Origin of the sequence: Streptomyces sp. NPDC000345 (genome assembly GCF_042898825.1) — a bacterium.
GTDB lineage: Bacteria > Actinomycetota > Actinomycetes > Streptomycetales > Streptomycetaceae > Streptomyces.
Window position 1 is genome coordinate 1 of sequence record NZ_JBIAZE010000013.1, and the last position, 115,343, is coordinate 115,343.

General features: G+C 73.6%; 92 protein-coding genes and 3 pseudogenes (1 of these 95 running past the window's edge). 51 read left to right on the plus strand and 44 right to left on the minus strand.

Translation table 11 applies throughout. The features are described from left to right. The 4 genes from ACFY30_RS27975 to ACFY30_RS27990 form a co-directional block, all read left to right on the plus strand. Positions 1 to 585 (plus strand): MBL fold metallo-hydrolase (locus ACFY30_RS27975; RefSeq protein ID WP_390847914.1); only part of this gene is annotated, 585 nt, incomplete at its 5' end. A gap of 77 nt (positions 586 to 662) precedes the next feature. Continuing rightward, entirely contained in the window at positions 663 to 1,577 is a 915-nt protein-coding gene (locus ACFY30_RS27980; protein ID WP_390847915.1) for an SDR family oxidoreductase, read from the plus strand. Positions 1,578 to 1,692: 115 nt separating this feature from the next. Next, positions 1,693 to 2,388 (plus strand): L,D-transpeptidase family protein, encoded by a 696-nt coding sequence (locus ACFY30_RS27985; protein WP_390847916.1) that lies wholly within the window; start codon positions 1,693 to 1,695, stop codon positions 2,386 to 2,388. A gap of 114 nt (positions 2,389 to 2,502) precedes the next feature. Beyond that, on the plus strand, positions 2,503 to 2,688 hold the full coding sequence (locus ACFY30_RS27990; RefSeq protein ID WP_390656615.1) for a hypothetical protein: 186 nt from the start codon (positions 2,503 to 2,505) through the stop codon (positions 2,686 to 2,688). 99 nt (positions 2,689 to 2,787) lie between these two features. On the opposite strand, the gene ACFY30_RS27995 is transcribed toward ACFY30_RS27990, so the two are convergent. From ACFY30_RS27995 to ACFY30_RS28005, 3 genes are all read right to left on the minus strand, one after another. Further along, positions 2,788 to 4,185 carry a S1 family peptidase gene (locus ACFY30_RS27995; RefSeq protein WP_390847917.1) on the minus strand — a complete coding sequence of 466 codons (1,398 nt, stop codon included), beginning with the start codon at positions 4,183 to 4,185 and terminating at the stop codon, positions 2,788 to 2,790. Positions 4,186 to 4,323: 138 nt separating this feature from the next. Next, positions 4,324 to 5,124, minus strand: coding sequence for an SAM-dependent methyltransferase (locus tag ACFY30_RS28000; protein WP_390847918.1), 801 nt, complete (start codon positions 5,122 to 5,124; stop codon positions 4,324 to 4,326). A 44-nt stretch (positions 5,125 to 5,168) separates the two neighbouring features. Further along, complete coding sequence (locus ACFY30_RS28005) at positions 5,169 to 6,212, minus strand: hypothetical protein (RefSeq protein WP_390847919.1); 1,044 nt, start codon at positions 6,210 to 6,212, stop codon at positions 5,169 to 5,171. Here ACFY30_RS28005 and ACFY30_RS28010 point away from each other — a divergent pair. Both ACFY30_RS28010 and ACFY30_RS28015 read left to right on the plus strand, forming a co-directional pair. After that, positions 6,211 to 7,389: a MalY/PatB family protein gene (locus ACFY30_RS28010; protein WP_390847920.1), complete on the plus strand. Its 1,179-nt coding sequence runs from the start codon at positions 6,211 to 6,213 to the stop codon at positions 7,387 to 7,389. The genes ACFY30_RS28005 and ACFY30_RS28010 overlap by 2 nt on opposite strands. 61 nt (positions 7,390 to 7,450) lie before the next feature. Beyond that, a complete protein-coding gene (locus tag ACFY30_RS28015) occupies positions 7,451 to 7,831 on the plus strand; it encodes a PPOX class F420-dependent oxidoreductase (protein WP_390656620.1) in 381 nt (126 codons plus the stop codon). 56 nt (positions 7,832 to 7,887) lie between these two features. Here ACFY30_RS28015 and ACFY30_RS28020 read toward each other — a convergent pair whose 3' ends face one another. From ACFY30_RS28020 to ACFY30_RS28035, 4 genes are all read right to left on the minus strand, one after another. Then, complete coding sequence (locus ACFY30_RS28020) at positions 7,888 to 10,653, minus strand: alpha/beta hydrolase family protein (RefSeq protein ID WP_390847921.1); 2,766 nt, start codon at positions 10,651 to 10,653, stop codon at positions 7,888 to 7,890. Between the two features lie 394 nt (positions 10,654 to 11,047). Beyond that, positions 11,048 to 11,464, minus strand: a complete 417-nt coding sequence (locus tag ACFY30_RS28025; protein ID WP_390656622.1) for a Zn-ribbon domain-containing OB-fold protein — start codon at positions 11,462 to 11,464, stop codon at positions 11,048 to 11,050. 177 nt (positions 11,465 to 11,641) lie between these two features. Beyond that, positions 11,642 to 12,367, minus strand: coding sequence for a TetR family transcriptional regulator (locus tag ACFY30_RS28030; RefSeq protein WP_390847922.1), 726 nt, complete (start codon positions 12,365 to 12,367; stop codon positions 11,642 to 11,644). 92 nt (positions 12,368 to 12,459) lie between these two features. Next, a complete protein-coding gene (locus tag ACFY30_RS28035) occupies positions 12,460 to 13,308 on the minus strand; it encodes a bifunctional methylenetetrahydrofolate dehydrogenase/methenyltetrahydrofolate cyclohydrolase (RefSeq protein ID WP_390847923.1) in 849 nt (282 codons plus the stop codon). Between the two features lie 133 nt (positions 13,309 to 13,441). Between ACFY30_RS28035 and ACFY30_RS28040 the strand changes: the two genes are divergently transcribed. Both ACFY30_RS28040 and ACFY30_RS28045 read left to right on the plus strand, forming a co-directional pair. Further along, a complete protein-coding gene (locus tag ACFY30_RS28040) occupies positions 13,442 to 14,269 on the plus strand; it encodes a hypothetical protein (protein ID WP_390847924.1) in 828 nt (275 codons plus the stop codon). 60 nt (positions 14,270 to 14,329) lie between these two features. After that, positions 14,330 to 15,790, plus strand: a complete 1,461-nt coding sequence (locus ACFY30_RS28045; protein ID WP_390847925.1) for a peptidoglycan-binding protein — start codon at positions 14,330 to 14,332, stop codon at positions 15,788 to 15,790. Between the two features lie 113 nt (positions 15,791 to 15,903). Here the strand turns inward: ACFY30_RS28045 and ACFY30_RS28050 are convergent, their stop codons facing one another. The 6 genes from ACFY30_RS28050 to ACFY30_RS28075 all read right to left on the minus strand — a co-directional run bounded on the left by ACFY30_RS28050 (position 15,904) and on the right by ACFY30_RS28075 (position 24,872). Continuing rightward, positions 15,904 to 18,234 (minus strand): SpoIIE family protein phosphatase, encoded by a 2,331-nt coding sequence (locus tag ACFY30_RS28050; RefSeq protein ID WP_390848106.1) that lies wholly within the window; start codon positions 18,232 to 18,234, stop codon positions 15,904 to 15,906. Between the two features lie 136 nt (positions 18,235 to 18,370). Continuing rightward, entirely contained in the window at positions 18,371 to 18,754 is a 384-nt protein-coding gene (locus ACFY30_RS28055) for a hypothetical protein (RefSeq protein WP_390656627.1), read from the minus strand. Between the two features lie 320 nt (positions 18,755 to 19,074). Then, positions 19,075 to 19,995, minus strand: coding sequence for a MurR/RpiR family transcriptional regulator (locus ACFY30_RS28060; RefSeq protein WP_390847927.1), 921 nt, complete (start codon positions 19,993 to 19,995; stop codon positions 19,075 to 19,077). A gap of 98 nt (positions 19,996 to 20,093) precedes the next feature. Further along, the gene (locus ACFY30_RS28065; protein WP_390848107.1) at positions 20,094 to 21,764 is read right to left on the minus strand and encodes a phospholipid carrier-dependent glycosyltransferase; all 1,671 of its coding nucleotides are present in this window, start codon (positions 21,762 to 21,764) and stop codon (positions 20,094 to 20,096) included. Positions 21,765 to 21,854: 90 nt separating this feature from the next. After that, on the minus strand, positions 21,855 to 23,771 hold the full coding sequence (locus ACFY30_RS28070) for a phosphatase PAP2 family protein (RefSeq protein WP_390847928.1): 1,917 nt from the start codon (positions 23,769 to 23,771) through the stop codon (positions 21,855 to 21,857). Positions 23,772 to 23,963: 192 nt separating this feature from the next. Then, entirely contained in the window at positions 23,964 to 24,872 is a 909-nt protein-coding gene (locus ACFY30_RS28075; RefSeq protein WP_390847929.1) for an N-acetylglucosamine kinase, read from the minus strand. Between the two features lie 333 nt (positions 24,873 to 25,205). Between ACFY30_RS28075 and ACFY30_RS28080 the strand changes: the two genes are divergently transcribed. From ACFY30_RS28080 to ACFY30_RS28105, 6 genes are all read left to right on the plus strand, one after another. Next, positions 25,206 to 26,339 (plus strand): ROK family transcriptional regulator, encoded by a 1,134-nt coding sequence (locus tag ACFY30_RS28080; RefSeq protein ID WP_390847930.1) that lies wholly within the window; start codon positions 25,206 to 25,208, stop codon positions 26,337 to 26,339. Positions 26,340 to 26,614: 275 nt separating this feature from the next. Next, positions 26,615 to 27,937 carry an ABC transporter substrate-binding protein gene (locus tag ACFY30_RS28085; RefSeq protein ID WP_390847931.1) on the plus strand — a complete coding sequence of 441 codons (1,323 nt, stop codon included), beginning with the start codon at positions 26,615 to 26,617 and terminating at the stop codon, positions 27,935 to 27,937. A gap of 123 nt (positions 27,938 to 28,060) precedes the next feature. Next, entirely contained in the window at positions 28,061 to 28,981 is a 921-nt protein-coding gene (locus tag ACFY30_RS28090) for a carbohydrate ABC transporter permease (protein WP_390847932.1), read from the plus strand. Further along, complete coding sequence (locus tag ACFY30_RS28095) at positions 28,978 to 29,880, plus strand: carbohydrate ABC transporter permease (RefSeq protein ID WP_390847933.1); 903 nt, start codon at positions 28,978 to 28,980, stop codon at positions 29,878 to 29,880. The genes ACFY30_RS28090 and ACFY30_RS28095 overlap by 4 nt, the downstream gene beginning before the upstream one ends. A 2-nt stretch (positions 29,881 to 29,882) precedes the next feature. Beyond that, the gene (locus tag ACFY30_RS28100; RefSeq protein WP_390847934.1) at positions 29,883 to 31,601 is read left to right on the plus strand and encodes a hypothetical protein; all 1,719 of its coding nucleotides are present in this window, start codon (positions 29,883 to 29,885) and stop codon (positions 31,599 to 31,601) included. Positions 31,602 to 31,649: 48 nt separating this feature from the next. Further along, positions 31,650 to 33,482 carry a hypothetical protein gene (locus tag ACFY30_RS28105; RefSeq protein ID WP_390847935.1) on the plus strand — a complete coding sequence of 611 codons (1,833 nt, stop codon included), beginning with the start codon at positions 31,650 to 31,652 and terminating at the stop codon, positions 33,480 to 33,482. 9 nt (positions 33,483 to 33,491) lie between these two features. Here ACFY30_RS28105 and ACFY30_RS28110 read toward each other — a convergent pair whose 3' ends face one another. Next, the gene (locus ACFY30_RS28110) at positions 33,492 to 34,088 is read right to left on the minus strand and encodes a hypothetical protein (protein WP_390847936.1); all 597 of its coding nucleotides are present in this window, start codon (positions 34,086 to 34,088) and stop codon (positions 33,492 to 33,494) included. Between the two features lie 4 nt (positions 34,089 to 34,092). Beyond that, positions 34,093 to 34,725, minus strand: coding sequence for a nucleoside/nucleotide kinase family protein (locus ACFY30_RS28115; protein ID WP_390847937.1), 633 nt, complete (start codon positions 34,723 to 34,725; stop codon positions 34,093 to 34,095). A gap of 82 nt (positions 34,726 to 34,807) precedes the next feature. On the opposite strand from ACFY30_RS28115, the gene ACFY30_RS28120 reads away from it, so the two are divergent. From ACFY30_RS28120 to prcB, 4 genes are all read left to right on the plus strand, one after another. Then, positions 34,808 to 35,203 (plus strand): YybH family protein, encoded by a 396-nt coding sequence (locus ACFY30_RS28120; RefSeq protein ID WP_390847938.1) that lies wholly within the window; start codon positions 34,808 to 34,810, stop codon positions 35,201 to 35,203. Between the two features lie 93 nt (positions 35,204 to 35,296). After that, positions 35,297 to 36,040, plus strand: a complete 744-nt coding sequence (locus ACFY30_RS28125; RefSeq protein ID WP_390847939.1) for an HAD family hydrolase — start codon at positions 35,297 to 35,299, stop codon at positions 36,038 to 36,040. Then, complete coding sequence (locus ACFY30_RS28130; protein WP_390847940.1) at positions 36,037 to 38,379, plus strand: glycoside hydrolase family 65 protein; 2,343 nt, start codon at positions 36,037 to 36,039, stop codon at positions 38,377 to 38,379. Before ACFY30_RS28125 ends, ACFY30_RS28130 begins: the two co-directional genes overlap by 4 nt. A gap of 79 nt (positions 38,380 to 38,458) precedes the next feature. Next, on the plus strand, positions 38,459 to 39,316 hold the full coding sequence (prcB, locus tag ACFY30_RS28135) for a proteasome subunit beta (RefSeq protein WP_390847941.1): 858 nt from the start codon (positions 38,459 to 38,461) through the stop codon (positions 39,314 to 39,316). A 12-nt stretch (positions 39,317 to 39,328) separates the two neighbouring features. Here the strand turns inward: prcB and ACFY30_RS28140 are convergent, their stop codons facing one another. Next, entirely contained in the window at positions 39,329 to 40,288 is a 960-nt protein-coding gene (locus tag ACFY30_RS28140) for a hypothetical protein (RefSeq protein ID WP_390847942.1), read from the minus strand. A gap of 16 nt (positions 40,289 to 40,304) precedes the next feature. Beyond that, positions 40,305 to 41,780 carry an APC family permease gene (locus ACFY30_RS28145; protein ID WP_390847943.1) on the minus strand — a complete coding sequence of 492 codons (1,476 nt, stop codon included), beginning with the start codon at positions 41,778 to 41,780 and terminating at the stop codon, positions 40,305 to 40,307. 325 nt (positions 41,781 to 42,105) lie between these two features. Here ACFY30_RS28145 and ACFY30_RS28150 point away from each other — a divergent pair, with 325 nt between their 5' ends. Continuing rightward, entirely contained in the window at positions 42,106 to 42,567 is a 462-nt protein-coding gene (locus ACFY30_RS28150) for a DUF5709 domain-containing protein (RefSeq protein ID WP_390847944.1), read from the plus strand. A gap of 33 nt (positions 42,568 to 42,600) precedes the next feature. Here the strand turns inward: ACFY30_RS28150 and ACFY30_RS28155 are convergent, their stop codons facing one another. After that, on the minus strand, positions 42,601 to 42,807 hold the full coding sequence (locus tag ACFY30_RS28155) for a hypothetical protein (RefSeq protein ID WP_390656645.1): 207 nt from the start codon (positions 42,805 to 42,807) through the stop codon (positions 42,601 to 42,603). Positions 42,808 to 42,919: 112 nt separating this feature from the next. On the opposite strand from ACFY30_RS28155, the gene ACFY30_RS28160 reads away from it, so the two are divergent. Beyond that, positions 42,920 to 45,172: an MMPL family transporter gene (locus ACFY30_RS28160; RefSeq protein WP_390847945.1), complete on the plus strand. Its 2,253-nt coding sequence runs from the start codon at positions 42,920 to 42,922 to the stop codon at positions 45,170 to 45,172. On the opposite strand, the gene ACFY30_RS28165 is transcribed toward ACFY30_RS28160, so the two are convergent. Continuing rightward, positions 45,132 to 46,220 carry a PP2C family protein-serine/threonine phosphatase gene (locus ACFY30_RS28165; protein WP_390847946.1) on the minus strand — a complete coding sequence of 363 codons (1,089 nt, stop codon included), beginning with the start codon at positions 46,218 to 46,220 and terminating at the stop codon, positions 45,132 to 45,134. The two genes, ACFY30_RS28160 and ACFY30_RS28165, sit on opposite strands and share 41 nt — an antisense overlap. Positions 46,221 to 46,451: 231 nt before the next feature. On the opposite strand from ACFY30_RS28165, the gene ACFY30_RS28170 reads away from it, so the two are divergent. After that, on the plus strand, positions 46,452 to 47,339 hold the full coding sequence (locus ACFY30_RS28170; protein WP_390847947.1) for a GNAT family N-acetyltransferase: 888 nt from the start codon (positions 46,452 to 46,454) through the stop codon (positions 47,337 to 47,339). A 7-nt stretch (positions 47,340 to 47,346) separates the two neighbouring features. Here ACFY30_RS28170 and ACFY30_RS28175 read toward each other — a convergent pair whose 3' ends face one another. The 4 genes from ACFY30_RS28175 to ACFY30_RS28190 all read right to left on the minus strand — a co-directional run bounded on the left by ACFY30_RS28175 (position 47,347) and on the right by ACFY30_RS28190 (position 52,636). Then, the gene (locus ACFY30_RS28175; protein ID WP_390847948.1) at positions 47,347 to 48,246 is read right to left on the minus strand and encodes a Gfo/Idh/MocA family protein; all 900 of its coding nucleotides are present in this window, start codon (positions 48,244 to 48,246) and stop codon (positions 47,347 to 47,349) included. A gap of 977 nt (positions 48,247 to 49,223) precedes the next feature. Beyond that, positions 49,224 to 49,481: a hypothetical protein gene (locus ACFY30_RS28180; protein WP_390847949.1), complete on the minus strand. Its 258-nt coding sequence runs from the start codon at positions 49,479 to 49,481 to the stop codon at positions 49,224 to 49,226. Between the two features lie 71 nt (positions 49,482 to 49,552). Beyond that, positions 49,553 to 50,953 (minus strand): diaminopimelate decarboxylase, encoded by a 1,401-nt coding sequence (locus ACFY30_RS28185; protein WP_390847950.1) that lies wholly within the window; start codon positions 50,951 to 50,953, stop codon positions 49,553 to 49,555. Between the two features lie 48 nt (positions 50,954 to 51,001). Continuing rightward, positions 51,002 to 52,636: a PucR family transcriptional regulator gene (locus ACFY30_RS28190; RefSeq protein ID WP_390847951.1), complete on the minus strand. Its 1,635-nt coding sequence runs from the start codon at positions 52,634 to 52,636 to the stop codon at positions 51,002 to 51,004. 714 nt (positions 52,637 to 53,350) lie between these two features. Here ACFY30_RS28190 and ACFY30_RS28195 point away from each other — a divergent pair. The 4 genes from ACFY30_RS28195 to ACFY30_RS28210 all read left to right on the plus strand — a co-directional run bounded on the left by ACFY30_RS28195 (position 53,351) and on the right by ACFY30_RS28210 (position 60,409). Next, positions 53,351 to 54,256 (plus strand): alpha/beta hydrolase, encoded by a 906-nt coding sequence (locus ACFY30_RS28195; protein ID WP_390847952.1) that lies wholly within the window; start codon positions 53,351 to 53,353, stop codon positions 54,254 to 54,256. 177 nt (positions 54,257 to 54,433) lie between these two features. Next, positions 54,434 to 58,084, plus strand: a complete 3,651-nt coding sequence (locus tag ACFY30_RS28200) for a LuxR C-terminal-related transcriptional regulator (RefSeq protein WP_390847953.1) — start codon at positions 54,434 to 54,436, stop codon at positions 58,082 to 58,084. Between the two features lie 108 nt (positions 58,085 to 58,192). Beyond that, on the plus strand, positions 58,193 to 59,521 hold the full coding sequence (locus ACFY30_RS28205) for a PucR family transcriptional regulator (RefSeq protein WP_390847954.1): 1,329 nt from the start codon (positions 58,193 to 58,195) through the stop codon (positions 59,519 to 59,521). 654 nt (positions 59,522 to 60,175) lie between these two features. Beyond that, complete coding sequence (locus ACFY30_RS28210) at positions 60,176 to 60,409, plus strand: DUF5133 domain-containing protein (RefSeq protein WP_390847955.1); 234 nt, start codon at positions 60,176 to 60,178, stop codon at positions 60,407 to 60,409. A 53-nt stretch (positions 60,410 to 60,462) separates the two neighbouring features. Here ACFY30_RS28210 and tgmB read toward each other — a convergent pair whose 3' ends face one another. The 5 genes and pseudogenes from tgmB to ACFY30_RS28235 all read right to left on the minus strand — a co-directional run. Beyond that, complete coding sequence (gene tgmB / locus ACFY30_RS28215; protein ID WP_390847956.1) at positions 60,463 to 61,449, minus strand: ATP-grasp ribosomal peptide maturase; 987 nt, start codon at positions 61,447 to 61,449, stop codon at positions 60,463 to 60,465. Positions 61,450 to 61,465: 16 nt separating this feature from the next. Beyond that, positions 61,466 to 61,657: a putative ATP-grasp-modified RiPP gene (gene tgmA, locus ACFY30_RS28220; RefSeq protein WP_055632657.1), complete on the minus strand. Its 192-nt coding sequence runs from the start codon at positions 61,655 to 61,657 to the stop codon at positions 61,466 to 61,468. 202 nt (positions 61,658 to 61,859) lie between these two features. Beyond that, on the minus strand, positions 61,860 to 62,150 hold the full coding sequence (locus ACFY30_RS28225) for a DUF1232 domain-containing protein (protein WP_390656658.1): 291 nt from the start codon (positions 62,148 to 62,150) through the stop codon (positions 61,860 to 61,862). Positions 62,151 to 62,619: 469 nt separating this feature from the next. After that, positions 62,620 to 63,795 (minus strand): hypothetical protein, encoded by a 1,176-nt coding sequence (locus ACFY30_RS28230; RefSeq protein ID WP_390847957.1) that lies wholly within the window; start codon positions 63,793 to 63,795, stop codon positions 62,620 to 62,622. Between the two features lie 514 nt (positions 63,796 to 64,309). Beyond that, positions 64,310 to 64,981, minus strand: a pseudogene (locus tag ACFY30_RS28235) (DeoR/GlpR family DNA-binding transcription regulator); the annotation flags it as partial. Between the two features lie 2 nt (positions 64,982 to 64,983). Between ACFY30_RS28235 and ACFY30_RS28240 the strand changes: the two are divergent. After that, positions 64,984 to 65,607 (plus strand): annotated as a pseudogene (locus ACFY30_RS28240) (carbohydrate ABC transporter permease); the annotation flags it as partial. A gap of 16 nt (positions 65,608 to 65,623) precedes the next feature. Here ACFY30_RS28240 and ACFY30_RS28245 read toward each other — a convergent pair. From ACFY30_RS28245 to ACFY30_RS28255, 3 genes are all read right to left on the minus strand, one after another. Then, positions 65,624 to 66,853, minus strand: a complete 1,230-nt coding sequence (locus tag ACFY30_RS28245; protein WP_390848108.1) for a PP2C family protein-serine/threonine phosphatase — start codon at positions 66,851 to 66,853, stop codon at positions 65,624 to 65,626. Positions 66,854 to 67,008: 155 nt separating this feature from the next. Beyond that, the gene (gene glpK, locus ACFY30_RS28250) at positions 67,009 to 68,523 is read right to left on the minus strand and encodes a glycerol kinase GlpK (protein WP_390847958.1); all 1,515 of its coding nucleotides are present in this window, start codon (positions 68,521 to 68,523) and stop codon (positions 67,009 to 67,011) included. Between the two features lie 37 nt (positions 68,524 to 68,560). Further along, positions 68,561 to 69,328: an IclR family transcriptional regulator gene (locus ACFY30_RS28255; RefSeq protein ID WP_390847959.1), complete on the minus strand. Its 768-nt coding sequence runs from the start codon at positions 69,326 to 69,328 to the stop codon at positions 68,561 to 68,563. Between the two features lie 195 nt (positions 69,329 to 69,523). On the opposite strand from ACFY30_RS28255, the gene ACFY30_RS28260 reads away from it, so the two are divergent. Next, complete coding sequence (locus ACFY30_RS28260; protein ID WP_390847960.1) at positions 69,524 to 69,949, plus strand: ATP-binding protein; 426 nt, start codon at positions 69,524 to 69,526, stop codon at positions 69,947 to 69,949. A 7-nt stretch (positions 69,950 to 69,956) separates the two neighbouring features. Here the strand turns inward: ACFY30_RS28260 and ACFY30_RS28265 are convergent. After that, positions 69,957 to 70,816, minus strand: a pseudogene (locus ACFY30_RS28265) (DMT family transporter). A gap of 676 nt (positions 70,817 to 71,492) precedes the next feature. Here ACFY30_RS28265 and ACFY30_RS28270 point away from each other — a divergent pair. Further along, positions 71,493 to 72,185 (plus strand): response regulator, encoded by a 693-nt coding sequence (locus ACFY30_RS28270; RefSeq protein ID WP_390656664.1) that lies wholly within the window; start codon positions 71,493 to 71,495, stop codon positions 72,183 to 72,185. A gap of 58 nt (positions 72,186 to 72,243) precedes the next feature. On the opposite strand, the gene narI is transcribed toward ACFY30_RS28270, so the two are convergent. The 4 genes from narI to ACFY30_RS28290 are packed head-to-tail and all read right to left on the minus strand — an operon-like array spanning position 72,244 to position 79,085. Continuing rightward, a complete protein-coding gene (gene narI, locus ACFY30_RS28275) occupies positions 72,244 to 73,029 on the minus strand; it encodes a respiratory nitrate reductase subunit gamma (protein WP_390847961.1) in 786 nt (261 codons plus the stop codon). Next, positions 73,026 to 73,847 (minus strand): nitrate reductase molybdenum cofactor assembly chaperone, encoded by an 822-nt coding sequence (gene narJ, locus ACFY30_RS28280; RefSeq protein ID WP_390847962.1) that lies wholly within the window; start codon positions 73,845 to 73,847, stop codon positions 73,026 to 73,028. Before narJ ends, narI begins: the two co-directional genes overlap by 4 nt. Continuing rightward, complete coding sequence (gene narH / locus ACFY30_RS28285; RefSeq protein WP_390847964.1) at positions 73,844 to 75,367, minus strand: nitrate reductase subunit beta; 1,524 nt, start codon at positions 75,365 to 75,367, stop codon at positions 73,844 to 73,846. The genes narJ and narH overlap by 4 nt, the downstream gene beginning before the upstream one ends. A 1-nt stretch (position 75,368) precedes the next feature. After that, positions 75,369 to 79,085, minus strand: a complete 3,717-nt coding sequence (locus tag ACFY30_RS28290) for a nitrate reductase subunit alpha (RefSeq protein WP_390847965.1) — start codon at positions 79,083 to 79,085, stop codon at positions 75,369 to 75,371. A gap of 387 nt (positions 79,086 to 79,472) precedes the next feature. Here ACFY30_RS28290 and ACFY30_RS28295 point away from each other — a divergent pair, with 387 nt between their 5' ends. The 5 genes from ACFY30_RS28295 to ACFY30_RS28315 all read left to right on the plus strand — a co-directional run bounded on the left by ACFY30_RS28295 (position 79,473) and on the right by ACFY30_RS28315 (position 85,719). Continuing rightward, entirely contained in the window at positions 79,473 to 79,973 is a 501-nt protein-coding gene (locus ACFY30_RS28295) for a hypothetical protein (RefSeq protein ID WP_390847966.1), read from the plus strand. A 338-nt stretch (positions 79,974 to 80,311) separates the two neighbouring features. Then, positions 80,312 to 81,586, plus strand: coding sequence for a TIGR04053 family radical SAM/SPASM domain-containing protein (locus tag ACFY30_RS28300; protein WP_390847967.1), 1,275 nt, complete (start codon positions 80,312 to 80,314; stop codon positions 81,584 to 81,586). Then, on the plus strand, positions 81,567 to 84,224 hold the full coding sequence (locus ACFY30_RS28305; protein WP_390847969.1) for a multicopper oxidase domain-containing protein: 2,658 nt from the start codon (positions 81,567 to 81,569) through the stop codon (positions 84,222 to 84,224). The genes ACFY30_RS28300 and ACFY30_RS28305 overlap by 20 nt, the downstream gene beginning before the upstream one ends. After that, the gene (locus ACFY30_RS28310; RefSeq protein WP_390847970.1) at positions 84,224 to 84,670 is read left to right on the plus strand and encodes a hypothetical protein; all 447 of its coding nucleotides are present in this window, start codon (positions 84,224 to 84,226) and stop codon (positions 84,668 to 84,670) included. Before ACFY30_RS28305 ends, ACFY30_RS28310 begins: the two co-directional genes overlap by 1 nt. Before the next feature lie 29 nt (positions 84,671 to 84,699). Continuing rightward, positions 84,700 to 85,719: an Acg family FMN-binding oxidoreductase gene (locus ACFY30_RS28315; RefSeq protein ID WP_390847971.1), complete on the plus strand. Its 1,020-nt coding sequence runs from the start codon at positions 84,700 to 84,702 to the stop codon at positions 85,717 to 85,719. 184 nt (positions 85,720 to 85,903) lie between these two features. On the opposite strand, the gene ACFY30_RS28320 is transcribed toward ACFY30_RS28315, so the two are convergent. After that, on the minus strand, positions 85,904 to 86,356 hold the full coding sequence (locus ACFY30_RS28320; RefSeq protein ID WP_390847972.1) for a pyridoxamine 5'-phosphate oxidase family protein: 453 nt from the start codon (positions 86,354 to 86,356) through the stop codon (positions 85,904 to 85,906). 252 nt (positions 86,357 to 86,608) lie between these two features. Between ACFY30_RS28320 and ACFY30_RS28325 the strand changes: the two genes are divergently transcribed. After that, positions 86,609 to 87,895: an MFS transporter gene (locus tag ACFY30_RS28325; protein ID WP_390847973.1), complete on the plus strand. Its 1,287-nt coding sequence runs from the start codon at positions 86,609 to 86,611 to the stop codon at positions 87,893 to 87,895. A 185-nt stretch (positions 87,896 to 88,080) separates the two neighbouring features. Here ACFY30_RS28325 and ACFY30_RS28330 read toward each other — a convergent pair whose 3' ends face one another. After that, positions 88,081 to 89,349, minus strand: coding sequence for an ATP-binding protein (locus ACFY30_RS28330; RefSeq protein ID WP_390847974.1), 1,269 nt, complete (start codon positions 89,347 to 89,349; stop codon positions 88,081 to 88,083). 511 nt (positions 89,350 to 89,860) lie between these two features. Here ACFY30_RS28330 and ACFY30_RS28335 point away from each other — a divergent pair. Together ACFY30_RS28335 and ACFY30_RS28340 are read left to right on the plus strand one after the other, a co-directional pair. After that, positions 89,861 to 90,235, plus strand: a complete 375-nt coding sequence (locus tag ACFY30_RS28335; protein ID WP_390847975.1) for a hypothetical protein — start codon at positions 89,861 to 89,863, stop codon at positions 90,233 to 90,235. A gap of 59 nt (positions 90,236 to 90,294) precedes the next feature. Next, the gene (locus ACFY30_RS28340) at positions 90,295 to 91,509 is read left to right on the plus strand and encodes a globin domain-containing protein (protein WP_390848109.1); all 1,215 of its coding nucleotides are present in this window, start codon (positions 90,295 to 90,297) and stop codon (positions 91,507 to 91,509) included. A 55-nt stretch (positions 91,510 to 91,564) separates the two neighbouring features. On the opposite strand, the gene ACFY30_RS28345 is transcribed toward ACFY30_RS28340, so the two are convergent. The 4 genes from ACFY30_RS28345 to ACFY30_RS28360 all read right to left on the minus strand — a co-directional run bounded on the left by ACFY30_RS28345 (position 91,565) and on the right by ACFY30_RS28360 (position 94,738). After that, complete coding sequence (locus tag ACFY30_RS28345; protein ID WP_390847976.1) at positions 91,565 to 92,554, minus strand: Acg family FMN-binding oxidoreductase; 990 nt, start codon at positions 92,552 to 92,554, stop codon at positions 91,565 to 91,567. A gap of 131 nt (positions 92,555 to 92,685) precedes the next feature. Further along, positions 92,686 to 93,384 (minus strand): response regulator, encoded by a 699-nt coding sequence (locus ACFY30_RS28350; RefSeq protein WP_390847977.1) that lies wholly within the window; start codon positions 93,382 to 93,384, stop codon positions 92,686 to 92,688. A gap of 161 nt (positions 93,385 to 93,545) precedes the next feature. Beyond that, on the minus strand, positions 93,546 to 94,241 hold the full coding sequence (locus ACFY30_RS28355) for a CBS domain-containing protein (protein WP_390847978.1): 696 nt from the start codon (positions 94,239 to 94,241) through the stop codon (positions 93,546 to 93,548). Positions 94,242 to 94,273: 32 nt separating this feature from the next. Beyond that, positions 94,274 to 94,738, minus strand: coding sequence for a cyclic nucleotide-binding domain-containing protein (locus ACFY30_RS28360; protein ID WP_390847979.1), 465 nt, complete (start codon positions 94,736 to 94,738; stop codon positions 94,274 to 94,276). A gap of 271 nt (positions 94,739 to 95,009) precedes the next feature. Here ACFY30_RS28360 and ACFY30_RS28365 point away from each other — a divergent pair, with 271 nt between their 5' ends. The 10 genes from ACFY30_RS28365 (at position 95,010) to ACFY30_RS28410 (ending at position 106,628) form a co-directional block, all read left to right on the plus strand. Next, positions 95,010 to 96,500, plus strand: coding sequence for an APC family permease (locus ACFY30_RS28365; protein WP_390847980.1), 1,491 nt, complete (start codon positions 95,010 to 95,012; stop codon positions 96,498 to 96,500). Between the two features lie 33 nt (positions 96,501 to 96,533). After that, positions 96,534 to 97,751, plus strand: coding sequence for an arginine deiminase (locus ACFY30_RS28370; protein WP_390847981.1), 1,218 nt, complete (start codon positions 96,534 to 96,536; stop codon positions 97,749 to 97,751). A gap of 18 nt (positions 97,752 to 97,769) precedes the next feature. Next, positions 97,770 to 98,771, plus strand: coding sequence for an ornithine carbamoyltransferase (argF, locus tag ACFY30_RS28375; RefSeq protein WP_390847982.1), 1,002 nt, complete (start codon positions 97,770 to 97,772; stop codon positions 98,769 to 98,771). Between the two features lie 3 nt (positions 98,772 to 98,774). After that, on the plus strand, positions 98,775 to 99,698 hold the full coding sequence (locus ACFY30_RS28380; RefSeq protein WP_390847983.1) for a carbamate kinase: 924 nt from the start codon (positions 98,775 to 98,777) through the stop codon (positions 99,696 to 99,698). 145 nt (positions 99,699 to 99,843) lie between these two features. Further along, a complete protein-coding gene (gene pflB / locus ACFY30_RS28385; protein WP_390847984.1) occupies positions 99,844 to 102,102 on the plus strand; it encodes a formate C-acetyltransferase in 2,259 nt (752 codons plus the stop codon). A 5-nt stretch (positions 102,103 to 102,107) separates the two neighbouring features. Further along, complete coding sequence (gene pflA, locus ACFY30_RS28390) at positions 102,108 to 102,836, plus strand: pyruvate formate-lyase-activating protein (protein ID WP_390847985.1); 729 nt, start codon at positions 102,108 to 102,110, stop codon at positions 102,834 to 102,836. Between the two features lie 180 nt (positions 102,837 to 103,016). Continuing rightward, positions 103,017 to 103,646, plus strand: coding sequence for a hypothetical protein (locus ACFY30_RS28395; RefSeq protein WP_390847986.1), 630 nt, complete (start codon positions 103,017 to 103,019; stop codon positions 103,644 to 103,646). 151 nt (positions 103,647 to 103,797) lie between these two features. Further along, on the plus strand, positions 103,798 to 104,703 hold the full coding sequence (locus ACFY30_RS28400) for a universal stress protein (protein WP_390847987.1): 906 nt from the start codon (positions 103,798 to 103,800) through the stop codon (positions 104,701 to 104,703). A gap of 24 nt (positions 104,704 to 104,727) precedes the next feature. Continuing rightward, positions 104,728 to 105,747, plus strand: coding sequence for an alcohol dehydrogenase AdhP (gene adhP, locus ACFY30_RS28405; protein WP_390847988.1), 1,020 nt, complete (start codon positions 104,728 to 104,730; stop codon positions 105,745 to 105,747). Further along, the gene (locus ACFY30_RS28410; RefSeq protein ID WP_390847989.1) at positions 105,747 to 106,628 is read left to right on the plus strand and encodes a universal stress protein; all 882 of its coding nucleotides are present in this window, start codon (positions 105,747 to 105,749) and stop codon (positions 106,626 to 106,628) included. The genes adhP and ACFY30_RS28410 overlap by 1 nt, the downstream gene beginning before the upstream one ends. A 17-nt stretch (positions 106,629 to 106,645) precedes the next feature. Here ACFY30_RS28410 and ppk2 read toward each other — a convergent pair whose 3' ends face one another. Then, a complete protein-coding gene (gene ppk2, locus ACFY30_RS28415) occupies positions 106,646 to 107,449 on the minus strand; it encodes a polyphosphate kinase 2 (protein ID WP_390847990.1) in 804 nt (267 codons plus the stop codon). Positions 107,450 to 107,503: 54 nt separating this feature from the next. On the opposite strand from ppk2, the gene ACFY30_RS28420 reads away from it, so the two are divergent. The 5 genes from ACFY30_RS28420 to ACFY30_RS28440 all read left to right on the plus strand — a co-directional run bounded on the left by ACFY30_RS28420 (position 107,504) and on the right by ACFY30_RS28440 (position 115,057). Further along, positions 107,504 to 109,885, plus strand: a complete 2,382-nt coding sequence (locus tag ACFY30_RS28420) for a phosphoketolase (RefSeq protein WP_390847991.1) — start codon at positions 107,504 to 107,506, stop codon at positions 109,883 to 109,885. A 31-nt stretch (positions 109,886 to 109,916) separates the two neighbouring features. Then, positions 109,917 to 110,930 carry a type I glyceraldehyde-3-phosphate dehydrogenase gene (gene gap / locus ACFY30_RS28425; RefSeq protein WP_390847992.1) on the plus strand — a complete coding sequence of 338 codons (1,014 nt, stop codon included), beginning with the start codon at positions 109,917 to 109,919 and terminating at the stop codon, positions 110,928 to 110,930. 154 nt (positions 110,931 to 111,084) lie between these two features. After that, on the plus strand, positions 111,085 to 113,793 hold the full coding sequence (locus ACFY30_RS28430) for a GNAT family N-acetyltransferase (protein ID WP_390847993.1): 2,709 nt from the start codon (positions 111,085 to 111,087) through the stop codon (positions 113,791 to 113,793). A 12-nt stretch (positions 113,794 to 113,805) separates the two neighbouring features. Next, positions 113,806 to 114,543, plus strand: a complete 738-nt coding sequence (locus ACFY30_RS28435) for a CBS domain-containing protein (protein ID WP_390847994.1) — start codon at positions 113,806 to 113,808, stop codon at positions 114,541 to 114,543. Between the two features lie 16 nt (positions 114,544 to 114,559). Then, the gene (locus tag ACFY30_RS28440; RefSeq protein ID WP_390847995.1) at positions 114,560 to 115,057 is read left to right on the plus strand and encodes a flavodoxin domain-containing protein; all 498 of its coding nucleotides are present in this window, start codon (positions 114,560 to 114,562) and stop codon (positions 115,055 to 115,057) included. Positions 115,058 to 115,136: 79 nt separating this feature from the next. Here ACFY30_RS28440 and ACFY30_RS28445 read toward each other — a convergent pair whose 3' ends face one another. Next, positions 115,137 to 115,343, minus strand: the 3' portion of a protein-coding gene (locus ACFY30_RS28445) for a hypothetical protein (RefSeq protein ID WP_390847996.1). 375 nt of this gene lie beyond the right edge of the window; 207 of the gene's 582 nt are visible here — the last part of the coding sequence; its start codon lies beyond the right edge, outside the window; it ends in the stop codon at positions 115,137 to 115,139.

Sequence of the window (115,343 nt, forward strand, 5' to 3'; positions counted from 1 at the left end):
CTCGACGGCGGCACCTGGGACGTGGACAACAACGTGTGGCTCGTCGGTGACGACCACGAGGTCGTCGTCATCGACGCCGCCCACGACGCCACCGCCATCGCCGAGGCCGTCGGAGACCGGCGGCTGACCGCCATCGTGTGCACCCACGCCCACAACGACCACATCGACGCCGCGCCCGCCCTCGCGGACCTGACCGGCGCCACCATCTGGCTGCACCCCGACGACCTGCCGTTGTGGAAGCTCACCCACCCCGATCGCGAGCCCGACGCCCATCTGGCCGACGGCCAGGTCATCGAGGCCGCCGGCGCCGACCTGACGGTCCTGCACACCCCCGGGCACGCGCCCGGCGCGGTCTGTCTGTACGACCCCGGGCTCGGCGTGCTGTTCAGCGGCGACACGCTCTTCGCGGGTGGGCCGGGGGCCACCGGGCGGTCGTACAGCCACTTCCCGACGATCATCACGTCCCTTCGCGAGAAGCTGCTCGGCCTCCCGCCCGAGACGAAGGTGCTCACCGGGCACGGGGACGCCACGACCATCGGCGCCGAGGCCCCTCACCTGGACGAGTGGATCGCGCGGGGCCACTGACAAAAGGCGACAGGAGATGTCCGGCTTCCCCGGCACCCTCGAGGGGACACCACTCGCCAGGGAAAGGGAGGCCGGACATGCCGGGTCCGCTGCAGGGCAGGGTCGCGCTCGTCGCCGGAGCGACACGAGGTGCCGGGCGGGGGATCGCCGTCGAACTGGGCGCGGCCGGCGCCACCGTCTACGTGACGGGACGCACCACCCGGGCCCGCCGCTCCGAGTACGACCGCCCCGAGACGATCGAGGACACCGCCGACCTGGTCACCGAGGCCGGCGGCCGGGGCGTCGCCGTCCCCACCGACCATCTCGACCCCGGCCAGGTCCGCGCCCTCGTCGACCGTGTCGACGCCGAGCAGGGCCGGCTCGACGTCCTCGTCAACGACATCTGGGGCGGCGAGCACCTCTTCGAGTGGGACACCCCGGTCTGGGAGCACGACCTGGACAAGGGCCTCAGGCTCCTCCGGCTCGCCGTCGAGACGCACGCCGTCACCAGCCACCACGCCCTGCCGCTGCTGCTGCGCCACCCCGGCGGCCTGGTCGTCGAGATGACCGACGGCACCGCCGAGTACAACCGCGACACGTACCGGGTGAACTTCTTCTACGACCTCGCCAAGGCGTCCGTGCTGCGCATGGCCTTCGCCCTCGGCCACGAACTCGGCCCGCGCGGCGCCACCGCCGTCGCGCTCACCCCCGGCTGGCTGCGCTCGGAGATCATGCTCGACACCTTCGGAGTGACCGAGGACACCTGGCGCGACGCCCTCGACCGCGTCCCCCACTTCGCCATCTCCGAGACGCCCCGATACGTCGGCCGGGCCGTCGCCGCCCTCGCCGCCGACCCCGACGTGGCCCGCTTCAACGGCGGGTCGCTCTCCAGCGGCGGCCTCGCCCCGGTCTACGGCTTCACCGACCTCGACGGCAGCCGCCCGGACGCCTGGCGCTACCTGACGGAGGTCCAGGACGCGGGAAAACCGGCGGACGTGACGGGCTACCGCTGAGCGTCGTGAGACGAAGTTCACCGTTTCGTCACAGGTTGAGCAATACCACAACCATCGCCCCGGTGCACTGGTCTAGGTTGACGAGACCGCACACCGCGCCAGGAAGAGGGCACCCATGGGGGACATACGCAGACGAGGAGCCGTCGCGCTCGGGGTCACCGGACTGGTGGCCCCGCTGACGCTCGCGCTGGGCGCCGCACCCGCCCAGGCCGCGAGCTGCACCACACAGGCCGGGCCGTACCAGAAGCAGGTCGAGAAGTTCCTCGGCCGGCCCGTCGACGGCAGGCAGTCGACCGCCGACTGCAGGGCCATCCAGGCCTTCCAGAACAAGCACGGCATCACCCCGAACATCGGCTACGCGGGTCCCGTCACCTGGGGTGTGATGGACCTCATGAACAAGCAGAAGGCGGTGGGCAGCGACCCGAACAAGGCCGGCAAGTGCCCGACCGACAAGGGCCGGATCGCCTGCGTCAACCTCACTCTCCAGATCAGCTGGATCCAGGACGGCAGCAGGCTCGTCTACGGTCCGGTCCCGGTCCGCACCGGCCGCAACGGGTACGAGACCCGCACCGGTCTGAAGAAGATCTACTGGCGTGACATCGACCACGTCTCCACGATCTACAACGTGCCGATGCCCTACAGCCAGTTCTTCGACGGCGGCCAGGCCTTCCACTCGGTCAACCTCAGCATGTGGAACCCGCCGGGCTCCCACGGCTGCGTCAACATGACCACGACCACCGCCAAGAAGTACTGGTCGCTGCTGAAGAACGGCGACGACGTCTTCGTCTACGGCCGCAAGCCGGGAACCTGACGGCTCGGGGCCCGTCGGACCGCTGGGGGTTGACCGGGCGACGTGATCAGCAACACGGTACGGAATGCCCGAATTATCCGTACTTACTCACACGGCCTTCACGTCGGGAGCCGTATGCTTCACAGCATGTCCACCACTGTTGAAACCGTTTCCGATCGCTCGGCTGACGAGGTCAACGAGGAGATCAGGGCCCTGTGGCTGCGGTCGGGCGGGACACTGAGCGTCGAGCAGCGTGAGGAGTACCAGCGGCTCGTGCTGGAGTGGGCCGCCGCGGCCCCGCAGCCGGCGGACGCTGTCTGACGCTCCCCGAGGACCGCAGAGCCTCGAAGACCGAAGCGGGCACCCTGGCCGGGTGCCCTTTTCGTTTTCCTCGGGGGGATCCGCGGTGTCCGTCGGGGCTCAGCTCCAGGTCGCCGAGTAGTACTCCCGGTAGGCCTTGCGGTCCTGTTCGGCGCGGATGTAGCGGGTCGCGACCAGGGCGACCAGACTGCCGCCGATGACCAGCAGACCGGGACCGATGTTCCTCGGGTCGGTCAGCCGGGAGGCGAGGGTCGCCCCGTCACCGAGGCCACCCACCGGGGTGGTCGAGCCCGGCGAGGCCGAACCCGGCGCGATCGCCGCCTGGGTGGGCGAGCCGGACGGCTGGGGGGCATCGGACGGAGTGGCGGCGCCCTGCCCGGCGTTGTCCGAGGGCGCGGCCACGATGAGCGTCACGCCCAGCTGAGCCAGCGCCCGGGTCACCGGCTGGAAGAACGTCGTACCGCCCGTCGTGCAGTCACCGCTGCCGCCCGAGGTGATGCCGAGGGCGATACCCTCCGAGAACATCGGCCCGCCGCTGTCGCCGGGTTCGGCGCACACGTTCGTCTCGATCAGCCCGCTGACCGTGCCCTCCGGGTAGTTCACCGTCGCGTCGAGCCCGGTGACCTGACCGTCGCGCAGCCCGGTCGTGCTGCCGCTGCGGAACACCCGCTGGCCGACGGCCGCGTCGCCGGTGCCCGTGATGCGCACCCCGTTGCCGTCGCCGATCGCCACCACGTCGGCCCCGTCCCCGGCCTTGCCGCTCGCGTACTGCACCAGCGAGAAGTCGTTGACGGGGAAGCTCTGGTTGACCGTCTGCCCCACCTGCTGCTTGGCCGTGTTGTCGGCGAACCAGGTCGACCCGGTCGGCCCGCAGTGCCCGGCGGTGAGGATGAAGTCGTTCGTCCCGTTGGTCACGTTGAAGCCCGCCGAACAGCGCCCGCCGGTCGACAGGATCGGCTGGGCGCCGTTGAGGCGGGTGGTGAACGTGCCGGAGGTGCGCTCCATACGGACGTAACTGCCGATGTCCGCCGCTGTGTTCGTCAGCTCCGCCCAGTCGGAGGCCGACACGGTGCTGTCGGCCTGCACGACCACCTCGTTGGTCCGGTAGTCGGTCACCCACGCCGTACCGGGCACCTTGGGTGCCGAACGCAGGGTCGCCGTCGCCGACTTGAGCTCGTTCATGCTGTGGCTCACGAGCTTCGCCTCGGCGCCCGCCTTCCGGACCGCGGCGGCCGACTCCTCGTCGGTGACCGCGACGACCGGCTGCCCGTCCTCGTCGAGCCAGGTGCCCGCCGTACGCGCGGTGCCGAGCTTCTTGACCAGCGCCGCGCCCGGATTGGTGACGACGGTCTCCGGCGCGCTGCGGGGCGTCGCCGAGCCGGCGGGCGTCTCGGTCGCCATGGCCGCCTGGGTGACCATGGTGCCGCCCAGAAGGAGTCCGCCGACTGCCGCCAGCCGTGTCACTCGCCGGACGATCCGTCGTCGTACGTGCCTCATGCCTGGCTCCCGAAACCCCGAACGTGCGGCCTCAACACCGCGGGGCCCTCCGGTCGTTGAGTGCCCTCATCCCCATACGTGCGAAGCCCCGGCCGCGTTCAGCGCGGACGCGGTCACATCCCGGTGCCGGCGATCACCTCAGCGTTTTCGAGCCACCCCGCCGAACATCGCGACCTCCTCGGGCTCCACGCCGTCCGCCGACCGGGCCGAGGGGCGCCAGCGCGAGCACGACACCACGCCCGGTTCCAGCAGCTCCAGGCCGTCGAAGAAGCGGGCCACCTCGTCGGGGGTGCGCTGGGTCAGCTTCGGCGTGCCGTGCTCGTTCCAGAACTTCACGGCCTCGTCCACGTCCGGCATCGCCGGGCTGGTGATGGTGTGCGACAGCACCAGATGGCTCCCCGGCGCCAGCCGGTCGACCAGCCCGCGCACCAGCCCGTACGGGTCCTCCTCGTCGCCGATGAAGATGACCACGCCGAGCAGCATCAGCGCGACCGGCTGGTCGAAGTCCAGCGTCTTGGCCGCGTGGGCGAGGATCGCGTCGGCGTTGCGCAGGTCCTCGTCGAGGTAGTCGGTGCGGCCCTCGGGCGTGCTGGTGAGCAGAGCACGGGCGTGCGCCAGCACCAGCGGGTCGTTGTCGACGTAGACGACCCGCGCCTCCGGGGCGAGCTGCTGGGCCACCTCGTGCGTGTTGTCCGCGGTCGGCAGACCGGTGCCGATGTCGAGGAACTGGCGGATGCCGGCCTCGGTCACCAGGTGCTCCACGGCCCGCCCCAGGAAGAGCCGGTCGGCGCGGGCGTACGCGCCGATGTCCGGGTGTAACTCCCGGATCCGGTCGCCGGTCTCCCGGTCGACGTCGTAGTTGTCCTTGCCGCCCAGCCAGTAGTTCCAGATGCGGGCGGTGTGCGGCTGGGTGATGTCGATGCGGCTGTGCTCTGTCATGGACCGGCTCCGGCGAGAAGGGATGACGTGCGTCAACCAGCAATCTAGACAAGGGTGTTGACGTCGGTGGCAGGACCCCCGGATTCCTCCGGCGCCGGACCGAGCAGCGCCCAGCTGCGCGCGTCGCCCCACACGGCCGATCCGCCGGTGTAGGGGCGCAGCAGCGCGGTGAGCGCGGGGTCGCCGTGCCCGTTCAGCTCGTCGGAGGCGACCTTGCGGGCGATCCCGGCGAGGAAGTCGGCGAGCTGCACCCGCGCGTCGTCGCGCGCGACGACGAGCCGCAGCCCGGTGAGCCCGATGCCCTCCCGCTCCGCCGCGTCCTCGATCCAGGCGATCCGCTCCGGCGTGAGCATGTTCTGCCGGTCGTGGGCCAGCCGGACCGGACGCCCGCCGCGGCTCCAGTGCGCCGCCGTGCGCAGGACGGAGGGCAGCAGGGGATTGAGAAGCGGAATGAGAGGTGCCGGTCCGGCCCCGATCCCGTCGCGGTAGGCGACCGCACGGCACCGCTCGGCTGCCAGTCGCGCCAGAAGGTCCGCGGCCCGCGTCCCGGAATACGTCCGCCGCAGGGTGCCGACCGTGCGGAAGAAGGCGTCGACGGGGTCCTGAGGCCCCTCTCCGGGCCGCACCCGCAGCAGTCGGTTGGCCGCTCCCAGGAAATCCCGCCATTCCCCTTCCGTGAAAGTGCGCCGCCCCTCGCGGAAGAGCTCACCGGCCGCCTCCGGGGCGTCGAGCAGCAGACCCGCGGTCCGGTCGACGACGAAGAAGGCCTTCTCGACCAGGTGCACATGGGCGTGCCCGTACAGCGGGCCGGATTCCGACAGCAGCCATTCCAGGACCGCCCGGTGTTTCTCCCGCAGCAGATGGTTCGCCTTGTACTCCTCGGCGGGCGAACGGATTCGGCCGCGGATTTCCTGGACCTGCGCGGCCGCGCATTCCATCGGCAGCCGCACACTGGCGTGCGCGAACACGTCCGTGTTGCCGCCGGTGAGATTCTCGCCGTCCGAGCCGGACTCGTCGCACGCCACTTCCAGGGATGTCCCGTTCACCCGATCCCAGGTCACACCGCGGCCCCCTATCTTGTGCCCCATGACCAGGATCCCGCACGAAACCGCCGGTGGACCAAACCCTTTTCACGCCGTCACCCTCGAGCGTCTGCGATGTCGTACGAGCATGAAATGGCGCACTTATCCGGCCGACGTCCTTCCGCTGTGGGTCGCGGAGATGGACGTGCCGCTCGCCGCGCCCGTGGTCCGCGCGGTCACGGAGGCCATGGAGCTCGGCGACACCGGCTATCCGGCGGGCACCGGCTACGCGGAGGCGCTGGCCGGCTTCGCCGCCAAGCGGTGGGGGTGGCACGGGCTCGCCGTCGAGCGGACCTCGATCGTGCCGGACGTGATGCTGGGCGTCGTCGAGATGCTCAAGCTGGTGACCGGGCCCGGCGATCCGGTCGTCGTCAACCCGCCCGTGTATCCGCCGTTCTTCCCGTTCATCACCCATCTGGACCGCCGGATCGCCGAGGCGCCGCTCGGCACGGACGGCCGGCTCGACCTCGGCGTCCTGGAGGAGACCTACCGGCGGGCCGTCGCGGGCGGCGGGCGGCCCGCCCATCTGCTGTGCAGCCCGCACAACCCCACCGGCACCGTGCACAGCGCCGGGGAACTGGCCGCCGTCGCCGCCCTCGCCGAGCGGTACGGCGTCCGTGTCGTGGTCGACGAGATCCATGCCCCGGTCACCGCCGCCGGTGTCGATTTCGTGCCCTACCTCAGCGTGCCTGGCGCGGGCAACGGCCTGTCGCTGATGTCGGCGTCCAAGGCGTGGAACCTGGCCGGCCTCAAGGCGGCCCTGGCCGTGGCGGGCCCCGGGGCCGCCGCCGATCTGGCCCGGCTGCCCGAGGAGGTCCGGCACGGTGCCAGTCATGTGGGCGTCCTCGCCCACACCGCCGCCCTGAGCGACGGCACCGCCTGGCTGGACGCCCTGCTGACCGGCCTCGACGCCAACCGGCGCCTGCTCGCCGCCCTGCTGGCCGAGCACCTTCCCGGCGTCCGGTACCGGCCCGCGGAGGGCACCTACCTCGCCTGGCTGGACTGCCGGGCCCTGGACCTCGGGGACGACCCGGCCGGGGTGTTCCTCGAACGCGGACGGGTGGCGTTGAGCTCCGGATCCGAGTTCGGCACCGGTGGGGCCGGGCACGTACGGCTGAATCTGGCCACCTCGCCGGAGATCCTCACCGCGGGCGTGCGCCGGATGGCCGCCGCCCTGCGCTGATCCCGGCACGACCCGACGCCGCCGCGGGTGGTGGCACCGACCGCGGCCTAGACTGCCGGACATGGACGAGAAGGCGCTCGACCGGCTGGGTGAGGGTAAGTACCTGCTGATCACCAGCTACCGCAAGAACGGGACCGGGGTCGCGACCCCGGTCTGGGTGGTGCGGGACGGAGACGCGCTCGGCGCCTGGTCGGCCGCCGACGCCTGGAAGGTGAAGCGGATCCGGGCCCGCGGTGACGTCCTGGTCGGCCCCTGCGACGTGCGCGGCAACCCCACCGGCGAGCAGATCCCGGCCACCGCCGAGATCTGCGACCCGGAGACCACCGCCCGCTACCGCACCCTGATCGCCCGCAAGTACGGCCTCCTGGGGCGTATGACGCTCCTGGGCAGCCGGCTGCGGCGAGGGCTCGACGGGACGGTCGGGATCCGCGTGACCCTGTGAACGGGTGAGGGGGCACGGACCGGCCGGCCCGTGCCCCCCTTCTCCTACGGCGCGGCCTACGGCGCGTCCGTCACCGTCCCCGTCTGCGCGGGGTGGCCGGGCAGCGGCTCGGCGTTGTCGTCGGTCAGCGCCAGACGCACCGACTCGACCGGCTCGGCCAGCTGGTCCTTCACCGTCGGCACGATGAACCGGGCGGTGGTGGTCCCGGCCGGGATCTGCGTCCACACCCACAGGTTCGCCTGGGACAGCGGACGCTCCGGGTCGGGCGCCTCACCCGCGTAGTCCATCAGCCACTGCGGGTCCACGTCCTTGGTGGACAGTTCCGTGCCCTCCGTGACGGGCAGCACCCGGGCGGGCTGCCAGATGTCCACGTCGGCCGGCGCGGAGAGGGAGAGCCGCCAGGTCAGCGTCCCGCCCTCGGTGACCTTGTCCGTGACCGGGGTCAGGGTGACCTCGGGCGCGGGGTCGTCGTTCTCCGCGACGACCCCGCCGAGGTAGGAGCCGACGACCGCGCCCCGTACGGCCTTGGCGACGAGGTCGTGCTGCTGGTCGTAGCCGAAGCGCGTGTCGCCCTTCACCACCACGGGCACGTCGACGGGGGTGCTGCCGGGGCGTACCGTGACCAGCTTGTCCACGGCCCGGCCGGACTCCGGGTCCAGGACGGAGAAGCGGACCTTGCCGCTGCCGTGCCCGGAGACCTTGACCGGAATGTGGTACGTGCGGGTGCCGGAGTCGCCCTCCTTGACCCTGAGCCGGCCGATGTCGACGCGCGGCAGCGCCGCGGCACGCACGGCCGGGGTGCCGGGCGCCCAGCCCCAGGCGTCCATCAGCCAGGCCCGCCCCGACCGGGAACGCGGAGTCAGTTCGAGCGCCTTGACGTGCTTGAGATCGAACCCGCCGCGGGTGGCCGCGGTCAGCGGGACACGCACCTCGCGCGCCCAGTAGGAGGCGGTGCGCTCGGTGCCGGGCAGTCCGTCGACCTTGACCTGCCCGAGCCTGGCCCGGCGGCCGGCGGAGTCGGTGACCGACACGTCCAGCTTGGTGCCCGTGGTGTTCGGCGGCACGAAGACGCGCAGCGCCAGGTTCTTCGCGCCGGACAGGGAGAGCGGCTTCGTGGGGGTGACCCTCGCCGCCGTACCGGGCGCCGACCACTTCAGCGCGACCGCGCCGCGGCCGGCCTCCTTCGCCGTCACCCACCAGGCGAAGTGGGGTGAGGTCCCCCCGGCGTCCTCGCTCAGACAGGCCTTGGCCGGGTCCGGGTCGGTCGCCGCGCACAGCTTGGCGCCGGTCACCTTCACGCCGGCGTCGGGCAGGAACCCGCCGGTGCGGCGGGCGCCGACCGCGTGGGTCAGCACCCGCGCCGGGTCGGCCGAGGGAGCGCGCCGCCCGGTGCCGTCGAGCAGCGGGCGCACCCGGTCGTCGCCGCCGACGAACAGCCGGGCCGAGGCGGCGATGTAGGTGGCGCCGGCCTTGTGCTGCTGGTCGGCGGTCAGCCGGGTACGGGTCCCGGCGGAGCACACCGGGTCGCGCTCGCCCTCCGGGTCGTCCCAGAAGTCGTCGAAGGAGGGCGCCTGCGACTTGCCCGGCGTCCACTCGGTGTTGAAGAAGTTGTGGTTCGCGCCGACCACGTACACGGCGCTGTGCAGGGCGGCGCCCTTGCTGATGCCGCGCGTGCCGTCGGCGTACACCTCGCCCTGGAGGTCGGAGACGTCGCCGTCGCAGCCGGGCAGGATGGTCGTGGACGGGACGTCGGCGACCGGATTCTGGCCGAAGATCGTCGGTCCGATGAGCACCGTGCCGCGGATCTTCCAGCGGACCGGCCCGCGGTAGCCGTCCTGTGCGGCGGGTGCCGGGTAGAGGCTGTCCATCGCGGCGCGGTTGACGCCCTCGCCGCCGCGCGAGTGGCCGACGAGCAGGACGCGGGAGAGGTCGGCCTCGGGCGCGTCGCGCACCACCGCCGGGGCGTTGCCCTGACGGTCGGCCCAGCCGGCCCACCGGGCGAGGTGCTGCCGCACCAGCGAGGAGCGGGCCTGCGCGCCGCCGTCCTCGGCCGCCCAGTCCTGGCCGTTGATGCCGTTGGCGGAGATCGACACCGTCACATAGCCCTGCGAGGCCAGCAGCTTCTGGTCCTGCAGATAGCCCTTGTAGCTCGGGACGGACTTCAGGCCCGCCGGGCAGGGCCAGTCGCCGGTGGCGTCGTCGCCGCCGGGCTTGTAGCAGGTGCCGTGCCGGCCGTGCAGGAACAGCGCGAGCGGCCGCTTGCCGGTGGCGCCCTTCGGCGCGACGACCACGGCCTGCATCTCGACCGGCTGGGCGAAGCCGGGCAGCTTCACCGGGTCGAGGTCGTACTCACCGGTGACCGTGCGGTACGCGCCCGGCTTGCCGGGGTCGACGGGGTTCGCCGGGGGCGCGGCCGGGGGCCGCGCGGCGGCCAGGGAGTTTCGCGCGGCCGCGCCGGAGCCGTCGGCGGGCGCGTCCAGCCGGCGTCCGGCCGCCAGGACCCGCAGGTCCTTCAGCGGTGCGGCCCGGTCGAGGGTGAGCCGGAAGGTGCGGCCGTCCCCGGCCGCCTTCGGTACGCCGAGCAGCCGGCCGCCCGCGTGGAACTCCACCCGGGCGTCCCCCATGGGCACGGTCCGCTCCGACCGCCAGACCAGCTCACGCGTCGCGCCCTCGCCGCTGACGCGCCATCCCGGCGGCAGCTCGCTGTCGGACGCCGCCGACGTCGTGCCGGGCGGCTGCTGGGCCTGGGCCGGTCCCGGTGATCCCGCCAGTGCCGCGAGCACGGCCACGGCGGTGACACCTATGCGACGGGCATGGGTCAAGGGTCCCCTCCTCACACTTCGAGCGCGGGCGCCCCGTCTGTTCCGGGAGCGCCTCACGCCACGGAGGAAGGGATACGGGATCTGTGGGTTGCCTGTGACGACGGAATCCGTCCGTGGACGACAAGAATCCGGACACCTCATGAGCCGAACTCCCCACCCGGGCAAGGCAGTCGTCGGCACCGGTCACCGCGCCCGGACCTTCGGGGCGGCCGCCGGCGACCCCGTACTCGCCCAGGGAGGGCTGTCGGTTGATGGTCGACAGCAGCGCGGGCTGGAGGGGGAGGTGGAGGTCGAGGAGAGCCTCGGGCGGCCGGTGCGCGTGAGGGATGTCGTGCCCGGGGGCCGGCGGACGGGTCCGTACCCCGGGTTCAGCGCGTGGTGCGGCGGGCAGCCGTCAGTGGTGCCAGGCCCGGTAGGGCTCGTCGACCAGTTGGAACACGGGCTCGCCGCGCACCGGGTCCTTCACCGTGGACAGGCGCACGCGGTCGCCGCTGTGGATGCCGATGAGCGGGCCCATGACCCGGCCGCGCACCACGAACCCCTCCGCCATCTCCACCAGCGACACATTGCGCGCGGAGGGGGTGTTGCGGTGGACCACGGTGGAATGACGGACCGTCCCGGTGCCCTCGCTGCGTTCCGTACGCAGGTCGCTGCCCTGGCACACCGGACACAGCAGCCGGTGGTACATGGCGGTGCCGCACCAGGTGCAGCGCTGGAAGAGGATCGCCTCGCCGTCGCCCTTCGCGCGGTCGAGCAGGCCCGCCGAGGAGCCGGCTGCCTGCTGAACGGCGGTTCCTGAGTGGTGGTACACGCTGGTCAACTCCCTGCCCTGGGCCCGGAATCCATGTGCGCGGCTCACCCGTGCACGGACGTGCGCGGTTCACCGTGCCACCGTGCACGGGCTCAGAGTATGGCACTCAGTGCCAGGCGTAAAGGCACTGCGTACCCCCAATATCCGAGGAGTGCGCGCCCCGGATCCCGTCCCGGGCTACGTCCGGCCGAGCGTCGTCTCGATCTCCTGCACCACCCGCCACAGGGGCGCCCCGCGCCGGGACACGACGACGACGACGTCGTCGGGGTCCTCCGGCCGTACGTCAGCGCGAGGCGCGGGCGGGGGGTTCGGGCCCGCCCCGAACGCCGACTGCACATAGGCCAGTGCGTGGTCCACGGTCGCGGTCGCGTCGCCCTGGCCGTCGGAACGCAGCCAGGACCGCAGGGCGTTGTTGTGCGCGGCGACCACGGCGGAGGCGATCACGTCGGCCCGCAGACTGCCGTCGGACCGGCCGGCGAAGCGGCCCCGCAGATAGGCGGCGAGGGCGCGTTCGTAGCGCCACACCACGGACAGCTCGTACGCGCGCAGTCCCGGCACCTGCTTGGTGAGCCGGTAGCGCTGCACGGAGAAGGAGGGGTTCTCGGCGTACATCAGCAGCACGAGCCGGGCCGCGTCGCACACACGGCGCACCGGCTCCGCGTCCTCCTCGCTCGCGGCGAGGAAGGCGGTCATGTCGGCCAGGCACCGCTCGTGGTCGGGGAAGACCACGTCCTCCTTGGAGGGGAAGTAGCGGAAGAAGGACCGCCGCCCGACGCCCGCGAGGGCCACGATGTCGTCGACGGTGGTCTGCTCGTAGCCCCGCTCCAGGAACAGCCGGAAGGCCGCCGCGACCAGGGCGTCCCGCATGGGCGGCTTGGCCTCCGCCTTCTCAGTGGCGCTCATGGACGGGAACGTAACACCCGAGACCCCGCGATGGCACTCAGTTCCCTCTCGTCAGGGAACTGAGTGCCTGGCACGCGGTGCCGGGCAGGGTGTCAGAGCCGCTCGGCCGCCTCGACGACGTTCGTCAGCAGCATCGCGCGGGTCATCGGACCGACGCCGCCGATCGGCGGGGCGAAGGAGCCGGCGACGTCACCGACGTCCGGGTGGACGTCGCCGAGGACGCCCTCGACCGTGCGGGTCAGGCCCACCGACAGCACGGTGGCACCCGGCTTGATCCAGTCGGGCCGCACCAGATGGGCCACTCCGGCGGCGGCGACCACGACGTCCGCCTCCCGGGCGTGCGCGGCGACGTCCTGGGTGGCCTCGTGGCACAGGGTCACCGTGGCGTGCTCGGTGGCACGGGTCAGCATCAGGCCCAGCGGCCGGCCCACCGTCACACCGCAGCCGATGACGCAGAACTGCTGCCCGGTGATGGGCACATGGTTGCGGCGCAGCAGGTCGATGATGCCGCGCGGCGTGCAGGGCAGCGGCGCCGGGATGCCCAGCACCAGCCGGCCCAGATTGGTCGGGTGCAGGCCGTCGGCGTCCTTGACCGGGTCGATCAGCTCCAGCACGGCGTGCGTGTCGATGTGGGCGGGCAGCGGAAGCTGCACGATGAAGCCGGTGCACGACGGGTCGGCGTTCAGCCGCAGCACCGCGGCCTCGACGTCGGCCTGCGAGGCGTCGGCCGGGAGCTCCACCCGGATCGACGCGATGCCGACCTGTGCGCAGTCCCGGTGCTTGCCGCCCACGTAGGAACGGCTGCCCGCGTCGTCGCCGACGAGGATCGTGCCGAGCCCGGGGGTGATGCCGCGCTCCTTCAACGCCTGGACGCGGAGGGCGAGTTCGTTCTTGATGTCGGCCGCGGCGGCCTTGCCGTCGAGAAGTGTTGCGGTGGTCACGGGAGTCGTCGGGCCCTTCAGGAGAAAAACGACGGTCCTGTCATCGTACGACCCGTCCGTCCCCCTCCCCGCAGGAGTCCCGCGCACCCCGTCGTACCCTTTGCGCACCGCAGCCCAGCTCAGAGGAGACCCCGTGCCGTCCGCCCGCCCCCGCCTCCTCTACGTCACCGACCTGGCCTACCCCGCCCGCGGCCGACGCTACGGCGACGAGGACGTCTTCCTCACCTCCCGGCTGCGCGCCGACTTCGACCTGGCCCTGTGCCACCCCCTGGACGCGGAGGCCCTGATGGGCGCCTTCGACGCGGTGGTCGTCCGCAACAGCGGCCCCGTGCTCGGCTACCGGCAGCAGTACGAGGCCTTCCGTGAGCGCGCCCTACGGGACGGCGTCCGCGTGTACAACCCGCTGACCGGCCGCGCCGACATGGCCGGCAAGCAGTACCTTCTCGACCTGAGCGCCGAGGGCTTTCCGGTGATCCCCACGGTCGACCGCGCCGAGGATCTGCACCTGCTCCCCGGGACCGACCGGTACGTCGTCAAGCCCAAGCTGGGCGCCGACTCCATAGGCCTGCGGATCGTCACCCCCGACCGCCTCCCCGCCCTGGCCGACGGCAGCGTCCTCGTCCAGCCGTGCGTCGACTTCGCGTACGAGGTCTCCTTCTACTTCGTGGACCACGACTTCCAGTACGCCCTGCACGCCCCGGACCCCGACCGCCGCTGGCAGCTCCAGCCGTACGGACCCACGTCCCGCGACCTGGAGTTCGCCCGCCGCTTCATCGACTGGAACGGCCTGGCGCACGGCATCCAGCGCGTCGACGCCTGCCGCGCTCCCGGCGGCGAGCTGCTGCTGGTCGAGCTGGAGGACCTCAACCCCTACCTCTCCCTGGACGCCCTCGACGACACGGCCCGGGACGCGTTCGTCGCCGCGACCACGCGTTCCCTGCGGCGCTTCCTCGCCGGCTGAACCCGTTCGCCCGTCCGCCCGTATCTCTCCGCGGGGGAACGGAACGGAGGGAGATCCAGGGTGCCGACACCGGCCGAACCGGGGCAGCCGCAGGAACGACGGGTCGTGGAGCCCATCCGGGTGCTGCGGCCCCGCAACACCGATGCCCTGGCGGAACTGTTCCGCGAGATGACCGAGCTGACCAAGGACCCGGTCTCCTACGAGTCCATCCCCCTGGCGGCCGAACCGGCCGCCGGCGGTGGGGCGGAGACGGAGGAACTCCCGCCGACGGACCCCTGGGCGGCCGACCCCACACCGCCGCCGGGCGGCCCCCGGACCACGACGGCCGCCCCCGAGGACACCGGCCCCCCGACGGAACCGGTCACCGCCGAGGACTGGGCGTCCGGACCGGGGTCCGTGAGCGGCCCGCGGGACTGGGCGTCCGGGCATGGGGCCGTGGCAGATCACGGCGGGCCGGGGGACTGGACGTCAGGGCCCGGGTCCGGGGCGGAGCAGGGCGGCCTCGGGGGCCGGACGCCCGGGCACGGGTCCGTGACGGGAGACGACGGCCACCGGGACTGGGTATCCGGGTCCGGCGCCGGGACGGAGCAGGAGGGTCACCGGGACGGGGCCTTCGGTCACGCGCCCGCGACGGAGCGGGGCGGCGCGCCGGGGCGGGCGGCCGGACCCGGGCGGGCGACGGACGGCGGCGGGTTCCGGGCCGACGAGGGCGGCGGGCACGGATACGCGGCGGATCCCGGCGGCGGCCGGGACTGGGCGCAGGACGACGCCGGCCGGTACGCGGCGGCCCCCGGCGGGACACACGGGCGGACACCCGCGTCACCGCCCCCGGGCCGCGACCGCGCGGCCGGTCACGACCTGCCGGGGCCCTCTTCCGGGCCGCGCGGCGCGCGTCGCCCGGGGCCGGGCCCACGCCACCCCCACGGCTCCGGGGCGGCCCGTCCCGCCGCCGGTTACCCGTACGGGTCCTTTCCCGGGCGGGCCGGCACGGGAGCCGGCCCGGCGGGTGCCCCCGCTGCGGGGGCGGCACCCGGCGGGGCGGGCCGGTGGCGGCGCCACGCCCAGGGAGCGGCGCCCGCAGCGGGTGGCGCGCGGGCGCGCGACGAGGACGGCTCCGGGACCGGGCTGCGCCGGGCGGCCATCACGGTCGGTGTGTGCGCCGCCGCGCTCGTCGGCTTCGCCGCCGCGCTCCTGGTGCCGGGCCGGGGCGGTGAGGCGGCCGCGGAGACCGTCCAGCCGACGCAGACCGCCACCCAGGCGGAGAGTTCGTCCCCGTCCACCGACCCCGACGGCGCCGGCACCCTCCGGGAGGGGGACAGCGGGCCCGAGGTGACCGATCTCCAGCAGCGGCTGCTGAAGATCCCGGACGTGTACCGCGACGGCGCCACCGACGGCCGCTACGACACCGTCCTCACCGAGGCCGTGGCCCGCTTCCAGCTCTGGTACGGGATCCGCGGCGACGAGGACGGCGTCTACGGCGACGACACCCGCGAGGCCCTGGAGTCACGCACCGGCGGATGACGGGGCGCAGCCTCCAGAACGGGGGCGGACGGCGATGTGGCGCGCGTTCGGCACCCCGCCACGTCGGGCCGAAGAGCCACGCGACGACCGAGCGCCCACCGGGGCCGGCCGGGTCACTCCCCGCCGTCCCGCGGCACCTGGATGTCCAGCACGCACACGTCGTCCCGGCCCTCCGGCTCCAGCAGCAGGCCGAGCAGCCGCTCCAGCGGGGCCGGTCCGCCGGGGCCGGGCGGCGCGGCGGCCAGGGCGAGCCTCTCCAGGCCCCGGTCGATGCTCTCCCCGGGCCGTTCGACGAGCCCGTCGGTGTACAGCACCAGCCGGTCACCGGGTGCGAGGCGGCACTCGGCCTCCTCGTAGCGCGGGTGGTCGCTCGCGCCGAGCAGGATGCCGCGGGGCCGCTCGAGGTAACGTGCCTCGCCGCCGCGCAGCAGCAGCGGCGGGGGGTGACCGGCCTGCGCCCACACCAGCCGCCCCTCGCGCGGGCTGTAGCGGGCCAGCACCAGGGTCGCCGTGCCGTGCGGGTCGCGGGAGTGCAGCAGCAGGGTGTTGAGGCGGGCGAGCGCCCCGGTGAGCGACGAACCGGTGATGACCATGCCCTTGGCGGTGAACCTGAGCAGGGCCATCGCGGCGACGGCGTCCATGCCGTGCCCGGCGACGTCGCCCACCACGAACAACGCGTCCCCGTCGGGCAGTTCGATGGCGCTGAACCAGTCGCCGCCCACGCTGAGCCCCGACTGCGCGGGCAGGTAGGCGATGTCGACCCGCAGGCCGGCCAGCCACACGGGTTGCTTCGGCAGCGGAAGGAGGGCGTCCTGGAGCCGGGCCGCGACCGTGCGCTCGGCCATCAGCACGCCGTGCTGGGTGAGCATCGCCCGCTCACTGGCGACGAGGGCGAGTTCGGCGCTGCGCTGGGCGCTGACGTCCTGGATGAAGCCGTGCGCCTCGACGGGGGTGCCCTCGGCGTCCGCCACCGCCTCGGCGACCACCCGCAGATGACGGTTGCCGTCACCGGCCGCGACCCGGAACGGCACGTCGCACGGCCGCCCTTCCCGCACCAGCTCCCCCACGGCACGGGCCAGCGCGGGCACGTCCTCGGGCACCGCGACCCGGGGGAGCTGGGTCAGCGGCACGGGCCCGCGCGCGGCGTCGCGTCCGAGGATGGCGTAGACCTGGGAGGACCAGTTCCCCTCGCCGGTGGTGAGGTTCCAGGTGGCCCAGCCGAGGTTGCCCAGCCGCTGCACGTCCGCCAGCCGCTGCTCCTGGCGGTCCGAGGGGTCGTGCCGGATCCAGCTGACGACCAGTCCGTCGCCCAGCCGCGCCACCCGCGCCGTGTACGTGGCCAGTTCGCTGACCCCGGCGACGACCTGCTGCCGGGCGAACGGCTCGCTCTCGTACGGCTCGTCGCCCGCCAGCGCTTTCAGGCACCCCTGCCACAGCGGTTCGTCCGCCGCCGCCGGCCAGCACTCCAGGAAGCGCAGGCCGAGCAGTTCACGGCCGCCGCGGCCGAAGGAGTCCGAGGTGTCGGCGGCCACGGCCTCGATCCTGAAGTCCTCGACGGTGCCCGCCGCCCCGCGCAACGGGGTGAGCAGCACCGCGGCGACCGGCAGCCGGTCGAACACCGTCTGCACGGCGTCCGCGGCGGCGCCGACGCCGGGTTCCCGCCGGACGCCGAACGTGCGCAACGGGCCCGCGCACAGTCGCGCGGCGGCCAGCAGGTGCTCGCGCGCATCGGGCGTGAACGGGCCCTCGTGGCGGCGCAGGACACCGATCGCGACCGCGGTCGTCTCCCCGGTGGCCACGGGCAGCCAGGCCCGCGAGCCCCACCGCCGGGGCGGGTCCCCGATCAGCAGGTACCGTCTGCTGTCCGCCTCCGGGTTCTCCAGCCAGCGCGCCTCGCCGGTGGCCAGGGCGTCCAGCGCGGCGATCCCGGCCAGCGGCGGCACCCGGCTCCACTGCCGGGCCAGGATGTCGTCGACGCCGGCGTGCCCGATCAGTTCCAGCCCGCCGCTCGGCAGCCGCGCGTAGATCATGACCGCGTCGGCGCCCACGTCCGGGGAGAGCCGGTCGAGCAGGCAGCGGGCGAGATCCTGCGAGGTGCCCACGCGCACGAGGGCCCGGGCGAGACGGCCCAGGGCCGCCGAACCGGCCTCGTCCGGGCGCGGGAGCGGCTCGTCCTGGACGGCGGCGGCCGCGGACGGCCGCGGGGCGCCGCCCGCGGGCGGCGGGGCCAGGGAGCCGAGCGTGATCCAGCACTCCTCCAGCAGCGTCCGCCGGGCGGCCTTGGCCCGCAGCTGCAGTGCCTCCAGCGCGGCGTCCGGGGAACAGCCGAGCTGCGCCATCACGGCGCCCTTGGCCCGCTCCAGTACGGCCGAGGAAGCCGCCAGTTCCTGGAGCCGGTCCATCTCGGCCCGCTGGCGCGCCACGACCCGGGTCAGGGCGGCCATGTCGGGCACGTCACCGGACCCGAGGGGCAGGGCGGGTTCGCTCGTCACGCCTTGAGCATGGCACACGGACGTGGAATCGATCGCGGCCTTGCGGCAACGCCCCCGTCAGCGACGATGCCGGAACGGACGGTGTCGTTCAGCGGCCGGAGCCGTGCTCGACCAGGCCCTGGGTGACGGCGCGGACGCTGCGGGCGATGTGCTGGAGCTGCATGAGCTCGGCGGCGTACAGCTTGATGGTGTGTTCGATGACCGACTCGGGCATGCCCAGCCGGGGCAGGTCCGCGCGGGCCGTCTGCAGCGCGGTGCGGGCCACCCGGATCTCCTGCTGGACCTGGATCTGAGCGTGGCGGGCGAGCAGCACCGGGTGACGCAGCAGCACCGGGTAGCTCGCGTAGCGCGCGGGCACCAGTTCGCGCAGCCACTTCGCGGCCGAGCGCTCCCAGTCGTAACTGCCGGGGGTCTTGACCTGGCACGGCCAGTCCGGGCTGATGCGCTGCGTCGTCGTCAGAGTCATGGTCATCGCTTCCGGGTGTACGGCGTCGGGACGGGTGGTCCGACGTTGTGTGGGGCGGCCCCGGTCTAGGGGATGACCGGGGCCGCCACGGGCGCTCGCGCTGGCGATGCCCCGAGCACCCTCAGCGCCGACGTGGGTAGGGGACGACGGCTTCGGGTGCCCGTTCAGGAGCCCTTCGCGGGCGGGTGCGGCCGTGAGCAGTATTTATATATGCCGACTGGTTTGCAAGACGTATGAAAACATTCATGCGTGATTTGACCGCAATGGTCCCCCTGCGTCTGTACGGGGGAGGGGGGTGGCCTACGCGGCCCGGTCGGTCCGGTGGGTCACTCGCGCAGGAAGAACTGGTGCTGCTCGGCGATCTGCTCGTACTCCTCCAGGCGCGCCTGGGTGCGCTCCGGCCCGGCGTCCGTCATGGCCTGGAGCAGCGCGGCGGCCATCACCCCGGGGGCGGCGTAGGAGTCGAACACCAGCCGCGAGCCGGTGCCCGTGGCGAAGGTGACGTCGGCCTCGTCGGCCACGGGGCCCAGCGCCAGATCGGTGACCAGCGCGACCTTCAGACCGGCGCTGCGCGCGACCCGCAGCGCCGTCAGGGTCTCCTGCGCGTGCCGGGGCATCGAGAACGCCAGCACCCAGGTCCCGCCGGCCTCCCGGGACTGCAGCAGCGCGTCGTAGGCGACGCTGCCGCCCCGGGTCACCAGCCGTACGTCCGGGTGGACGCGGCGGGCGGCGTAGTCGAAGTACTCGGCGAGCGAGGCGGAGATCCTCAGGCCCAGGACGGTCAGCGGGGTCGACTGCGACAGCGCCCGGCCGATCTCGATGACCCGGTCGGGGTCGGCGAAGTCGCGCCGCAGGTTCTCCAGGTTCTCGATCTCCGCGTCGACCGCCGCCTGCAGCTCGTTGCTCCGGTTCACCTCGTCCGGGGCGGGGCCGGCCAGCGTCCCGAGCGCGATCGACTGGAGCTTCTCGCGCAGCGCGGGGTAGCCGCTGAAGCCGACGGCCGCGGCGAACCGGGTCACCGAGGGCTGGCTGACCCCGACCCGGTCGGCGAGGTCGGTGATCGACAGGAACGCCGCCTCGGTGATGTGCTCGATCAGATACTGGGCGATGCGTCGCTGCCCCGGGGAAAGATGGGGTCCGTCGAAGAGGGCCCTGAGCCGGGAGGTCGGGGACACCTCCGCTTCCGGATCCGTCTTGCCCGAGGTGATCGCTGATGCCTGTGCGCGTGCCTGTTGCGGCGATGGCACCGGTGCGCCTCCTTTGTCTCCCACGCAGCTCAACATAGCTCACGGAGCGTGCGGGACAGCGTGCCCGAGACCCTGCCCGTCGCACACCCCGCCGGCCGCTACCGCTGGTAAATCGTGATCGAGTGCCCGACCTCGCCGACCTGCCGGCTGGAGCGGATCAGCCGGGCCAGCCGCCCCCTCGCCCTGGCCGCGGCGGAGTCCGACACGGCCAGCACCCCGTGCACCGTGCGCAGCGGCGCCCGCCGCGGGTCGGACGCCCGGATGCCGTAGTACGCGGGCACACCGCTGCCCTTGTAGACGAGCCACACCCGTTCGCCCGCGTACCGCCCGTGCAGCCGGTCCGCCAGCCGTCCGAGATCCTGGCCCCAGTCCACGTTGGAGTCGTGCAGCCGCAGATGCGTCTTCGCCGGTCCGCCGAACGCCTCGTTGGAGTACGGCAGGTAGTACGGGAACGTCCGCAGCGAACTGACCGCGACGAACGCCACCACCGCCCAGGTCAGCACCCGCCTCCCCGGCCACCGCACCACCAGGACGCATCCGGCGGCCACCGCGAGGAACATCGGCAGGAAGACCGCGTACCGGGTGCCGAAGTTGCGCGACCCGGTCATCGCCGAGGCCAGCAGCACCGCCGCGGGCACCAGCACGTAGGGCACCACCGGGCGCAGCCGCCGCACCGCCACCAGGGCGAGCGCCCCGGCCGTCCACAGCGCGAGCATGCCGAGCGGTGTCTTCACCACCAGCGCGACCGGCAGGTAGTACCAGCGCGGCCCCGAGTACACGTGCCCGAACAGAAAGCCCTGCCAGGCCTGGTTCTCCAGCCCGAACTGCACCCGCACGCCGTCCCGGTACGCCTCCGGGAAGGGCAGCAGCCGCACCAGCAGCCCGCGCAGTCCGTGCACCACGGGCACGTGCGTCTGCCGCGGGTCCCACCGCAGCCGGGGATCCACCAGGAGGTACGTCATCCACACGACGGCCACGGCGGTCACCGCGACGACCGCCGCCGCCACCGCCCCGCGCACCCGCCGGAGCCCCGTCGACCAGGCCGCGAGAGCCACCAGCACGGGCGCCGCGGGCAGCGCGCTCATCTTCGTGGCGAGCGCGGCGCCGAGCGCGGCCCCGGCGAGCGGAAGGTACACGCGCGCCCGTCCGCCGCGGACCCGCCACAGCAGCCACGCAGACGTCAGCAGGAAGCCCGCCGCCGGGACGTCGAGCGTCGCCAGGGAACCGTGCGCGATCACGTCGGGGGAGAAGGCGTACAGAGCGAGCGCGGCCAGGGCGGGGGCGGGCCCGGCGAGGTCGCGGGTGAAGGCGAAGACCACCAGGCCGAACAGCAGCGTCAGGATGATCACCGGCAGCCTGGCCCAGAACATCAGCCGCCAGGGGTCGTTGCCCGACTCGTAGAGGAGATGCCGGCCCGCCGCGGTCTGGTCGCCGGTGAAGTCCGTGTCCACCCGTGGGCCGGCGAGGGCCACCCCGCCGGCGACGACGAGCTTGCCCAGCGGCGGGTGCTCGGGGTTGTAGCGGATCCGGTGCTCGCGCAGATATCCGGCGGCCGTGGCGACGTACACCGGTTCGTCGATGGTCGGCGTCTGCCGCACCGCCGTCGTCACCGCCGCGGCCGCCGTCTGGGCCAGCAGCAGCGCCACCAGCAGACGTACCGGCCACGGACGGAGCCGGCCCGGCGGTGAGGGGCGCGGCCGGGACGGCACCGGTTCCCGGTGCCGTCCGTGCGTCCGCTGTGCGTCCGTGGGAGTCGCGCGCGTCATCATCCGCCCCGCGGCGACACGCGCGGGGCGGCGGCGGGAGCGGTCCGCGGTGGCCACAGGGCCACTGTGCACCAGCTCCCGCCCCCAGGGGCGCTACCGCTTCCGGAGTCGTACCGACAGACCGTCCGCCGTGTAGACAGGTACGGCGCGCAGCTTGTCGGAGTTCAGCTCCACCTCGTCGAACTGGCCGCGCAGCGCGCAGGCGGCGATCACCGGGACGACGTCCCCGGCGCGGGCGGGCCGCTCGTCGTCCAGGCGCAGCGACAGCACCGAGCCCTGGCCGAGGGTCACCCGGCCCGACACGGTGAGCGCCGGCCCGTGGCCGCGGCGCAGCGGCAGCTCCAGCGTCGCGCCCGTCGACTGCGTCCAGGTGCCGCGCACCCGCACCGGCAGCTCCGCGCGGACCGTGCCGCCGGTGAGCCGTACGCCGCCCTGGCCGAGCGCGTCGGCGTGCCCGGCGACGAGCGTGCCCTCCTCCACCACCGTGCCGCCGTGGTAGCGGTTGTGGCCGGTCAGGGTGAGCGTGCCCGAGCCGCGCTTGGTCAGACCGCCGTCGCCGTCGATGTCGTTGCGCCAGGCGTCGGCCGCGTGGAAGCCGCCCTTCGCCGCGTCCAGGGTGACCGTCACGTCGGACTCGAAGGAGCCGTAACCGTCGGCGGCCGCGAACAGGTTGAGGCGGCCCCACTGCTCGAAGCCGTCCAGCAGGACGTACCCGGAGGGCAGCGCGGTCGTGCGCAGGACCGCGCGGCGCTGCTCGGCGGTGAGGTACGGCTGGCGGGTCTCCAGCAGCACCTCGGCGCCCTTGGGCACGGTGAGGGGTTCCTTGCGGCCCTGGCGCTCCAGGACGTACGTCAGGCGCGGCTCGGCGGCACGCCGGTTGGCGTCCCGGTCGGCGTACTTGTCGGAGGCGTCCGCGTGCGCGTAGGCGAACAGTGTGTCGGCCGTGGTCCCGGTCTTTCCGGTGAAGTAGGCCAGGGCCTGGGCGCGGGCGGCCGCCTTCAGCTCGGCGTTGGCCGGGTCGGCGAGGGCGGCCGCGGCGAGCGCGGTCGCCATGATGCGGCCGCCCATGACGTCGACCGTGGAGTGCATGCCGGAGACGATCCGGGTGTGGCTGAGCTCCAGGGCGCGGGTCACCAGCTCCTGGAACCGCTCCGGCACCGCGTACGCGAACGCCAGGGAGGCGAGATGGAAGGCGTTGGTGTGGCCGCTCGGGAAGCCGCCGTCGTCGGTCGCGGAGGTGCCGCGCTGACGCAGCAGCTGCGGGACGACGACCACCTTCGAGTCGTAGACCGGATACCCGAGCGCGTCGGTCGCGCCGGTGTCGACGACCTCGCTGTCCTCGTTCATGCGCCACGGACGCGGGTACTGGAAGGCGTACTTGCCGGGGTTGCCCGAGGCGTACGGGCCGCGCACGGTGTCGACCAGCCTGGCCACCTGGCCGAGGTCGGAGGTGTACGAGCCGGCGCCGAGCGCGGAACCGGCGGGGGCGTCGGCGGGCACCGCGTCGCTGACGGTGGTCGCGGGCGTGGTGTCCGGCGCGCTCGTGATCGACGTGACCGCCTTGGCGCCGGTCCGGTACAGGTCCGCGAGCGGACCCAGCCCGCCGATCATCGCGTAGCTCTGGTGCTGGCGGTCGTGGACGAACGCCTCCCTGCCCTGGGCCTCGGTGCGCGCCCCGGTGACCGCGGCGCAGTAGCGCATGTTGGCGCGCAGGATCTCCGGCCGGAGCGGGGTGCCGGTGTTCCAGCCCGAGCCGGTCTTCCACACCTGCGCGAAGCCGCCGAGGATCCGCACCACGGCGTTGGTCTCGGGCGTGAGGTTCGTCAGGACGTTCGTCCTGTAGTCGTCGACGAACGGCAGCGCGCCCGTGGCGGCCCTGGCGTCGGCGGCGCCCAGCCAGGAGACCGTCGTCGGGGCGGCGACCAGCGCCGCGGAGCCACCGAAGGAGACCTTCAGGAAGCGCCTTCTGTTCACGGCCGAGGGGGTGCTGAGGCCGGCGGATGACGGCATGGATGTGCCTCTCTCGAGTTCTGCGGCCGGGAGGCCGGAGGGAAGAGGTGCGGTCATGTGCGGCTCGGTGGCCTTCTGAGGGCCGGTGAGCCGGATGACGCGTACGAGCGAAGATCTACGGCCGGGCCGTGTCGCTTCCGCGAGGCCCGGGCGACCGGTGCGTGTCCCGCGGGTGAACGGGGGAGCGGCGGCTCACAGAAGCGAACGCGCCAGCGCCACCGCGCCCTCGACCGGCGGCACGGTCAGCGGCCGCGGCCGTGCTCCCGGTACGGCGGCGTCCAGCGCGGCGGTGAACGCCTCGTACAGCGCGGGCTGCCCGAGCACCGTGCCGCCCGCCACCACCACGTCGTCGACCGCGACCCCGCGGCCGGCGAGCCGGACGACGAGCCCGGCGAGGGCCTCGCCCGCCCCGGTGATCACGCGGCGGGCGAGCGCGGAGCCGTCGGCGGCGGCCGTGAAGACCACGCGCGCGTGCCGGCCCCACTCGGCGGAGACGTCCGAGGCGCCCTCGAGGGCCGCGCCGAGCGCGGGCACCTCGGGCACCGCGAACGCGGCGAGGAGACCGGCCGCGAGGGCGTCCGGCTCCTCCCCGCGGTCGTGGGCGGCCCACACGGCCCGCGCCGCCTCCCGGACCAGACCGGCGGCGCCGCCCTCGTCGCCGAGGACCGCCCCCCAGCCGCCCACCTGCACGGGGGTGCCGTCGGGCAGCGGACCCACCGCGACCGAACCGGTGCCGGCGACCAGGCCGACCCCCTTGTCCAGTCCGGCGGCGGGCACGAGAAGCTCGGCGTCGCCCACGATGTGCGCGGGAACGCCGAGAAGTTCCTGGACGGCGGCACGGATCGGCGCGCACTGCCGGGGTGTCTCACAGGCGTGGGCGCCCACGGCCAGCGCGCCCGGGCGGGTGCCCGCCGGCAGCGCCTCCTGGACGAGCCCGGCCAGCCAGTGCGCGGCGGCGGCCGGGTCGTGCGGCCGCCAGCCGCTGCTGGACCGGACGTGGTCGGCGACGACGTCCCCGCCCGCGAGCGCGCGGAGATGCGTCTTGGTGCCGCCCACGTCGACGCCGACCACGAGGGGGCACGAAGGGGGGGAGTCCTGCACGGATCCTCTTTCGTCGATGCGCTGAGCTGCGACGGCGGGCGAACCGTGACCGCGGGAGATCCCGCGCCTGGAGGGAGCTTCGGTGAACTAGGGAAGCCCCGGGACGGGCTTCTGGTGAGGCACGGCAGGCGAGTACCGTGAAGTTCGTTAGGAAGTTAACTAACGAAGTACAGTGCGTCAAGAGCAGTCGCGCACTCGACCCCCGGGACGCCCGTCCGGGCCGCCGCGGGGCGGGACCGCGCGCCGTCGTCGCATCCCATCGCCGCAGCCCGCCGAAGAGATCGGCAGGGTGCGCGGCCCTGTACCCGTGTGGGGGAAACTGTGGAACACGACGTGGCGGAAGCCCCCCGCCTGACCGAGAGCGCGAGCGCGGTGTTCGCCGTGCTGGCCCAGGCGGGCAGCGCCACCCGGCCGCAGCTGGCGAGCCTGGCGGGGCTGTCCAAGCCGACGGTGTCCTCCGCCGTGGCGGAGCTGGAGGGCGCCCGGCTCGCCGCGCACTCCGGCACCGCCTCCAGCGGGACCGGCCGCTCCGCCGCCGTCTACCGGCTCGGGCCCGCCGCCGGCGCCGTCCTGGCCGTCGATCTCGGCCCCGCCGTCACCCGGGTCAGGGGCTGCGCCCTGGACGGCACGCTGCTCGCCGAGGCGACCGCCTCCCGCAAGGACGCCGCCGACGCCGTACGCGAGGCGCTCTCCGCGCTGCCCGCGGGCGCCCCGCTGCGCTCCATCGTCGTCGCCGTCGGTGACGTCACCGCGCGGGACCGGCAGGGCAGCGGGATGCGCCCGGCCACCGCCAAGGCCGGCCCGGTCTTCGACGCCATGGCCGTCGCCCTGCCCGCCGGGGTCCCCGTCCACGTCGAGAACAACGTCAACTGCGCCGCGCTCGCGGAGCTGCACGAGGGCGCCGCCCGGGGCCGTCACACCTTCGGCTACCTGCGGATCGGTGTCGGCATCGGCCTCGGCATCGTCGTCGGCGGCCAGGTGCTGCGCGGATCCAACGGCGCCGCCGGCGAGCTGGCCCGGCTGCCCTACCCCTGGGACGACGGCCGTGAGCCCCGCCAGGAGGCCCTGGAGCAGTACATCGGCGCCCGCTCCCTCCTGCGCCGGGCCGAAGACGCCTGGGAGGCCGTGGACGGCCCCTGTCCCCGTACCACCGAGCGGCTCTTCGCGCTGGCCGGGCAGGGCGGGGCCACGGCCCGAGCCGTCGTCGGCCGTCATGCCACGGACGTGGGCCGTCTCGCCGCCGCGGTGACCGCCGTGCTGGACCCCGGCCTGATCGTGCTGGGGGGCAGCACCGGCGCGGATCCGCAGCTCCTGCCGGGTGTGCGCGCCGAACTGGCACGCCTCAGCTGGCCCACCGAAGTGGTCAGCAGCACGGTCGGCGACCTGGGCACCGTCGCGGGTGCGGCACGGCTCGCGGTCGCCCGGGGAGTCCAAACCGTGACCGAGGCCGCGGGGCCCAAGGATTGACGGCCTCCGACTCGGTCTGCCAATGTCCGGACAAGCGCTTTCTAAGCCGGTCGGGACACCGGCTTGAGGTGAGCGTCCCGCCCGTACTCGACGTACGGCAACCGCACCAGGGCGTGCTTGTGCGGCGACGGCCACAGCGGCCGGGGACCCTCGCCCGTCAGGATGACGCGGCCGGGCGAGGCCGCGCCCTCGGAAAGCGAACCTTCCTGCAAAATGCACCCGTGCCGCCTCGGTCGGCGCCGTGCTGCGTCCCCTACGACGAAAAGGGATCAAAGATGACCACTGTGGGTGTGCGGCGCTCCCGCCGACTCGGCCGCGGCGGCATAGGCCGCGTGGTTCCCCTCGCTGCCGTGGCCACGGCAGGTGCCCTGCTGCTCTCCGCCTGCGGGTCGGGGTCCGACTCGGGCGGGAACGCCAAGTCGCTGACGTTCTGGATCTCCACGGTTCCGGGACAGGACGCGGGCTGGAAGAAGCTCGTGGCGCAGTACAAGAAGGAAGCCGGCGTCTCCGTCAAGCTCGTCAACATCCCCTACGACGGCTACACGACGAAGCTGCACAACGCCGCACAGGCGAACTCCCTGCCCGACGTGGCGGCCGTGCCGGCGCTGGACCCGATCTGGTCGAGCAAGCTGATCGACCTCAGCTCCATCGCCAACGACAAGAGCAACAACATCAACGCCAACTTCCTCGCCAAGGACTCGTCCGGGAAGGTGCTGTCCATCCCTTCGGACGTCACCGCGTCCGGCCTGTTCATCAACGAGACGCTGTTCAAGAAGGCCGGCGTCTCCTTCCCGGCCTCGCCCGACAAGACCTGGACCTGGACCGACTTCATCGCGGCGGCGGACAAGGTCCGGGAGAAGACGGGCGCCAAGTACTCCCTGACCTTCGACCAGTCGCCGTCCCGGCTCCGCGCCATGGTGTACGAGATGGGCGGGAAGTACGTCCACGCGGACTCCTCCGGCAAGTTCTCGGTGGACGCGGCGACCAAGAAGGCCGTGAACTACTTCGTCGGACTGAACGACAACAAGACCATGCCGAAGTCGGTGTGGACCAGCGGCGCCGACCCGTCCGCCATGTTCCAGAGCGGTGACGTGGTCGCCTACTGGTCCGGCGTGTGGCAGGTCGCCGCCTTCGCGGACAGCATCAAGAAGTTCGACTGGGCGAGCGTCCCGACTCCCGCCCAGCCGGTGCAGGCCAGCGACGTCAACAGCGGCGGCATGACGGTGGGCTTCAACAACAACGCCGAGGGGGCCACCGCGGCGAAGAAGTTCCTGTCCTGGCTGTACGAGCCGGCCCACTACAAGACGCTCTGCGAGACGTCCGGCTTCCTGCCGGTCGAGAGCGGTCTGAACCCGGAGTACCCCTTTGAGTCCGAGGCGGCGCAGGCGGCGTTCAAGCTCTACAACGAGGAGATCCCGCTCTACGCCCCCATCTCCGGCTACTTCAACACCGCGCAGACGAACTGGGTGCTGAAGGGCAAGAGCCTCGCCGATGACCCGACCAAGGCGGAGCTCGGCAAGGCGATCAACGGCCAGCAGTCGGCCGACAAGGCCCTGGAGAACATCGTGGCCGGCTACAACCAGCAGGTCGGCGGCTGATCGCGGGCCACAGGGCCGGGCGGCGGGGTCGAGACGCCGCCGCCCGGCCCTGGCGCCGCACGTGATGCCGGGCTCACGGCATGAGCCCCCAGGAACCCATTCCACCAGCACGGAGTCAGGAAGATGACAAAACGCGCCTCGGACGTGTCAAAGGTGTCCGTGAGCCCGCCCAGGAGACGCAGCAAGTACACCCTCGCACCGCTCGTCCTCATCGCGGCCAACGTCGTGCTCTTCTCGCTGTTCTTCGTCTGGCCGGCGGTGATCGGGCTCGTCTACTCCTTCACGAACTACACGGGTGTGGGGGCGTTCCAGTTCACCGGACTGGACAACTACCACAACCTGTTCGGGGACTCCACCTTCTACGACGCGCTGTCCCGGACGCTGCTGTACGCCGTGCTCTTCGTACCGCTGAACTTCGCGCTCTCGCTGCTCGCCGCCAACCTGGTGGTGAACAGGCACGCGAAGGGCGCGTCGGTCGCCCGTGTCATCTTCTTCATCCCCTGGCTGCTGTCGCCCATCGTCGTCGGTGTCCTGTGGCGGTGGCTGTTCGGAGAGAACTTCGGACTGGTCAACTACGTCATCGAGCAGCTCGGCGGAAGTGCCGTTCCGTGGCAGTCGAACGCGGACCTGTCGCTGATCGTCGTGGTGATGGCGGCGTCCTGGGCCTGGACGGGTTTCTCGATGCTGCTGTTCATCGCGGCGATCAAGAACGTACCCGTGTCGTACTACGAGGCGGCCTCGCTCGACGGCGCCGGCCCATGGCGCCAGTTCATCAGCATCACGCTGCCGAGCATCGCGCCCACCTCGTTCATCGTCATCCTGCTCAACACGATCAACGCGATGAAGGAATACCCCGTGTTCGTCGCCCTCAACAACGGCGGCCCCGGAACGTCGAACAACCTGCTTGTCCAGTACATCTACGAGACCGGCTTCAAACGGGGCCAGATCGGCTACGCGAGCGCCGCGTCATTCGTGCTCATGCTCATCCTGATGGCCGTCGCGATCATCCAGCTGATCGTCAACCGGCGGGTGGAGAACCGATGACAACCACAGACATGCCACGCCCGCTCGACGCCGATGCCACACAGTCCGTTTCCAAGAAGCGGCCCCGCAAGGCGGGCAGCGGCGGGCTCCGGCGGGCGGTGCCCGCGACGACACTGCTGTGGATCCTGGCGTGCCTGTACGGGCTGCCGGTGCTGTGGTTCATCCTCAGCTCCCTCAAGCCGGCCAGCGACCTGTTCTCCTATCCGCTGACGCTGGTTCCGCACAACCCCACCCTGTCGGGTTACCTGACGGCGTGGCGCAGTGCCAACTTCTCCCAGTACTTCGTCAACACGGCCATCGTGTGCGTGATCACGACGATCCTCACCGTGGGAGCCAGCTGCTGCACCGGGTACGCCCTGGCCAAGTACGACAACAAGTGGCTCAAGGTGTTCTTCCTCTGCATCCTGGCCACCACGATGCTGCCGTCCGAGGTCATGCTCGCCCCGGAGTTCCTGGTGGTCCGCAACCTCGGCCTCTACAACTCGTTCAGCGGCATCATCCTCCCGGCCGTGCTCACCGCGACCGGATGCTTCATGTTCCGCCAGTTCTTCCTGACGGTCCCCGACGAACTCGTGGAAGCCGCGCGCATCGACGGCGCCCGCGAACTGTCGATCTTCCTGCGGATCATGGTGCCGCTCTCCCGGCCCATCATGCTGACGCTCGCCATCCTGTCCTTCCAGTGGCGGTGGAACGACTACATCTGGCCGCTTCTGATGCTGAACGACCCCAACAAGTTCACCGTGCAGATCGGTATCCAGAGCATCGTCGGCGCGCAGAACATCAACTGGTCGGTACTGCTCGGCGCGTCGGTCATCTCCATGATTCCGCTGATCGTGATCTTCCTGGTCTTCCAGCGCTACGTCATGGGCGCCGACATCAATGCCGGACTGAAGGACTGACCTTGCCCACCCCGCCCGACCACGAGTTCGTCCGCGCGGTGGCCCGCGCCGCCGACCGGGCGGCCGCCCCGCTGGCGGCCGCCCCCGGCGAGGAACCCGCCGGGGTGACCCACCGTGCCCTGGCCCGCCGGGTGAGGACTCTGGTCGCGGCCCACCGGTCCCCGCACTCGGCACTGCACGGCAGCGGGCAGGCCGTCGCCGCCGCGATGACCCACCTCCGCGCCCTGCGGGCCGCGCAGACCGCCACCGGCCTCTTCGCCGGCGGCGACAACGTGCAGTCACCGCCCGACTCCGCGTTCACCGTCAACGACGTGTGCGACGCGCACGTCCTCGCCGCAGGCGCGGGGCCGGAACTGCGCGACGTCACGGCCGCGCTCGCGGAGATCGCCGGCGCCGCGTCCGGCAGTCTCCTGACCGGTGGGGTGCACACCCCGAACCACCGCTGGGAGCTGTGCGCGGCGCTGGCCCGGCTGCACCGGTCGTTCCCCGACGACCGGCTGCTCGACCGCGTCGAGCAGTGGCTCTCCGAAGGCGTCGACATCGACGCGGAGGGCCTGTACTCGGAACGGAGCGCCACCTACGCGGCCCACGTGTCCAACCCTTCGCTGCTGCTGCTGGCCGGCGTGCTCGGCCGCGCCGACCTGCTCGACGCCGTCGAACGCAATCTCGCCACGACCCTGGACCTCATCAGGCCGGACGGCACCGTGGAGACCGTCCACTCGCGACGGCAGGACCAGAACCACCGGTTCCCGCTGGCGCCCTTCCTGCCGCACTACCGACTGCTCGCGGTCCGCACCGGCCGGGGCGACTTCAGCCGGGCGGCGAGGCTGGCGGCCGCGGGCGGCATCGACGACCCCGGCCTGCTCGCCGAGACCCTCCTGACCCCGGACCTGTGCCGCGCGCTGCCGGCCCCGGACGCGCGGACACTGCCGCGCGACCGGTACCTCACCACCGCGCGCCTCGCCGTCCGCGCCTCCGCCACCGCGCACACGGTGCTGTACGGCGGCTCCGACGTGCCCGCGCACCGGCGCGTCCGCTCGGGCCTCGCCTGCAATCCCACCTTCCTGCGCCTGTTCGCCGGCGACGCCGTCCTCGACGCGGTCCGTCTCTCGCGGGGGTTCTTCGACATGGGCCCGTTCCGCGCCGCCGACGTGCGACGCCTCGCCGACAGCCGCTACCGGCTCACCGAAACCCTCTCGGCCGCCTACTACCAGCCGCTCCCGCCGGGCCGGCGGCGGGACGACGGCGTCTACGGGCTGGCGGACGAGGGACGCTTCTCGGCCGCGATGGCCTTCCCGGACCGGCCTCGGGACGAGATCTCCCACACGACCCGCGTCGAGGCGGACCTGAGGGACGACGGAGCCGACCTGCGCATCGACATCAGCGGACCACGGGTGCCCTGGGCCCTCGAACTGACCTTCCGGCCGGGCGGCGTGCCGGAGGGCGCCGTACCGATCGGCGACGGACGCTGGTGCCTGACGACCGGGCCGGTGACCTACCGGGTCGGTGACGACGAGATCCGGGTCGAGGCCGGCGTCGAGGCGGGCGAACCGCTCGCCGGGCCGGACCGCAGCGACGTACTGCGCTACGACCCGGGTCAGGACCACACCGTGGCGGGCGGCACCGACGCGACGACCGGGAACCGCGTCTACCTCGGTGGACACGGCCCGCACACCCTGACCGTCGCACTGCGCGCCCGCCGGCCCGCACCCGTCGTGTGACCCCGACGAACCACGCCATGGCCATCCCCGGCATGAAGGACTGATCCCGTGCACCTCCCTCGCCAGCGCGGCCCGCTGCACGACCTGCCCGATTCCCCGGAGGCGTACGACGCCGTCCTCGCCGACGTCACCGAGCAGGCACTCGCGCGCCTCACCCCCAAAGGCAGCCTCGAACACCCCGACTGCGTCGACGACATCGGCGACACCTCCCTCGGCATCACCTCCCTGCTGGCCCTCGCCTGGCAGCGCACCAAGGACCCGCGCCTGCCGGAGGCGGTCCGCCGCAGCCTCGCCTTCCACCTGCGCGAGCGGGTCTACCGGGACGACAACCCCGGCTACCCCAACCTCAGGGTGCGCGACTCGGGCCTGCCGTACGCCCGTTACGTCCTGGAGGCGGGCGCGCACCCCATCGGCGACTGGCCGAGCACGGTGTGGGCGCTGCTCCAGGCGGTGAACATCCTCGACACGGCGGACGGCCCGGTCGACGACGGGCAGCGCGCCGAACTGCTCGACGTGGCCCGCGGCTACTGGAACTGGCTCACCGAGGCGACCTTCTTCAACCCGCAGGAGGCGGGCAACCAGGCGATCGGATGCGTGGTGGGCGGTCTGATGCTGGCCCGCCATCTGCCCGGTGACGAGGGAGCACGGGTCCGCTCCCGGGCCCTGGAGCTGTACACCGACGAGATCCGCGCCCACCGGGTCCGCGACCGGGGCGCCCTGCTGCCCCCCGAACACGGCGGCGCCTACGACAACAACTACGGCCCGATCTCCCTCTCCTTCCTCGCCCAGGCCCACCGGGTCAGCGGCGAGGAGGTCTTCGCCGAGGACGGGGACGCCCTCGCCCGCTACATCGACGCCCGCCTGACGAACGGCGGCTTCGACAACGGCGGCTCCCGCTACAGCGAGCAGCACTCCGCCTTCGAGTCGGTGCTCGGCCTGCGCTACTTCGGCGCCCGCATCGGCTCCGACCTGGGCCGCTACCGGGGCGACAGCCGCTGGGCCCGGCACGCGGTCAAGCCGGACGGCGGGGTCGACGGCCACTTCGCGTGGATGCTGGTCTGGCAGATCCAGGACACCACCCCCTGGCACCGCACCCCGGCCGGCGCGCCCGCCCGGCACCAGTTGCGCGCCGGCACGGTCTGCGTCGCCTTCGACGACCGGATGACCCCGGCGGTGGTCGAGGCGGCCGGCACCTACTACCTGCCCGCCGCCGTCAGCCGCCAGCACGGCTTCGGCCCGGTCACCGACGGCTTCCTGCTGTGCCGCCCGATGGGCGCGGTCCGCGTCCGCGACGTCCGCGCCGGCGGCCTGACCGCCAAGCTGGTCACCAAGCCGGTCGTCGGCCGCGACCACGTCCTGCGCCACGTCCGCTCCCTGTACGTCACCGACGGCAGGACCCTGTGGACGGCGGTCGCCGTGGAACGCCTCGCCGGCACCCCGTACCTGCTGGCCGGCCTGCCGTACGCCGAGGACGACGGCGACCGGGTCCGGCGCACCGCGCACGGGGCCGTCTCCTCCGCGGGCACCCTGCGCCTCACCCACCCCGAGGCCCGGGGCGCCGAACACTTCGACTCCCGCGCCGAACGCACCCAGGAAGAGGCCGCCTTCGCCCTCGCCGCCGACCCGCGCGGCTACGGCAACCCCGACGAGGGCTGGCGCCACCTGGTCAGCTCCACCGCCCTGGAGGCCGGCCCGGTCCCGGACGCACCGGACGACCTGCACGTGTTCGCGGTGCGCTACGGCACCGAGGAGCCGTTCGCGGTCTCCGTCGAGCGGGGCGAGAAGGGGCTGACCATCCGGACGGACGCCTTCACCGCGGTCCTGGGCGCCGACGACGCCCACGCCGAACCGGAGCTGACCCTGCGCGCCGCCGAGGACTGAGGCCGGTGCTCAGACAGGCAGCCCCAGCAGTCCCCAGCCACGCCGCGCCGTCTCCTCGACCACCACCGCCCACTCGCGCAGCAGCACCACGAAGGCGTCGAAGTCGGCGATCCGGCCGCCGGGGCGCGCCGCGTGCCGGTCGTACTCCTCGCGCAGCCCCTCCAGAAGGGGCTCCGCGCGGGCCCAGTGGGCGGCGATCGCGGGTACGAGGGCGGGCGGGCAGACGAGGAGGAGTTCCGGACGCCAAGGTGCCGGATCCGAGGGGAAGAGGCCGGTCGCCAGCAGCTCGTCCCCCTCCCCGATCAGGTGGAAGAGGAAGCCGTCCAGAGCGTCCCGCAGCGCGGGAGCGGCGAACCGCCGCGCGGTGCCCCAGCCCTCGCCCGCCCAGAAGTGCGGCTTGTAGGACCCACTGGTGCTGCGGAACTCGTAGCGGCCGCACCAGGGCACCTTCGGTGAGGCGGGGAACACCCAGCCGACCTCGGGTTCCGCGTCCCAGCCGAGAGCGTCCGGGCACGCCGCCTCGTACAGCAGCTCCTGCCGGTCGGCCACCGGAGTCCGCTCCAACCGCTCCCAGTCCAGCGCCAGTACGGTGATGTCCAGCCCCACACCGCTACCCTACGCGGACCACCAGGTCCGCCCGGTCCCGTGTCCCGGCCACCAGCAGGGCGTTGCGCTCGTCGCTCCCGTGCACCCAGGCCACCGCCGCCTCGTGCTCCTTGCCGAACTCCTCGTGGCGGGCGATCAGCCGGCGGACGCGGTCGTCCTCGTCGGTCTCGCAGAACCACACCTCGTCCAGCGCGGCCCGTACCCGCGGCCACGCGCCCGAGTCGAGGAGCAGGTAGTTGCCCTCCGTGACGACCAGCCGGGCCGCCGGCGGGACCGGGACCGCGCCCGCGAGCGGCTGCTCCAGGACCCGTTCGAAGCCGGGCGCGTACACCACCTCGTCGGTGTCCGACCGCAGCCGGTGCAGCAGGGCCGCGTACCCGGCCGCGTCGAAGGTGTCGGGCGCGCCCTTGCGGTCGCTGCGGCCCAGACGGTCGAGTTCGACGTCGGCGAGGTGGAAGCCGTCCATGGGGACGTGCGCGGCCCAGGGCTCGCCGTCCCCGTTCAGTTCCCGCACCAGGCGCTCGGCGAGGGTCGTCTTGCCCGCGCCGGGGCTTCCCGCGATACCGAGGAGCGCGCGCCGCCGGCTCTCCCCGGCGAGAGAGCGGGCCCGGTGCAGCAGATCGTCGAAAGTGAGCACACAGCAGAGTGTCGCAGTCTCCTGGAAGGAGACCCCAGGGAGGTACCGGTTCGCATCGACCCGTACCGAGAGGAGGACGACCGTGTCCGACGACGAGACGCAGATCCGCACCCTGATCACCCGCTGGGCCGACGCAGTCCACCGCGGCGACCTCGACGCCGTCCTCGCCGACCACGCGGAGGACCTCGTCCTGTACTACGTCCCGCCACCGCACGCGGGCTTCCGCGGCCTCGCGGCCTACCGGGCCGTCTGGCCGCCGTTTTTCGCCTGGCAGGCCCACGGCGCCCGCTTCGACATCGACACCCTCGACGTCACCGCCGGCCACGACGTCGCCTACGCCCACGCCCTGCTGCGCTGCGGCACACCCGGGGAACTGGCCGCGACGCCCGGCCTGCGGCTGCGCCTCACCTTCGGCCTGCGCAAGGAGCACGGCCGCTGGCTGATCGCGCACGAGCACCACTCCTTCCCCCACGACTGACGCCGGACCGGCGCCGGGCCGACGCCGTACGGACGGCGGATGTGGCGGGTGCCACACCGGTGAGGGACCCGTTCCGGGGGAACGGAACCCTGTATGACGACGACGCTCGGCCTTCCCGAAGCCATCCAGGCCTGTCTCTTCGACCTCGACGGGGTCGTCACCCGGACGGCCGTGGTGCACGCGGCCGCCTGGAAGGAGACCTTCGACGCCTTCCTGCGCGAGCGCGACGGCGAGGGGTTCCGGCCGTTCGACGCCGGTGACGACTACGACGAGTTCGTCGACGGCCGCCCCCGCGCCGACGGTGTGCGCACCTTCCTCGCCTCCCGCGACATCCATCTGCCCGAGGGCCGGCCCGACGACCCGCCCGACGCGCCGACCGTCCACGGCCTCGGGAACCGCAAGAACGAGCGCCTTCTGGAGAAGATCCGCAGCGAGGGAGTGGAGGCCTACGACGGCACCCTGCGCTACATCGAGGCGGCCCGCGCGCGGGGGCTGCGGACGGCGATCGTCTCCTCCAGCGCCAACACCCGGGACGTGCTGCGCTCGATCGACGCCGAGGACCTCTTCGACGTACGGATCGACGGCGTCGTGGCCGCCGAGCGGGGCCTGCCGGGCAAGCCGCACCCCGACACCTTCCTCGCCGCCGCCCGCGACCTCGGTGTCGAGCCGTCGGCGGCGGCCGTGTTCGAGGACGCGCTCGCCGGGATGGACGCCGGGCGCGCCGGGAACTTCGGATACGTCGTGGGCGTCGACCGCGTCGGGCAGACCGACGCGCTGTACGCGCACGGCGCGGACGTCGTCGTGAAGGACCTGGCCGAGCTGGGGGGACGCGCGTGATCACCGAGCGGTCGTACACCGTGGAGCCCTGGTGCGTGCGCGAGACGGAACTCGACCTCGACGTCCTCGCGCAGAGCGAGTCGGTGTTCGCGCTGTCCAACGGACACGTCGGCTGGCGCGGCAACCTCGACGAGGGCGAACCGCACGGCCTGCCCGGCTCCTACCTCAACGGCGTCCACGAACTGCACCCCCTGCCGTACGCCGAGGCGGGCTACGGCTACCCGGAGTCCGGCCAGACCGTCATCAACGTCACCAACGGCAAGGTCCTGCGGCTGCTGGTCGACGACGAGCCGTTCGACCTGCGCTACGGCCGCCTCGTCGCCCACGAACGGGTGCTCGACCTGCGCCGGGGCGTCCTGGAGCGGACCTGCGAGTGGACCTCGCCGGCCGGCTCCACGGTCCGGGTGCGCTCGACCCGGCTGGTCTCCCTCGCCCAGCGCGCCGTCGCCGCCGTCGCCTACGAGGTGGAGGCCGTCGGCAGCCGCTCCCGGGTGGTGATCCAGTCCGAACTGGTCGCCAACGAGAGCCTGCCCGACCCGAACGGCGACCCGCGCGCGGCCCGCGCGCTGAAGTCGCCGCTGGAACCTGAGGAGGACGTGGCCCTCGGCCACCGCCTGCGGCTCGTCCACCGGACGAAGCGCAGCGGACTGCGGGTCGCCGTGGCCGCCGACCACACCGTCACCGGACCCGAACGCACCACCACCGGCAGCGAGAGCAACGTCGACGTGGCCCGCCTGACCGTCACCTCCGTGCTGGAACCCGGCGAGAAGCTGAGGGTGGAGAAGCTCGTCGCGCACGGCTGGTCCGGCGCCCGCTCCCGGCCCGCGATGAGCGACCAGGTGGAGGCCGCCCTCGCCGCCGCCGCGCACAGCGGCTGGCAGGGCCTCCTCGACGAACAGCGGGCCTGGCTCGACGACTTCTGGGCCCGCGCGGACGTCGAGGTCGACGGCGACGAGGAGATCCAGCAGGCCGTCCGCTTCGCCCTCTTCCACGTCCTGCAGGCCGGCGCCCGCGCCGAGCAGCGCGCCATCCCCGCCAAGGGGCTCACCGGCTCCGGCTACGACGGCCACGCCTTCTGGGACACCGAGACCTTCGTCCTCCCCCTGCTCACCTACACCGCCCCCGGCTCCGTCGCCGAGGCCCTGCGCTGGCGGCAGAGCACCCTCCCCGCCGCCCGCGAACGCGCCGTCCAACTGGGCCTGCGGGGCGCCGCGTTCCCCTGGCGGACCATCGAGGGCTCGGAAGGCTCGGCATACTGGCCGGCCGGCACCGCCGCCTTCCACGTCAACGCGGACATAGCCGACGCCGTCGTCCGGTACGTCGCGGCCACCGGGGACCGGGACTTCGAACGGACCACGGGCGTCGAGCTGCTGGTGGAGACGGCCCGGCTGTGGCGCTCGCTCGGCCACCACGACGCCCACGGCACCTTCCACATCGACGGCGTCACCGGACCCGACGAGTACAGCGCCGTCGCCGACGACAACACCTACACCAACCTGATGGCCAGCGCGAACCTCCTCGCCGCCGCCGACGCCGTCGAACGCCACCCCCGGGAGGCCGCCCGGCTCGGCGTCGACGAGGAGGAGAGCGCCGCCTGGCGGGACGCCGCCGAGGCCGTGCACATCCCCTACAACCACGACCTCGCCGTGCACGAACAGCACGCCGGCTTCACCCGCTACCAGCACTGGGACTTCGCCGGCACCCGGCCCGACCAGTACCCCCTGCTGCTGCACTTCCCGTACTTCGACCTCTACCGCAAGCAGGTCGTCAAGCAGGCCGACCTGGTCCTGGCGATGTACACCTGCGACGGCCACTTCGACGACGAGCAGCTCGCCCGCAACTTCGCCTACTACGAACCCCTGACCGTCCGCGACTCCTCGCTGTCCGCCTGCTGCCAGGCGGTGATCGCCGCGCAGGCCGGCCATCTGCGGCTGGCCTACGACTACACCGCCGAGGCCGCGCTGATGGACCTGGCCGACCTGGAGCACAACACCCGCGACGGACTGCACATCGCCTCGCTGGCCGGCACCTGGACGGCCCTGGTCGCCGGGTTCGGGGGACTGCGCCGCGACGGCGACAGCCTGCGCTTCGCGCCCCGCCTGCCGGAGAAGTTCAGCCGCCTCGCGTTCAGCGTCCAGCTCCGCGGCAGCCGGCTGCGCGTGGAGATCGGCCCCGAGAAGGCCGTGTACACCCTGCTGTCCGGCGGACCCCTGACGATCCGTCACCACGGCGCGCCGCTCACCGTGAACGGGGACGGCCCCGTGGTGCGCCTGGTGCCGCCCGCGCCGGTGCGCCGGCCGCCCGCCCAGCCCCCGCACCGGGGACCGAACACCCGCTGAGCCGTACCCGGGTTTCCCGGCCGCCGGGCGCAGGTAGGTAGGAGGAAGTCGGTGACCGCGGCGGGCGAGGGGGAGTGGCATGACGGCAGACCGTGGGCACGAGGGCCGGCTGGGGGACGCGTTCCTCACCCCGGGGGGCTCGTCCTTCAGCGAGTTCCTCGCGGCGCACCGGCCCGAACTGCTCCCGAACCGCCCGCCGTTCCCCGACGGCGTCCGCGCCGCGCCCGACCGGTTCCCGCACGGCACCACGGTCCTCGCCCTCTCCTACCGCGACGGCGTCCTGATCGCGGGCGACCGCCGGGCCACGATGGGCAACCTCATCGCCCAGCGGGACCTGGAGAAGGTGCACCCGGCGGACGACCACACCGCCGTCGCCTTCGCCGGCACCGTCGGGCTCGCCCTGGACATGGTGAAGCTGTACCAGGTCGAGCTCACCCACTTCGAGAAGCTCGAAGGCATCCCCATGACCCTCGGCGCCAAGGCCCGCCGGCTCGCCACGATGATCCGGCAGAACCTCGGCCAGGCCATGCAGGGCCTCGCCGTCGTCCCCCTCCTCGCGGGCTACGACCGCACCGCGCCCGGCGGCGCCCGGGGCCGCATCTTCAGCTTCGACGTGGCCGGCGGCCTGTACGAGCAGGCGCCCTTCCACGCCGAGGGCTCCGGATCGCCGTACGCGCGCGGTGCCCTGAAGAAGCTGTTCCGGGCGGACCTGCCCCGCCGCGAGGCGGCTCTGGCCGCGCTCCAGGCCCTGTACGACGCGGCCGACGACGACTCCGCCACCGGCGGACCCGACATCGGCCGCCGCATCTTCCCGACCGTCTCGGTCATCACCGAGGACGGCTTCGAGCGGCTGCCGGAGCGGGAGACCGAGGAGCTCAGCCGGGAGACGGTCGAGCAGCGCCGGAGCAGGCCGGACGGCCCGTACGCGGCACCCTGAGCCGCCGAGCCCTCACACGCGCAGCCCCGACTCCTTGCGCCAGCGCAGGATCTGCTGGGCCGGGTCGCCGGTGTACGCCCAGGGGGTGCGGGTGGCCCGGCGGCCCAGGAGGCGCAGCAGCTCCGCCGCCACGTCGTGCGCGTCCGCCCAGCAGGCCGCGTGCGCCAGGTAGTTGAGGTCGCGGAGTTCGCCGGGGGCGACGGGCGTGGCCGGACGCTCGGCGATCCAGCGCTCCCAGGTGCGGCGGACGTCGCTCACCGCGCCGTCGTTGTTCCAGTGCTGGGCGAGCGCCACCGTGGCGGGGCGGCCCTGCGGGGTGTCGACGGCGTAGCGGTACTCCTCCACCCGGGCGTACTGGACCAGCACCGGCAGCGGGCAGCCCGGCGGAGCCACGCCCGCCGCGTCGCGGGCGAAGTCGTACATCAGGCCGTGCGAGCCGTGCCAGCGGGCGGAGTAGTAGTGCAGCACCTGGAGATGGCCCTCCATGCTGTACGGGTCACGCCGGTGCAACTCGTCCCACCAGCGCGCCATTTCCTGCCGGCGCACCCCGGACGGGTACAGGCGGGCCACCGAGATCAGCGAGATCCACGGTGTGGGGTCGTCCGGGTATGCCTCGGCCGCCGACAGACACGCCAGCACCGCCGCGTCGATCCGCTGCTGGTCGATCGGCACACCCCGGCCCGCGGCGATCGCCAGGTTGAACGCCCGGGCGGTCTCCGTGGCCGCCCGCAGCACCAGCGCGTCGGCGCTGTGCGGCTCCGCGGCCAGCCAGGTCTCCACCGTCGAACTGCCCGTGCAGGCCTGCGCCAGCAGCCGCACCCGGTGGCCCCGGGCGAGCCGGTCGGAGCCGGTCGTCCGCAGCAGTTCGCGCAGGCCCTGCCAGCGGCCGATGACGATGTCCTGCCGGGCGGAGGACAGGGACGTGTCCCCGCAGTCGGGGTCGAAGTCGGGAGCGAAGCGGTCACGCGCCATCAGATCGGGCTCCCTCTCAGAAGTCGGTCGGGAGACCCTCGTAGGCCGTGGCATGGGCGGCCGCGTGATCGTCCGGCGCGTAGTCCGCCTCCACGGTACGCGAGGCGTCGAGCCGGGCCGGCCGGTAGTAGTCGCTGCCCCGCCGCCAGTACCAGAGCATCGGCACCAGCCCCACGGCGAGCCCGCCGATGCCGATGACGATCGCCGCCGGCTCCAGCGCGCCCAGCGACTCCGCGAAGACCCAGAACATGAACAGCGCGCCGAACAGCGGCCACAGCCCGCCGAGGAGGAAGTCGGACGGGGACCGCAGCAGCGTCCTGCGGTAGGCCACCACCGCCGCCAGACCCGCCAGACCGTAGTACACCGCGATCTGCAGGCCGATCGCCGAGATCGCGTCGGCGAGGATGTCGCCCACCGAGCCCAGCGCGTTGGACGCCACGAACATCGCCAGCGCCACCCCGCCGACCACCGCGATCGCGACCCACGGCGTGTTCCAGGTGCGGTGCACCCGGCCCAGCGCGGACGGCATCGTCCGGTCACGGCCCATCGCGAACAGCGACCGCGTGACCTGGATGAGCGTCGTCTCCAGCGTGGCGATCGTCGACAGCATCACGGCGACGATCAGCAACTTGCCGCCCCAGCCCGGCCACAGCTCCTCGCCCAGCGCGGCCAGCACGTTCGCCCCGTTGTCCTCGATCCGCCGCGCGCTGAGGACGACGTTCACCGCGATGGTGAACACCTCGAACAGCAGGAACACGATGCCCACCCCCACCAGGCCCGCGAGCCCGGTCGTACGGCGGCTGTTGCGGGTCTCCTCGCTGAGGTTGCTGGTCACGTCCCAGCCCCAGTAGTAGAACGCCGCCACCAGCGCGCCCGACGCGAAGCCGGAGACCCCGTCGAAGTGGCTGAACCCGAGCCAGGACCAGTCGAACGGCAGCGCGTTGTCCTGCGTGTGGACACAGGCGAGCAGCACGAACAGCGCCAGGATCGCCAACTCCACGCCGGACATGACGAGCTGCGCGCGCACGGTGAGCCGGGCGCCGCCCAGCACCACCGCCAGCATCACCAGGAACCAGGCCGCGCCCACCACCGTCGACAGCGCCGTGTCGCCGGCGAGATCCTCGTCGAAGAGCGCGAGCGTCATCGAACCGGCCGGCAGCGACCCCGCCACCATGAAGATCGTCGCCGAGACGACCAGCGCCCAGCCGCTGAGGAAGCCCAGGAACGGGTGGAGGGTCCGGCCCACCCACGAGTAACTGGCCCCCGCGTTCACGTCGATGCGGCCGAGCCGGCTGAACGCCAGCGCGATCCCCAGCATCGGTATCGCGCAGTACAGCAGCGCCGCAGGGCTGGCCAGGCCCACCGCGCCGACCAGGACCGCCGTGGTGGCGGCGATGGAGTACGCCGGGGCGCTGCCCGCGACCGCCATCACCACCGTGTCGAAGGTGCCGAGGACGTTCGCCTGCAGCCCTCTTCCGGTGCTGTTGCTCATGCTTGTGCCGCTTTCCGTCGTGCACCGCCGGAACGGGAGCGGCCCGACGGCGTAGGGGGGTGAGGGTTGGAGCACCGCCGCGCACCGAAGAGGGGTGACCTCGGGAGACGACGGCGGGGAGGAGCATGGCGGTTGCCGGCCACCAGAGCGTTCAGGGACGATCACACCGAGTGTGCGAGTGATGATAACCCCACCCTTTGAGCGTTCAAGATTGACGGGTGGGTAACCGCCGCACCACGCATGAGCGGCGTGTGACGCGATTGGAGCGGGCGACACGGGAAACGCGGACGGGGTCAGCAGCAGCCCGCGACACAGGGAGGCACCCATGGGCAGCGAGCCCGCGGCGATGGGCGACGACGCCTACCAGCCCATCGGCACGAACGAGGAGCAGCAGGACGCCGCCCCGCTCGACCTTCAGGACGCCGTCGACGAGCGCACCTACGACGACACCCTGGACGAGGGGTACTCCCCGCCCGAAAGGCCGCTGGGCGTCGAGAAGTACGGCACCACCGCGGCCGAACAGCACGACGGCGAGACCCTGGACCAGCGGCTCGCGCAGGAGGTCCCGGACGTCTCCCAGCCCGCCGGTGACGGCATCGGGGACCTGCCCGACGGCGAGGGCGAACCCCTCGACCCCGAGGCCGGCGACGCCCGGGCCGGCCGGCTGGTCGCCCCCGACGAGGGTGCCCACTCCGACACCACCAGGGAGGAGATCGCCCAGGACGTGGGCATCGACGGCGGGGCCGCGGGAGCCGAGGAGGCCGCCGTTCACATCGTCGAGGAGTGAACGGTCACCGGCCCCGGGGCCGGTGACCGTCCCTCAGGGCAGCAGCTTCTCGATCGCGCTCGGGCCCTCCTTGTCGAGCTTGCGGCGCGCCCACTCGAGATTGCGGGGGGTCAGGTCCCGGCCCGTGGCCAGGACCACGTCCTCCGGCGACACCTCGGTGCCGGTGCGGGTGTGGAGCAGGTTGTCCGGGGTGACGCGGTCCGGGGAGGGCCGGGAGGCGCCGGGCTGTGACGTCGGCATGGTGTCCGCTCCTCGCGTCCGAAGGAATGTACTAACACCATTCATCCTGCGGCCGCACCTTGCAATCCGATCAGCCCGGCCCGGGATGCCGGGAAGAGCCCGTGAGCGTCTCATGGGCTCCATGGCACCGACCACGCCCGGGGAACGGCGACGCGGGGGACTGCGCAGGCTCGGCGCCTGGTGCGCCCACCACTACCTGATCGTCATCATCGCCTGGCTGGTGGCCCTCGTGGCCCTCCAGGTCGTCGACCGCGCCGTCGGCGGCACCTACGAGGACAACTTCCAGCTGTCGGACACCCAGTCCCAGAAGGGCCTGGACGTCCTGAAGGAGCACGACCCGCAGGCCGGCGGCTACAGCAGCCAGATCGTCCTGCACGACGACCGGCAGGCCCTGAGCGCGCTCGGCTCCCAGATGTCCACGACGGTGGGCGACCTGCAGAAACTCCCGCATGTGCTCGCGGTGCAGAACCCGCTCTCGCAGAGCCCCACCAAGATCGGGCCGGTGTCGGGCGACGGGAAGACCGGGTACATCACCGTCCGCTTCGACGTCCAGCCCTCCACCCTCGGCGACGGCTACCTCGACGGCGTCGACGACGCCGTCCAGCCGCTGCGGGCGGCCGGCGCCGAGGTCGAGTACGGCGGCTCCCTCGGCGAGCTGGCCCGGCCCGCGGCGGACGACCGGATCAGCGAACTGATCGGCTTCGCGGTCGCCATCGTCGTGCTGCTCATCGGCTTCGGCAGTGTCTTCGCCGCCGGCCTCCCCCTGATCACCGCCCTGATCAGCGTCGTCGGCGGACTCGCCATCCTGGGCCTGTTCGCCGCCGCCTTCACCTTCGCGACCGTCTCGCCCACTCTCGCCACCATGATCGGCCTGGGCGTCGGCATCGACTACGCCCTGTTCCTGATCACCCGGCACCGGCAGAACCTGATGAACGGCGCCGACCCCGCCGAGGCCGCCGGGCACGCCACCGCCACCAGCGGCCGCGCCGTCCTGGTCTCGGGCACCACCGTGATCATCGCGCTGGCCGGCCTGTACGCGTCCGGGGTGTCCTTCATCGGCAAACTCGGCCTCGCCGCCGCCATCACGGTCGTCTCCGCCGTCGTCGGCGCCCTCACACTCGTCCCCGCCCTGCTCGGGCTCATCGGCCGGCACATCGACCGCTACCACGTGCGCAAACCCGTCGCCGAGACCGACGCCGAACCGGGCGCCACCCCGCAGGGCACCTGGCACCGCTATGCCAAACGCGTCGAGCGCAGACCGTGGGAGTACCTCGGCGTCGGCGTCGCCGTCATCGCGATCCTCGCCATCCCCGTCTTCTCCATCCAGCTCGGCCACATCGGCGACGGCGCCGACCCGACCTCCTTCACCGACCGGCGGGCCTACGACCTGATGACCGACGCCTTCGGCCCCGGTTCCAACGGCCCCCTGACGGTCGTCATCGACCAGTCGTCCGTCCCCTCCGACAAACGCTCCGACCTCCAGTCGCAGGCGCAGAAGACGCTGAACGCCGTCCCCGGCGCCGCCACGGTCACCTCGCTGGCGCCCACCCAGGACGGCGACGTCCTCACCGGCACCGTGTACTCCACCCAGGCACCGCAGGACGCCACCACCACCGACCTGACGAACCGGCTCAAGGACCACACCCTCCCCGACGCGGTCTCCGGCTACGACGCCAAGGGCTACGTCACCGGCACCACGGCCGCCCAGGTCGACTTCCGCGACATCGTCGCCAGCCGGCTCCCGCTGATCATCTGTGTGGTCGTCGGCCTCGCCTTCCTGATCATCCTCGCCGTCTTCCGCGGCCTCCTGGTCGCCGTGAAGGCCGCCGTCCTCAACGTCCTGTCCATCACGGCCTCGTACGGCGTGGTCGTCGCCGTCTTCCAGTGGGGCTGGGGCGGCCCCGCCCTCGGCGTCAACGGCGATGTGCCCATCGAGAGCTATGTGCCGATGATGATGTTCGCGATCATCTTCGGCCTCAGCATGGACTACGAGATCTTCCTGCTGTCCCGCGTCCACGAGACCTGGCTGCGCACCGGCGACGCCAAGGACTCCGTCGCCCACGCCCTGGAGATCACCGCCCGGGTGATCACCTGCGCCGCCCTGATCATGGTGAGCGTGTTCTCGGCGTTCATCATCAGCGACAACATCGTCGTGAAGATGCTGGGCCTCGGCCTCGCCGTCAGCGTGCTGATCGACGCCACCGTCGTACGGCTGCTCATGGTGCCCGCGGTGATGACGCTGCTGGGCGCGCGGGCCTGGTGGACTCCGCGGTGGCTGGACCGGATCCTGCCGCACATCGACGCCGAGGGGGACGCGGAGACCCTCAGCGGTCCGGACGCGCGGGCGCGAGAACGAGCATCGTGACGTCGTCGCGGACCGCGGGGGAGTGACGCAGCAGATCGGTCCAGACGCGGGTGGTCGTGACGGCCGGGTCGGTGCCGTCGGCGAGCGCGGGGAGCCGGTCGGTCAGGGGGTAGAAGGCGTCGGCGGTGTTCCTGGCCTCCCAGACGCCGTCCGAGGCGAGGAACAGACGGTCGCCGGGGCGCAGCCGCAGGGCGCGGCCGACGGGCGTGGAACCGTCCGGCAGGCCCAGACCCAGCGGCGTCCACGGGGTGACGGGCACCTCCGTCGCCCTGCCGTCGCGCAGCAGCACCGGCGGCGGATGCCCGCACACCACCACCCGGACGGCGTCCCCGTCCGGCGCGAACTCCAGCAGGACCGCCGTCGCGAACAGCTCGGCGTGCGCGAGCCGCGCCGAGTCCACCGCCAGCCGCCGGTCCAGCCGGGCCGCCACCGCCTCCAGGGACGGCTGGTCGAGCACCGCCTCCCGGAACGCCCCCATCAGCGACGCCACCGTCGCGATCGCCGCCAGCCCGTGCCCCTGGACGTCCCCCAGCACCGCCCGCACCCCGTACGCGCTCTCGCGCACGTCGAAGAAGTCACCGCCGACCAGCGTCCCCCGTTCGGCCGCCCGGTACAGACCCGCGCAGCGCACCCGGCCCACCCGCTCGGGCACCGGCGGAACCACGGCACGCTGCGCCGCCTCCGCGATCGTGCGCTCGATGTCCAGCTGCACGTCCCGGCGGCTGCGCACGAACGCCACGAACACGCTCAGCACGGCGACGAAGCAGATCGTCAGCAGGTCGGTCTGGCCCGGGTTGTCCAGCCGGAACGCCGGCACGTTCAGCATCACGACCACGGTCGCACCGAGCACGGCGGTCGCCAGCGGGCCGTACGACAGCACCGCCAGCGGCGGGATCGCGCCCAGCAGGAAGCCGATGTCGAGCGGATCGGGACTGGCCAGGGTGGCCGCACAGACGCCCGCCACCAGCACGACGGGCAGTGCCCGTACCCACCGCGGCGGCGGAGCGCCCCGCAGCCAGCTCCGTCGCTCGGCGTCCACTCGTGCCACACCACCACGCTCCACCCCGGCACCGCCGTGCGCACGCCGGAAAACGGGTGGACGCCCCGTCGGACGATCTCCTACGGTGTGACCGCACGCCCGGACACCACGGAAGGAGGAGAGCGCCGATGAAGCTCTCACGCATCCCGCGCTCCCGTTCCGTGACCCCGGCGTGCCGCGTCTGACCCTCGTCCGACGCCCCGGGAGCGCCCCACCTCATCCGCATCCCGGAGGAATCCCTTGACCGATCTGGTCATCCGCGCGCTCGACGAGCGCGACATCCATCTGTTCGACACCCTGCCCGACCCGATGGGCAACGCCGAGGCGTTCCGCAACGCCAGCTACCGGCCGCACTGGAAGCGGGTCGCCCTGCGCGACGGGCGGGTCGTCGCCCGCGCCGCCTGGTGGGGCGGGCCCGACGACACCGAGCCCCTCACCGTCGAGTGGTTCGACTTCGCCGACGGCGAGGAGGAGGCGGGCGCCGAACTCCTGCGCACCGCGCCCTGGCGGGTCGGCCTGGAACTGGTCCTGCCCGGCGGCTGGCGCGAGGACCCCGCGCTGCGGGCGGCCGCCGAGGCCCGCCACGCCGCCGCCCGCGCGGCGGGCCAGACCCTGCTCGTGGAACGCTTCGTCTACCGCTGGACCCCGCGGTGCGGCCTGCCCGAGCGCCCCGGCAGGCTCACCTTCGCCCCCGAACCCGACGACGCGGTGTTCTTCGACGCCCTGCGCCGCATCCACTCCGTCACCCTCGACGCCCACGCCCGCAAGGCCGTCGCGGAGGGCGGACTCGACCAGGCCGCCCAGGAGGAGCTGGACTTCTTCCGCTGGTGCCCGTCCCCGCGCGAGTGGTGGCAGGTCGCCCGCACCCCCGAGGGCGACCTGGCCGGGATCCACATCCCGGCCCGCAACCCCTCCGGGCCCTGCGTCGGCTTCATCGGCGTCCTGCCGGAGCACCGGGGACACGGCTACGCCTACGACCTGCTTGCCGAGTGCACCCACCACCTCGTCGAGCGGGGCGCGGAGTTCATCGCCGCGGCCACCGACCAGGGAAACTTCCCCATGGCGGCCCACTTCACCAAGGCGGGCTACCCCGTCGTGCGGGAGCGGGCGAACTTCGCACCGAGCTGATCGCTGATCAGCGCGGCTCGCCGGCGCCCGGGACCAGCAGGGCCTCGGCGTCGGCGAGGATCTCGGTGACCCGCAGGCCGAAGGCGGCGTCGCACGGGTGCGCGCGCCCGTCCCGGGCCGCGGCGAGGAGTTCCCCGGCGGCCCGGGCCAGCGCGTCGGCCGCGCTGCCGGTGGGCTCGGGCAGACGTACGACCCCGCCGTCGCCGTACAGCTCGAGAGCCGCCCCCGACGCCGCGGGCGGGGCGGTCAGACTGAGCGTCACGGTGCTGGAGGCGCCGCCGGTGTGCTCCAGGACCAGGTGGACGGTGTCCCGGGGGCCGGGTCCGGCCGCGCTCACCCGGCGGACGTCGCCGAGGACCGGCAGCAGCACCGACAGGGCGTGCGGGCCCACGTCCCACAGGGCGCCCTTCTGCCGCCGCCAGGGCGTGGCGAACGGGCTGTCGCTGTCCTCGGCGAACACCGACCCCAGCCAGCGGGCGTGCCCGGTGAACCAGCCCCCGGTCTCCTTCTGGGCGGATATCCAGTCGGCGGTCTCGGTCAGGTAGCGGGTGGTGAAGAAGACCACCGAGGCGACCCCCGCCTCCTCGGCCGCCGCCGCCACGGCCCGCGCCCCGGCGGCGGTGGTGGCGACCGGCTTGTCCAGCAGGAGGTGCCGGCCCGCCCGGGCGGCCCGGACCGCCAGCTCCGCCTGGACGTCCGGCGGGAGCGCCACGGCGACCGCGTCCACGTCCGCGAGGAGCGCGTCGACGTCGTCGTAGGCGCGGGTGCCGTGCCGGTCCGCCAGCTCCTTGGCGGCCTCGGGGCGGCGGCCCCACACCCCGGTGAGGTCGACGCCCTCGTGGGAGGCGAGGACGGGGCCGTACACCATCCGGGCCCAGGGACCGGTACCGAGCAGACCGATGCGCATGCCGTTGTCACTCCCTGCCGAGGCGACCAAATCGCCCCGAGCCTCGCACACCCGACCGACCGGGGGTAGCCCTGCTCGTCGGGGTGCCGCCGCCGAGCGGGGCGGGGTGCCTCTGGTCGTTGGGGTGCCGCCGCCGAGCGGGGCGGGGTGCCTCTGCTCGTGGGGGTGCTCCGCCGACCGGGGGCGGGGTACCCCACGGGGGTTCCGCTGCTCGCCGGGGCGCCCACGGGGGGCGCCCCTGCCTGGTGACCGGGCCCGCGGTCGTGGCCCGGGGACGCTTGTGTTCGCCGGCCCGTCCCGCCGAGGCCGCTGCATGCCGCCCGGCGTCGTCGGGTGCACCTCTGCCCACCGGGGTACCTCTGCCCACCGACGGGGGCGGCAGCATCGCCCACCGGGGACACCCCGCCCCCCGACCGCCCACGGGCCTCCGCCGTCCGACCGGGGCCCACCGCTCGGGCCCGGCGGGCGCCGCGGCGCGGGCTCTGGGCGCCAGTCGGTGTCTGGAGCTCGGTAGCTCGGTGGGGCGGCGTGGGGGCGGCTCGGCTCGCGCCCGCAGGAGCGCCGGACAGAGTCCACCCTGCGGGTCCGGGCGGCCGACGGCTGCCCGGACCTGTTGCCCGGGGTCCTGGGAGACCGTCGGCGGCCCGCCGCGCAGGTGCGGCCTCCGCCCCGACGGCTCGCGCCCTCGCCGGGCGGCCGGGGCGCGCCGTCCGGCGCCGGGTGGTGGTCCGCCGCGTGCGGCCGGGGACGCTCCGGGTGGCGCCGCACCAGCGGGGGTCTGCCGGCTCGGGGTGGCGCCGGTCCGGCCGGGGTCCGGTGGTCGTCGTTCGGGTCCGGGCAGGGGCATTGCCCGTGGGCCCCGTGGGCCCACGGGGCGGCGACCGCCGACGCACCGCCCCCGGCCGCCGCCCGGCGGGACCGTTGTGCGGCGCGGCGGCGCGGGGGCGGCTGGCTCAGGCGGCGCGGGGGCGGCTGGTTCAGGCGGCGCGGGCCTGGGGCGCTCGGTCGGGGGTGGCTGCGGGGCCCTCGGGTGCTGGTGCGGGCTCCACCGGTTCCGGGCGGGGGCGGGCGTCCGTCCGGTCCGGTGGGGTGCCCTTGATCAGGCGGAGGTGCCTTCGGCGCGCCGCGTGGCGGGGCCCGGCCGCGGCGGGGGCCAGCATGCGGTCCTCGACGCGGTCCAGGACCGCCAGCAGGACGGACAGGGACGGCAGCAGCAGTAGGGCGACCCAGAGCACGGTTCTCTCCTCGTCCGGCGACAGGAGGACGGGTGCTCAGAATCGGCCGGGTGATGCGTGCCGGGTCGCCCTCAGGGCAGGGAAGGCGCGGCGAACCCCGTCAGCAGGGCGTCCGCGTGGTCCCGGCCGCTCTCCAGGGAGATCTCCCGAAGCGACTGGGCGGGCCGGACCGTGGCGAAGGTGACGTGACCGTCCTGGAGCAGACAGCCGTACACGGCGGGCCTGGGCAGGCTGTTGTACGCCCACGGTGCCGAGAAGTAGTAGGCGCCCGTGTCGTGCAGCACGACCACGTCCCCCTCGTCGAGCGCGGGCAGCGGGCAGGCGCGCGCCACGACGTCCCCGGCGAAGCAGAGCGGTCCGGCGATGTCCTGCGGCACGACGGGCGTCCGCTTGGGCATGCCGTCCGGGCCGTAAGCGGAGACCCGCAGCGGCCAGGCCTCGGGCATGAACGCCGTCCGGGTGGCGATCTGGGCACCGGCGTGGGTGAGCGCGATCCGCCGGCCGCCCGCCTCCTTGACGTACTCGACGAGCGCGGCGGTGAAGCCATTCTTGGCGAGCAGGGAGCGGCCGAACTCGGTCACGATCTGGTAGCGGCCGTCCAGCAGGGCCGGTTCGACGGCCGTGAGCGCGGCGGCGTACTCCGCGTGGGTGGGCGTGACGCAGTCGTCGGCGAAGTTCACCGGCAGCCCGCCACCGAGGTCGAGGCTGGTGACCTGGCGGTGGCCGACGCGCGCGTTGATCTCCTCGGCGAGCCGGTGGAGCGCCGCCAGCCCCTGCGCGATCAGCGGCAGCGGACAGCCCTGGGAGCCGACGTGCGCGTGCAGCCGGGTCAGCCACGGCCGCCGTACGAAGGCCTCGACGACCCGCTCGCGGGCGCCGGGGTCGCGCAGGGCCACGCCGAACTTGGACTGGGCGGTCGCGGTGCTCATCGCGCCGATGGACCCGCCCCCGACCTGCGGATTGACCCGCAGCCCCAGGACGGACGCGCAGCCGGCGGGACGCAGCGCGTCGATCCGGTCGAGCTCGGCGAGGTTGTCGGCGTTCAGCGCGATCCCCAGCTCCAGCGCCTCGCGGATCTCCCGGCGGGTCTTGGCGGGGGAGTCCAGCACGATCCGCGCCGGGGCGAACCCCGCGTCCAGCGCCAGCCGCAGCTCGCCGGGGCTCGCCACCTCGCAGCCCATCCCGGCGTCGGCGAGCAGGCGCAGCACGGGCACCAGGGGACAGGCCTTGGCGGCGAAGGCGTGCAGCACGTCCGGTACGCCCGCGAACGCCTCGTGCAGCGCCGCGACGCTCTCGCGCACCCCCCGGACGTCGAGGAAGCCGGCCAGCGGCCGGTCCTCCGTCAGGAGCCCGTCGGCGACGGCCTGCCGGACGGCGAGAGCGAGGTTTTCGGTGGAAAGCGACACGTCCGGGTCTCCTTCGCTGAGGGGCGGGACACCTCCAGGTTCACTCGCCGGGGAGTCCCGCGTCATTGGAGGACCGGCCAGGAACAACCGGAACCCTTGTGTCCCCGCACAACCTCAGGACGCCGGGGGAGCGGCCAGCCGGACCGCCAGGGCCAGCAGCAGCCGGCTGTCGGGGTCGTCCAGGTCCACGCCGTACCGCTCCCGGACCCGGCCCAGGCGGTAGCGGAGGGTGTTGGGATGCACGAGGAGACGGCGGGCCGCCTCCGTGACGTCGTGCCCGGTCTCGAACCACACCGCCAGCGTCCGGACCAGCTCCCCGCCCCCGGCCAGGTCGGCGCGGACCAGATCGTGGACCGGGCCGGCGCCCGACTCCCACACGGGCCGGACGGCGTCCAGCAGCCGCAGCACCTCCAGCGACGCGCCCACACCGGCGGCGTCCGAGGAACGCAACGGCCGCGGCCGCCCCGCGGCGAGGGCCCGGGCCTCCCGTTCCCGCAGCGCCCGCACCACCAGCCCCGCCCGCTCGTGCGACCACGCGGCCTCCTCCGGCACCACGACCGGGCCCACCCCCAGCCACACCGCCGCCGCGTCCGGCAGCGACGAGACGGCCGCGTCCAGGTCGCGCACGACGGCCCGTACGGCCCGCTCGTGGTCCGCCGCCGCGCCCTCCCCGGCGAGCAGCAGCGCCAGCCGGTCGCCGTCCCGCAGCACACCCGTGCCCGGGCGGAGCGCCGAGATCTCCAGGACGAGCACGTCCAGGGACCGGTCCTGCGACCTGCCGGCGGGCCGCCGCTCGGCCACCACCACCGCGCACGGCGCGTCCGGCGACAGCCCCAGCGACCAGGCGTGCGTACGGAGGTCCCCGAGCCCGTGCAGCAGACCGCGCAGCGCGGCCTCCCGGCGGTGCGCCGTCCCGCTCTCCCGCAGCCGTTCGCGCACCAGCAGCGGGGCGGCGAGACCGGCGGCCGTACGCAGATGGCGGGCCGCGTCCGGGGCCAGCGCGGCGCCGTCCGCGGCCGCCCAGATCGACCCGAGCACCTCCCGGCCGCTGCGCACGGCGACGACCAGCCGTTCGGGGCTGTCGCCGTCGGCGGGCCTGTGGATGACGTCCGGCGAGGTCCACAGGGCGCGCAGCAGGCCGCTCCGGCGCAGCTCGGCGACCCGCCAGTCCGGCACCCGCCCGCCGAGGATGACCGTCCGGCGCAGCGCGTCCGCGCCGGGGCCGGTCGCGGAGTGGGCCAGGACCCGCAGCCGGGTGTCCTCGATGGTGATCGACCCCTTCACGTACGCCGCGACCCGCGCCGCCAGCACCGCGAGCGAGGGTGCCGCCTCCGGGTCCGGCGGCGGTCCGGCGTCCTCGACCCGGCCGGCGCCGACGTAGGACAGCGCCGACCGCAGCAGCGCGGCGGCCTCCGCCCAGCCGGTGCCCTCGGCGCGGGCGAGGAGCGCCACTCCGGCGTCCCGCGCCGCCGGCACCAGCCCCTCGTCCGCTTCGCCCAGGACGACCGCGCAGGCGCCCCGCCGGGCGGCCTCCCGGACGGTCCCGGCGACCGGTGCCGCCCCCACGGCCAGCAGCAGGACGCCCTCCTGACCGGGACGCAGGTCGTCCAGGCCGACCGCGATCCGCCGCACCACCGTGCCGGGCGCGGCGGGCGCGCACAGCAGGCGCAGCGCGTGGCCGTCCTCGAAGGCCAGCAGGGACCGCAGCGTCACGGCCGCCCCGCCGGCGCTCGCGCTCTCCTCGCCCATGGACACCGCTCCCGTCCTCGTCCGTCGTCCGTTCTGCCCCGGCCGGCCCGCACGCAGGCCGGCCGGGGCAATCCGCTCGTCGCCCGGCCTGGTCCGCGCGTCGGTCCGGCCCGGCCGCGTCCCGTCCCGTCATGCCGGCCCGGCGACGTTCCGTTGCGTCGGTCCGGTCCGGGCGCGTTCTGTTGCGTCGGCCCGGCCCGGCGACGTTCCGTCGCGTCGGCCCGGTCCGGCCGCGTTCTGTTGCGTCGGACCGGCCAGGTCCCGTTCCGTTGCGTCGGCTCGCCCCACCCACGTCCCGTTGGGTCGGGCCGACACGGCCACGCCCGCCCCCTCGGTCCGGCGGCGGGGCCTGCCCTGCTTCCCGGCTACCGTGCCCACCCGGCGCACGGCGTACGCCGCGCCCGCCCCGCCGGTGTCGTGCGCTCGCATGATCCGGCGTCCGTTCCCCGGTGAGGACGGGCGGCCTGACCGCGCGGCGATCCGTTCCCCGCCCATCCCCGCCCACCGCTCCGGGTCCCTCCCCCGGGCACGGCGCGAGTCCGTCGGGTGCGGAAGCCGGTGACATTGCCGATCCCCGCGTCCGGGTCCGGCCCCGACAGTGGCACCGCCAGCCCATCGGCGGCGCCCCCGGGAACACCTGCCGGACCCGCTCGCACGGGGTCTCGTGCGCCGTGTCCCGCCGGGCGGCCCGCCCGACCGAGAGGACGACTCGTCGTGCTGAAGCAAGCGCCCACCGGTACCCCCCACCGCAGGCCCGGCCGGCTCGCCGTCGCCGCGGCGACGATCGCCGCCGTCGTGGGTCTCACCCTCGACGGACCCGGCGCGCACGCCGCGGACAACCCCTACGAGCGCGGCCCGGCGCCCACCGAGGCGAGCATCGAGGCGGCGCGCGGCCCCTACGCGGTCTCGCAGACCACCGTCTCCTCCCTGTCCGTCACCGGGTTCGGCGGCGGCACGATCTACTACCCGACCAGCACCGCCGACGGCACCTTCGGAGCGATCACCGTGTCGCCCGGCTACACCGGCACCCAGTCCTCCATCTCCTGGCTGGGACCGCGACTGGCCTCCCAGGGCTTCGTCGTCTTCACCATCGACACGCTCACCACGCTGGACCAGCCCGACTCCCGCGGGCGGCAGTTGCTCGCCGCCCTGGACTACCTCACGCAGTCGAGTTCCGTCCGCTCACGGGTCGACGGCAGCCGGCTCGGCGTCATGGGCCACTCCATGGGCGGCGGCGGCAGTCTGGAGGCCGCCAAGAGCCGGCCGTCGCTGCAGGCCGCGATCCCGCTCACGCCCTGGAACCTCGACAAGACCTGGCCCGAGGTGGTGACCCCCACCCTGGTCTTCGGCGCCGACGGCGACACGATCGCCCCCGTCGCCACCCACGCCGAGCCGTTCTACTCCACGCTGCCGTCCTCCCTGGACCGCGCCTATCTGGAGCTGAACAACGCCACCCACTTCACGCCGAACTCGTCGAACACGACGATCGCGAAGTACAGCATTTCGTGGCTGAAGCGCTTCATCGACAACGACACCCGCTACGAGCAGTTCCTGTGCCCGCTGCCGCAGCCGGGCCCGACCATCGAGGAGTACCGGGGCAACTGCCCGCACACCTCCTGAGCCGGGGCGCGCGGCCGCTGTGCCCGTGCCCGCGGCGCGGCGGCCGCCGTTGGGCAGCCGCACAAGGCACGTCCCGCCGGTCACCCCCGAACCCCCAGGTGACCGGGGTCCCGCGGGGTCACGGCGGCTCGGACACCCGGCTTCCACCGCTCGGCCCCCCTCCGTAGCGTCGGCGGAATGACCGGACAGACGCCCGCCGCACCCGCCCGGCCCCGCCAGCCCGCGCCCCGCAGGCCCCATCCGGCCGGCGGGGCACGCGTGGTGACCGCCGAACCGGGCGGTGGACGCACGGCGTTCCTGGAGCGCGCGGCCCGCGCGTTCACCGCCGGGCCCGCGGTCCTGGTACGGGCGGACCCGGCGCGAGTGCCCGCCGTACCCCTGGCAGGTCTGCGCGCCCTGCTGGACACGCTGCCGAGGACCGTCGGCGATCCGGCCGCCGCCGCGCCGCCGCACCCCGGACCTCTGCGCCGAGGCCATCCCCCCACAGGACCCGCCCCCGCACCCACCCCCACCCCCGCACCCGGTGCGGTGCTCCTCGACGCGCTGCACGAGGCGTCGGCCCGTGCCCCGCTGCTGGTCTGTGTCGACGACGCGCACCGGTGGGACGGCGCCTCCCGGGCCGCGCTCGGGCACGCCGCCGCCCGGCTGTGCCGGACAGGGCGCGTCGGTCTGCTGCTGAGCGTGGCCGGGTACCGGCCGGTCGCGCCGGAGTTCGCAGGGCTGCCGGTGACCAGGATCGAACCGCTGTCCCCGGCGGAGGCCGCCGCCCTGCTGGACGAGGCGACGGAGCGCACCGTCGACCTCGCCGTGCGCGACCGCCTCGTGGACGCGGCCGAGGGCAACCCGGGCCTGCTGCTGGCCATGGTCCGGCGTCTGACCCCGGCCGAACTGCGCGGCCTGCGCCCGCTCACGCGCCCCCTTGCCGACGCCGAGGCCCTGACCGGTCTGTTCGCCGACCCTCGCGCCGGCCTGCCGCCCGTCTGGCGGGGCGCCCTGCCGTTGACGGTCGCTGCGGCCCTACGGGACCGCGCTCCCGAGGACGCCCGGATCGACCTGGCGCTCGCCCTGCGGGCCGCGGGACGGCTCCTGGCGGACGGTCGCTTTCCGGCGGACCGCCCGCCGCCCGGCGCCGGTGAACCCCGCCTGGAGACGCTCCCCGACGTCCTCAGCCTGGTCGAGGGCCGGGTCGGCTTCCACAGCGACCTGCTGCGCCGCGCCGTGTACGCGGAGGCGGGGCCCGCGGGGCGTCGCGCGGCGCACCGCGCGCTGGCCGAGGCCCAGGCGGCGGACTACGGCGGCCCGGCGCTGCGCACGCTGCTGCACCGGGCGCGATCCGCCGCCCCGCCGTGGCCGGGGGCGGCGGCGGAACTGGCCCGGGCCGCGGCCGACCCGACCGGCGCCCCCTCCAGAAGCCTGCGCTGCGCGGCGTACGCCCAGGCCGCCGGACTGACCGGGCGCGGCGAGTTACGCGCGGAGCGCTTCACGGAGGCCGCCGAACAGGCCCTGCTCGGCGGGCGCCCGCACCGCGCCCTGGGCCTGCTCGACGCGGCCCGGCACAGTGCCGGGCCCGCGCCGTCCCCGGCGCTGCGGGGCCGCATCGAGCTGCTGCGCGGCATCACGGTCCTGTACGACGGCCCGGTCGACGAGGCCCAGGCGTCCCTCCTGCTCGCCGCCGACCTGCTGTCCGCCACCCGCCCCGCGCAGGCCGAGCGAGCGGCCCTGGCCGCGTCGGACGCGGCCTGGACAGCAGGTGACGCCCAGGGCTGCCTACGAGCCCTGCGCCACAACGCCCCGACCACGACGACAGCCACGCCGCGTCCTGCCCCACCCCCGGCCCCCGCGGCCGTCCTCACCCCCGGCGCGATGCCTGCCCAGCGAAGTGCCACACGGCCTCACGACGCGGCCACCGCCCCGGACGCCACGGCCGCCCGCCGGGGTACCGCCCCGCTTTCCGGCGCCGTCGCCACGGAGCCGGGCGCCACCCCGCCCCCGGGCGAGTCGATGGCCGCGCCGGACACCGCCTCGTCCCCCGGCGCCGCCGCCCCCGAGGGCACCGAGACGGCCGGGGAGAATGCCGCCCCGCCCGTCCGCGCGGAGGTGGCCGGGCCGGATACCGCCCCGCCCCTCAGCCCCGCAACCGCACCGGGCGCAGGGGATGCCGGTCCGGCTGCTGCCCTGCCTTCGGGCGCGATGGTCGCCGAGAGGCGTGGCGTGTCGTCCCCCGGCGCCGCCGTCGGGCCGGGTGCGGCGGCCGCGGTCCCGGGCGCCGCCCTGCCCCCGGGCGCCGCCCTGCCCCCGGGCCCCGCCCTGCCCCCGGGCCCCGCCCTGCCCCCGGGCGTCGTGGTCGCGGCCCCGGGCGCTGCGGTGCCTTCCGGTGCCGTTGTCCCTGATGCCGTGTGCGCCGGGGCGGGTGGTGTCCTGCCTTCGGGTGGGGTGGGTGCCGGGTCCGGTGGTGCCTTGTCCTCCGGTGCCGCCGTCGGGCCGGGCGCGGCGGCTGCCGTCCCGGGCGCCGCCTCATCCCCGGGCGTCGTGGTCGCGGCCCCGGGCGCTGTGGCCGCCGTCCCGCCCTCGGTCACCGGCTCGGCCCCCGGCACCACCACCGGCGAGCACGCCCCCCGCGCGAGTGACTACCGCATCGGTGTGCTGGCGTTGCTCGAAGGCGATCACGGTCGGGCCGGGTGGGCTCTGGGGCGGCAGGTGGTGGAGGCGGAGGGGAGTGACGAGCCGGAGCGGCTCCTGCGGGCGGCGGCCTGTGCGCTGCTGCTCGGCGACCTCGGCGGCGCCCGCCGGGCGGGGGCGCGGGCCCTGGCGGCCGCCCGCGAGAACGGCACCGTCTCGGCCCTGGCCCGGGCCCGCGAGTACCTCGCCTACGCCGAACTGCGCGCCGGACGGCACGCGGTGGCCCGTATCCACGCCGAGGAGGGGCTGCGGGCCGCGCACCGGACCGGACAGCGCAACGCGGCCGCCCACCACCGGGCCCTGCTCGCCCTGGCCGCCTCGATCGAGGGCGATCCCGAGGAGGTCGAAGCCCACGCGACGGCCGCGCTGACCACCGCACGGCGGCACGGCCTGGCCCAGGCGGCGACCCTCGCCGAGTGGGCGGCGGCCCGCGCCGACCTGGCGCGCGGACGCCCCCGGGAGGCCGCGGACCGGCTCGGCCCCCTGGTGGGCCGGGGCCCGGGCCGCGGGCACTTCGCGGTGTGGATGTTCGCCGTACCGTGCTTCGTGGAGGCCGCCGTGTCGGTGGGCGGGGACGAGGGCGCCGCCGCGGCCGTCGAGGACTTCGCCCGGTGGGCGGATCTGGGCGTCGACCCCCAGGCGCCCGCCCAGTTGCTGCGCTGCCGTGCCCTGCTGGCCCCGGCGGACCGGGCCGACGCCCTGTACCGGTCGGCGCTCGCCCTGCACGACGTGGCGGGCGGTGCCTTCGAGCGCGCCCGCACCGCCCTGCTGCACGGCAAGTGGCTGCGGCGCAGGCGCCGGCTGCGCGAGGCACGCGACCGTCTCGGCTCGGCCCTGATGGGGTTCGAGCGCTGCGGCGCCCGCGCCTGGGCGGAGCAGGCCCGCGCCGAGCTGCGCGCCAACGGGGTGTCCCCGGGCGGCGCGACCCGGACCGCGGGACTGTCCGGACTGACCCCGCAGCAGCAGCGGATCGCCCGGTGCGTCGCGGAGGGAGCCACCAACCGGGAGGTCGCCCTCACCCTGTCCGTCAGCACCCGCACGGTCGACTACCACCTGCGGAAAGTCTTCGCCGCGCTGGGCGTGCGCTCGCGGGTGGAACTGGTGCGGATGGTCGAGCAGTCGGGTGGGCCGGGCAGGGGAGAGCGCTGATCAGACGGAAAAGAACCGCTGCAGACCTCTAGGGACCGACCGGGCGGTATGTCATCCTGCGGGACAGGGCGAGTGGGACGCAGGACACCGAGCCGGAGGAGGACCGGGATGCAGCGCGCCGCACGGACACGAACCGCGTTCCGGCCCGCGCCGGCCCCGCCGCCCGCGCCCGCGACGATCGGGAGGCGGCCGCGTCCGCGGCGAGTGCGGTCGCTGATCGACGCCGACGCCCTCCAGGTCCTGCACCGCGCCACCCGGACCCTCCTGGCGGACCTGCCCGGTCTCACCGACCGGCTGGTCGCCGCGCTCCAGGACGAGGAACCCGCCTACCGCGCGGCCATGGCCGACGACCCGGCCGCGACCTGGCAGGAGGTGCACCGCTCGCTGCGGCACAGCGTCTCCTCGCTGCTCGACCCGCGCGGCAGCCGGGACGCGGCCCGTCGGTGCTCGTGGAAGATCGGCGCCGCCCGGGCGGAGCAGGGGCTGCCGCTGGACGCGCTGCTGCACGCGTTCCGGCTGGGCGGCTCGCTGGTCTGGCAGGGCCTGGTCGAGGAGACCTCCCGCTCCGCGCCGGAGGACGTACGCCTGCTCGTGCACGTCGCCGCCGACGTGTGGAACTTCGTCGACGAGCACTGCACCCTCGTCGCGGACGCCTACCGGCAGGTCGAGCGGCAACTGGCGTGGCGGCGCGAGAACCGGCAGCGGCTGCTGGCCGCCGCCCTCCTCGACGGCACCAGCCGTATCGCCGACCTGCCGGAGACCGCGCACGCGCTCGACCTTCCCGAGAGGGGCCGCTACGCGGTGGTGGCGGTGACGGGCGGCTGCCCCTCGGACGCGGCGGGGGCGCGCGCCGCTCTCACCCGGGGCCTGCGCGTGTACTGGCACACGGGCGTGGAGGTCGACTACGGCATCGTCCTGCTCGGCGACGCCGACGCCGCCGCGGTGGACGCCGGGGGCGACCGGGACGCCGACGGCCTCGGGCCCGCAACGGCCGGCGGCGACGTCGCCGGCAGCGCCCGCGCCGGGGTCAGCACGTCCGTGTCGGGCCTGGCCGCGGTGGGCGACGCGCGGCGGCTCGCGGACACCGCGCTGGCCATGTGCCCGCAGAGCGGCGGCACCATCCGGCTCACCGAACACCTGCCGGCCGCCCTGGTGGTCTCCGCCCCGGAACTGGGCGCGGCCCTCGTCGACCGGGCGCTCGGTCTGCTCGGCGCGCTGGAACCCGCCGACGAGGCCGTGCTGCTGGACACCCTGGCCACCTGGCTGGCCTGCGACGGTTCCGCCCAGCGGGCGGGGGAGCGGCTGTACTGCCACCGCAACACCGTCCTCAACCGCCTGCGCCGCTACGAGCAGCTGACCGGCCGTTCCCTCTCCCGCCCCACCGACCTGGTGGAGATCACCCTCGCCCTGACCGCCCGAGGCCTACGAACCCACTGAACCCCCCACCGGGCACAGCCGCGCCCCCCGGTCACCACCCCCGATCCCGGCCCCGGCGCCCCGGCCACCACCCCCGATCCCGGCCCCGGCGCCCCGGCCACCACCCCCGATCCCGGCCCGGCGCCCCCGTCCACCGGCGCGGCGCCCACCCCGGGCGCATGTTCCGCCGAGGGCCCCCACCGCCTGCCCCGCCCGTCCCCCGCCTCGGGTACGCCCCCGTAGGCCAACCCCTGTCCCAGCGCCTGCCGGGCCCCGGCGGTGTCCCAGGCCTGCCGCGTCCGGCCCCGCCTCCAGGGCTACGTACCTCGCGAGCCGCTCCTGACGGGAGCGGGTGCACTTCCCGGGGAACGGAGGAGAAGGCACTTGCCGCCCCCTGGAAGTCACGACGAGCTCCTGCGCCGCGGCGGTGCCTGCGCGGACCCGCACGCCGGACAGGTGGCGTGACGCGGAACGTGACGCGGAAGGAGGGGACCGTGACGGGTGGCGTGGACGCCGAAGGAGGGGCTCGCGTGACTCCGCGTGCGCGGCCGCGTTACGTACGGCACGAACCCGCGTGGCGCGATCGTGCCCCCAAAGGGTGAGCCGTGTGCTCCATGCGCATGATTCGCCCAGGTCCGGGCACACGCAGCGCAACAACCGTAGAGAGGGGCGCTCGTGATCGTTCCGGACCCGAAGGTCGCCAGGACGTTGCTGACCCGGTACGCGACGCTGAGGATCGCTCAGGCTGAGCAGGAGCGGCCGGAGACGGCCCGGGAGCTGCGTGACGTGACCTACACGCTCTGTGTGCTGATGGGCACGTCCGACGTCCAGGAGGCGCTCGCCGCGGCGGACGCCCTGCTCGAGTCCCGCACCGAGGCGACCGGCAGGGGGCTGTCGCTCGCCGTCTGAGCGGTCACCGGCGTGGCCGGGGCCCCCGCAGGGTCCGGCCGCGCCGCTCCGCCTCAGGAGGCCGCCGAGCCGCAGCAGTCGGCCTGCCGGGGGCCGGACTTCGGGGCCGGGCCGGCCAGCCACTCCGCGATGGTGCGGGCGATCGGCTGACCGGTGTCCACCTCCACGAAGCCGAACTGCCCCGACTGGTTGCACTCCAGGAACCACCAGGTCCCGTCCGAGTCCTCCGCGAAGTCGAAGGCGCCGTAGGCCAGTTCCGCCTCGCGCAGATACGTCCGCACGGCCTCGGCGAGGCGCGGCGGGACGTCGGCGGGGCGCCACGGCGTGCCGGCCGGCGCGAACCGTACGTCCACCACGTCGGGGTCGGCGCCCGGAGCCGTGTCCTTGCGGGCCGCCAGGATCCTCTCGCCCACCGCGGTCAGCCGGATGTCCGCCCGCTTGGCGATCCTGCGCTGCAGCAGGGTCGGACCGTAGGCGACGGCCGCGAAGTCGGCACCGGGCGGGACCCGGGTGGTGGGCACCGCACGGGGCGGGTCCTGCGGATGAGCCCCGGACACCGGCTTGACCACCAGGTCCGGGTAGCGCTCCGCGAAGTCCCGCGCGGCCTGCGGGAAGGTCGTGATGAGGGTGGCGGGTACGGGCAGCCCGCTGCGCTGGGCGAGCCGCAGTTGCCACGGCTTGTGCCGGGCGCGCCGGGACGCGTCCGGATGGTTCATCCAGCGCGCTCCGGTGCTCCGGAGCATGCCGTAGAGCGCCTGCGAGGCCTCTTCCGTGAGCCATGCGGACGGCTCGGCCGCCCGCGCCGCGGCGGAGCCCGGCCGGCGGACCCACACGGACCGCAGTCCGTCCAGGCTCACCAGCCGGCCCGCCGAGGACAGATGGCCCCGGAAGGCACCGTGGACGTACTCGCCGGAAAGGGCGACGGTGCTGGTCAGATCGGCCGGGTCGAACCGGACGACCGGGACGCCGGCGGCGTTCAGGTGCACGACCACCATGTCCGCCGTGACGTCCTCTTCGCAGGTCAGGATGAGCACGGTCATCTTGCGCGGCCCGTGCTCAGTCGTCGAAGTGGGTCTTGGAACCCGCGGTGGAGGTGGTGGTCCCCAGTTCTCTGAGCAGGGCGTGGTCACGAGCGGCGACACGGCCGTCGAGGAGTACGTTCAACTGCAGTCCGGGGTCATAGGCGTACGGAGTTGCGAACTCCAACTCCGCCGCAGGGCGTGCGTAGTTGAGCGCGAACGGTTGCATGTTCTCTCCCTCGTCGGTACTGCCTCGATCAAGCGGTGCCGCTGTGCGACGTCACTCGGGCCCGCTCTGTGGTGCGACCTTCAGTCACTTATACGAATCGAACGGGTGGTTGGTTTCCTTACTCTCCGTGATCATCGGCGAGTCGGGACCCGAACAGGGCGCGGAGCAGGGGAGATGGGCCGAGCGGGAGGTGAAAACGTCTTCAGGCACGGTCGGTTGGGATCCCCGCGCGCTCGGGGGCGCGACGCAGGGAGCGCAGGGCGAGCAGCAGAACGCCGATGTCGTCGAGGTAGACCGGGTCGGGCAGTAGGTCGGCCGGGAGCACGAAGTACAGGACCGCACCCCAGAACACCCAGCGCGAGCCGGTGGGGAGGCCGGCGCGTCTGAGGTCCCGACGTGCCCTTATGAGCCGCACGAGGACCGCTGCGGCGCACGCCAGGAGGGCGGCGGCCAGTATCGCGGCGACCGTGACGAGCGTGGTGGTCGTGTCCACGGGCCCTCCCTCCGGGGTCCGTCGCGCGGCGCGCTGCCCTTGTTTTCGATTTCCCCGATTTCGGTTCCCGAATTCCCCGTTTCCCGCAGGATTACCTCAACGGGGGAGGCGGTTTCCGGCCGTTCGCCGAGGGGCGGGCGAGCGCGTCGGTTTCCTGTTCGGTGGCGGAGTGTAACTTTGGTCACATCCCGCGCCGGGGGCGGCCACGGCGGCTGACGCCGGGTCAGTGACCGGGCCGGTGACCGGATGCGGTCCTCGGGCTGCGCACGGCCCCGGCGGTGCGCCGTCGATCGCGTCCGCCGTGCGGGCGGCCGCCGGTGGGAAGGGCCTGGCCGCGTCCGCCGTACCGGCCGTCTCCGCTCGGCCACCCAAAGCCTGCTTAGGAAAAGGTCCCTGACGGCCCGTCGGCCGGGCGGAGAGTCGTACGGGCCTCGCGCGCCGCTCACTCCCAGGAGGTGCCCGCCATCGGCTAGCGGTCGGTCGCCGCCACGCCGTCGCCCGGGCCCGGGTCCCTGTTCTCGTCCCGTGGGTGCTCCGTCGCCGCCGCCGGGCGCAGACCCATCGTGGTCTCCTTGAGCCGCTCCAGGGTCCGGCCCAGCTGCTGGAAGGGCGAGCCGCTCTTCCTCGCCGGCTGCTGCCGCTGCGGCTCACCGGCCTCCGCCGCCGCCTCGCGGTAGGCGGCCAGCGCCTCGTGGGCCTGCTCGGCCGCCTCCCGGTACAGGTCCCGGGACTGCGTCATCGCCTCCAGGGCCTCCTTGTACATGGCGACCAGATCGCGTTCCCGGGCCAGTTCCTCCTCCAGGGTCAGCAGCTGCCACTTCTCCCGGAGCAGGGTGAGCGCGGCGTCGCCGCCCTCCGGCAGCTGTGCGGGCAGCGCGGCGTACCGCCGTACCGCGTCCAGCACCTCGGTGGGATGCGACCCGTCCAGGAACACGCTGCGCACGGAGAAGTCAGCCGCGGCGTAGCCGTCCGGGGCGGGGCTGCCGGGCAGCACCAGCGCGCCGCCGCGCGGCACCTCGGCCCCGAAGTCCTTGAGGGCCCAGTTCACCGTGCGCAGCTGGTGCGGCGCCGCCCGGTGCTCCACCACCCGGTGGTGCAGGCCCGGCGGCAGCAGGGGGACCAGGGAACGCCGGCCCCGCTCGTCCGGAGTCATGGCCTCGTGGACCACGACATCGATGGTCCAGGTGTCGCGCAGGGCTCCCCGGAGCGTGCGGCGCAGATCCTTGTCGTCGGCCGGCAGCGGGTTGACGTCCAGGAACCTGAGGCCGGTCACGGTCTCATGGCCCCACGCGCTGTCCGTCTCCCACGGCCAGAACATCTCGGCGGGCGACGGCCACCGCGGGTCCCAGGGCCGCTCCGCCTCCGCCACCAGCGTCCACTCCTGCCCCCGGCCCGACCACTCCGACAGCTTCAGCCGGGCACGCACGGTCACGTCCTCGGGCACCTGCCAGCGGGCCTCGAAGGCCGATTCGCCCTCGGCGGTCTCGGCGTCGGGCAGCTCCCTGAAGTTATGGAGGGTCCCGCTGTCCTTGAGCGCCTGGAGGTGTGTGCGCAGCACGTCCGGCGCGGCGGGGCCGGTGTGGCGGCCACGGCCGAGCCAGACCGTGGAGGGCGTGGAGGGCGGGGCGGTGGCGGAGATGAGCATGAGTCCGTTCGTGAAGGAGGGCGGAGGTGGTATGCGAAGGCCAGTATCGCGCGCCGCGAGGTGTGCTTGATCACGCGGGGCCGGGGGAGACCCTGCCCGTGGGGGCGGGTCGTACCCGGTTCAGGTGCGCCTTCCCCACCGCGCGGGCCGTCACGCGTCGCGCGGGGACATTCGTACGGGGTGTGCGCGCAGCGCGCGGCGTGCGCGCCGTTCACCACGGTCGGCGCCGGCGCACCCGTGGGCACACGCCGCCACGCCCCCGAGAATCGACCGGGTGGGCAGGGCTCGCCCACCATCCGCGTCGGGGCGAGCCCTGCCCGCGCGCTGTCCCGCGCGTCCTGACGCCGTGTGTGGGGACGCCCTCGCCGGTCGTGGCGGCCCGCACGACCGCGCGTTCCACGGCCTTCACCGACCGCACCGGACCCGTGCACGTCGGTGGCGCGTCCTTCGCCGCGGTGGCGCGGCAGTGCCCGGTGGACCGGCGGGACCCCGAAGGAGCGCGCCGCCAGGATCGTCAGCCTCCTACCTCGACCACCTCCACCCCCGCCTCGCGGAGCCGGCCGCACGTCTTCTCGTCGCCGGGTGCGTTGGTCACCACGACGTCCAGGTCCTCGGGGCCGCACACCCGGGCCATGCCCGTGCCGGGGAACTTGCCCGCGTCCGCGACCAGGACCACCTGGGCGCTGGCGGCGATCATCGCCCGTTTGACGGGCACCTCGACGGCGGTGGTGTCCAGCACCTGCCCGTCGGGGCGGACCCCGCTGGTGCCGAGGAAGAGCCGGTCGGCATGGACCTGGCGCAGGTTGTCCTCGGTGAGGAAGCCGACCAGCGAACGGTAGTCGCGCCGGACCACGCCGCCGAGCGGGATCAGCCGGACGTCCTTGTCGTCCTGGAGCTCCTCGTAGACGGCCAGGTTGCTGGTGATCACGGTGAGGGACCGGCCGTGCAGCCGGCGGGCCACCCGGTGGGCCGTGGTGCCGATGTCGAGCAGCACGGTCTCGCCGTCCCTGACGAGGTCCGCGCACCAGGCGGCCAGGGCGTCCTTGGCCTCCACGCGGACTCCGGCCACATCGGCGAACGGGTCGTCCTCGCCCAGGACGGGGGCGGCGCCGCCGTAGACCCGTTTGAGCAGGCCCTCGTCCTCCAGCTGCGCGAGGTCACGGCGGATCGTGGCCTGACTCGCCCCACGGATCCCTGCTCAACACGGTGACCGTCGCGGTCTGTACGACCGTGCTGGTGCTGTTCTTCGACTCGCTGGCCGCCTTCGCCTTCGCCAAGTACGACTTCCCCGCCAAGAAGTTCCTCTTCGGCGTGCTGCTGTCGATGTACATCCTGCCGACCCAGCTGGCGATCATCCCCCAGCACGAGATCATGGTGCAGCTGGGCTGGCTGGGCACCCTCAAGGCGCTCGTCGTGCCCGCCGCCGCCAACGCCTTCGGCATCTTCTGGATGCGCCAGTACACCACCACCGGCGTCCCCGACGAGTTGCTCGACGCCGCCCGCATCGAGGGCGCCGGGTTCTTCCGGCTGTACTGGCACGTGGTGCTGCCCTGCGTCCGTCCGGCCCTGGCGTTCCTCGGCATCTACACCTTCATCGCCGCCTGGAACGACTACATCCTGCCGTTGGTGATGCTGGTCGACCCCGACCGCCGCACCCTCCAGGTGGCGCTGGCGCAGCTGTACGCCGGCCACTCCACCGACTACAGCATGGTGATGTCCGGCGTGCTGCTGTCGGTCGTCCCGCTGGTGCTGGTGTTCACCTTCTTCGCCCGCGGGTTCATCGCCGACGCCACCAAGGGGGCCCTGCGCTGACGGCGGCGGCGACGGGTCAGAGCCGGAGGGCGATCAGAGCGGTGTCGTCGGTGTTGCCGGTGGGCGGCAGCAGGTCGGTGAGGAGGGCGTCGGCCAGCGGCTCGGGGCCGGACTTCCCGTGGCGGGCGAGGGACGAGGCGAGGCGGTCCAGACCGGTGTCGATGTCCTCGCCCCGGCGCTCGATCAGGCCGTCGGTGTACAGCACGAGGGTGGCGCCCTCGGTGAAGGTGGTGCGGGCCTGGGGCCGCGGGAGATGCTCGGGGCGGGCCGCGAGGGGCGGGTCGGTGGCCTGGTCGAGGAAGGCGACGGTGCCGTCCGGGTGCAGCAGGGCCGGAGGCGGGTGGCCGGCGCTGCTGTAGGTGATGGTGCGGTCGTCCCAGTCGATGAAGGTCGCCAGCACGGTGGTCGACTCCGCGCCCGCGACGGAGCGGGCGTACAGGCCGAGGGCGTCCAGGGCCCGGGCGGGACCGTCGGCGACACGGCAGGCCGCGCTCAGCGCGCTGCGCAGCTGCCCCATGACGCCGGCGGCGGCGAGGCCGTGGCCGACGACGTCGCCGACCGCGACGGCGAGGTTCCCGCCGGGCAGGTCGGCGAGGTCGTACCAGTCGCCGCACACGTTCAGCGCGCCGATGGCGGGCCGGTAGCGCACGGCCGCCGCGTGCTGACCGTCCAGGTCCGGCGCGGGCAGCATCGCCGCCTGCAGGGACAGGGCGACCTCGCGTTCGTGGGCGTGCGCCCGGCGCAGCCGGTCGTTGACCTCCTGCAGTTCCCGGGCGCGGGTGTACAGCTCGGCCTCCAGGACGCGGGCCCGGCTGTCGTCGTCCCGGCTGCCGAAGGCGCGGATGAGTGGGGTGATCTCCTCCACCCGGTGCACGATCAGGGCCACCTGGCCGTCGGGGCCGAGGACGGGCGCGTTGACCGGGCTCCAGAAGTGCTCCTGCCAGTGGCCGGGACGGTCCGGGTCCTCGATGTCGTACCGGACCAGCGCCATCGTGTCGCGCTCGCCGGTGGCCACCGTGCGGAGCATCGAGGCCTCGGTCTCCCGCATGCCGGCCGCGGCCGGGTCGTGCGGGTTCTCCGGGAAGACGTCGAAGATGTAGCGGCCCAGCAGCTGCTCCCTGGTGCGCCGGGTCAGCCGCAGGAAGTCGTCGTTGGCGTCCGCGTACTCCAGGGCGGGGGTGAGCAGCGCCACCATGCCGGGCAGGGCCCGGAAGACCGCCTCGTAGTCGATCTGCGGGTTCCTCATGTCCTGCCCGTCTGCCTCGCGCCGCGCCTCGGTGTGCCTCTCCACGATAGGAGGGTGCGGTCCCGGCGTCCGCTCGAAGCCGCGTCCGGGCGCACGGAGCCGTACGGAACCGCGGCGACGGCCCGACGACCCCGCCGGCCCTTCGCCGCGCGGGCTCACGGCGGCCTCGGCGGGGTGACCCACCCCAGGGAGCGCTCGACGGCCCGCTGCCAGTTGGTGTACTCCGACTCCCGCCGCTCGGGGTCCATGTCCGGCAGCCACTGGGCCGCCCGGTGCCAGTTGCGGCGCAGGACCTCCAGGTCGGGCCAGTAGCCCGAGGCGAGCCCGGCGGCGTACGCGGCGCCCAGGGAGACCGTCTCGGCGACCATGGGCCGCACCACCGGCACGTCGAGGACATCGGCGACGAACTGCATGAGCAGGTTGTCCGCCGTCATGCCCCCGTCCACCTTCAGCTGCTTCAGGGCCACCGACGAGTCGGCGTTCATGGCGTCGACGACCTCCCGCGTCTGCCAGCCGGTGGCCTCCAGGACGGCGCGGGCCAGATGCCCCTTGGTGATGTACGAGGTGAGGCCGACCATGACGCCGCGCGCGTCGCTGCGCCAGTGCGGTGCGAACAGACCGGAGAAGGCGGGCACGATGTAGCACCCGCCGTTGTCCTCGACCGTCCGGGCGAGCGTCTCGATCTCCGGCGCGCTGCTGATCAGCCCCAGACGGTCACGGAACCACTGCACCAGCGAGCCGGTGACGGCGATCGAGCCCTCCAGGGCGTAGACCGGTGCCTGGTCCCCGATCTTGTAGGCGACGGTGGTGAGAAGGCCGTGCCGGGACCGCACGACATCGGCCCCCGTGTTGAGCAGCAGGAAGCTGCCCGTCCCGTACGTGCACTTCGCGTCGCCGGGGGAGAAGCACGTCTGGCCGAACAGCGCGGCCTGCTGGTCACCGAGGGCGGCGGTGATGCGGACGCCCGGGAGGACCGAGCGGGCGGCACCGTAGTGCTCGGCGGAGGACCTGATCTCGGGCAGCATGGGACGCGGCACCCCGAAGAACTCCAGCAGCTCCTCGTCCCAGGTGAGGGTGCGGATGTTCATCAGCATGGTGCGGCTTGCGTTGGTGGCATCGGTGATGTGCAGCCCGCCGTCCGGGCCCCCGGTCAGGTTCCAGATCAGCCAGCTCTCCATCGTGCCGCACAGCACCTCGCCGCCCTCGGCGCGCTGCCGGAGACCGGCGACCTGGTCGAACAGCCAGCGGATCCGCAGGGCCGAGAAGTAGGTCGACGGGGGCAGGCCGCACCGCTCGAGGAAGAACTCCTCGCCGGGGTCCGCCCTGAGCGCCGTGACGAGCGGTTCCGTGCGGGTGTCCTGCCACACGATCGCCCGGCCCAGGGGAGCGCCCGTGCGCCGGTCCCAGAGCACCGTCGTCTCCCGCTGGTTGGCGATGCCGATCGCGGCGATCTCCTCCGCGCCGACACCGGCACCAAAGAGCGCCTCGGGCACGATGCGCCGCAGGTTGCGCCAGATCTCGACCGCGTCGTGCTCGACCCAGCCGGGCCGCGGGAAGTGCTGTTGGTGCTCCCGCTGGGCGACCGACACCAGCCGTCCGTGGTGGTCGAAGAGAATGCATCGGGTGGAGTTGGTGCCCTGGTCGATGGACATCACATACCGTTCGACCATGATCGCGTCTCCTTCCGACGTCTCGAGCGGGGCGGGGTCACCAGCGGGCCGCGCCCAGGTCTCTGGAGATCGCCCGTGCGGCCTCGCGCAGCAGGTTGACCAGGGTCGACCGGGGATGGCCCTTGCTGTCGCAGATCCGCTCGATCTGGCCGGACAGGCCGATCGCGCCGACCACCAGGCCGCCGTGGCCGCGGATCGGTGAGGCGACCCCCGCCTCCCCCATGCTCATCTCCTGGACCTCGCCGGCCCACCCGCGCTCCCGGACCTCGGCCAGCGCCCGGCCGAGCTGGTGCCGGTCGACCAGGGTGTGCCGGGTGTACGCCTCCAGCCCCGACTCCAGGGCCGACTCGACGGGCGCCGTGCCGAAGGCGAGCAGAACCTTGCCGAGCGAGGAGGCGTGCAACGGCAGCAGGGAACCGACCTCGAGGGTCTGGAACGTGTCGTCCGGCCGGAACACGTGGTGCACGACGAGGACCTTGCCCTCCAGCGGGGTGCCCAGACGGACCGCCTCCCCGCTGCGGGCGGCCAGGGCGTCGGCCCAGTTGATGGACCGCGAGCGCAGCTCGTTGACGTCGAGGTAGCTGGTGCCGAGATGCAGCAGGGCCGCCCCGAGCTGGTATTTTCCGGTGGCCGCGTCCTGCTCCACGAAGTCCACGTGCTGGAGTGTGCGCAGGATGCCGTGGGCGGTGCCCTTCGCCAGCCCCAGCGAGGCCGCCACCTCGCCGAGCCCGAGACGGCGGGGTCCTCCGGCGAGCAGACGCAGGATCGCCGCCGCCCGTTCGATCGACTGGACCGGGCCGGTCATGAGGCGAGCCTATTACCGCTGCGGGGGGTTCGCTCCATGTGGGCCCTGACCTGCGATCACTCCCGGGCGCGACGCGTTCGGTAATGCCGACCACGATTCGTTGACCCGCACCCCCGCGCTCCCTAACGTGCTTCGAGGTCCGGCATTCGCGCCGCGGCCCGGCATCGGCCGACAGCATTCACCGGAGGAGAGAAGATGGCGGTACAGCTCGGCATACTGCCACGGGAGACAGTGGAACACGTGTGTCCGCTGCCGCCCGTCCCCGGGGCCGTCGCAGCCGTACGCCGACGCGTCGGGGCGGTCCTCGCCGACTGGAAGGTGTCCGAGGACATCGTCGACGACTCGCTCCTGGTGGTGTCGGAGCTGCTCACCAACGCGATCGTCCACGCCCTGCCCCCGGCGGAGCTGCGGCTGTCCTGGGCCTGGGGCGACGGCCGGGGCACTCTGCGGGTCGAGGTCACCGACGCGGGACCCGCGCTCGTGCCCGGCCAGTCACGCCCGGGCATCGACCCCGACGAGCACGGCCGGGGTGAGCTGATCGTCCAGGCGCTCGCCGCCCGCCACGGCAGGCGCGTCCACTCCGGCGGCGTCACGCGGTGGGCCGACCTCGTCGCCGTCTGAGCCGGCCTCATCGCACGACGTCGACGAGATGGGGCACCACGCGGGTCAGCCGGAGCACGCCCCCAGGATCAGAAGCGCCCCGATCGCCTCGGGCGGCAGCCACCAGCCCGTGCGGACGCTCTCCTCGAACAGCGCGACCCCCAGCACGAGGCTCACCGACGCGTCACCGATGGTCAGCGCGGGCTGCGAGGCGGCCAGTGGGCCGGCCTGGAGCGCGTTCTCCAGCAGCAGGAGCGACGCGACGCCGGTGAGCGCGAGCCCGTAGGTCTGCCAGGTGGTGAGGAAGGCGGGCAGCCCGGCGTCGGCGAGGCGTCCCGTGGCCGACTTCGTCAGCGCGGCGGTCAGCGCGTTGCCGACCGCGGCGGCCGCCGCCAGGGTGGCGGCGCGCAGCAGCGGCGAGGACGAGGAGCGCGCGAGGACGACGGCCGTGGCCATCGCACCCAGGCTCAGCGCCAGGACCGGAACTCACCGGTCCATCGGGGCCTGGACCCGGGTCCCGGAAGGAGCCGCCGAGGGAGCAGCGCGAGTCCGGCCGGCACCACCGCGACCGCCCGCCGGCCGTCGGCCGTCGGCCGACAGTCCGTGGTGCATCAGCGGCACGGCGACGAGCAGGGCAAACGGCAGCTCCAGAACGAACAGGGGCTGGACCAGCGCCATGGGTCCGTTGACCAGGGCCAGGGCCTGGCACACCGCCGCGCCCGCCACACCGGCGATGCCGATCGCCCAGGCGGGCCGCCGCGCGAGGGCGAGCAGCAGGCGGATGCCGCCGCCACGCGCCACCGTGGAGGCGGCCTTGCGCTGCAACGCCGTGCCCACGGCGTTGCCGGCGGCCCCCAGGACGGCGAAGGGGACGGCGAGCATTATCACCCGACATGCTCCCGGACGTGATCTCCCAGCGCACCGGCGACACCGCCGCCCGAGTGCCACGAGCCCGACGCCGCCGCGGACGCCGACGACCGGACGGCCGCCCCACGGGGCGGACCGGGACCGGGCGGGTCGGGACCGGGCGGGTCGGGGATCGGAGGGCCGGTCGGACCGGGCATCCGGGGACCGGGGCACGGCGAATCGAGGTCGGGACATGACGGACCGGTACCGGGCGGACCCGGGGGACTGGTACCGGGCGGACCCGGGGCGGACTGGTACCGGGCGGACCCGGGGACCGGGACCGGGATCGGGCGATCGTGTGCCGGGGAGGACCGGTCGGACTGGGGGGCCGGGGGACGGGGCGCGGACATGGCGGACCGGGCGGAGCGGGGGACCGGGACCGGTTCGGATCGGGGACGGTTCGGACCGGGATCTGGACCTGGCGGATCGGGGACCGGGCGGACCGGCTGGTCCGGGGATCGGGGACCGGGGACCGGGAGCCGTGGGAGGCGGGGCGGGGCCCGGGAGCCGGGGTGGAGAATATGGTCGGCCCTGGCCCTTTGGCTCGCGATCACGCAGGATCGGCGGTGAGCGGCAACCGGTGACGCCCAGTGGGTGCGATCCGGTCGCGACAGCTCGGACGGCACAGAGAAGACGGCAAAGTAGAAGGAGTCCCCACATGGCGGACGGCGAGCGCTCAGGATCCGACAACCCGATCCGGGTGTTCCTCATGGACGACCACGAGGTCGTACGGCGGGGGGTGCGCGACCTGCTGAACGACGAGCCGGACATCACGGTCGTCGGAGAGGCGGGCACGGTGGCGCAGGCCCTCGTGCGCGTTCCCGCGCTGCGCCCGCAGGTGGCGGTGCTCGACGTCCGGCTGCCGGACGGCGACGGGGTGACCGTCTGCCGGGAGCTGCGCTCCCAGATGCCGGAGCTGGCCTGCCTGATGCTGACCTCGTTCGACGACGAGGAGGCCCTGCTCGACTCGATCATGGCCGGCGCCTCGGGTTATGTGCTGAAGCAGATCCAGGGCTCGGACCTGGTGTCCGCGGTCCGTACCGTCGCCGCCGGGCAGTCGCTGCTCGACCCCAGTGCCACCGCCCGGCTGATGGCCCGCCTGCGGCAGGGCCAGGAGCCCGAGCCCGAGCCGGACGCCCTGCCGGGTCTGACGGACCGGGAGCGGGAGATCCTGGCCCTGATCGGCGAGGGACTGACCAACCGGCAGATCGGGCAGCGGCTGTACCTGGCGGAGAAGACGGTGAAGAACCACATCTCCCGGCTGCTGGCCAAGCTGGGGGTGGAACGCCGCATCCAGGCCGCGGTCATCGCGACCCAGGCCCAGGACCGGCTCCAGCAGAAGGAGAACTGAGCCCAGGACTCAAGCGGAGCCCTGCCGGGCGGGACGTCCCGCCCGGCAGGGCCGTGGCTCACGCGGCTCGCCGGGAGCCCGAGGCAGGGCGCCCGGGCCGGCGCGGCCCCGTCGGGGCGGCGGCCGCCGCGGGCCGCCTGCGATAGACCAGGTAGGGCCGGGCGAGGTAGCCGACCGGGACGCTCCACACGTGCACCAGCCGGGTGAACGGCCAGGCCGCGAAGAGGAGGCAGGCGGTCAGGGCGTGGAGCTGGAACAGCAGGGGTGCGTCGGCGATCGCCTCGGGCCGCGGCTGCAGGACGAACAGACCGCGGAACCAGACGGAGACGGTGGAACGGTAGTCGTAGCCGGGGCCGAAGACGTTGTGGGCGGCGGTGGCGGTGATGCCCAGCAGGACGGTGGCGGACAGCAGCGGGAAGAGCAGCTTGTCGCTGCGGTCGGTGCCGAGGCGGATCTGGCGGGTCAGCAGACGGCGGGCGCACAGCATGCCCAGCCCGGAGACCATCGCGACGCCGGCCACCGAGCCCGCCCAGACGGCCGTGGTGTGGTAGGCGTGCTCGGAGATCCCCGCGGCCTCCGTCCACGAGGCGGGCACCGCGAGGCCCACCACGTGCCCGGCGATCACCATGAAGGCGCCCAGGTGGAACAGCGGGCTGCCCCAGCGCAGCCAGCGGTGTTCGAGGAGCTGGGTGGTGCGCGAGGTCCAGCCGAACTGGTCCTGGCGGTAGCGCCAGACGTGCCCGACGGCGAACACGGCGAGACAGATGTAGGGGACGGCGACCCACAGCAGGAGGTCGGCGCCGCTCGTGGAGGCGGCCGCGAGGGGGAGGGCTGCGGCGTTCATCGGGGGCCTTCCGTACGGCTGGTCGGGGCGGGGGGCACTCGGGTCGGCGGGGCGGCCATCGGGGGCACGAAGGTGCCCGGCGGCGCGAACTCGCCGTCCCCGTAGGTCCCGTACGGGTCGAGACCGACCTCCTCGTTGGGCGGGCCCTCGGCGACGAGCCGGGCCACCGCCGCACGGTCCGCCTCGGTGGGCGGCGGCAGCAGGGTGAGCAGGGCGGCGAGCACATGCCGGTAGGGGGAGTCGGCGTCGGTCAGGGCGCGGTGGATGAGTTCCAGTCCGCGCCGGTGCTGGCGCAGCGGCGCCTCGCCGCCGCCCGGGCCCGCGAGAGCGGCGAACTCCAGGACGACCGGGAGGTGGTCGGGCAGTTCGCTGCCGTCGGTGTCCCAGCCGGCGGCCCGGTAGCGCTGGTTCAGGGTGAGCAGGGCCATGCCCCGCCGGCGGGTGTCGCCGTGCAGGTAGTAGGTGAGGTAGAGGCTGCTCTTGCGGCGCAGGTCGAACATCTCGACGTAGTGCCGTTCGAGCGTGTCGGTGTCCTGGGCGGTGAGCCAGGCGGCGAAAGAGGTGAGGTGTCCGGCGGCGGGCGAGGGCGGCAGCGCCTCGATCGCGGCCGCCAGCTCCGGCCGGGCGGCGGTGAGTTCGGCGTCCGGGTACTGCAGCAGCAGCGAGCACATCCGCAGCAGCAGGACGCGTGCCTCGCTCTCCTCGGGGGTGAGGCGGGACGGACGGCGTACGGCGGCCCGGACGCGGGCGCGCACGAGTGCGGGAATCGACGGGGGTCCCCCCGGGCGTTCGGTGCTGGGGGCGGGCAGCGGACTCACGAGTGGCCTCCGGCGGTGTTGCGGCGCAGCGTGGGGATGCCGAGCATCACCTTGCGGTCGGACGGTTCCCCGGCGGACTCCACGGGGCAGCGGTTCTCCATCGCGGTGAGCGCTGCCGCGTCCTCCTTGTGCGCGGCCGGGACGACATAGCGGTCGGCGTACTTGGCGACGGCGAGCAGCCGGTGCATGTCCTCCGCCTCACGGACGGTGAGTCCCACCGCCTTGAGCACCGCCTCGTCGCCGGTTTCGCCGAGGGTGCGTTCGCGCATGTACGAGCGCAGCGCGGTGAGCTTCATCAGTACCCCGGCGACGACGTCGGTGTCCCCGGCGGTGAACAGCTCCGCCAGGTACTCCAGCGGGATGCGCAGCCGGGTGACGGCGGCGAAGACATGGTCGGGGTCGTCCTGGTCGCCTCCCGCGGCGTCGACGGCGTCGAGGACGGGCGAGAGCGGCGGGACGTACCAGACCATGGGCAGGGTGCGGTACTCCGGGTGCAGCGGCAGCGCCACCTTGTACCGGGAGACCAGGTCGTACACGGGGGAGCGGCGGGCGGCGTCCAGCCAGTCCTCGGGGATGCCCGACTCCCGTGCCGCCGCGCGCACCTGCGGGTCGTGCGGGTCGAGGAACACCCCGCGCTGGGCGTCGAGCAGGTCGCGCTCGTCCGGGGTGGCGGCCGCCTCGCCGACGCGGTCGGCGTCGTACAGCAGCAGGCCGAGGTAGCGCAGCCGGCCGACGCAGGTCTCGGAGCAGACGGTGGGCTGGCCCGCCTCGATGCGCGGGAAGCAGAAGGTGCACTTCTCGGCCTTGCCGGTGGCGTGGTTGACGTACACCTTCTTGTACGGGCACGCCGTCACGCACATCCGCCAGCCCCGGCAGCGGTCCTGGTCGACGAGGACGATGCCGTCCTCGACCCGCTTGTACATCGCGCCGGACGGACACGCCGACACACAGGCCGGGTTGAGGCAGTGCTCGCACAGCCGGGGCAGGTGGAAGAGGAAGGTCTGCTCGAACTCGAACTTCACCTTCTCGGCCCACTCACCGGTCAGGTTGGGGTCGCCGCCCGCGTTCTCGGGCGCGCCGCCGAGGCCGTCCTCCCAGTTGGCGCCCCAGGTGATGGCGGTGGGCTTGCCGGTGAGGACGGAGCGGGGGCGGGCGACGGGCATGTCCGGGCCGGCCGGGGCGTTGACGAGGTTGTCGTAGTCGTACGTCACCGGCTCGTAGTAGTCCTCGATGCCCGGCAGGTCGGGGTTGGAGAACAGCGACAGCAGCCGCTTGACGCGCCCGCCGGAGCGCAGGACCAGCCGTCCGCGCTTGTCGAGCATCCAGCCGCCCTTCCAGCGCTCCTGGTCCTCGTAGCGGCGGGGGTAGCCGACACCGGGCTTGGTCTCGACGTTGTTGAACCAGGCGTACTCGACGCCCGTCCGGTTGGTCCACGTCTGCTTGCAGGTGACGGAGCAGGTGTGGCAGCCGATGCACTTGTCGAGGTTCATGACCATCGCGATCTGGGCCATCACACGCATCTCAGTACTCCACTTCCTGCGCGCGACGGCGGATGACCGTGACCTCGTCGCGCTGGTTGCCGGTCGGGCCGTAGTAGTTGAAGGCGTAGGTGAACTGGGCGTAGCCGCCCGCGAGATGGGTGGGCTTGAGCAGCAGCCGGGTGAGGGAGTTGTGGATGCCGCCGCGCTTTCCGCTGACCTCGGTCTTCGGCACGTTCACGTTGCGGTCCTGGGCGTGGTACATGTACACCGTGCCCTCGGGCATACGGTGGGTGACGACGGCCCGGGCGGCGACGACGCCGTTGCGGTTGTACGCCTCGATCCACTCGTTGTCCTTCACACCGATCTTCTCGGCGTCGGCCGTGGACATCCAGATCGTCGGACCGCCGCGGGACAGGTCGAGCATGTACTTGTTGTCCTGGTAGTTCGAGTGGATGGACCACTTGGAGTGCGGGGTCAGATAGCGGACCGTGACCTCGGCCCGGCCGCCCTCGTGCAGGTGCTCGTCGCCGTAGTGCCTGGGTGTGTTCAACGGCGGCCGGTACACCGGGAGTTGTTCACCGAGCTCGGTCATCCAGTCGTGCTGCACGAAGAAGTGCTGGCGGCCGGTGAGCGTGTGCCATGGCTTGCGGTGCTCCACGTTGATGACGAACGGCGAGTAGCGGCGCCCGCCGGTCTCCGAACCGGACCACTCGTACGAGGTCATCACCGCGCGCGGCTGGGTGCGCGTGTCGGCGAAGGTGATCCGCTCCGCCTCCCGTTCGGCGGCGAGCTCCACCAGCCCCTCGCTGCCGGTCCGCCGCTCCAGCTCGCGGAAACCCTCGGTGGCCAGACGGCCGTTGGTGGTGCCGGACAGGGCGAGGATCGCCTCGCACATGTCACTCGCGGTGGCGAGCGAGGGCCGGCCGGCGGCGACCCCGTCGCGGACGGTGCCGTTGCGGTGCCGCAGGTCGTCCAGCTCCTTGTCCGGGTGGACGGTGACGCCCTTCGTGGTGGTGCCCAGTGTGTCCAGCAGCGGGCCGACGGCACGCATCTTCTGCGCGATCGCGCCGTAGTCCCGTTCGATCGTGACCAGCTTCGGCATCGTCCGCCCCGGAACCGGCTCGCACTCGCCGGTCTTCCAGTCCCGCACCACCCCGCCGGGCTGGGCGAGTTCGTCGGGGGTGTCGTGCAGCAGCGGCACCGCGAGGACGTCCGTGCGGGTGCCGAGGTGCTCGGCGCCCAGCTCGCTGAACCGGTCGGCGATCGTGAGGAACGCGTCGTAGTCGGTGCGGGCCTGCCAGGGCGGGGCGATGGCGGGGGTGAAGGCGTGCACGAAGGGGTGCATGTCCGTGCTGGACAGGTCGTCCTTCTCGTACCAGGTCGCGGCCGGCAGGACGACGTCGGAGAGCAGCCCGGTGGAGGTCATCCGGAAGTCCATCGTGACCAGCAGGTCGAGCTTGCCCTCGGGTGCCTCGTCCCGCCACACCACGTCCTTGGGACGCGCCTCGGGCGGGGTCTCCTCGGAGCGGACCGCCGCGTCGGTGCCCAGCAGGTGCCGCAGGAAGTACTCGTTGCCCTTGCCGGACGAGCCGAGCAGGTTGGCACGCCAGACGGTCAGCACCCGCGGGAAGTTGGCCGGGTCGTCGGGGTCCTCGGCGGCGAACCGCAGCCGCCCCGACTTCAGCTCCTCGACGATGTGCTCGGCGACCGGCCGGCCGGCGGCCGCGGCCTCGTCCGTGAGGTCGAGGGGGTTGCGGTTGAAGCCGGGGTGACCGGGCGTCCAGCCCAGCCGCACGGCCTGCGCCAGACAGTCGGCGAACCCCTTGCCCCGGAACCGTCCCTCGCCGAGCGGTGACGCCAGCTCGTCGGGACCGAAGGCCTCGTAGCGCCACTGGTCGGAGTTCAGGTACCAGTAGGAGGTGCCCGCCATGTGCCGGGTGGGCCGCTGCCAGTCGAAGGCGAAGGACAGGTGCTGCTGCCCGGTGACCGGGCGGACCTTCTCCTGGCCGACGTAGTGCGCCCAGCCGCCGCCGTTGACGCCCTGGCAGCCGGTCATCGTGAGCAGCGCCAGGAAGGCGCGGTAGATGGTGTCGGAGTGGAACCAGTGGTTGGTCCCGGCACCGAGGGCGATCATGGAACGGCCGTTGGTGCGCTCGGCGTTGCGGGCGAACTCCCGCGCGATCCGCGCCGCCTGCTCGGCCGGCACGGAGGTGACCGTCTCCTGCCAGGCCGGGGTGTACGGCTCGGAGGCGTCCTCGTACGACGACGGCCAGGTACCCGGGAGGCCCGGCCGCCGCACGCCGTACTGCGCCAGCATCAGGTCGAAGACCGTGGTGACGAGGTGCCCGCCGATCCGGCGGACGGGCACGCCGCGCACCATGACCGAGCCGCCCTCCGTGGCGCCCTCGTCGAATCGGGGCAGCGCGACGGGCACCGTCTCCTCGGCCCGCTCCAGCAGGCTCAGTTCGGGCTCCACCTCGCCCAGGTCGAGATTCCAGCGGCCTCGCCCGGCCTCCCCCCACCGGAAGCCGAGCGAGCCGCCGGGGACCACCGGTTCACCGGTGGCCCGGTCCAGAAGGACTGTCTTGAACTCCGCGTTCTCCCCGGTCTCCGCGTTCTCCCCGGCACGGCCGAGGTCGGCGGCGGTCAGGAACCCGCCCGGGACGAGGCCGTGGGCACCCTCCCGCAGGGTGATCAGGAAGGGCGCGTCGGTGAACTTGCTCAAGTAGTCCCGGAAATAGGGCACTTCACGGTCGACGAGGAACTCGCGCAGGATGACGTGGCCCATGGCCATCGCCAGCGCGCCGTCCGTGCCCGGGTGCGGAGCCAGCCATTCGTCCGCGTGCTTGACGTTGTCGGCGTAGTCGGGGCTGACCGCCACGATCTTGGTGCCGTTGTAGCGGGTCTCGGTGAGGAAGTGCGCGTCAGGGGTGCGGGTCACGGGGATGTTGGACCCCCACATGATCAGATAGCCCGCGTTCCACCAGTCCGCCGCCTCCGGCACGTCGGTCTGGTCGCCGAAGACCTGCGGCGAGGCGATCGGCAGGTCGGCGTACCAGTCGTAGAAGGACAGCAGGGTGCCGCCGATCAGCGAGGTGAAGCGGGCACCCGCCGCGAAGGAGGCCATGGACATGGCCGGGATCGGGGAGAACCCGGCGACACGGTCGGGACCGTAGGCCTTGACGGTGTGCACCTGGGCGGCCGCGATCAGCTCGCTCACCTCGTCCCAGTCGGCCCGCACCAGGCCGCCCTTGCCCCGGGCCCGCTTGTAGGCACGGGCCTTGGCCGGATCGCCGGTGATCTCGGCCCAGGCCGCCACCGGGTCACCGAGCCGACGCCGCGCCTCGCGCCACAGCTTCAGCAGCGCGCCGCGCACATACGGGTAGCGGACCCGGCTCGGAGAGTACGTGTACCAGGAGAACGAGGCACCGCGCGGGCAGCCGCGCGGCTCGTACTCGGGACAGTCGGTGCCGATCGACGGGTAGTCGGTGGCCTGGTGCTCCCAGGTGATGATGCCGTCCTTGACGTACACCATCCACGAGCAGGAGCCCGTGCAGTTCACGCCGTGCGTGGAGCGCACCACCTTGTCGTGGGCCCAGCGGTCCCGGTAGAAGCCCTCCCACCGGGGGTCACCCTCGCCGAACACGGCGCGTCCGTCGGCCGACACCTCACGGCGGGTCAGCAACCTGCGGGCGGCCAGCGGCCAGCCCTCACCGGACCGCGGCGTCCGGCGCCGTGCGTTCTGATCGTTCTCCATGCCCAGGAACGCTAGGGGGCGCGGACCTCGCCGCACCTGGGGCCGGCGGTCCCTCCCGGACCGCCCTCCGGCCCCATCCTCCCGGCCGCGACCGGGACCAATGGTCCCGGTGGTCGGGCCCGGTCGGCCGGGCGACCGGGGGCACCGGACGTGCATGCTGACATCGATCGATCCGCACCACGCACATCTGGCCCGTGCGCCCGGATCCCGGTGTCCGACCGACGGCCGTTCCCCCCGTCCCCGGCCGCGGCGGGCACACGCGTACGGCGTGTCGTCGCCCGGTTCGGTCGCGCGTCCGGCCGCTGCCGCCCGCCGCTCGGCGGCGCACCGCGGCCGGACGCCGCATCAGCCCCCTAAGCACCCACGAGGAAAGAAGGTCGACACGTCATGGACCGTGCGCACCGTCGGGCCGCCACCCTGCTCGCCACCACGGGGCTCGCCCTCGCCGCCGCCGGACCGGTCATGCTGGTGCGCGGCCGCGGCGGCAGGAAGCAGATCCGCGCCGAACTGGCCGCCCAGAAGATCACCTTCCCCGGCCACGGGCTGCCCGCCGAACTCGCCGCCCACGCCGGCCGCCGGGTCGAGACCGGCCCCGAGGCCCGCGCCTACGCCGAGTTCATCAAGGGCAACCTCGCCCACGCCACCGGCGGCCGCACCTACGCCGAGATCACGGCGGAGCTGCACGCCGCGGGCGACGACGAGAAGCTCACCGCCCTGCGCCAGACCGCGTTCATGGGCCAGTCCCTGCGCGCCTCGCTGATGTCCGCCTACCAGGCATGGGAGCTCACGACCCTGGTCACGGGCCTCGGCGCCGCACTCACCGGCCTGGGCGCCGCGCTGGTCGCCACGGCGGACGCCCTGGCATCCCGCGCCCCGCACAGCTCCTGAGCCCTGTGCCCACCGGCCGCCTGGCCACCGTGCGCGGTGCGCCGGCGCCCGCCCCCCGAAGGACCCCTGAGCGCCCCCGCGACGAGGGACCTTCGGCCCTGTCCGTGATGACCATCGGCCGCCGCGCCGACCACCGCCGCCGGTGGATGCTGACGGCGACCGATCCGGAGGTTTTCCGTGTACGACCACGTCGACCGCCCTCGAGGCCGATTCCACCGCTGTCGCTCGCGGTGGGTGCCGCGCACGGTCCGGCCCGGTCACCGTCCGGCCGCCCGCCTCGTCTGCCCTGACTCCAGGGCGGCCGGACACAGCCCCAGGGCGCTGGGCAGGGCCGTGCGATGAGCTCTCCCGCCCGAGCCGTACGGCACCAGCGGCACGACGCCGCCGACCGGCCCTTCATCGTCATCTGGGAGTCCACCCGCGCCTGCCCGCTGGCCTGCCGGCACTGCCGCGCCGAGGCCGTGCCCGACCGCGACCCCCGGGAACTGGACACCGCCGCCGCCAAGGACCTGCTGGACCAGGTGGCCGCCTTCGGCCAGCCGGCCCCGCTGTTCGTGATCACCGGCGGCGACCCGTTCCAGCGCCCCGACCTGAACGAACTCGTCGCCCACGGACAGAAGACGGGCGTCCGGGTGGCCGTGTCGCCCTCCGGCACTCCGACGCTCACCGAGGAACGGCTGCGGGCCCTGCACGCCGCGGGCGCCGTCGGGCTCTCCCTCAGCCTGGACGGGTCCACCGCCGCCCTGCACGACGACTTCCGCGGTGTGCCCGGGGTGTTCCGCTGGACCCTGGACGCCTGGGACACCGCCCGCGCCCTCGGTATGAAGGTGCAGATCAACACGACGGTCGCCCGGCACAACCTGCACGACCTGCCCGACATCGTCCGCCTGGTCGCCGAGCACGGCGCCATGCTGTGGAGCGCCTTCTTCCTGGTGCCCACCGGCCGCGGCCGCGGGCTCGGCGCGCTGACCGCCACCGAGGTGGAGGACGTCCTCAACTTCGTCTACGACATGGGCCTCGTCCTTCCCGCCAAGACCACCGAGGCTCACCACTTCCGCCGCGTCGCCCTGCAGCGCCACATCCTCGCCGGCGCGGGCGAGGACCCCGCGGCGGCTCTCGGACTCGGCCGTCTCTACGGGGAGCTGACCGACCGCGCGGCCGCCCTGGGCCTGGACACCGCCACGCGCCGGGTGCGCCGCCCGCCGCTCGACGTCAACGCGGGCCGCGGCTTCGCCTTCGTCTCGCACACCGGCACCGTGCACCCCAGCGGCTTCCTGCCGCTGAGCGCGGGCAACGTCCGCGAGACACCACTGACCTCGATCTACCGGACCTCCCCGCTGTTCACCGGCCTGCGGGCCGACGGCATGCTCGGCGGCCGGTGCGGCAGCTGCGAGTTCCGCCGCGTCTGCGGCGGCTCCCGCTCCCGCGCCTACGGCGTCACCGGCGACCCGTACGCCGAGGAACCGTGGTGCGGCTACGTCCCCGGCTCCTTCCCGCATCAGCGCGAACTCGCCGCGCTGATGAACGCCGGCCCGGGCACGGCACCACCGGCCCGCCCCCGCCCGCCCGCCGCCCCGGGCGGCAAGGAGCACCGTGTACAGCAAGAACGATGAGCCCGCCGGCGGCGCCGGCCGGCCGCCCAGCAGATTCAAGGCCTCCGGCCCCCGCGGTCGGCATCTGGCCGCCCATGTCCTGGTGGGAGTCTGGGCGATGCTCGCGCTGCTGTCGGCCGGCGCCCAGGAGACGCTGCCCGTGGCCCGCTGGCTGGCCGTCCACCTCTTCCTCCTCGGCGCCGCCACCACGGCGATCGTCGTGTGGAGCGAGCACTTCGCCGTCGCCATGCTCCACACCCCCCTGCCCGACCGGCGCTGGAGCGACGCCCGGCTGGCCGGCGTCAACGCCGGAGCCCTGGGCGTCCTCGCCGGCGTCTGGGCGGACCGGCCCCTGCTGACCGGTGCCGGCTGCGCACTGCTGATCGCCGCCGTCGCGGCGCACCTGGTGGTGCTGGTCCGCCTGGGCCGGGGCGCGCTGGGCGGGCGGCTCGCCCCGATCGCCGACTACTACCGGGCCGCCGCGGCGGCACTGATCCCCGGGGCGGTGCTGGGCTGGCTGCTGGCCGGCGGAGCGGCCGGTGCGGGGCACTACACCGGCCTGAAGCTGGCCCACATACACATCACCCTGCTCGGCTGGATCGGACTGCCTGTGCTGGGCACGCTGTTCATGCTCTGGCCCACGGTGCTGGGCGTGCGCATGGCCGAGCGCACCCCCCTGCTGGCGCGCCGGGTCCTGGTGCTGACCGGCGTCGGCCTGCTGACCGCCGTCGCCGCAATGGTGGCCGGGGTGCGCCCCGTCGCCGTACTGGGCATCGCCGGATACGCGGCCGGGGTCGCCGTCGCGGTCCGGCTGTTCGCCCGGACGGTGCGCCGGCGGCCCGCCGTCTCGGCGGCCGCCGCGTGGACCCTGGCCGCCGCCACGGGCTGGCTGTGCGCCGGGGTGCTGACGGACCTGGTGCTGCTGGCCGCACGCCCGCTCGACGCGGCACGGGACGGCGTCGGCGCCCTGGTTCCGGTGCTGCTCCTCGGGCTCGTCGCACAGGTCCTCGTCGGTGCCCTCACCTACCTGCTGCCCATCGTGCTCTCCTCCGGTCCCGGGGAACGGGCCGCGCTGCGGGCGGTCCTCGAGCGCGGCTGGCTGCCGCGGCTCGTCGTGCTCAACCTCGGCGTGGCCCTGCTCGTGCTTCCGCTGCCCGATCCGGCCGGCACGGCGGGCATGCTGCTGGCGGCGGCGGCCGGGGTCGCGTTCCTCGCCCTGGTGGTGTGGGTGCTGGTCCGCGGCGCACGGAGCACGCGCCGGGGCACCGACGGGGCCGGCGCGTCACACCGCCCCGCCCTGTGGGGCATCGCCGCGGGGGCCGTACTGACCGTGCTGGCCGTGCTCGTCGCCAACAGCGGAGGGGACACCGGCGGCGGGACGAGCGCCGCCGCGACGGCGGGTGCGGGCGCCGGCACCACCCGCACCGTCGCCGTCACCCTGGCCGGCATGCGCATCCGCCCGGCCCGGGTCGAGGTCGCCGCGGGCACCGACCTGCGGCTGAAGATCACCAACACCGACTCCCAGCGCCACGACCTCAAGGTCGAGGACGGGCCCGGCACCCCCATGCTCGCCAAGGGCCGGACCCGCGTACTCCACGTCGGGCGGATCACCGAGAGCCGCGAGGCCTGGTGCACCCTGCCGGGACACCGGGCGGCCGGGATGAGCATGGACATCGTCGTGACCGGCGACACCGGCGACACCGGCGACACCGGCGACACCGGCGACACCGGTGACACCGACGGCGCGGACGCGCACGCCGGGCACTCCGCCACCACCGACAGCGGCGGCCTGGACCTCTCCGCGGACTTCTCCCCGGACTGGCGGCCACGCGACGCAGACCTGACACCCGCGCCCGGCGGAACCGTCCACAAGGTCGAGCTGCGCGCCGCCCACACCACGGTCGAGGTGGCCCCCGGTGTGCAGCAGCAGATGTGGACCTTCGGCGGCACCGCACCCGGCCCCACCCTCCACGGCAAGGTCGGCGATGTCTTCGAGGTCACCCTCGTCAACGACGACACCGCCATGGGCCACGGCATCGACTTCCACGCCGGCTCCCTCGCCCCCGACCGTCCCATGCGCACCCTCCAGCCCGGCGAACGCCTGGTCTACCGCTTCCGCGCCGAGAGGGCCGGGGCGTGGCTCTACCACTGCAGCACGGCCCCGATGCTCCAGCACATGGGCAACGGCATGTACGGCGCCGTCGTCATCGAACCGCCGGGCCTGGCGAAGGTGGACCACACATACCTGCTGGTCTCCTCCGAGCTCTACCTGGGCACGCCCGGCAGCACCGCCCAGGTGACGAAGATGCGTCAGAACACCCCGGACGCCTGGGTGTTCAACGGCGTCGCGAACCAGTACGCCGAGCGGCCCCTGAAGGTGAAGGCCGGCGAGCGTGCCCGCTTCTGGGTGGTGGCCGCCGGGCCGAGCGACGGCATCGCCTTCCACGTCGTCGGCACCGTCTTCGACACCGTGTACAAGGAAGGCGCCTACCTGCTCCGGCCGGGCGGGGCGGGCGGCTCCCAGGTGCTGGACCTGGCCGCGGCTCAGGGCGGTTTCGTCGAGACGACGTTCCCCGAGGCCGGCCACTACGCGTTCGTCGACCACGACATGCGCCACGCCGAAGCGGGCGCCCACGGCATGGTGGAGGTGAGCGAGTAGTGGACACCGTCGGCCTGTGGTCCGTCGTGCGCTTCCTGCACGTGGCGGGCGCCGCCCTGTGGGTCGGCGGCCAGCTGGCCCTGTCCCTGGTGGTCCTGCCGCTGGCCCGCCATCTGCTCGCCCCGGAGGCCAAGGACGACTTCACGGCCGCCGCCGGCCGCCGCTTCGGCATGCTGACCGGAGCGGTCTTCCTGCCCGTGCAGCTGGCCACGGGCTGGGCCATGGCCTGGCACCGGGGCGTCACCTGGGCCTCGCTCGCCGAACCCGGCTACGGCCGCACCCTGGCCACCAAACTCGCCCTGTTCGCCCTGGTGATGCTCGCCGCTGCCGGGCACGGCGTCGCCCATGCCAAGGGGCGCGCCGACCTGGCCCGGACCCTGGCGGTGGTCTCCCTCGTCGGCTCGCTCGGTGTCGTCCTGCTGGCCACCGCCCTGCCCGCCACCTGACCCGCGGTCATGAAGAAAGAGGAGGCACCATGCGCACCCAGGTCCTGCCGGACGCGGCCACTGTGGAGTCCTTGCTAGCGGCGGCCGTGATGGCCCCGTCCGTCCACAACACCCAGCCCTGGCGGTTCCGGGTGGACCCCGACAGCCGGATGCTGGAGGTCCATTCGGCACCGGCGCGAACGCTGCCGCTGACCGACCCGGCGCACCGCGCCCAGTACCTGTCCGTGGGCGCCGCCGTCTTCAACCTCCGGCTCGCCGCCGTCCACCGGGGCTGGCGGCCCGAGGTGAGACTGCTGCCGGACCCGCGCGTGCCCGGCCTGCTGGCCACCGTCCGCCTGACCGGCCCGCTCGCGGCGGACGACCAGCCCGCCGGGGACGGCCTCCACGAGGCCATCGCGCGGCGGCACACCAGCCGGATGCCCTTCACCGGCCGGCCGGTGCCCGAGCCGGTCGTGGCGGAGATGACGGCGGCCGCACACGCCGCGGGCGCGCGGCTGCACGTGCCGGACGTCGCCGGGACACGGCGGCTGCTGCGCCTGACCGCCGAGGCCGAGGCGCGCAACAACGCCCACCCCGCCCGCACCGCCGAGACCCGCTCCTGGCTGACCGCCCCGGGAGCGGACGCCTCCTACGGCATTCCGGTCAGCGCCCTCGGACCGCCCGACGCGGCCGGACGGATGCCGATGCGTGACTTCACCCACGGGCTGCCCGCCCTCCGGCTGCCCGCCCTGTGGTTCGAACGCCATGTGCAGCTGGCCCTGCTGTGGACCGGCCACGACCGGCGGGACGACTGGCTGCGCGCCGGCCAGGCCCTGCAGTACGTCCTGCTCACGGCGACCGCCCGAGGACTGCGCACGTCGCTTCTGCACCAGGCCATGGAGTGGCCGGACCTGCGCTCCGCGGCGGCCCTCCCGCGGCACAAGCGGTGCCACCCGCAGGTGCTGATCCGGTTCGGCTACGGCCCCGACGGCCGCCCCACGCCCCGCGCGTCCGCGCATCCCCTGCCCGGCCACGCCGCCACGGAACCCGGGCCGCAGCCCGCACCGTGAGGCAGGCATGACCCACCGGCCCTCACGGTGCGAGGGCCGGTGGGACGGAACCGGTGAGGCGGAGGCCGACAGGAACTGGCCGGGGAAGCCGAGGCCGGTGGGCCCGGGCCGGGGAACGAACGGACGGGACGAGGGAGCCGGCGGCCTGCGGGCCGCCGGCTCGGGCACGGACGAGGGGCAGGTGTCAGAAGTCCGGGGGGTAACGGGGAGGGGCCTCGACGGAGGCCGCCCGGTCTCCCAGCTCGCGCCCCGTGACCACCTCGGAGTCGATCCGTACGAACACCGGGTCCCGCAGCGGCATCCATGACTGGGGGCCTGCCTGCCACAGCCGCGCGTGCTCGGTGGGGTCGGTCACCACCGAGGCCCGTCCGGTCACGACCACGCTCCAGCCGGACCGGGTCTCGGCGTCGAACTCGTCCGCCTCGAAGGCCACCACGACACCGTCGATGGCGCGCACCAGGTCCGATCCCCGGGTGGTGCACAACAGCACCGAGGCATCCGCGTCGAGCGAGAAGTTGACGGGGAGGACCGCGGGCAGCGCGTGTCGGGTGTACACGACGCGGCCGACAGGCACTTTGGCCAGCAGGCGCAGGCACTCCTGCCGGTCGAGTGCGCGAAAGCCGTCGTTATGGAACATCAGCCCATCGTCGCCGGTCGCGGGGCGTGGGGGTAGGGCCGACCGGCCCTATCCGCAGGGGGCTGACCGGGGGAACGCCGGCGCCGCCGACGGGGACCGTCCGTCCACCGATGGGGACACCCAGCCCATGCCGCAGGCGGGGCCCGGTGAGCACAGTGGTGGAGGGGTGCCGCTCCGCTCGGGCAAGAGGCCCGCGGTGAGCGTGTGACCCCGGTGGCGCAGTTCCACCATGAAGACGAAAGGGGCGGACACATGGTCCAGCCGTCGAAGTCGAAGAGCGCCGGCTCACCGTCGGGTACGCCGGTACCCGGCCGAGCCTGGCTGATGCTGGCCCTGGCCACCGTCGGGTTCGCCGTGAACTTCTGGGCGTGGGCGCTGCTCAGCCCGCTCGGCCCGCGCTTCAAGGACAGCCTCGACCTGTCGTCGTTCCAGCAGTCGCTGCTGGTGGCGGTGCCGGTGGTGGTCGGTTCCCTGGGCCGCATCCCGGTCGGCGCGCTGACCGACCGGTTCGGCGGGCGGGTCATGTTCCCGATCGTGTCGGCGGCCACCATCGTGCCGGTGCTCTACCTGGGCCTGGCCGGGCACTCCTCGCTGACGGCACTGCTGGTCGGCGGGTTCTTCCTCGGCATCGGCGGCACCGCCTTCGCCGTCGGCGTCCCCCTCGTCAACGCCTGGTTCCCGCCCGAGCGGCGCGGCCTCGCCATCGGCGTCTTCGGCGCCGGCATGGGCGGCACCGCGATCAGCGCGCTCACCACGGTGAAGCTGGTGGACGCGCACAGCATGTCGACCCCCTTCCTGATCACCGCCGCGGTGCTGGCCGGGTACGCCCTGGTCGCCGGGCTGGTGCTGCGCGACGCGCCCGGACGGACCGTGCCGACGCAGCCGCTGGCCCGCCGGCTGGCCGCCACCGCCCGGCTCGGCATCACCTGGCAGGCGTCCGCGCTGTACGCGGTGGCCTTCGGCGGCTACGTCGCCTTCTCCGTCTACCTGCCCACCTACCTCAAGACCGGCTACGGACTCACCCAGGCCGACGCGGCCAACCGCATGGCCGGGTTCGTGCTGCTGGCGGTGGCGATGCGCCCGATCGGCGGCTGGCTGTCCGACCGCGTCGGACCGGTCCGGGTCCTGGCCGGGGCGCTGGCCGTGGTCGTGGCCGGAGCCGTGGTCCAGTCGTTCACCCCGCCGCTGGCGCCGCTGGGCACCGTCGCCTTCCTGGCCATGGCCGCCGCGCTCGGAGCGGCCAGCGGGGCGACCTTCGCCCTGGTGGCCCTGCTCACCCCGGCCGACCAGGTCGGCTCGGTCACCGGCGTGGTCGGCGCCGCGGGAGGACTGGGCGGCTTCCTGCCGCCGCTCGTGATGGGCTCGCTGTACGGCGAGTACGGGACCTACGCGGCCGGTCTGGCGCTGCTCGCGATCGTGGCCGCCGCCGCGCTGGCCTACACCCTCACCGCCGTCCGCGGCGCGGTCGAGGGCGGCGGGCGCACGCCGCGCACCAGCGGCGGACGCGGACACCACACCGCCGCCGGCACCACCGCGTAAGGGCACCCGCCCCGGGTCCCCGCTCGAGACGGGCGGGGACCTCGCGGTCCTTGCGGCCTGATGCGAAAGCGGCGCGGCGAGTGCCGCGCGACGCCCGGCGCACATCCGCTCGCCGCACCGCCCGGAAGCCCCGGTACGCCCAGTACCGGGGCTTCCGGGCGACGACGCCACTGTCACGACAAGCCCTAGAGGCGCGCGTACTGTTTCGTCTGCTCGGCGAACTCCTCGGCCATGGCGGCGCCGACCGTGGGCTGGGTGCCGCGGATCGCGTCCAGGTAGTCGTCCGTGGTGGGGAGGACCCGGATCCCGGTGTCGAAGGTGCGCTCGAAACCGGCCTGGGAGACGGTTCGCGCCACATGGGCGATGTCGGCCGGTGTGAAACCCTCGCTGGCGGACGCGAGTGCCTCGCCGTCCGCCGTGGTGCCCGCCCGTGCCAGGTAGCTCTCCCACAGCGCGGTCCTGGCGCGGTGGTCGGGAGGGCCGATCGGCAGCACGTAGTCGAAGCGGCCGTGCCGCAGGAACGCCGAGTCGAGGGTGGTCACGTTGTTCGTGGCGCAGACGAGCAGCCGCCCGTCCTGCTTGCGGAACCGGACGATCGCCTTGAGCAGCTCGTTGACGACGCCGACCGCGGTCGCGTCCGCGCCGCCGCGCTCGCCGGCGACCTCCTCGACCTCGTCGATGAACACCAGGACGTGGTCGAGCCGGGAGATCTCCTCGAACCGCCGGCTCAGCCCGGTCGCCAGGCCGTACTCGGCGGCCAGCCGGGCCGGGAACAGTTCGAGGAAGGGCCACCCCAGGCGGCTGGCGATCGCGTGCGCGAACGTGCTCTTGCCGGTCCCGGGCGGACCGAACAGCATCACGGCCCGCGGCAGCTCCACTCCGTGGTCCGCGGCCAGTCCCGGGTGGGCCAGCGGCAGGACCAGGCGGCGCTCGATGAGCCGTTTCTCCCGTTCCATGCCCGCGACCTTCTTCCACAGCCCGTCGGCCGGCAGCTCCCCTCCGAGCGAGGAGAGCATGCCGGCCGCCTGCGGGGGCATCGGCCTGTGCTTCTCGAAGAGGACCAGACCCGTGCGGGCGCCGAACGAGCGGTTGCGCAGGGCGGCGGCACCGGTCTCGCCCTCGGGCAGGGCGGCGTGCACCGTGCGGACACCGTCGGTGAAGAGACGGTGCTCGAGCGCTGTGATCAGGGCACTGCCCAGCCCCTGGTGCCGCCAGGCGGGCGCCATGCAGATGCGCAGGATCCACGCCCGGTCGCCCTCCACCCTGCTCACCGCGGCGCCGATCACGGCATCGTCCGCCGTGGCCACCACGGCCGGGTGGAGGTCCTGGAGCGCGGACACGGCGTCCGCGAGCGGGAAGAGAGCCGGCTCGTCGGTCGTGCCGCTCTCCATGTCGACGCGGACCACGCCCTCCAGATCGTCCTGGTGGTAGTCCCTGACCCGCCAACCCGTCATGGTCACTCCGCCTGTAGGGCCGTAACCCCCATCATCGGCCGCCGCGCGGGGTCGCGCGCGCAGAGCGACCGCTTCAGCGGTGAGCCACCCGCGGACCGGTCGTCGGCAGCGGGCAGAGGCCGCGCCGTGGTTCCGCCGGGGCCGTTCGGCCCTACCCGCGCGTACGGGTCCGTCCTGGCGGGTACGGGCGCGAGGCCGGCGCCTACCGGGCGCCGCGGCAGGCCGCCGCGCCAGGAAACCACAGGTCAGAGCAGGTTCGAAAGGGCCGAACTTCCCTGTCGGCCGGGGCCGGACGGCGACGGGGCGGCGGTGTCATACTGGCGCGCCTCCCGGTCGTGCCTCCGGTGCCGCCGCCGTCGCCGCGAACGGTCGGCCCCCGCCGTCCGTGTCCGCCGCGCGTCGTCGTCCGGCCCGCCCGGGGCCGACGGGGGAGGCGCCGTCAGGTCTGTCCCAGGTCCGTCCCGGATCTGTCCGGCAGGCCGCACCCGTGCTTCGACAGGAGACGCCCGCCATGCCCCGTCCGCCGCATCCGCCACGTCTCGCCGTGTACGCCGGCTGTCTCTGCGCCCTGGCCGCGGCCGCCGCGGCCGTGTCCTTCAGCCGGGGCGGACGGGTGGGGATCGTCTGGGTCCTCCTGGCCGGGCTCGCCTCCAACATGGCCTGGTACTACGCGCGACGAGGCCGGGGCGCGGCCGGGAACCGGAACGGCACTCGGGCCGCGGCCGGCCCGCGCGGGGCCGGGGCGGCGCGCGGCGCCGCGGCCGCCGGCTGTGGGAGCGGCGGCGCGTGCGGCGCGTGCGTGCGCGACGTCGGCGGCGCCCCTTCGGCCACTGCCGGGGACCGGCGGGCGACACCGGCGACGGGGCAGGGGAGGACCGGCTCGTGAGCACCACCGGAAGCGACGCGTACGACGAGTACCACGCGCTCCTGGCGCGGCAGGAGGCGATGCGGCTGCGGCAGCGGCTGCTCTCCCCCGGGCGGTCGCCGTCCCCGGCCGCCGGGCCCGACCACGACCGGGGTGCCGACCAGCGGACGATCATCCGGGACCTGCCGCTGGTGACGCCCTTCGGCGACCTCATCACCTACCTCTACGAGGCCATGTTCGAGCAACACCCGTATCTGCGGGGGCTGTTCCCCGGCTCGATGGACTTCCAGCGGGCCCATCTGGAGCGGGCCTTCTGGTATCTGATCGAACACCTGGACCGGCCGGACGAGGTGGCCGCCTTCTGCGCCCGGCTGGGACGCGACCACCGCAAGCTGGGCGTGCGGCCGGTGCACTACGAGGTGTTCGAGCGTGCGCTCCGCGAGGCCCTGCGGCGGAGCGCGGGGGAGCGGTGGACGGCGGAGCTGGAGCAGGCGTGGCTGCGCATGCTGCGGTTCGCCGTGGCGGCCATGGTGGACGGAGCGGACGCGGCGCTGGCGGAGCCTCCGTACTGGAACGGGACCGTGACGGAGCACCAGCGGCGCCGTCCGGACCTCGCCGTCCTGCGCGTCCGCACCGCGGAAACGTATCCCTATCGGGCCGGTCAGTACGCGAGGCTCCAGTCGCCGCTGCTGCCGCACACCTGGCGGCCGTACTCCCTCGCCCGCGCGCCCCGCCCGGACGGGGAACTGGAGTTCCACATCCGCGGTACCGGCCTCGGCGGCGTGAGCGATGCGCTGGTGGCGCACACCCGCGTCGGCGACCCGCTGCGGCTGGGGCCCGCGCAGGGGTCCATGACGCTGGACGACGACCTGGGGCGGGATGTGCTGATCGTGGCGGGCGGCACCGGGTGGGCCACCGCCAAGGGGCTGCTGGAAGAGCTGGCCGAACGCCGTCCGCGCGGCCGCGGCGCGCACCTGTTCCTCGGCGCTCGCACACTGGACGACCTGTACGACAACGCCGCCCTGGCGGAGCTGGGGAACGGCCGCCCGTGGCTGCGCGTCGTCCCGGTGATCGCTGAGGGCCCCGGGGGCGCCGAGGAGGTCTCGGTGGCCGACGCGGTGGCCCGGCACGGTGACTGGTCGGGGCACGTCGCCTACGTGAGCGGCCCGCCGGCCATGGTCACCGCCACGGTGCGCAGCCTGACCGCCATGAACCTGCCCGCGGACCGGATCCGCCACGATCCGGTCGGCGGCGCGGTACCTCCTCCTCCCCGCCCGGCGTCCGCCGATCAGTGACCGAAGCCCGTGAGGGAGTCCCCGCGCCCGACGCCGTCCGCCCGCCGCACGCTGCTCAGCGGCGGGGCCGTGGCCCGGTGAGGGCCGCCACGGGCACGTCGCCGCGCGGTGAGGCGGGTCCCTCGGGGCCGTAGCCGAGGCGGATCACCATGTGGGCGTGGGCCGGACGGGCGTCCGCCGGCGTCACGAGCTGCTCGCGCAGGTCCGGCCATTCCACCGCCTGGTGCAGGAGCGAGGTCCGGACACCGTGGGCGGTGGCGACCAGCAGACAGTGCTGCAGGGCCTGCCCCGCCCGCAGCCAGTCCGTCCTGCGGTCGTGCATCGTGGAGAGCACGGCGAGGGCGGGCCGTTGCTCGAAGGGGCGCGCCGGCAGCCCGCGGAGCGTGCGGTGAGCACCGAAGTCCCGCATGGGGACGATGTCCCGGACGTCCCTCGGACCGAGCACGTCCGGCGGCATCCCGAGGCCGGCGCCGTCCCTCGCGCGCACCCAGCGGCGGCTCTCCCGGGCCCGGTCGTGATCGGCGGCGTTGCGGTGCTCCGCCGCGCGGGTGAGCCGGAGCAGGCGGTCGGCGCCGGCGGGGGAGAGGTGGGCCAGGGATGCGCCCTCGGAGTGGGCCGCTTCGGTCAGCTCGGCCCGTACCGCGGCCGGCAGCGGGCGCCCGGAGAAGGGGAACCGGCTGCTGTGCCGGCGCCACAGGGCGTCGTAGAGACCGGGGAAGGAGCTTCTGGCGGGACCGCCGAACCGTACGGCGGCGAGCAGGTCCGGCTGCTCGGGGCGCGGCAGCAGCCGCGTCACCGGTTCCCGTCCGAAGTGGGTGAGCGCCACCCTGAGGTTGAAGACCGCGCAGCCGACCGAGAGGTGCAGGGCACGGCCGAGGGGATCGGTGTGGCGCAGTCCGCGGTCCGGGGCCGCGTGGATCCGCAGCGTGGCCGTGTCCGCGTCGAGGCGGAAACGCCAGGGCTGCGTGTTGTGGATCGAGGGGGCCGTCACGGCGGCGGAGACCAGGGTCTCCAGGGTCCGGACGTCGAGGGCGGCGGAAGACATCGGGGTCTCATCCCCTCACTTCGCTGGAAGGCCGGGCCGGTATCGGCGGTTGCCTCAGCGTGCTCCGCGGGGGAGTGCCCGGACAGAGGCCGTACGGCCCCGCCCACGGTCCCGGTGGACCCGTCCCGCCCTCACCTGGAGCGGTGCTCGGCCACCTGCGGCTCCAGATGCGAGGCGAGGACCGCGGCCTGGACCCGGCGCTGCACACCCAGCTTGGCCAGGAGGCGGGAGATGTGGTTCTTGACGGTCTTCTCCGAGAGGTAGAGCTTCTTGCCGATCTCGCGGTTGGTCAGACCGTCGCCGATGAGGGCCAGGATGTCCCGCTCGCGCGGGGACAGGCTCGCCAGCTCGGACGGCATGGCCGGGGCGGCGTCGGGCTCGGCCCGCAGCGAGCGCATCAGGCGGGCGGTGGTGGCGGGGTCCAGCATCGACTGGCCCGAGGCCACCGTGCGCACCGCCGAGACCAGGTCGGATCCCTTGATCTGCTTGAGGACGTAGCCGGAGGCGCCGGCCATGATCGCGTCCAGCAGGGCCTCCTCGTCGTCGAACGAGGTCAGCATCAGACAGGACAGCGTCGGCATCTGGCTGCGCAGTTCCCGGCACACCGAGATGCCGTCGCCGTCCGGCAGACGCACGTCGAGGATCGCGACGTCGGGGCGCAGCGCGGGACCCCGGGCGAGCGCGTGGTCGACGGTGCCGGCGTCGCCGATCACCGAGATGTCGGGCTCGGCGTCGAGCAGATCGGCCAGGCCGCGGCGGACGACCTCGTGGTCGTCCAGCAGGAACACCCGGATCGGGTTCTGCTCGGTGAAGGTGCGTGGCTCTGGCATGGTGACCCCTTGTTCCCGGTGGAGGACGGACAGCGAGCTGTCCACGCTGCCGATCATCATGCGCCGGGGCCGGGCGCACTAGGGCCGACCGGCCCCTCCCGGGGCGGCGGAAGCCCCCGACCGGCCCCCTCGGCGGGGGCGGGCCGGGGATGGCGCGGGGGTCACGCGGAGTCGGCGCTCCGCGGGCCGGGCGCGGGCGCGTCCGTCGGCCGTGCGTGCCGGGTGAGGGCGAAGTCCACGTCCACGACGCCCTCGACGGCGCGGGTCAGCCGTGCCGCCACCGGCACCAGCGCGGTGTCCCGGACCTGGCCGGCCAGCTTCACGACACCGTTGTGCACCTCCACACGCACGTTCGAGTCCGGCGTGGGGAACAGATAGGACACGACCTCGCGCCGTACCTCCTCGGCGATGTCCTCGTCGGTGCGGAGGAAGACCTTGAGCAGGTCGGCACGGCTGACGAGGCCTTCGAGCATCCCCACGGCGTCGACGACGGGAAGCCGCTTGACCTTCGCCCGGGCCATGATCCGGGCGGCCTGGGCCAGCGTGGCGTCCGCGCGGACGGTGAGGGCCGGAGAGGTCATGAGTTCCTCGGCGGTCACGGCGCCGGCCTTCGCCAGGTCGGAGAGGCGGCGCAGCTGGGTGTACCGGTCGGGATCGCTGTCGCGGAACTCCTCCTTGGGCAGCAGGTCCGCCTCGGAGACGACGCCGACGACCCGGCCCTCGCCCTCGAGGACGGGCAGGGCGCTGACCTTCCAGTCCTGCATCAACTGCACGATCTCCTTGAAGGTCGCCCCGCGACCGACCGCGGCGACCGTGTGGGTCATCACATCACTGACGATGTGCGGGGTGCCGTGCATGGCCACTCCTTCAGGGTGGGTCCGGGCCGGAGTCAGACGAGGCTTCCGGCGCCGTGGGGGGCGTACAGGTCGATCAGGCGCGTCCTGGACGAGCGGAGACGGTGGGCGAGCACCTCACCGACCCACCGGGCGACGTCGTTGCCCAGCGCCGGGTCGTCCTCGCACATCAGCCGGACGGCCGTGGCGTCGAACTCGTAGGCCCGTACCGGGGTGGTCGCCTCGGCGCCCAGGTGCCAGACATGGGGCGTGAACAGCCAGGACCAGCCGACCAGCTCGTTGTGCCCGAGATTCTCGATGACGGCCGCCCGGCGGCCCGGCACCCGCATGTCGAGCTCGACGCCGCCGGTGCGGATGATCCAGAAGCGGTCGGCGCGCTCACCCTCCTCGAACAGACGGGTTCCCTGGGGGATGGACACCTCTCGGGCGATGCGCATGAGCCGCCGGCTGTGCTCGGCGGACAGCGAGCGCAGCATGCTGGGGGTCGCGGAAGTGTTCATGGCATGTCTCCCTGGCGGGGGGGGGCTACGAACGTCAAGGCCAGCGTGTGCCCGGCCGGTGGCGTGGGCCATGGGCCACCTGGTCCAACCACCGGCCCGTTCGGCACCGGCCGGTACCGCCCGGGCCCTCGGACCGGGACTGCCCGGGCCCCCGAACCGGGACCTTCGGGTCCGGCCCGGGCCCCCTGTGGCCGCTGCGCCGGTCCGGCCGGGCGCAGAACCATCGTTCCGGATCCACTCATCCGCAGCGACTTGCACGAGGAGCACAGCCATGCCCAGGCCTTCAGCGAGCGGTGACCGAGCGGCGCCCAAGGCGGCGCTCGGTCTCCCGGCCGCGTCCGCGCTCGTGATCGGGACCGTCATCGGGACCGGAATCTTCGCCCTTCCCTCCGCCCTCGCCCCGTACGGGCCTGTCTCCCTGGTCGCCTTCGTCGTCGTCACGCTGGGCGCGCTGGCGCTCGCGCTGACCTTCGGGGCGCTGTCGAAGCGGGTTCCGGCCAGTGGCGGACCGTACGTCTACGCCCGGGAGGCGTTCGGCGAGTTCGCCGGATTCCTCAACGCCTGGTCGTACTGGATCACCGCGTGGGCCGGCAACGCGGCGATCGCCGTGGCCTGGGTCGGCTACCTCGAGGTGTTCGTCAACAAGGGCCACACGACGTGGATCTCCATGACGCTCGCCCTCGCCGGACTGTGGACGGCGGCCGCGATCAACCTCACCGGCGTCCGCAACATCGGCGCCTTCCAGGTGGTCACCACCGTGCTGAAGTTCGTGCCGCTCGTCTTCATGGCGACCGTCGGACTGCTCTTCATCGACCCGGACAACTTCGGCGCCTTCAACGCCAGCGGCCAGTCGGCTCTCGGCGCGATCTCCGCCGCCGCCGCCATCGCCCTGTTCAGCTACCTCGGTCTGGAGGCCGCCTCGGTGGTCGCCGGCCGGGTCCGCGACCCGGAGCGGAACGTGCCGCGCGCCACCGTCTACGGCACCCTGCTGTGCGCCGTCATCTACATCCTGGGCACGCTCGCCGTCTTCGGCACCGTCTCGCACGGAGCGCTCGGCGACACCACGGCGCCGTTCACCGACGCCGTGAACAACATCTTCGGCGGCACCTGGGCGGGAGACGTCGTGGCCGCCGCCGCGATCATCTCGGGCATCGGGGCCCTCAACGGCTGGACCATGCTGTGCGCCGAGATGCCCTACGCCGCCGCCCGCGACGGACTCTTCCCCGACGCCTTCGCCAGGCTGCGCGGCCAGAGCGGTGTCCCGGCCTTCGGCGTCATCGCCTCCACCGTGCTGGCCTCGCTCATCACCGTGTTCAGCTACACCCGCTTCGACGACGTCTTCACCAAGATCGTGCTGCTGAGCGTGCTCACCGCGGTGATCCCGTACCTGTTCTCCGCCGCCGCCCAGCTGTACTGGCTGCTGGTGCGCGGCCGGGAGACCCTCAGCCCGCGGCGCCTGGCCCGTGACGTCACCGTCGCCGCCCTGGCGCTCGCCTTCTCCTACTGGTCGATCCAGGGCAGCGGCTACCAGACCGTCTACTACGGACTGTTCGTGCTGCTGCTCGGCGTGCCGGTCTACGTCTGGCTGAAGCGGGGGCAGGGCCGGTACGGCGACGCCCAGGCGGAGATCCCGGCCGCCCGCACCCCGCGTGAGGAGCGCGCCCCCGAGACGCCGGCCCCGCCCGCGCGGCTCTCCCGCGGACTGGGCACCAGCCGCGTCGGCGGCCCGCGCAAGCGCGACGCCCACCGCCACCAGGACTGACCACCGCCCCCGCACGGCAGAGGAAGCAACGCCATGACCACGTTCCACGTCGACTCCGAGGCGGGCCGCCTGCGCCAGGTGATCCTGCACCGCCCGGGCATCGAACTCTCCCGCCTCACCCCGCGGAACGTCGACGCCCTCCTCTTCGACGACATCCTGTGGGCCAAGCGCGCCCGGGAGGAGCACGACGCCTTCGCCCAGGTGCTGCGCGACCACGGCACCCGCGTGCACTACTTCGCCGACCTGCTCGCCCAGACCCTCGACTCCGCGCCAGCCCGCGACTGGCTGCTGGACCGGGTGATCACCCCGGCCACCGTCGGACCGGCGCTGATCGACCCGGTGCGCGCCCTGTGCGCCGAGCTCGACGGCGAGACCCTCGCCGGACACCTCATCGGCGGCCTCCTCAAGAGCGACCTGCCGCTGGCCACCCCGCACAGCCTGGTCTGGAGCGCGCTGGACGCCGAGGACTTCGCCCTCGCCCCGCTGCCCAACCACCTCTTCCCGCGCGACAACTCCTGCTGGATCTACGACCGTCTGTCGGTCAACCCGATGGCCAAGCCGGCCCGGCGGCGCGAGAGCCTGCACGCCGAGGCGATCTACCGCTTCCATCCCCTGTTCGCCGGCGTCGCCCCGGCACCGCTCCTCGACGGCGGCCCGGTGGGCACCCTCGAAGGCGGTGACGTCCACGTCCTCGGCAACGGCGCCGTCATGGTCGGCGTGGGGGAGCGGACCACCGCCCAGGCCGTGGAGAACCTGGCCGCCCGCCTCTTCGCGGACGGCACGGCGACCCGGCTGGTCGCCGTCCAGCTCCCGGCCACCCGTGCCTACATGCACCTCGACACCGTCCTGACGATGCTCGACCGCGACACCTTCGTCATCTACCCGGGCCTCGCCGACTCCCTGCGCTCCTGGACGCTCACGCCCAGCGGCACCCGCGACTGCGGCTTCGACGTCGCCCCGAACTCCGACCTGGCCACCGCCCTCGCCGAGGCCCTCGGCCTCGACAAGGTCCGGATGCTCTCCGCCCCGCAGGACATCCGCAACGCCGAACGCGAGCAGTGGGACGACGGCAGCAACTTCCTCGCCCTAGCCCCCGGGGTCGTCGTCGGCTACGAGCGCAACGTCACCACCAACACCTACCTGCGCAAGCAGGGCATCGAGATCGTCACCATCGCCGGCGCCGAACTCGGCCGCGGCCGCGGCGGACCGCGCTGCATGAGCTGCCCCGTCGAACGCGACCCGGTCGCCTGACCACCAGGGGGAACCCACATGACCATCGACCTGCGAGGCCGCTCCTACCTGAGCGAACTCGACTTCACCGCCCCCGAGATCCATCACCTCCTCGACCTGGCGGCCACCCTCAAGGCGGCCCGGCGCGCCGGCACCGAGCAGCCCCGCCTGACCGGCAGGCACCTCGCCCTGATCTTCGAGAAGACCTCCACCCGCACCCGCTGCGCCTTCGAGGCCGCCGCCGCCGACCAGGGCGCCGCCACCACCTACCTGGGCCCCGGCGACACCCACATCGGCGCGAAGGAGTCCATCGCCGACACCGCCCGCGTACTCGGCCGCATGTTCGACGCCATCGAGTACCGCGGCTCCGCGCAGTCCCTCGTCACCGCCCTCGCCGCCCACTCCGGTGTCCCCGTCTACAACGGCCTCACCGACACCGCGCACCCCACCCAGAGCCTGTGCGACGTCCTGACCATGCACGAGCACAGCCCCAAGCCGCTGCCCGACGTCGCCTACTGCTACCTCGGCGACGCCCGCAACAACATGGGCAACTCCCTGCTGTCGATGGGCGCGCTGCTCGGCATGGACGTGCGGATCGCCGCGCCCGCCCGGCTGTGGCCCGACCCCGCCCTGGTCACCACGTGCCGGAAGCTGGCCGAGGACAGCGGCGCCCGGATCACGCTCACCGAGGACATCGAGACCGCCGTACGCGGAGCCGACTTCCTGCACACCGACGTCTGGGTCTCCATGGGCGAGCCCGCCGAGACCTGGCGGGAGCGGATCGAGCTGTTGCTGCCGTACCAGGTCGACGCCAAGACGCTGGCCGCCACCGGCAACCCGGACGTGAAGTTCATGCACTGCCTGCCGGCCCTGCACGACCGCAGCACCCGTCTGGGCCGCGACCTCTTCGACCGCTACGGCCTGGACGCGCTCGAAGTCACCGACGAGGTCTTCTCCTCCCCCGCGTCCATCGTCTTCGACCAGGCCGAGAACCGGCTGCACACCATCAAGGCCGTGCTCGTCGCCACCCTGGAGGACTGAGCCATGCGTATCGTCGTCGCCCTGGGCGGCAACGCCCTGCTCCACCGCGGTGAACGCCCCGACGCCGCCGTCCAGCAGGCCAACATCGACCGGGTCGCCACCGCCCTCGCCACCCTGGCCCACGAGCACGAACTCGTCATCACCCACGGCAACGGCCCCCAGATCGGCCTGCTCGCCATGGAGAGCGCCGCCGACCCCGCCCTCAGCGCCCCCTACCCCCTGCATCTGCTCGGCGCCCAGACCCAGGGCATGATCGGCTCCCTGCTGGCCTGTACGCTGCACGACGCCCTCCCCGGCCGCCACATCGCCACGCTCGTCACCCACACCCTCGTACGGGCCGACGACCCGGCGCTCGCCCGGCCCACCAAGTTCGTCGGCCAGGTCTACCCCCGGGAGGTGGCCGCCGCCCTCGCCCGCAAGCGCGGCTGGCACATCGCGCGGGACACCACCGGCTGGCGGCGCGTCGTCCCCTCCCCGGCCCCCGAACGGATCCTGGAGACCGACACCGTCCACCAACTCCTGAACAGCGGGACCCTGGTGATCTGCGCGGGGGGCGGAGGCATCCCCGTCACCGCGGACCGCGACAGCGGCGCGCTGACGGGCATGGAGGCCGTCATCGACAAGGACCTGACGGCCGCCCTGCTCGCCGAGGACCTGAAGGCCGACTTCCTGCTCATCCTCACCGACGTCCCGTGCGTGTACGAGGACTACGGGACACCCGCACAGCAGCCGGTCCTCGACGCCACCCCCGCCGAGCTGCGCCGCAAGGGTCTCCCGGAGGGCTCCATGGGGCCCAAGGCCGAGGCCGCCGCCCGCTTCGTCGAGCGGACCGGAGGGCTCGCCGCCATCGGCGCCCTGGACGCGGCGTACGAGATGGTGCACGGCCGGTCGGGCACCCTGATCCGCCCCGACCTCACGGCCGGCTGACCGGCCGTGCCCGGGCCGCCGGGACGTCCGGTCCGGGACCCGGGGGCCGGTCGGCCCGCACCGCGGGCGCCTTCCGGCACTCCCCGTGACGATCACGAGCGACGAGCATCGAAGTGCAGGACACGAACCGAGGAGAGGAACGGCGATGACCGCAACCGTGACAGTCGGTGACAAGGTCACCGAGGCCTGGCGAGGCTTCGCCGGGGCACGCTGGCGCGAGCTGATCGACGTACGCGACTTCATCCAGGCCAACTACACCCCGTACGAAGGTGACGCGTCGTTCCTGACCGGTTCCACGGAGCGCACCCGGGCCGTCTGGGAGAAGGTCAGCGCACTGTTCCCCGAGGAGCGGGCCCGGGGCATCCTCGACGTGGACGCCGCGACGCCCTCGACGATCACCTCGCACGCCCCCGGCTGGATCGACCGCGACCGCGAACTGGTCGTCGGTCTGCAGACCGACGCCCCGCTCAAGCGCGCGATCATGCCCAACGGCGGTCTGCGCATGGTGGAGAACGGCCTCAAGGCGTACGGCTACGAGCCCGACCCGTTCGTCACCGAGGTCTTCGGCACCTACCGCAAGACCCACAACGCCGGTGTCTTCGACGCCTACACGCCCGAGATGCGGACCGCCCGCAGGGTCGGCATCATCACCGGCCTGCCCGACGCCTACGGCCGCGGCCGGATCATCGGCGACTACCGGCGCGTCGCCCTGTACGGCACCGACCGGCTGATCGAGGCCAAGCACGCGGAGAAGGCCCAGCTGGACGGCCGGCCGTCCACCGAGCACGTCATCCGCGACCGCGAGGAACTCGCCGAGCAGATCAAGGCACTGGGCGAACTGACCCGCATGGCGGCGACCTACGGCTGTGACGTCTCCCGTCCCGCACTCACCGCGCACGAGGCCGTCCAGTGGCTCTACCTCGGCTATCTCGCCGCGGTGAAGGAACAGAACGGCGCGGCGATGTCGCTGGGCCGCACCTCGACCTTCCTCGACGTCTACCTCCAGCGCGACCTGGACGAGGGGATCATCGACGAGTCCCGCGCCCAGGAGCTGATCGACGACTTCGTGATCAAGCTGCGGATCGTCCGGTTCCTGCGCACCCCCGAGTACGACGCCCTGTTCTCCGGCGACCCCACCTGGGTCACCGAGTCGATCGGCGGCATCGGCACCGACGGCCGCCCGCTGGTCACCCGCACCTCCTTCCGCTTCCTGCAGACCCTCTACAACCTCGGCCCCGCCCCCGAACCCAACCTCACCGTGCTGTGGTCGCCCGGCCTGCCCGCCGGCTTCAAGGAGTTCTGCGCCCAGGTGTCCATCGACACCAGCGCCGTCCAGTACGAGTCGGACGAGCTGCTGCGTCCGAACACCGGCGACGACACCGCGATCGCCTGCTGTGTCTCCGCCATGGCGGTGGGCCGGCAGATGCAGTTCTTCGGGGCGCGCGTCAACCTGGCCAAGGCCCTGCTCTACGCCGTCAACGGCGGCCGCGACGAGATGACCGGCGACCAGGTCACCCCCGAGATGCCCCCGCTCACCGGCGAGTACCTGGACTACGAGGAGCTGTCCGCGGCCTACGACCGGGTCCTGGACTGGCTGGCGGGGACGTACGTCAACACCCTCAACGTCATCCACTACATGCACGACAAGTACGCCTACGAGCGCATCGAGATGGCGCTGCACGACCACCCCGTGCACCGCTTCATGGCCTGCGGCATCGCCGGACTGTCGGTCGCGGCGGACAGCCTGTCCGCGGTCAAGCACGCCCGGGTGAAGGTCATCCGGGACGCGACCGGACTGGCCGTCGACTTCCTGACCGAGGGCGAGTTCCCCGCGTACGGCAACAACGACGACCGCGCGGACTCGCTCGCCGTCGGCCTGGTCGAGACGTTCATGGCGAAGGTCCGCCGGCACCCCACCTACCGGGACGCCGAGCACACCCAGTCGGTGCTGACCATCACCTCCAACGTCGTCTACGGCAAGCACACCGGCAACACCCCCGACGGACGGCGGGCCGGACAGCCCTTCGCACCCGGCGCCAACCCGATGAACGGCCGTGACCGGCACGGCGTCGCCGCCTCCGCGCTGTCGGTGGCCAAGCTGCCGTACGAGCAGGCCCGCGACGGCATCTCGCTGACCACCACCATCACCCCCGAGGGCCTCGGACACGCCCCCGAGGAGCGCGCGGGCCACCTGGTGGGCATCCTCGACGCCTACATGGCCACGGGCGGCTTCCACATGAACGTCAACGTGCTGGACCGCGCCACCCTCGAGGACGCGATGGCACACCCGGAGAACTACCCCGACCTGACCATCCGGGTCTCCGGATACGCCGTCAACTTCGTCCGCCTCACCCGCGAGCAGCAGCTCGACGTGATCAGCCGCACCTTCCACGGAACCCTGTGAAGGCGATGACGACCGGCCGGATCCACTCCTGGGACCTGTCCACCGGCGTGGACGGTCCCGGGACCCGGTTCGTCCTCTTCGTCAGCGGCTGCCCCCTGCGCTGTCTGTACTGCGCCAACCCCGACACCTGGCACATGCGGGACGGCCGGGAGGCGACGGTGGACGAGGTGATGGCGGAGATCGGGAAGTACCGGGCCTTCATCACCACCGCCGGCGGCGGGGTGACCGTCACCGGCGGAGAACCCCTGCTCCAGCCGGCGTTCACCGGCGAGGTGCTGCGCCGCTGCAAGGAGGCCGGACTGCACACCGCCCTGGACACGTCCGGCTTCCTCGGGGCCCGCGCCACCGACGAGCTCCTCGCCGACACCGACCTGGTCCTGCTGGACATCAAGTCCTTCGACATCGTCACCTACCGGAAGCTGACCGGCGGCCGGCTCGCCCCCACCCTCAGCTTCGCCACCCGGCTGGACCGTCTCGGCGTCCCGATGCGGATCCGCTACGTGCTGGTCCCCGGCTGGACCGACGACCCGCGGTCCGTGGACGCCCTGGCCGAATTCGTCGCAGGGCTGGGCACGGTCGAGCGGGTCGACGTGCTGCCCTTCCACAAGCTCGGCGCCCACAAGTACGACGCCCTCGGCATCCCCTTCCCCCTGCGCGACACGCCGACCCCCGACCCGGCCCTCACCGAGAGCGTCCGCGCACGCTTCCGGGAGCGTGGCGTGCCCGCCTACTGACCGCGGTCCAGGTGCGGCGCGGCGCGCGGGCGCGCCCTCCCGCCGCACCAACGGTCCCTGGAGACAGGGACGTTCAGCCCCGGGCCGGCAGACCTTCGGCCTGCGGCGCCGGGCGGCGCGCACCGCCAGAGTGAGTGGTGTCAGGCACCGCCCCGACCGCCCCCGAAGGGAATCACGACCATGGCCGTGCACGAGCACCCTCACCGGAGCCCCGGCTTCCACCTGCCGTCCTTCCGCAGGAACCGGACCGCCTCCGCATCCGAGTCGGCCTCGTCGGCCGCCACCGACACGCACACCGCGCGGGCCTACGCCTTCGCCTCCCTGCGTCTGCTCACCGGGTTCGTCTTCCTGTGGGCCTTCCTCGACAAGACCTTCGGCTTCGGCTACGCCACCCCGTCCGGCAAGGGCTGGATCGACGGCGGCTCGCCGACCAAGGGCTTCCTCGGTTCCGTCGCCGTCGGGCCGATGGAGTCGACCTTCCACTCCTGGGCCGGCGACCCGTGGGCGGACTGGCTGTTCATGCTCGGTCTGCTCGGGATCGGCGTCGCCCTGGTCGCGGGGGTCGCGCTGCGCCTCGCCGCCGTCGCCGGCACCGTGATGATGGCGCTGATGTGGATCGCCGAATGGCCGCCGGCCAAGCACCTCGCGGACGGCTCGGCGAGCATGTCCACGAACCCGCTCGTCGACTACCACGTCGTCTACGCCGTCGCCCTGATCGTGGTGGCCGCTGCCGCCGCCGGCGACACCCTGGGCGCGGGCCGGCTCTGGGCCCGGCTGCCGCTCGTCCGCGACCACGGCTGGCTGCGCTGAGCGCCGAAGGTGCGGTGGGTCCCTCCCCGGGCCCACCGCACCGCGCTGCGCGCAGGACCGTCGGCCCCGGCCCGGGACCACTGGCCCCTCCCCGCGAGACCCCTTTGACGACCACTCTGTAATCGGATCCTCACCACAGGAGGTAGAGATCATGCTCCGCACCATCACCGTAGGGCTCGACGGCTCCCGCGAGAGCCGTGCCGCCGCGGAATGGGCGGCTCGCGAAGCCCAGCTGCGCGACCTGCCGCTGAAGATCGTCCACGTCTGGGAGCCGGTGCCGGAGCCCATGGCCCAGGCGCCTCTCCTGGGCGCCGAGACCCAGCAGCACTGGACCGAGCGCATTCCCCGGGAAGCCGCCGAGGGCATCGGTCTGCGCCACCCCGGCGTCGAGGTGATCAGGGAGCAGCTCTCCGGACACCCGGCCGACGCCCTCGCCGAGGAGGCCAAGAGCGCCGAACTGCTCGTCCTGGGCTCCCGCGGCCTCAGCGGCATCGGCGGGTTCATGGTCGGCTCCGTCGGCCTGTCGGTCGTCGCCCACGCCGACCGCCCCGTGGTGCTGGTCCGCGCCCTGGAGGTGGCCGCCGACGAGCACGAGCCCGACCCGGCGGGTGTCCCGTCCGCCGCGACGCCGTTCCGGCCCGTGGTCCTCGGACTCGACACCGAGCACCCGGACGAGACGCTGATCGAGTTCGCCTTCGACGCCGCCCTGCGCCGGTCCACCTCGCTGCGGGTCGTCCACGGCTGGAACCCGCCGCCCTACTACGCGTACGGCACGCCGGCCAACCCCGCGCTGCACGAGGCGCTGGCCCTGAGCGCCTCCGAGGCCCTGTCCGAGGTGCTGCGCCCCTGGCGGAAGAAGTACCCGGACGTGAAGGTCGTCGAGGAGTCCCGCTACGGCAGCGCGGCCGTCCACGTCGTGGACGCCTCGCGTGAGGCCTCCCTCGTCGTGGTGGGCCGGCGGATCCGCCGCAGCCCGTTCGGCGCGCACGTCGGCCATGTCACGCACGCGGTGCTGCACCACTCCACCGCCCCCGTCGCCGTCGTCCCCCACAGCTGACCCGCTTCCGAGGAGAAGAGACCCATGAAGGCAGCGGTTGTCCGAGCGTTCGGTGAGCCCCTGGTCATCGAGGAGCGCCCCGACCCCGAGCCCGGCCCCGGCCAGGTCCGGATCCGCGTCGAGGCCTCCGGGCTCTGCCACACCGACATCCACGCCGCCCACGGCGACTGGCCGGTGAAGCCGAACCCGCCGTTCGTGCCGGGCCACGAGGGCGTCGGCCTGGTCGAGAAGCTGGGCGAGGGCGTCACCCACCTGTCCGTCGGACAGCGGGTGGCCGTGCCCTGGCTCGGCACGGCGTGCGGGCGGTGCGAGCACTGCCTGTCCGGCTGGGAGACGCTGTGCGAGCAGCAGATCAACACCGGTTACGGCTGCGACGGCGGCTACGCCGAGAAGATGCTGGCCTGGGCCGACTTCGCCCAGCCGGTGCCCCGGGGCGTCACCGCCCTGGACGCCGCCCCGCTGACCTGCGCGGGGGTGACGACGTACAAGGCGCTGAAGGTCGCCGACGTCCGGCCCACCCAGCTCGTCGCGATATCGGGGATCGGCGGCCTCGGCCACCTCGCCGTCCAGTACGCCAAGATCGCCGGAGCCACGGTCGCCGCGATCGACGTCACCGACGAGAAGCTCGAACTGGCCGCGGAGCTGGGCGCCGACCTCGTCATCGACGCCCGCAAGCAGGACGTCGGCGAGGTGCTCAAGCGGCACGGCGGCGCCCACGCGGCGATCGCCCTCGCGGTGAACGACGCGGCCTTCGAGGCCGTCAACTCCGGTCTGCGGCGCGGCGGCAAGCTGGTCATGGTGGCCCTGCCGGCGCACGGCACGGTCCGGGTCCCCATCTTCGACACCGTGCTGAACGGCACCTCGGTGATCGGCTCCATCGTGGGCACCCGGCAGGACCTCGCCGAGGTCTTCCAGCTGCACGCCGCCGGGCGGACCAAGGTCATCTACGAGACCCGTCCGCTGGCCTCGGTCAACGAGTCCATCGACGAGGTGCTGCGGGGTCAGGTCAAGGCACGGATCGTCTTCGACTTCGGAGCGCTGTGATGACCGCGCGCGAACTGCCCCTGGTCGTCGGCGTCGACGGCTCCGAACCGAGCCTGCGCGCCGTCGACTGGGCGGCCGACGAGGCGGCCCTGCGCGGGGTGCCGCTGCGGGTCGTGTACGCCTCCCTGTGGGAGCGCTACGAGGGTTCCGCCCTCGCCGAGGACCTGGCCAAGCCGTCGGAGGAGGTGCGGGCGGACGACATCGTCGCAACCGCCGCACGCCGCGCCCACCTCCGGCGGCCCGAGGTGAAGGTCTCGGCCGAGGTGCTCGCCGAGGAACCGGAGTACGCGCTGGTACGGGAGGGACGCGGCGCCTCCGCCCTGGTGCTGGGCACCCGCGGGCGCAGCGGCCTCGTCGACATGCTGCTCGGGTCCGTCAGCCTCACCGTGGCCGCCCACGCGAACTGCCCGGTGATCGTGCTGCGCGGCGGTCACGACAACCGGGGCGGCACCGGCACGCACGGCCGGGTCGTCGTGGGCGTCGGCGAGAAGGGCACGGACTCCGCCGCCCTGCGCTTCGCCTTCGAGGAGGCGAGGCTGCGGCACGCGGCCCTGGACGCGGTACGGGCCTGGCGGTGCCCCGCGCACGAGAGCACCGACCACCCGCTGCTCGCCGGCGAACCCGCCCGGCTGCACGAAGAGGCCGCGGCCGAGGTGCTGGAGAAGGCGCTGCGGGACGCGCCCGCCGAGGTGGAACTGCACCGGCGCACGGTCGAGGGACCGGCCCGCCGGGTCCTCCTCGCCGCCTCCCACGAGGCCGACCTGCTGGTGGTCGGCGCCCGCCGCAACCCCGGGCACCTCGGACTCCAGCTGGGGCGGGTCGCCCACGCGGTGCTGCACCACGCCGCCTGCGCCGTCGCGGTCGTACCCGAACGGGAGTGAGGGAGGTGGCCGGCTGCTCAGAGGCCCGCCGCGTGGTCGGGGACATAGGTCTGCAGATCACGCGGCGTGCGCACATAGCCGGTCGACGGGGGCCGCTCCGGCAGCTCCAGCACCGGCGGCGGCACGTCGGTGTACGGCACGGAGCTCAGCAGATGGGCGATCATGTTCAGCCGCGCCCGGCGTTTGTCGTCGCTCTCCACCACGTACCAGGGCGCCTCGCCGATGTCGGTGTGCACCATCATCTCGTCCTTGGCCCGCGAGTAGGCCTCCCACCGGGCGAGGGACTCCAGGTCCATGGGGGACAGCTTCCAGCGCCGCAGCGGATCCTCCATCCGGCGCCGGAAACGCTCCTGCTGCTCGGTGTCGCTCACCGAGAACCAGTACTTGCGCAGCAGGATCCCGTCCTCGACGAGCATCCGCTCGAAGATCGGGCACTGCCGCAGGAAGAGCTGGTGCTCCTCCTTCGTGCAGAAGCCCATCACATGCTCGACCCCGGCCCGGTTGTACCAGGACCGGTCGAACAGCACGATCTCCCCGGCCGCCGGCAGATGCTCGACGTACCGCTGGAAGTACCACTGGCTGCGCTCGCGCTCCGTCGGCTTCGGCAGCGCCGCGATCCGCGCCACACGCGGGTTCAGGTGCTCGGCCACGCGCTTGATCGTCCCGCCCTTGCCCGCCGCGTCGCGCCCCTCGAAGACCACGACCAGCCGGGCGCCCTCGGCGCGCACCCACTCCTGCAGCTTCACCAGCTCCGTCTGCAGCCGGAGCAGTTCCTTCTCGTAGGTCTTGCGCGGCACCTGCGCCACGTCCTTGCCGGCCATGCCGCCTCCACACCCCGATGACCTTCTACGCCGACGACTTCCGGAGTCGCACCCATGTCCACGGTCGAACGCCAGGACGCCACCGTACTTTCCGACGACGAGCTGCGCACCCTGGACGCGCACTGGCGGGCCGCCAATTACCTGGCCGCCGGACAGATCTACCTGATGTCCAACCCGCTGCTGACCGAACCTCTGAGGCCCGAACACATCAAGCCGCGGCTGCTCGGCCACTGGGGCACCTCACCGGGGCTCAACCTCGTCTACACCCACCTCAACCGGGTGATCAAGGCACGCGGACTCGACGCGCTGTGCGTCTGGGGGCCGGGCCACGGAGGGCCGTCCATCCTCGCCAACTCCTGGCTGGAGGGCAGTTACAGCGAGACGTACCCGGACGTCTCCCGGGACGGGGCGGGCATGGCGCGGCTGTTCCGGCAGTTCTCCTTCCCCGGTGGTGTGCCGAGCCATGTCGCGCCGGAGACGCCCGGTTCGATCCACGAGGGCGGTGAGCTCGGCTACTCGCTGGCACACGCGTACGGCGCCGCCTTCGACAACCCGGACCTGCTGGTGGCCTGTGTGATCGGCGACGGCGAGGCGGAGACCGGGCCGCTGGCCGCCGCCTGGCACTCCGACAAGTTCCTCGACCCCGTGCACGACGGCGCGGTCCTGCCGATCCTGCACCTCAACGGCTACAAGATCGCCAACCCCACCGTGCTCTCCCGGATCCCGGAGAGCGAACTCGACGCGCTGCTGCGGGGATACGGCCACGACCCGATCCACGTCACCGGCGACGACCCGGCGCGGGTGCACCGGGCCATGGCCCGGGCGATGGACGACGCGCTGGACCGCATCGCCGTGATGCAGCGGACGGCCCGCGAGGACGAAGTCGCCGAGCGCGTGCACTGGCCCGTGATCGTGCTGCGCACCCCCAAGGGCTGGACCGGTCCCGCCGAGGTGGACGGCGAGCCCGTCGAGGGCACCTGGCGCGCCCACCAGGTCCCGCTGGCCGGCGTCCGGGAGAACCCCGAGCACCTGCGCCGGCTGGAGGCCTGGCTGCGCTCGTACCGGCCCGCGGAGCTCTTCGGCGCCGACGGACGGCCCGTGGCCGACGTCCTCGCCTGCGTCCCCGACGGCGCCCGGCGGCTCGGCGCCACCCCGCACGCCAACGGCGGCCTGCTCGTGCGGGACCTGCCGCTCGCCCCGCTCGACGAATTCGCCGTCCCGGTCGACAAGCCGGGCACGACCCTGCACGAGCCCACCCGTGTCCTCGGAGACCTGCTGGCCCGGGTCATGAAGGACACCGGGGGACGCCGCGACTTCCGCCTGGTCGGACCGGACGAGACCGCGTCCAACCGGCTCCAGGCGGTCTTCGACGTCAGCGGGAAGGCCTGGCAGGCACAGCATCTGCCGGTCGACGAACACCTCGAGCACCACGGGCGGGTCCTGGAGATCCTCTCCGAGCACACCTGCCAGGGCTGGCTGGAGGGCTACCTCCTGACGGGCCGTCATGGACTGTTCTCCTGCTACGAGGCGTTCGTCCACATCGTCGACTCGATGGTCAACCAGCACATCAAGTGGCTGAAGACGTCCCGGGAGCTGCCGTGGCGGGCCCCGATCGCCTCCCTCAACTACCTGCTCACCTCGCACGTCTGGCGCCAGGACCACAACGGCTTCTCCCACCAGGACCCCGGCTTCGTCGACCACGTCCTCAACAAGAGCCCCGAGGTCGTGCGGGTCTATCTGCCGCCGGACGCCAACACCCTGCTGTCGGTGGCCGACCACGCGCTGCGCAGCCGCGACTACGTCAACGTCATCGTGGCCGGCAAACAGCCCTGCTTGGACTGGCTGACCCTGGACCAGGCCCGCGCCCACTGCGCCCGCGGCGCCGGGATCTGGGAGTGGGCCGGCACCGAGAACGGCGGCGCCCCGGACGTCGTCCTGGCCTGCGCCGGTGACGTCCCGACCCTGGAGGTGCTGGCCGCCGCCCAGCTCCTGCGCAGGCACCTGCCCGGCCTCGCCGTCCGGGTGGTCAACGTGGTCGACATCGCCCGCCTCATGCCGAGCGAGGAACACCCGCACGGCATGAGCGACTTCGAGTACGACGGCCTGTTCACCACCGACAAGCCGGTGATCTTCGCCTACCACGGCTACCCCTGGCTGATCCACCGCCTCGCCTACCGCCGCACCGGCCACCGCAACCTGCACGTGCGCGGCTACAAGGAGTCCGGCACCACGACCACGCCGTTCGACATGGTCGTCCGCAACGACCTCGACCGCTACCGCCTGGTCATGGACGTCATCGACCGCGTCCCCGGACTCGCGGTGCGCGCCGCCGCCGTACGGCAGCAGATGGCCGACGTGCGCACCCGCCACCAGGCCTGGATCCGCGAGCACGGCACCGACCTTCCCGAGGTCGCCGACTGGACCTGGAACGCCTGACCGCCCCTCACCCCCGGAAGGAAGTCCCGCCATGACCGTACGCGTCGGCATCAACGGCTTCGGCCGGATCGGCCGCACCTACCTGCGCGCCGCCCTCGACCGTGCCGAGGAAGGCGTCCAGGACGTCGAGGTGGTCGCGATCAACGACCTCACCTCACCCGCCACCCTGGCCCACCTGCTGGAGTACGACTCCACGTTCGGGCGCATCGGACGCGACGTCGAGCACGACGACAGCTCCCTCACGGTCGACGGACGGCGCATCGCCGTCACCGCCGAACGCGATCCCGCCGCCCTGCACTGGTCCGACTACGGCGCCGGCATCGTCGTCGAGTCCACCGGCCGCTTCCGGGACCGGGACTCGGCGGCCCTGCACCTGAAGGGCGGAGCCCACACCGTGCTGCTGTCGGCGCCCGGCAAAGGCGTGGACGCCACCATCGTGATGGGCGTCAACGACAGGACCTACGACCGGCACCGCGACCGGATCGTCTCCGCCGCCTCCTGCACCACCAACTGCGTCGCCCCGATGGTGAAGGTGCTCGACGACGCCTTCGGCGTCGAGCGCGGGGTGATGACCACCATCCACGGCTACACCAACGACCAGTCGCTGCTGGACGGCCCGCACCGCGACCTGCGCCGGGCCCGCTCGGCCGCCGTCAGCATCATCCCCACCAGCACCGGCGCCGCCCGCGCCGTGGGACTGGTGATGCCGGAGCTGGCCGGGGCGCTGGACGGGATCGCGGTCCGGGTGCCCGTGGAGGACGGCTCGCTCACCGACCTCGCCGTCGTCCTCACCCGGGAGGCGAGCGCCGACGAGATCAACGCCGCGTTCGAGGCGGCCGCGAACGGTCCGCTGCACGGCATCGTGCGCGTCTCCGAGGCCCCGATCGTCTCCCGCGACGTCATCGGCGACCCCGCGTCCTGCGTCTTCGACCCGGCCCTGACCCAGGCCAACGGCACCCTGGCCAAGGTCTTCGGCTGGTACGACAACGAGTGGGGCTACACCAACCGGCTCCTGGACCTGACGGCCCTGGTGGCGGACGACTGACGCGTTTCGACCGCGCGCCCCGCCGTGCGGCGGAGGGGGTCCATCGGCGGGCGCCGGAAGGGCCGACCGGCCACGGAGCGGCCCCGTACAGCCCATGCGATCCCCGCCTCCGCGCCGGACGATCGAAGTATCGAAGCCACCGAGGAGACCTGCGATGACGGACGACCTGCTCGACCGGGCCCCGGTTCACGCCCTGCTCGCGGACGGCACCACCGTGTGCATCCGGCCGGTACTGCCGGGCGACCGCGAACAGCTGCGAGGGTTCTACGAGGAGATGTCGCCCGAGAACCTCCGGCGGCGGTTCTTCTCGGCGAGCAGGCGCTCGGGCGCCCTGGCCGCCGACCGGGCCTGCGCCCCGGCCCGGCCGGGCTACCGGGCCCTGCTGGCCGAGGTGGACGGCCGGGTGATCGGCCTCGCCGAGTACGACACCGGCCGGGAGCGGGACGGCGGGCAGAAGGACGGCGCGGAGGTCTCCATCGCCGTCGCCGACGGCCTCCACCACCGCGGGGTCGGCACGCTTCTCGTCGAACACCTGGCCTCGGCGGCGCGCGCGGAGGGCATCACCACCTTCACGGCCGACGCCCTCAGCGAGAACCACGAGGTGCTCCGTCTCTTCGCCGACCTCGGCCTGCGCACCTCCCGCCGCTTCGAGGGGCCCGAGGTGCGCTGCACCGTCCACCTGGACCAGGACGACACCTATCTGTCGGCCGTCGAGGCCCGGGGCCGGTCCGCCGACGTGGCCAGCCTGCTGCCCTTGCTGCGGCCGTCCGTGGTCGCCGTGGTCGGCGCCGGACGCACCCCCGGCTCCGTGGGCCGGGCCGTCCTGCACCAGCTGCGCACGGGCGGCTTCACCGGCCGCCTCTTCGCCGTGAACCCCAAGGTCACCTCCGTGCTCGGCGTGCCGTCCCACCCCTCGGTCGCGGCGCTGCCCAAGAGGCCCGACCTGGTGGTCGTGGCCGTACCGGCCGCCGCGGTGCCGGCCGTCGCCGAGGAGAGCGGCCGGGCCGGGGCACGCGCCCTCGTCGTCGTCACCGCCGGCCTGGACCACACCCAGGCACAGGCCCTGCTGACCGCCTGCCGCACCTACGGCATGCGCCTCGTCGGCCCCAACTGCCTCGGCATCTCCCACACCGACCCCGAGCTGAGCCTCGACGCCACCTTCGCCGCCGGACACCCCCGCCCCGGGACGGCCGGAGTCGCCGTGCAGTCCGGCGGGGTCGGCATCGCCCTGCTCGACGGGCTGTCCCGGCTCGGCATCGGCGTGTCGTCCTTCGCCTCCCTCGGCGACAAGTACGACGTCAGCGGCAACGACATGCTCCAGTGGTGGGAGAGCGACGGCCGCACCGAACTCGCCCTGCTGCACCTGGAGTCCTTCGGCAACCCGCGCGCCTTCTCCCGCACCGCCCGGCGCGTGACCCGCCGCATCCCGGTGCTGACCGTCGACGCCGGCCGTACCGACGCCGGCCGCAAGGCCGCCGCCTCCCACACCGCGGCCGCCGCCACCCGCACCATGACCCGCGGTGCGCTGTTCACCCAGGCCGGCATCACCGCGACCCGCTCGGTCGGCGAACTCCTCGAAACGGCCGCCCTGTTCCACTCCCAGCCGCTGCCGGAAGGCAGTCGCGTCGCGATCGTCACCAACGCGGGCGGAGCCGGGGTGCTCGCCGCCGACGCCTGCGCGGAGGCCGGACTGGCGCTGCCGCCGTTCACCCCGGCGACGGTCGAGGAACTGCTCGCCGTGCTGCCGGACGGCGCCGCCGTCGGCAACCCGGTCGACGCCACCGCCGCGGTGTCCGAGGAACAGCTGACGGCGTGCGTCGACCGTCTCACCCGGTGCTCCGGCATCGACGCCGTCGTCGTGGCCCTCGTGCCCACGGCGGTCGCCGCGGCCACCGGGGACGACCTGGTCCGGGCCCTCACCGGGGGCCCCGGCCGGCGGCCGCGGCCCGTGCTCGCCGTGCGCCTGGAACAGGACCTGCCCGTCCGGCTGCTGCCCGCGGCCGACGGCGGCACGGTCCCCTCCTACGCCGAACCCCAGGCGGCGGCCCGCGCCCTGGCCCACGCCGCCGAGCGGGCCGCCTGGCTCGCCCGGCCCGCCGGCGCCGTCCCCGCCCTCGACGACGTCGAGACCGGGCGGGCCCGTGCGGTCGTCGAGGAGTTCCTCGGCACGCATCCCGACGGCGGCTGGCTCGACCCGCGCACCTGCGCCGACCTGATGGCCTGCTACAGCATCCCGCAGATCCCGTGGGCCTGGGCCGAGACCGAGGACGAGGCCGTGCTCGCCGCAGACCGGCTGCGCGGCTTCGACGGCCGGGTGGTCATGAAGGCCCACTGGCCCGGGCTGCTGCACAAGTCCCAGCAGCGGGCCGTCCACCTGGATCTGCGCGGCGACTCCCAGGTCCGGGCCGCGTTCCGGGACCTGGAGACCCGCTTCGCCGGTCTCCTGACCGGCGTGGTCCTGCAACCCCTCGCCGCCCGCGGCACCGAGCTGTTCGCCGGTGTCGTCCAGGACGAGGTCTTCGGCCCGCTCGTCCTGTTCGGGCTCGGCGGCACGGCCACCGAGGTCCTCGCCGACCACGCCGCCCGCCTCGCCCCCCTCACCGACCGCGACGTCCACGAGCTGATCACCTCGCCGCGGTGCGCCCCGCTGCTGCTGGGCGCGAACGGAAGCACCCCCGTCGACCTCGGGGAACTGGAACAGCTGCTCCTGCGGCTGTCCCGGATGGCGGCCGACCTGCCGCAGCTCGCCGAGGTCGACTTCAACCCCGTCCTGGCGACACCGGGCGGCGTCACCGTGCTCGACGCGCGGCTGCGCCTGCTGCCGCGTCGCCCCCACGACCCCTATCTGCGCCGGCTGCGCTGAGGAGGAACGGCCATGAGGCACAATAAGGTCGGCTCCGTGATGACCACGGACGTCGTCCGCGCCGAGTACGGCACCCCGTTCAAGGAGGTGGCCCGACTGCTCGCGACCCACCGGATCAGCGGACTGCCGGTGGTGGACGAGGACGACAAGGTCATCGGTGTCCTGTCCGAGACGGACCTGATGATGCACCAGGCGACCATCCCCGACCCCTACGAACCGAAGCACCGCGCGCGGCTCACCGAGCTGGCGCCCGGCGCCCGGCGCCAGGCCGCGAAGGGCAGGGCGCGCACCGCGGGCCGGCTGATGACGGCACCGCCGGTCACCGTGCACGCCGACGACACCATCGTCCAGGCCGCCCGCACCATGGCCCGGCGGCGGGTGGAACGGCTCCCCGTCCTCGACGAGGAGGACCGGCTCGTCGGGATCGTCACCCGCCGCGACCTCCTCCAGGTCTTCCTGCGGCCCGACAAGGAGATCCGCGACGAGGTGATCGAGGAGGTCCTGGTGCGCGCGCTGTGGCTGCCGCCGCGCAGTGTGGAGGTCTCCGTGACGGAGGGCGTCGTCACCCTCACCGGACACATGGAGCGCAAGAGCGACACCGAGATCGCCCTGTCGATGACCCGCCGGATCGACGGTGTGGTCGACGCGGTCGGGAAGCTGACCTACCGGCTGGACGACGCACGGGGGCGTACCGGGGAACAGCCACAGGCCGTCCACGGCGTGGCCGACGACTGGCTGCGCCGACTGTGAGAGGAGGCGGACCGCCATGACCGGCACCGTGTTGGTCACCTACGGAACGACGAACGGATCCACCGCGGGGATCGCCGAAGCCGTCGCCGACGTCCTGCGCAAGGACGGGCTGACGGTGGAGGCGCTTCCGGCCCGGTCCGTGACGAGCGTGGAGCAGTACGACGCCGTCGTGGTCGGCGGCGGGCTCTACGCGGGGCGCTGGCAGAAGGACGCCCGGCGGTTCGTCCGCCGGCACCGCGCCGAACTCGCCCAGCGGCCCGTGTGGTTCTTCAGCAGCGGACCGCTCGACGCCTCCGCCTCCGAGCGGGACATCCCGCCCGTGCGCGGTGTGCAGCGGGCCATGCTCCGGCTGGACGTCCGGGAGCACGTCACCTTCGGAGGGTGCCTGCAGGAAGGAGCCAAGGGACGCGTGGCCAAGATGATCCTCCGCTCCGGAAAGGGCGGCGACTTCCGGGACTTCGGCGCGATCGAGGCTTGGGCGGGACGCGTCGCCGAAGCCCTGACGCACCCCTAGGAGGCCCGCTCCGGACACGCGGAAGGCTCCGGGCCGTATCTTCTTCGGCCCGGAGCCCGGAACGCGTCTGCCGTGCCCCTCAGCTGGTCTTGTGACCCCATCGTGGTCCCACCTGATCCCATTCCCTGCCCCACTCGTCGATCCGGCGCCGGTCGAGCCGCCACCGGGCGACCGCTCCGGAACCGAACGCCAGGCCGGCGAGGGCGGCCGCGGCCGCGGTGCCCAGGAAGCCCGACTCGATCGCCGCCTCCGTGGAGCTCGGCGGCTCGGCGGTGAGCCGGCCCCG

Excerpts from the sequence above, each read along its gene's own strand:
- ACFY30_RS27980 (WP_390847915.1), top strand. The coding sequence starts at position 663 with ATGCCGGGTCCGCTGCAGGGCAGGGTCGCGCTCGTCGCCGGAGCGACA.
- ACFY30_RS27985 (WP_390847916.1), top strand. The coding sequence starts at position 1,693 with ATGGGGGACATACGCAGACGAGGAGCCGTCGCGCTCGGGGTCACCGGA.
- ACFY30_RS27990 (WP_390656615.1), top strand. The coding sequence starts at position 2,503 with ATGCTTCACAGCATGTCCACCACTGTTGAAACCGTTTCCGATCGCTCG.
- ACFY30_RS27995 (WP_390847917.1), bottom strand. The coding sequence starts at position 4,185 with ATGAGGCACGTACGACGACGGATCGTCCGGCGAGTGACACGGCTGGCG.
- ACFY30_RS28000 (WP_390847918.1), bottom strand. The coding sequence starts at position 5,124 with ATGACAGAGCACAGCCGCATCGACATCACCCAGCCGCACACCGCCCGC.
- ACFY30_RS28010 (WP_390847920.1), top strand. The coding sequence starts at position 6,211 with ATGACCAGGATCCCGCACGAAACCGCCGGTGGACCAAACCCTTTTCAC.
- ACFY30_RS28005 (WP_390847919.1), bottom strand. The coding sequence starts at position 6,212 with ATGGGGCACAAGATAGGGGGCCGCGGTGTGACCTGGGATCGGGTGAAC.
- ACFY30_RS28015 (WP_390656620.1), top strand. The coding sequence starts at position 7,451 with ATGGACGAGAAGGCGCTCGACCGGCTGGGTGAGGGTAAGTACCTGCTG.
- ACFY30_RS28030 (WP_390847922.1), bottom strand. The coding sequence starts at position 12,367 with ATGAGCGCCACTGAGAAGGCGGAGGCCAAGCCGCCCATGCGGGACGCC.
- ACFY30_RS28050 (WP_390848106.1), bottom strand. The coding sequence starts at position 18,234 with ATGGCCGCCCTGACCCGGGTCGTGGCGCGCCAGCGGGCCGAGATGGAC.
- ACFY30_RS28055 (WP_390656627.1), bottom strand. The coding sequence starts at position 18,754 with ATGACCATGACTCTGACGACGACGCAGCGCATCAGCCCGGACTGGCCG.
- ACFY30_RS28065 (WP_390848107.1), bottom strand. The coding sequence starts at position 21,764 with ATGATGACGCGCGCGACTCCCACGGACGCACAGCGGACGCACGGACGG.
- ACFY30_RS28070 (WP_390847928.1), bottom strand. The coding sequence starts at position 23,771 with ATGCCGTCATCCGCCGGCCTCAGCACCCCCTCGGCCGTGAACAGAAGG.
- ACFY30_RS28085 (WP_390847931.1), top strand. The coding sequence starts at position 26,615 with ATGACCACTGTGGGTGTGCGGCGCTCCCGCCGACTCGGCCGCGGCGGC.
- ACFY30_RS28090 (WP_390847932.1), top strand. The coding sequence starts at position 28,061 with ATGACAAAACGCGCCTCGGACGTGTCAAAGGTGTCCGTGAGCCCGCCC.
- ACFY30_RS28095 (WP_390847933.1), top strand. The coding sequence starts at position 28,978 with ATGACAACCACAGACATGCCACGCCCGCTCGACGCCGATGCCACACAG.
- ACFY30_RS28125 (WP_390847939.1), top strand. The coding sequence starts at position 35,297 with ATGACGACGACGCTCGGCCTTCCCGAAGCCATCCAGGCCTGTCTCTTC.
- prcB (WP_390847941.1), top strand. The coding sequence starts at position 38,459 with ATGACGGCAGACCGTGGGCACGAGGGCCGGCTGGGGGACGCGTTCCTC.
- ACFY30_RS28140 (WP_390847942.1), bottom strand. The coding sequence starts at position 40,288 with ATGGCGCGTGACCGCTTCGCTCCCGACTTCGACCCCGACTGCGGGGAC.
- ACFY30_RS28145 (WP_390847943.1), bottom strand. The coding sequence starts at position 41,780 with ATGAGCAACAGCACCGGAAGAGGGCTGCAGGCGAACGTCCTCGGCACC.
- ACFY30_RS28150 (WP_390847944.1), top strand. The coding sequence starts at position 42,106 with ATGGGCAGCGAGCCCGCGGCGATGGGCGACGACGCCTACCAGCCCATC.
- ACFY30_RS28155 (WP_390656645.1), bottom strand. The coding sequence starts at position 42,807 with ATGCCGACGTCACAGCCCGGCGCCTCCCGGCCCTCCCCGGACCGCGTC.
- ACFY30_RS28160 (WP_390847945.1), top strand. The coding sequence starts at position 42,920 with ATGGGCTCCATGGCACCGACCACGCCCGGGGAACGGCGACGCGGGGGA.
- ACFY30_RS28175 (WP_390847948.1), bottom strand. The coding sequence starts at position 48,246 with ATGCGCATCGGTCTGCTCGGTACCGGTCCCTGGGCCCGGATGGTGTAC.
- ACFY30_RS28185 (WP_390847950.1), bottom strand. The coding sequence starts at position 50,953 with ATGACGCGGGACTCCCCGGCGAGTGAACCTGGAGGTGTCCCGCCCCTC.
- ACFY30_RS28190 (WP_390847951.1), bottom strand. The coding sequence starts at position 52,636 with ATGGGCGAGGAGAGCGCGAGCGCCGGCGGGGCGGCCGTGACGCTGCGG.
- ACFY30_RS28200 (WP_390847953.1), top strand. The coding sequence starts at position 54,434 with ATGACCGGACAGACGCCCGCCGCACCCGCCCGGCCCCGCCAGCCCGCG.
- ACFY30_RS28205 (WP_390847954.1), top strand. The coding sequence starts at position 58,193 with ATGCAGCGCGCCGCACGGACACGAACCGCGTTCCGGCCCGCGCCGGCC.
- tgmB (WP_390847956.1), bottom strand. The coding sequence starts at position 61,449 with ATGACCGTGCTCATCCTGACCTGCGAAGAGGACGTCACGGCGGACATG.
- tgmA (WP_055632657.1), bottom strand. The coding sequence starts at position 61,657 with ATGCAACCGTTCGCGCTCAACTACGCACGCCCTGCGGCGGAGTTGGAG.
- ACFY30_RS28230 (WP_390847957.1), bottom strand. The coding sequence starts at position 63,795 with ATGCTCATCTCCGCCACCGCCCCGCCCTCCACGCCCTCCACGGTCTGG.
- ACFY30_RS28245 (WP_390848108.1), bottom strand. The coding sequence starts at position 66,853 with ATGAGGAACCCGCAGATCGACTACGAGGCGGTCTTCCGGGCCCTGCCC.
- glpK (WP_390847958.1), bottom strand. The coding sequence starts at position 68,523 with ATGGTCGAACGGTATGTGATGTCCATCGACCAGGGCACCAACTCCACC.
- ACFY30_RS28255 (WP_390847959.1), bottom strand. The coding sequence starts at position 69,328 with ATGACCGGCCCGGTCCAGTCGATCGAACGGGCGGCGGCGATCCTGCGT.
- ACFY30_RS28260 (WP_390847960.1), top strand. The coding sequence starts at position 69,524 with ATGGCGGTACAGCTCGGCATACTGCCACGGGAGACAGTGGAACACGTG.
- ACFY30_RS28270 (WP_390656664.1), top strand. The coding sequence starts at position 71,493 with ATGGCGGACGGCGAGCGCTCAGGATCCGACAACCCGATCCGGGTGTTC.
- narI (WP_390847961.1), bottom strand. The coding sequence starts at position 73,029 with ATGAACGCCGCAGCCCTCCCCCTCGCGGCCGCCTCCACGAGCGGCGCC.
- narH (WP_390847964.1), bottom strand. The coding sequence starts at position 75,367 with ATGCGTGTGATGGCCCAGATCGCGATGGTCATGAACCTCGACAAGTGC.
- ACFY30_RS28290 (WP_390847965.1), bottom strand. The coding sequence starts at position 79,085 with ATGGAGAACGATCAGAACGCACGGCGCCGGACGCCGCGGTCCGGTGAG.
- ACFY30_RS28295 (WP_390847966.1), top strand. The coding sequence starts at position 79,473 with ATGGACCGTGCGCACCGTCGGGCCGCCACCCTGCTCGCCACCACGGGG.
- ACFY30_RS28300 (WP_390847967.1), top strand. The coding sequence starts at position 80,312 with ATGAGCTCTCCCGCCCGAGCCGTACGGCACCAGCGGCACGACGCCGCC.
- ACFY30_RS28315 (WP_390847971.1), top strand. The coding sequence starts at position 84,700 with ATGCGCACCCAGGTCCTGCCGGACGCGGCCACTGTGGAGTCCTTGCTA.
- ACFY30_RS28320 (WP_390847972.1), bottom strand. The coding sequence starts at position 86,356 with ATGTTCCATAACGACGGCTTTCGCGCACTCGACCGGCAGGAGTGCCTG.
- ACFY30_RS28325 (WP_390847973.1), top strand. The coding sequence starts at position 86,609 with ATGGTCCAGCCGTCGAAGTCGAAGAGCGCCGGCTCACCGTCGGGTACG.
- ACFY30_RS28330 (WP_390847974.1), bottom strand. The coding sequence starts at position 89,349 with ATGACGGGTTGGCGGGTCAGGGACTACCACCAGGACGATCTGGAGGGC.
- ACFY30_RS28335 (WP_390847975.1), top strand. The coding sequence starts at position 89,861 with ATGCCCCGTCCGCCGCATCCGCCACGTCTCGCCGTGTACGCCGGCTGT.
- ACFY30_RS28340 (WP_390848109.1), top strand. The coding sequence starts at position 90,295 with ATGCGGCTGCGGCAGCGGCTGCTCTCCCCCGGGCGGTCGCCGTCCCCG.
- ACFY30_RS28345 (WP_390847976.1), bottom strand. The coding sequence starts at position 92,554 with ATGTCTTCCGCCGCCCTCGACGTCCGGACCCTGGAGACCCTGGTCTCC.
- ACFY30_RS28350 (WP_390847977.1), bottom strand. The coding sequence starts at position 93,384 with ATGCCAGAGCCACGCACCTTCACCGAGCAGAACCCGATCCGGGTGTTC.
- ACFY30_RS28355 (WP_390847978.1), bottom strand. The coding sequence starts at position 94,241 with ATGCACGGCACCCCGCACATCGTCAGTGATGTGATGACCCACACGGTC.
- ACFY30_RS28360 (WP_390847979.1), bottom strand. The coding sequence starts at position 94,738 with ATGAACACTTCCGCGACCCCCAGCATGCTGCGCTCGCTGTCCGCCGAG.
- ACFY30_RS28365 (WP_390847980.1), top strand. The coding sequence starts at position 95,010 with ATGCCCAGGCCTTCAGCGAGCGGTGACCGAGCGGCGCCCAAGGCGGCG.
- ACFY30_RS28370 (WP_390847981.1), top strand. The coding sequence starts at position 96,534 with ATGACCACGTTCCACGTCGACTCCGAGGCGGGCCGCCTGCGCCAGGTG.
- argF (WP_390847982.1), top strand. The coding sequence starts at position 97,770 with ATGACCATCGACCTGCGAGGCCGCTCCTACCTGAGCGAACTCGACTTC.
- ACFY30_RS28380 (WP_390847983.1), top strand. The coding sequence starts at position 98,775 with ATGCGTATCGTCGTCGCCCTGGGCGGCAACGCCCTGCTCCACCGCGGT.
- pflB (WP_390847984.1), top strand. The coding sequence starts at position 99,844 with ATGACCGCAACCGTGACAGTCGGTGACAAGGTCACCGAGGCCTGGCGA.
- pflA (WP_390847985.1), top strand. The coding sequence starts at position 102,108 with ATGACGACCGGCCGGATCCACTCCTGGGACCTGTCCACCGGCGTGGAC.
- ACFY30_RS28395 (WP_390847986.1), top strand. The coding sequence starts at position 103,017 with ATGGCCGTGCACGAGCACCCTCACCGGAGCCCCGGCTTCCACCTGCCG.
- ACFY30_RS28400 (WP_390847987.1), top strand. The coding sequence starts at position 103,798 with ATGCTCCGCACCATCACCGTAGGGCTCGACGGCTCCCGCGAGAGCCGT.
- adhP (WP_390847988.1), top strand. The coding sequence starts at position 104,728 with ATGAAGGCAGCGGTTGTCCGAGCGTTCGGTGAGCCCCTGGTCATCGAG.
- ACFY30_RS28410 (WP_390847989.1), top strand. The coding sequence starts at position 105,747 with ATGACCGCGCGCGAACTGCCCCTGGTCGTCGGCGTCGACGGCTCCGAA.
- ppk2 (WP_390847990.1), bottom strand. The coding sequence starts at position 107,449 with ATGGCCGGCAAGGACGTGGCGCAGGTGCCGCGCAAGACCTACGAGAAG.
- ACFY30_RS28420 (WP_390847991.1), top strand. The coding sequence starts at position 107,504 with ATGTCCACGGTCGAACGCCAGGACGCCACCGTACTTTCCGACGACGAG.
- gap (WP_390847992.1), top strand. The coding sequence starts at position 109,917 with ATGACCGTACGCGTCGGCATCAACGGCTTCGGCCGGATCGGCCGCACC.
- ACFY30_RS28430 (WP_390847993.1), top strand. The coding sequence starts at position 111,085 with ATGACGGACGACCTGCTCGACCGGGCCCCGGTTCACGCCCTGCTCGCG.
- ACFY30_RS28435 (WP_390847994.1), top strand. The coding sequence starts at position 113,806 with ATGAGGCACAATAAGGTCGGCTCCGTGATGACCACGGACGTCGTCCGC.
- ACFY30_RS28440 (WP_390847995.1), top strand. The coding sequence starts at position 114,560 with ATGACCGGCACCGTGTTGGTCACCTACGGAACGACGAACGGATCCACC.